Below are 112903 nucleotides of genomic sequence, written 5' to 3'. Positions count from 1 at the left end.
CGACTTCTTCGTGGCCCGCCCGCTCCAGGAGGCAGCCGTCGAACTGCTCAGCACCCCCGCCTGGGACCGCCACCTGCGGTCGCTGTCCACCGCGCTGCGGGACCGCTGCGCCGTCCTCGCCGACGCCCTCGTCCGCGAGCTCCCCGGCTGGACGCTCACCCATCCCCCGGCGGGTGGGTTGCACCTCTGGCTCCGCCTGCCGGCCGGCCTCACCGACACCGCGGTCGCCGACGCCGCCCGCGCCCACGGGGTCTCCGTCAACGTCGGCCACTCCTACTTCCCCGCGGAGCCCCCCGCCCCGCACCTGCGCCTGGCGTTCGCCGCCGCGCCCACCCCGGCCGACCTCGTCGAGGCCGCCCACCGCCTGGCGGTCGCCGTCCGGTCCGTGAGCTGAGGCCTGGGGCCGGCCACCGCGGGTTCGTCGTCACGGAACGACGGGGAGGGCGATCTTGCCGCCGGCGCTCCGGGCGTCGCCCGGCCCGTGGGCCACGGCGGCGCGGGTCAGGCGGGCGTGCCCAGGATCTCCCGGATGCGGGTGGCGTAGGCCCGGGGGTGGGTGGTGTTCCCGTTGTGGCCGCCGGGCAGCTCCAGGGCCTCGGTGCCGAGGAGTTCGGCGAGGGCCCGGGCGCACTGGACGTCGAAGACCTCGCGGGGCGTGGTGAGCCCGACGGCCGGGAGGATGCGCGTGCCGGTCTCGCGAAGGAGCGCGGGGTCGAGGGTGTCCTGGATGATCGCGCTGAAGTCGTGCCGGATGAAGTGGTCGAAGTTGGCGAGGCGCCGCTCGTCGAGGGGCTGCGGGGTGAGGTCGGCCTCCCGGTCCGGGCTGGCCGGGTCGATGCCCAGGACCCGGGCGATCTCCGGGAACGTCGCGCGCAGCCCCTCGCGCCGGTAGAGGTCCTGGAGGTGGGCCAGCTCCCGCTCGTGGCCCGCGCGCTGGTCGGCGGGCAGCAGGCGGGGTGCGACGGGCTCGTGGGCGATCAGGGTGCCGATCTGCCCCGGGTGCCGCTGGGCCGCGTGGAGGCCGATGACGGCGCCGAGGCTGCAGCCGAGCATGAGCACCGGCTCGTCGGTGAGTGCGGCGAGCAGGTGGTGGACGTCGTCGGCGTGCTCGACGAGGGTCGCCCCGCGGTCGGGCTCGGTCAGTCGGCTGCGGGACAGGCCCCGGCGGTCGTACGTCACCACGGTGAAGGCGTCCGTGAGCCCGGCGACCAGGTCGACACTGCGGTCGGCGTCCCCCTCGCCGCTCTGGGAGATGAGCAGCATCGGCCCGCTGCCGCTGACCTGGTAGTGCAGAACGGCGCCGGCGACGGCCAGGGTGCCGGTGGTCGGGTGCGTGGTGCTGGGCATGGTGGTCCCCCTTCGCCGGGGCCGGCGGTCCGTCCGCCGCCCGGTGCTCCACCATGATTCATCGAAAGGGATGCATCTGTCTAGATGTATCGAGATGGATGTTTCTCCGGGCGCGGACCGGCCGGATCCATTCATCTCGATGAATCGAATCCGATGTATGCTCCCGGCCATGAACGGAGTGGAGCTGTTCCTGCTGGGCCGGGCCCTGATGAAGCTCGGCGAGGACGCGCTGCCGGAGCCGCCCGGCGGCGCCGGCCGCTACGCCGGCAGCGCCCGGCTGGTCCTGATCGTGGCCAGCGACATCGCCGCCCACCCGGACAGCGCCGTCGGCGAGATCGCCTCCCGGACCGGCCTCCCGCAGAGCCAGGTCTCCACCGCCGTGGCGCGTCTGAAGGAGGCCGGTTCGGTGGTGACGGCCCCCGATCCCGCCGACCGCCGGCGCGTCCTGGTCCGGCAGGCCGCCGGCGTGTCCGACCGCGTCGCCCGGGTCCGCGCCGCCGGTATCGAGCAGGCCCTCGTCGCCGCGCTCGGCACCGAGGACCCCCGGCAGCTCCGCGAGGTGACCGACGCCCTCGACGTCCTCGCCCGCCGGCTCCTGCCGCACGCCCCGCAGGACCCGTCGCCCGGCGCGGCTCGGTAGGAGCCCGTCCGGGGCCGACCCGCGTCGCCGTCCGGGGTCGGGGTCGCGTCGCCGTCCGACGCCGGAGCGGGCCGCCGTCCGACGCCGGACCGGCCGAGTCCTCGTCAGGACCGCGCCGTCGGAGCGGGCTTCGGCGGCGTCACGGCCGCCGCCGCCGGCCCGGAGCCGGGCAGGTGGCGGGTGGTCCGGAGCGGCGAGCAGAGGATCGGGAGCCAGACCGTGGCGAGCCCCGCCGCACCCGCCCAGAGCGCTGCGCGGGGAGAGACGAACTCGCCGAGGACGCCCGCCAGTCCGGCGCCGACCGCGAGCGAGCCGGTCAGCACCACGCGCATGGTGGCGTTCATCCGGCCGAGCAGCGCGTCGGGGGTGGCGCTCTGGCGGAAGCTGATCTTGATCACGTTGTCGATGCCGACCTTGAAGGTCGTGACCAGCCAGGCCGCACCGGCCAGCCAGAGCGCCGGACCGCGGTCGACCAGGCCGATGAGGACGCCCAGCGGCGCGACCGCGAGACCCATGAGCCAGAGCACCCGGCCCGCGCCGAGACGGCGGGCCAGCCATCGGGCCGACAGCGAACCGAGGAACACGCCGACCCCGCCGGCCGCGAAGAACAGCCCGATCGCGCTGCCGGGAAGGTCCAACTCCCGGACGAACAGCACCGGGAGCATGGTCTGGCAGAGCTGGATGGACAGGTTGGTGCAGGCCCCGGCGAGCGCGATCGGGCGCAGCAGCGGGTGGCCGAACACGAAGCGCAGGCCCTGGCCGATCTCGCCCGCCAGGCCGCGGTCGGCCCCGCGCCGCGGTTGCGGCTCGGGGCGGCGGATCCGCAGCAGGCAGGCCGCCGACCACAGGTAGCTGGCCGCGTCGACGGCGACGGCCACCGGGGCGGACAGCAGCGCCGTCAGGAAGCCGCCGACGCCCCGGCCGCCGACCTGGGTGACGGCGTCCACCGTCACCAGGTGGGCGTTGGCGTCGGTGAGCCGGTCCCGCTCGACCAGGCTCGGGAGGTGGCTCAGCGCCGCCACGTCGAAGAACACGGTGGCCGTGCCCGCCAGCAGGACCACCAGGTAGAGCTGCTGGATGGTCAGCACACCCAGCAGCCAGGCGGCCGGTACCGACCCGAAGAGCGCGGCCCGGGCCAGATCGGCGGCGATCATCACCGGGCGCTTGCGCATCCGGTCGATCCAGGCGCCGGCAGGCAGGCCGACCAGCACGAAGGAGAGGGTGCTCAGCATCGTCAGCAGGCCCACCTGCCCGGCCGAGGCGTGCAGGGCCAGCACGGCCGTCAGCGGGACGGCCAGGGAGCCGACCGAACTGCCGAGCCGGCTCACGGCCGTCGCGGTGATCAGCAGACGGAAGCCCCGGTCCCGGAAGAGTGAACGGCGCGGTGCGGGTGTGGAGGTGGGGGCGGGTGCGGATGCGGGTACCGGTGCGGGGGCGGTGGTGTCGGGCCGTCGGATCGGTTCGGTCGTGGTCATGGGCCGAGCCTGGAGCCGCCCGCACCGGCCGGCGACGAATTTAGGCTGTACTGAATCGGCCGTGCTGCATCAGTCGTGCCGAACTGCCGAATTGCCGAACTGCCGAACGGGGGCATCGTGCTGAACCTGGCGTTCTCCACCCGCGACCTGGCCCGCACCAGGTTCGCGCTGTCGCCGTTGTGGGAGGTGGTGGCCAGTGTCCGGATCGTCAAGCACCCGGCCGAGCACCCCTTCTTCCGGCCGTGGAGCGACGAGGTCCGCCCGCGGCTCGCGGCGTCGGGGCTGGACTGGGGCCTGCTCGCCGATCTGGTCCCGCAACCGCCGCGGCTCATCCCGGTCTTCGTCGCCCCGCCGCCCACCGCCCCGGTCCCCGACCTCGGTGTCGAGCTGGCCGTTCTGCGGTCCACCGCTCCGGAGCAGGTCCGGTCCGCCCTCGCCGGCCGCCGGGCTCCGCGGTCCGCGCGGATCGAGGCGCTCCGGGACGATCCGCAGCGCGGCCTGGCGGAGCTCGCCGACGCGGTGGAGGCCTACTGGGAGATCGCCGTCGCCCCGTACTGGCCGCGGATGCGCTCCCTGCTGGAGGGCGACGTCCTCCAGCGGGCCAGACTCCTCGCCGAGGGCGGGGCCCAGCAACTGCTCAACGACCTGGACCCCCAGGTGACCTGGGACGCCGACACGCTGTCCGTCCGGCACCGCCACACCGGCGGCAGCCGGACCCTCGGCGACCAGGGCCTCCTCCTCGTCCCGTCGGTGTTCGTCTGGCCCCGGGTCTTCTCCGTCACCGGTCCCGGCTGGCAGCCCGTGCTGCGCTTCCCACCCCGCGGCGTGGCCACCCTGTGGGAGCGGCGGACGATCCCCCCGGACGCCCTGGCCGCCGTCATCGGCCGCTCCCGGGCCGTCCTGCTGGCCGAGCTCGACACCCCGGCATCGACGTCCGACCTGGCCCGTCGCACCGGCCTCACGGCCGGCGGCGTCTCCCAGCACCTGACCGCCCTGCGCGCCGCCGGCCTGGTCGACGCCCACCGCACCGGCCGCTACGTCCTCTACGTCCGCACCGAGGCCGCCGAAACCCTCCTCGCCGCCGCAGCCGCCAGCCCCCGTTGACCGACCATCCGACGATCCGATGTTCCTGCGGCCGCGCCTCGTTGCGGCGCCCGGTCCTGCGGCCCGTGGTGGCCGGCGCGCCGGCCACCACGGGTACGACCGGTACCCGCCTCCTCAGCCCCGGGACGCCGCCGAGGAGGCGGAGCCGATCAGCTGTCCCTGCGGATCGTCTGCTTGATCCAGTCCGCATAGGCGGGCACGTTGCTGTAGAGGCCGGGGCCGGCGGCACAGGAGGACAGGCCCGGGACGCCGGGGCCCGACGTGGTGCCGATCAGCTCCCACCGTCCGCCCCGCCCCTTCTGGATCTGGGGCCCGCCGGAGTCACCGAAGCAGGCCATGGCGTTCGGCACCAGGCTGGCCGTACACAGCCGGGTCTTCCCCGCGTAGCCGGGTGCGCACTCGGACACGGCCGCCCTGCGGGTGTCGAGCTGCTGGAGCCGGTCCGGGAAGACCAGCTTGCCGGGGTCCGGAGAGTCGACGATGGTGCCGAAGCCCAGGAGCCGGGTGGGAGTGCCGGGAACGCCCGGCCGGTCGGCGATCCGTATGGGCTGTTCCGACACCGGGCGGTTCAGGCGGATCAACGCGACGTCGTTCTGGTTGGGGCCGTTGCCACCGCCCTGCGCGTAGCCCGGGTTGGTGACCACCTTGTCGATGGTGCGGACCGTGCCCCCGGACTTGCGCTGGTCGCTGCCGATCCGGACGGTGCCGCCCAGCTTCACCAGGTTCGGGTCGACGCAGTGGCCGGCCGTCAGCACCCACTGCGGAGCGATCAGCGCCGCACCGCAGACCCCGTCGTCGAGCAGGCCCGGTTCCACGGCCGACATCGGGATCGACGCCATGAACGGGTAACGCTCGGTGGAGTCACTCCCGTTGACGATCGCTGAGGCGCTGCCGGCCGTCATGGCGGCGCACGCCGCGCCGGCCAGGGCGACGACGGCGACGCGCGCCGCCCCGCGGCGTACGGACTTCAGGCTGAACACAATGGGGCTCCCATCACTCGGAGATTCGGACGGGTTCAGCCTGTCCGGTCAAGATCCACTGATCCATCCGGGCAACAGGCCCATGAAAGGTGGGGAGAACCCCCGGGTCTGCGGGCAGCGACAGCACACAGGGAGGCGCCGGACTGCCTCATCGGACCGGCGCTCCCAGCGGCTCAGAGGGTGGCGGCGCGCAGCACGATCAGGGCGACGGAGGCCATGGTGAGGACCGCCGCCGGAGATGCGCCCTTGCGGTCGCCGACCCGCAGGTGGGAGGCGACCGCCCCGGCGAAGTAGAGCGTCAGGCCGATCGCGGCGGCGATTCCGACGGGTCCCCACCGGAGTCCGGCGATCGCACCGGCCGCGCCCGCGATCTGAGCGCCGATCAGGAAGGTCATCATGCTGTGCGGAATCCCGAGGGTGGACATCTGCTCGGTGATGTGCCGCGTCCGAAGGGACTTGGCCCCGGCCGATACCAGGAGAACGGCCGACATGAGCACGGTGACGACGGCAAGTGAGACGAACACGGCTGAACCTCAATCGTGTGAGATGCGAGCAAGGGACGTGCGCACCTCGACGACGATAGGAGGCCGATAGGTACCTCAAGGTAACCTTCGGGGCATGAGCCAGCGACCCGGAATCGCCTTCCTCGCGGACTGCCCCGCTCTCCTGGCCATGGAGATCATCGCCAGCAAGTGGTCCATGGTCACGCTCTTCGCGCTGACCGACGGCCCGTTGCGCCACGGCGAGCTGGTCGAGCTGAGCGGTGGCATCTCGCGCAAGGTGCTGACCCAGACGCTGCGCCGGCTCCAGGCCAACGGGCTCGTCGAGCGGCACGCGTACGCCGAGGCGCCGCCGCGCGTGGAATACGGCCTGACCGATCTGGGGCGGACCCTGGAGGAGCCCATCAGGATGCTCACCGCCTGGGCGCAGGAGAACGGCGAGGCGGTCGTCACCTTCCGGGAGGCAGCCGACGCGGCCGGAACCGCCGAGGCGGACCGGGCGAAGGAGCGCGACCGGGGGCGCAATGCACCGCCGTCGGGCGTAATGGAAGGACCCGCCCGCGGCGAACTGCACCGATCGGCGGGGGCGATCAAGCCGGGCCGGGTGCCCGCGACAGGAGTAGGTCGGCGGTGAGCCAAGGATGAGCGGTGAGCAGCCGTCCGGCGCAGCGGGACCGGACCGGTGGGAGGAGCACGGCGAACGCCTGCTGGGCGCGCTGCTCGATCAGTCCCGCGAGCTGCCGCCCCGGCTGATCGCCTCGCTGGTCGCCGACGCGGTGCGCGGGTTCGGCGGTCGTGACCCGGCGCTCCTGCTGCAGGACTACGGCCAGGTGGTGCTGGCGCCGCTTCCGGGGCGGGGGTTGGCCGACGGGGAGCCGGTGCCGATCGACGGCTCCCTCGCGGGTGCGGCCTTCCTGCGCGGTGTCCCCGTCGAGGAACCGCAGGCCGACGGGGTGCGGGTGTACCTGCCGTTGCTGGACGGCGGCGACGAGATGGGGGTGCTGGCCCTCACCCTGGATGCCGTCGATGAAGACGACCGGCTGCTGCTGCGGCGGCTCGCCGCCCTGGTCGCCGATCTGCTGATCACCAAGAGCGGCTACACCGACCGGATCTTCCAGGCCCGCCGCCTCGAACCGATGAGCGTGGCCGCCGAGATCCAGTGGTCGCTGCTCCCACCGCTCTCGATGACCGTCGCCAGGGTCGCCGTGGCCGGCGTCCTCGAACCCGCCTACCAGGTTGCCGGCGACAGCTTCGACTACGCGCTCAACGACGACGTCCTGCACGTGGCAACGATCGACGCGATGGGTCACGGGCTGGACGCCGCGACCATGGCGACCGTCGCCATCGGCGCCTACCGGCACGCCCGGCGCGCCGACATCGGGCTGGCCGAGATCTACGCGTTCATGGACCGGGCCGTCGCCGAGCAGTTCGGGCCCGATCACTTCGTCACCGCGCAGATGATGCGGCTGGACACCGAGAGCGGCCACCTGCAGTGGGTCAATGCCGGCCACCCACAGCCGCTGCTGATCCGTGACCACGTCGTCGTCGAGCGGCTGGAGAGCGCCACCACCCTGCCGGTCGGGTTCGGCGGCGAGCAGCCGGTGATCAGCGAGCGGGTGCTCCGGCACGGCGACCGGGTCCTGTGCTTCACCGACGGCCTGGTCGAGGAGCGTGAGCCCGGCGGGGAGCAGTTCGGGGAGGAACAGCTCATCGACTGGGTCAACCGCGTCGAGCGCTCGAACACCGGGGTGCGGGCCATGGTGCGCATGCTCTCCCACGTCCTGAAGGAGAGGCGGGGCGGGCGGACGAGCGACGACGCCACCCTGTTCGCGATCGAGTGGCGCTGAGACACCGGCACCCCCGCCTCGGCCCTCCTGACCGGCCGGATCGGCCCGGCGCGAGCGGAGTACCGTGGGGATATCGGTGCGGGGCGGCCTGCGGTACAGCCGCCGAGGCGCCGCTTCCCGAGGTGGCCACAGCCCGGGACGTACCGGCCCGGCGGATCCTCGTCACGACCGGCCGGATCCTCGTCATGACCGGCATCGGCTCCGAGCCACGGGCGAAGCGTCCTGAGGGATGGCCTCGTGAGCCGGGCCCCCCGGACAGACAGGAAGGCGGGACGGAGAGATGTCCGTCTACGTGAAACTCTCGGCCGAGGCCCGGGAGCCGGCGGAGCCGTCGAAGGGGCCGCTGGACCTGCAGTACGAGGACGACGCGGACGGCGTCACCTTCGAGTACGACCTGCATCCGAGTGGTGTGCTGCGTGTCCTACGGGTCTTCGAGGACACACCGCACCGCATCGAGACGTGCTTCGGCCCCGGGGCGTGGCTCCAGGTCGTGGGCACCTACCTGCGAAGCGGCTCGGAGTACTGACGGCGATCCGCGGCCGCGGGCGAACCGCGGGGACGCCCGCGGCGGCGGTGCCCGGTTGCTCAGCGGTGCGCGGATCGGCCTCCACGCCGGAACCGGACGGCGGAGAGGGCCAGTGCGACGATCAGTACGACGATGCCGATGAACAGCAGGTGGAGCAGGCCCTCGGCGACGACGCCGACCAGCCCGAGCACGATCGCCACGATGATGAGGAAGAGCACGAGGGCCATTCCGGCTTCCTTCAGGATTTGTCCGGGGCCGCCGACTGGCCGGGGCCCGCACCCCGTGCACGGGCTGGTACGTCGGGGCAGACCCGACGTCGGCGTTCTCGGCGGGCCGTTCGCCTTCGGTGCTGATCGCCGGAGCGACCGGCAGGCCGGGCCGCAGCCGGGCGGCGTCCACCGGTCGCGGTTGGTCCGCCCCGCCCATACCGTCGTTCCCGGGGCGGGATCGTCGGCACGGGAGGCCAGGATGCGGCACTACCGATGGGTTCTCGAGACGCAGGACGACGACGGCCACTGGTCCCGGCGGGACGGTGCTCCCACCCAGAATCCACTGGCGTACGACGGGCCGCCCCAGAAGGCGGCCAACCACCTTCGGGAGGTGTTCGTGCGCACGCTCTCCCGGCCTGCTCCCGGCCCCCGGGCGATCAGGATCCGCCTCTGGGAAGGGGCCGATGCCGCCGGCCGGCCCCAAGCCGAGGCCGAGTGGTCACGCGAGTGACGCACCCGGCCCCGCGGCCGTGGCGGGCGGCTCCCGTCCCGCCGGCTACCCGGGTACCGGCCAGGAGGCGGCCCGGCTGCGGGCGACGACCGCCCGCCTGCCGGCCTCACGGGCGCCGTCGGTGGGAGCGACGGCCGACGGCAGGAAGTCGGAACGGGACTCCGGCTCCGCCACGTCGCCGCCCGTCCCCGCAGCGAGCAGGTCGCTCGCGGTCCGGGTTCCGGCCGGGTCGGCCGCCTCGGACATCAGCCGGGCGGCATCGACGGCATCCGTGTTCGGCGGGACGACCAGCAGGGTCAGCCGGCGCGGGGCGTACGAGAACACCGCGATCGTGTGCTCGTCCTGTTCGGTGGTGAACCAGCCCGCATGGACGGTGTGCCCGGTGACCGGGATGCGCGAGGGGACGACGGGCCACTGAGCGGGGTTCACGGTAATCCGGGTGATCCGGCCCCACCGCTCGTCGAGGTCGGCGGCCAGGGAGGGGAGTTCGAGAAGAAGGTCGCGTGAGCGGGGCCACCAGGCTCCGTCCAGCCGGTGACCGGGCCGTTCGCCAGGGGGCGCAAGGGAGAGCCGTGCGGCGGAATCCGGGGCGGCGGTCGTCGTTCGGTCGAGCATCGTGGTCATGATCAGGAACCCGTCTCCGGGCCCGGCCCGAGAGGTCGGGTCCGGCAGTGCCGTTCGCCGGAGACGACGCCAGTATCCGGTGCCGGCATGCGATGTGCCTTCGGTGATGTCCAGGTTACTCCCGGTCCGGTCCGAACCTGCATGGTCGCGGTGGTCGGGTCTCCGCCCGGCGCCTTCGGGCGGACGCGGCGGAACGGCGCGGGCGGCCGCTCAGACACGCCCGTACCGGACCGTCTGGTCGGCGAACTCCTGGGCCATCTCCGCTGAAACGGTCGGACGGGTGTGGTGGATGGCGTCCAGGTAGTCCTGGGTACTGGGGTGGGTCCGCTCCCCGGTGTCGAGCGTGCGCTCGAAGGCGTTCTGGGCCACCGCCATGGCGACCTGCCTGATGTCCGCGGGAGTGAAGCCCTCGCTCGATTCGGCGAGGACCGCGGTGTCGGCGGCGGTACCCGTCTTCGCCGTGTAGCCGGCCCACAGCACGTCGCGGGCCACGGAGTCGGGTGGCCCGACCGGCAGGACGTAGTCGAACCGGCCGTGCCGCAGGAACGCCGGGTCCAGGGCGGTCACCGAGTTGGTGGCGCAGACGAGCAGCCGGCCGTCGCGGTCGCGGAACCGCACGATCGACTTGAGGAGTTCGTTGACCACGCCGACCGACGCGGGGGCGGCGAGGCTGCGCGTACCGGCGACCTCCTCGACCTCGTCGATGAAGAGCAGCACGTGGTCGAGCTGCGCCACCTCCTCGAAGCGGCGGCCGAGACCGGTGGCCAACCCGTCCTCGGACGCGAGCCGGGAGGGGAAGAGCTCGACGAAAGGCCAGCCGAGCCGCCCTGCCACGGCCTTGGCGAACGTGCTCTTGCCCGTGCCCGGCGGACCGAACAGCACCACCGCGCGGGGCGGCTCCACCCCGTGGGCGTCCGCCAGCTCGGGATTGGCCAGGGGCAGCACCAGGCGCCGTTCGATGAGCCGCTTCTCGTCGGCCATGCCCGTGAGCCGTTCCCAGAGGCGGGCCTCGGGCATGACCGCGCCCAGCATGGTCAGGACCGCCGCGCCCTGAGCACTCACGACCTCCGACTTCTCGAAGTACATGAGCCCCCGGCGGGGGCGGAACCCGGAGTTGACCAGTGCCGTGGCCCCGGTCTCCTCATCGGGCAGCAGCGCCGCGACGATCCTGGCACCGGCGTCCCGCAGACGGTGCTCCAACGCGGACAGCAGGGCGGAGCCCATGCCCAGGTTCCGCCAGGCGGGGTGCAGCGCGACGCGCAGCACCCACGCCCGGTCCCCGTCCACCCGGCCCACCGCCGCGCCCACGAGATGCCCGTCGGCCACCACGACGACGCTCGGGTTCCGCGCCTGCAATGCGGCGACGACGTCGGAGAGGCGGAAGACGGCGGAGCGGCCCGTGGTGGCGCTCTCGGCATCGAGCCGGACCACCGCTTCGAGGTCGTCCGGCGTGAAGTCCCGGACGTGCCATACACCCATACGCCGCTCTCGAACGTCGCGCGCCTCCGGACTTCCATCATCGGTCGCCCCCGGTGCGCCCGCCCGTCCGCCCGTCCGCCCGTCCGCCCGTCCGCCCGTCCGCCCGGGCGGACAGGCGGACGGGGAGGCTGCGCGGTCGACGACGCCGGGCTGCACGGCGGAAGCGTCGTACGGCCCGGCGGGATTCGGTTGGGGGTGATCCGGCAAGCGGCGGTGCCAGGCGACTCAGAGGAGCAGCAGTTCCGCCGCGGGGGTGTGGTTCCCCGTGGCCGAGGCGCCGGCCATGGCCGAGGCGGCCGTCACCGAGTCGGTGCCGGGTGGCACCACCAGCAGCAGGAAGTGGTCCTGGAAGCCCCGGGTGACGCTGATCGTCGCGTCGCTGCCGGTGAACCAGTTGATCCTGATCGTCAGGCCGTTCGCCGCGACGGACCGCGGCACGCCGTCCCAGGCCGTGGTGTCGAGGCCGACCCGGAGGATGCGCCCGAAGTGGGCGCCGAGCGCGGTGATCAGGTCCGGCAGCTCGGCGAGGACGTGGTTCGAGCGGGGCCACCAGGCCCCGTCGAAGACGCCCTCCCGCGACATCGTCGGCTCCAGCACCAGGCGAGGCAAGAGTGGGACGCCGGGCACCGACCACGGCCCGGAAGCGGAAGAGGAGGGGAAAGGAATCGGCATCATGCGGCGCCGCCCGTCCGGTCCACGAGGGACCCATCACGACCCAGGGCGACGTCGGCGCTGATGCCGGTGTGCGAGATGTCCTCGGTTGTCTCCCAACGGTACTCCGCCGCCGCCTCCCACGGGCCGCGCGCCGCAGGAGTAGGGTCGTAAACGTCCAGGGCACCCCGCATTCCGGTACCCGTTCCGGCTTCGCTCTGGGTGAAGGACGGCCCGGCGGCCCTGCCAGCGGGCAGCCGGAGACGGGAACGGTGAGCACCGTGACCACCCACTCCCCGCAGTCGCCGCGGCCCGGCCACGGCCTCACGGTCGCCGACGCCATGGACCCCTGCGACTACCAGATGGCCGACGACGGCACCGTCGAGCAGGCCAACGACATCCTCCGCGGCGCCGACATCGACTACCTGCTCGTCCGCGACCACGACGGCCGGTGCGAGGGACTGGTCACCCGCACCGGACTCCACCCCTTCCTGGCCCGCTCCCGGTACGCCGAGCGGACCGCCATCAGCGCCACCGCGCACCAGCGCGGCCCGTTCGCCTGGCCGACCATGGGCCTGGCCCTGGCCGCGATCGCGATGCGGATCAAGCATCTGGCGGTCTGGCCCGTCGTCGACGAGGACGGCTACATCCTCGGCGTGCTCACCGCGGACCGCGCCACCGGCCTGCTCACCGCCGCCCCCGACTCGGTGAAGCCGGCGGCGCTCCCCGCTGCCCGGTGAGAACCGGTCGGCCGACCGGGACCGGAGAACGACGAAGGCCCCGACCGCTGGGCGGTCGGGGCCTTCGTGCTGCCATGGCTGGCAGAGGCGGAGGATACGAGATTCGAACTCGTGAGGGGTTGCCCCCAACACGCTTTCCAACTGTTCGTCCGGCTGTCCGAAGAGGTCCGTGTCAGTCCTGACCTGCGGCGGAGCGATCCGTCAGTCGATCTCTGAACGGGGCCGGACGGGGGTGAATGCAACCAGAACTGCAACCGCTGTCGGCCGTGCTGCGGGGCAGCCCGAGGTCATGACCGGGGGCGCAACGCGCTGCCGTCGGGCGTAATGGAAGGACCGGTTCGGCGGACCGCGCCGGGGTTCGGGGTCGATCGCGCCCGCGCCGGTGGTGCGCGGGCAGGGAGGACGCGGCGGTGAGCAGCGAGGCGAGGGCCGACCGGGCCGGGTGGGAGGACTGGGCGAGTACTTGCTGGGGGCGTTGCTCGATCAGGTCCATGAGCTGCCGCCCGGGCTTTTCGGTCCGATGGTCGCCGAAGCGGCGGCGAGGGTCGGCGGTCGTGACCCGGTGCTCCTGCTGCAGGACTACGGGCAGTTGGTGCTCGCGCCGCTGCCCGGCCGGGGGCTGGCTGTCGGGGAGCCGGTGCCGATCGACGGATCCCCCGCGGGTGCGGCCTTCCTGAACGGTGCCCCCGTCGAGGAACCGCTGGCCGACGGAATGCGGGTGTACCTGCCCTTGCTGGACGGCGGGGACGAGGTGGGGGTGCTGGCCCTCACGCTGGACGCCGTCGATGACGACGATCGGCTGTTCTTGCGGCGCCTCGCCGCGCTGGTCGCCGATCTGCTGGTCACCAAGAGCGGCTACACCGACCGGATCTTCCAGGCCCGGCGCCTGGAACCGATGACCGTGGCGGCGGAGATCCAGTGGTCGCTGCTGCCGCCGCTGACGATGACCGTCCCGCGGGTCGCGGTGGCGGGCATCCTCGAACCCGCCTACCGGGTGGCCGGCGACAGCTTCGACTACGCGCTCAACGACGACGTGCTGCACGTGGCCACGATCGACGCGATGGGCCACGGGCTGGACGCCGCGACCATGGCGACGGTGGCCATCGGCGCGTACCGGCACGCCCGGCGTGCCGACATCGGGCTGGCCGAGATCTACGCGTTCATGGACCGGGCCATCGCCGAGCAGTTCGGGCCCGACCACTTCGTCACCGCGCAGATGATGCGGCTGGACACCGGGACCGGCCTGCTGCAGTGGGTCAACGCCGGCCATCCCCAGCCGCTGTTGATCCGCGACCACGTCGTCGTCGAGCGGCTGGAGAGCGAGACGACCTTGCCGGTCGGGTTCGGCGGCGAGGAGCCGGTGATCAGCGAGCGGGCACTGCGGCACGGCGACCGGGTCCTGTGCTTCACCGACGGCCTGGTCGAGGAGCGCGAGCCCGGCGGGGAACAGTTCGGGGAGGACCAGCTCATCGACTGGGTCAACCGCGTCGAGCGTTCGCAGAGCGGGGTGCGGGCCGTGGTGCGGGCGCTCTCCCACGTGCTGAAGGAGAAGCGGGGCGGGCACACGAGCGACGACGCCACCCTGTTCCTGATCGAGTGGCGCTGAGAGCGGCCCCGCCGAGGCTCTCACGACCGGCCGGGTCGGCCAGGGACAGGCGGAGTACCGTGGGAGATCGGAGCGGCCGGAGGTGTCGCTCCACGCGAGGCCCGGCCCGCACCCGGTGTGCCAGGGCTCTCAGGGCGGACAGGTGGCGAGCCATGTCGGACGAAGCCAGCGACTCCCGCTACGGGTTTCTGCCGGAGCGGTTCCGGCAGGCCGCGAAGCCGGGGACGGTAGCGTTGCGCCTGGAGACCACCCGGTCACGCGAAGGCGTGCTCGACGGTGTGTGGTGGCCGCGTTCACGCGACATCGGCGCCGAACTCCCTGACCTGATCCACGCGTTGACCGGTCATCTCGGCCCCATCGAGAGCGTCGGTCTGGACGCGGGCGCCTGGGACGACGTCCCGGCCAGTCTGATGGTCGACGGCCGGTCGGTGCACATCGACCGCTACCCGGTCGGCGACGACACCGTGATCGTCACACGGGGCGACCGTGACCACTTCAGCCTGCTCGTCGTCCCCCCGCACGCGAGCCAGGAGGCGGCCCTGGCCTCCATGGCACGCGCGGTCAGGGCCGGTGGCAGCGACTCGGCACGGCAGATCCTCATCGACACCGGCGTCAGCTCCGGCCCCCCGGCCGAAACGCCCCGAGGGGCAGACCCGTGAGCCGGTCACGCCGGGCAGGCAGGAAAGGCGGGACGTGAAGATGTCCGTCTACGTGAAACTCTCGGCCGAGGCCCGGTCGCCGGCGGAGCCGTCGAAGGGGCCGCTGGACCTGCAGTACGAGGACGGTGCGGACGGCGTCACCTTCGAGTACGACCTGCACCCCAGCGGGGCGCTTCGTGTCCTGCGGGTCTTCGAGGACACCCCGCACCGGATCGAGGCGTGCTTCAGCCCCGGAGCGTGGCTCCAGGTCGCTGGCACCTACCTGCGAAGCGGCTCCGAGTACTGACGGCGACCCGCCGGGAGCGCAAGAACGAAGGATCGGGCGGCGGCGTCACCGGTGGTCGGCGTCACCGGTGGTCGGTCGGGGGCCAGTGCCGGAGCGCCCGGGCGGGGACGACGGCCCGCCCCACCGGGCGGAGCCCCAGGCCGAGACCGAGGGGTCGCGTACCGGCCAGACGATCCCCCGCCGGTCGGGCATCTTCGCGGACGGCTCGTCGGCGAGCAGTTCGCTCGCGGTCCTGGTGTTCGCGGGATCGGCGGCCTCGGCCATCAGCCGGGCTGCGGCGACCGCTCCCGTCCGCGGCGGGACGACCAGCAGGGTCAGCCGGCGGGCAAGGTGCGAGCGGACCGAGATCGTGTGCTGGTCCTGCACGGCGGTGAACCAGCTCGCGGGGACGGTGTGGCCCGCGTGGACGGTGTGGCCCGCGACCGGGATCCGTCGGGGGACGGTCAACCACTGGGCGGGGTTCACGGTGATTCCGGCGACCCGACCCCATCGCTCGTCCAGTTCGGCGGCCAGGGCGGGGAGTTCGGAAGGAAGGTCGTGCGATCGGGGCCACCAGGCCCCGTCCAGCCGTCCGGCTCGCGGGCCGTCCGGTGCCAGGGAGAACCGCAGGGCGGGTTCGGGGGTGGCAAGCGTCGCGCCGTCGATCACAGTCATGATCAAGGACCCGTCTCCGAGCCTGGCCGGTGCCAAGTCCGGGATTGCCGTTCGCCGGAGACGACGCCAGTGTCCGGTGCCGGCATGCGGGGTGCCTTCGGTGATGTCCAGGCTACTCCCGGTCCGGCCCGGACCCGGCACGGTACTCAGCGGTTCACGGACCGGCCCCCGCGCCGGAACCGGACGGCGGAGACTATCAGCGCGACGATCAGTACGGCGATGCCGATGAACAGCAGGTACCCCAGGCCATCGGCGACGACACCGACCAGTCCGAGCACGATCGCCACGATGACGAGGAACAGTACCAGGGCCATCGTCGGCCTCCTTCAGGGTCCGGAGGGCTCCTAGCGGCGGGCCAGGCGGCGCTCCCCGCCCGTGCCCGGTGCGTAGTCCAGCCCGTAGTGGGCGAAGACGGCTGCCTCGTCCTCGGCGGGGAGTTCGCCGTCGGTGTCGATGGCCGGGGCGTGTTTCACCTGGCTCCTGGGCCGGGGGACTTTCAGGTAACCGGGACCTACCGTCGCGTCGGACAGCGGGACGAACACCAGGCGGCGGCGGGTGGGCAGGCCGACCATGACCGTCGCGAAGAACGGCTGATCGGTCGCGGTGTCCACGTAGACGGACTCCAGCGTGCCGACCTTGTGTCCGTCGGCGTCGACCACGTCATGGCCGCGCCACTCCCGGATGTCGCCTGCCTCGAACATCGGCCATCTCCTCCGCTCCTGGTTCCATTGTGGTGCCGCGGCTGCCGGTCGACATCCCCGGTCGCCCTCCGCCCGCCCGCCTCGTACGGTCGTGTCAGGGCAGGAGGGTTGTCACAGGAGGGCACGATGCAGCGCTACCGGTGGATTCTGGAGGCCCAGGACGACGACGGCCGCTGGTCTCGGCAGGACGACACGACGACGTCGAATCCGCTGGAGTACGACGGTCCGCCGCAGCGGGCGGCCAACCATCTCCGGGACGTGTTCGTTCGAACCCTCTCCCGACCCGCGCCGGGCCCTCGGGCAGTCAGGGTCCGGCTCTGGGAAGGGGCCGGTGCCGACGGCGAACCCCAGGCCGAGACCGAGTGGTCACGCGAGTGAGACAGCCCGGCTCCGGCCCGGGCAGCTCCCGCCGGCCGCCTACGCGGATGCCGGCCAGGAGGCGGCCCGGCTCCGGGAGAGATCGGCTCGCCGGTCGGCCTCGCCAAGCCCGGTGGAGGGTGTGACGGCCGACGGCAGGAAATCGGAACCGACTTCCGGCCCGGTCGCACCGGTGCTCGGCTCGGCGGCGAGCAGTTCGCTCGAGGTCCTGGTGTTCGCGGGATCGGCGGCCTCGGCCATCAGCCGGGCGGCCTCGACGGCATCAGTCTGGGGCGGGACCACCAGCAGGCTCAGCCGACGGGGAGCATAGGAACAGACCATGATCGTGTGCTGGTCCTGTTCGATGGTGAACCAGCCCGCGTGGACGGTGTGACCCGTGACCGGGATCCGCCGGGGGATGACAGGCCACTGCGCGGGGTTCACGGTGATCCGGGTGATCCGGCCCCACCGCTCGTCGAGGTCGGCGGCCAGGGCGGGGAGTTCGAGAAGAAGATCACGCGAGCGGGGCCACCAGGCACCGTCCAGACGGCCGGGCCGCACGCCGCTGGGCGCGAGGGTGAGCCGAGCCGTGGAATCCGTGGCGGCGGGCGTCGTCGCACGATCGAGGGTCGTGGTCATGATCAGAGACCTGTCCCCGGGCCCGGTCGAGAAGCCGGGTCCGGCATTGCCGTTCGCCGGAGACGACGCCAATATTCGGTACCGGCATGCGAAGTGCCTTCGGTGATGTCCAGGCTACTCCGCGTTCGGCCCGGACGCGGCGTCGTCGCGGTGGTCGGGTCCGATGCCCGGCACCTTCGGACGGACACCCCGCAACGGCGAGGTGTCCATCAGACGCGCCCGTAGCGGACCGCTTGGTCGGCGAACTCCCGGGCCATTTCGTCGGAAACGGTCGGACGGGTGCGGTGGATGGCGTCCAGGTAGTCCTGGGTACTGGGCTGGATCCGCTCCCCGGTGTCGAGCGTGCGCTCGAACGCGCTCTGGGCGACGGCCATGGCGACCTGCCTGATGTCGGCGGGAGTGAAGCCCTCGCTGGCCCCGGCGAGGACCGCGGTGTCGGCGGCGGTACCCGTCTTCGCCGTGTAGCCGGCCCACAGCACGTCGCGGGCCACGGAGTCGGGTGGCCCGACCGGCAGGACGTAGTCGAACCGGCCGTGCCGCAGGAACGCCGGGTCCAGGGCGGTCACCGAGTTGGTGGCGCAGACGAGCAGCCGGCCGTCGCGGTCGCGGAACCGCACGATCGACTTGAGGAGTTCGTTGACCACGCCGACCGACGCGGGGGCGGCGAGGCTGCGCGTACCGGCGACCTCCTCGACCTCGTCGATGAAGAGCAGGACGTGGTCGAGCTGCGCCACCTCCTCGAAGCGGCGGCCGAGTCCGGTGGCCAGCCCGTCCTCGGACGCGAGCCGGGAGGGGAAGAGCTCGACGAAAGGCCAGCCCAACCGGCCGGCCACGGCCTTGGCGAACGTGCTCTTGCCCGTGCCCGGCGGACCGAACAGCACCACCGCGCGGGGTGGTTCCACCCCGTGGGCGTCCGCCAGCTCGGGATTGGCCAGGGGCAGCACCAGGCGCCGTTCGATGAGCCGCTTCTCGTCGGCCATGCCCGTGAGCTGCTCCCAGAGGCTGGCTTCGGGCATGACCGCGCCGAGCACCGCCAGGACCGCCGCGCCCTGAGCACTCACGACCTCCGACTTCTCGAAGTACGTGAGCCCCCGGTGGGGGTGGAATCCGGAGTTGACCAGTGCGGTGGCTCCGGTCTCCTCGTCGGGCAGCAGCGCCGCGACGATCCTGGCACCGGCGTCCCGCAGACGGTGCTCCAATGCCGACAGCAGGGCGGTGCCGATGCCCAGGTTCCGCCAGGCGGGGTGCAGGGCGATACGCAGCACCCACGCCCGGTCGCCGTCCACCCGGCCCACCGCCGCGCCCACGAGATGCCCGTCGGCCACCACGACGACGCTCGGATTCCGTGCCTGCAGAGCGGCGACCACGTCGGAGAGCCGGAAGACGGCGGCCTGGCCCGTGGCGGTGCTCTCGGCGTCGATCCCGACCACCGCTTCGAGGTCGTCCGGCGTGAAGTCCCGGACATGCCACACGGCCATACGCCGCCTCGAACGTTGCGCGTCCCTTGGATCCATCATCGGCCGACCCCGGTGCGGCCGCCTGCCCGGACGAGGGGCGGCGGCCGCTCGATGCCGGAGACCCGGTACAGGCGACAGGTCCCCCTCCCCGCCGCGTCGACCCGGAGTGGTCCGGTGCGCGGCGGTGTCGGCGTGTGTCCGGGTTGCTCAGCCGAGCAGGAGTTCTGCCGCCGGGGTGTGGTTTCCGGTGGCCGAGGCGCCGGCCATCGCCGAGGCGGCCGTTGCCGACTTGGTGCCGGGCGGTACCACCAGCAGCAGGAAGTGATCCTGGAACCCCCGGGTGACGCTGATCGTCGCGTCGCTGCCGGTGAACCAGTTGATCCTGACCGTCAGGCCGTTAGCCGCGACGGCCAGAGGCACATCGTCCCAGGCAGCGGTGTCGAGACCGACCCGGACGATGCGCCCGAAGTGGGCACCGAGCGCGGTGATCAGGTCCGGCAGTTCGGCGAGGACGTGGTTCGATCGGGGCCACCAGGCGCCGTCGAAGACGCCCCCCGGGACATCGTCGGCTCGAGTTCCAAGCGGGGCAGCAGCGGGGCGCCGGGCGCTGTCCACGGCCCGGGAGAGGAAGAGGTGGGGAAAGGAATCGGCATCATGCGAAGCCGCCCGTCCGGTCCGCGAGGGACCCGTCATGACCCAGGGCGACGTCGACGCTGATGCCGGTGTGCGATATGTCCTCGGTTGTCTCCCAGGCTACTCCGCAGCGGTCTGCTCCGGTCCGCTCGCCACCGGAGTAGGGTCGTAGGCATCCAGGGCATCACGCATTCCGGTAACCGTTCCGGCCTCGTTCTGGGTGAAGGAAAGCCCGGCAGCCCCCCAGAGGGCGGCCGGAGACGGGAACGGTGAGCACCGTGACCATCCACTCCCCGCAGCCGGTACGGCCCGGCCACGGCCTCACGGTCGCCGACGCCATGGACCCCTGCGACTACCAGATTGGCGACGACAGCACCGTCGACCAGGCCGACGACGTCCTCCGCGGCGCCCACCTCGATTACCTGCTGGTCCGCGACCACGACGGCCGGTGCGAGGGGCTGGTCACCCGCACCGGACTCCATCCGTTCCTGAACCGCTCCTGGTACGCCGGACGGACCGCGATCAGCGCCACCACCCACCAGCGTGGCCCGTTCGCCTGGCCGACCATGGGCCTGGCCCTGGCCGCGATCGCCATGCGGATCAAGCGCCTGGCGGTCTGGCCCGTCGTCGACGAGGACGGCTACATCCTCGGTGTCCTCATGGCTGACCGTGTCACCAGCCTCCTCGCGGGCAAAGCTGTCTGAGGCTGAGTGCCCGCGTTCGAGAGTCCGGGCTGTTTGCGCCGGTCAGGAATCGAGCACGGTGGCAGCTTGGGCCACGCCCGGAGCGAAACTGCGGCGAGGTCAGGGCAGCGGGGTGGCGTGCAGGCAGGTGTGCCGTCCCTGTCCGGTCGGCTCGGCGAGCGGTCGGGCCGTCTCCCCGATGATCTCTACGCGGAAGGTGCCGGCCTTGTCCGCGTAGACCGGGGCCCCGTCCGCGGTCACCTCGTCCGTGGCATGAACGACGACGACCTCGAGCGGACTGTGCCTGCCGGGCACACCCGGAAGGGTCACCGCGTAGCGAGACGGAGTGTCCATCCGAAGCTCCTCACCCGACCTACCTGGCGCCTGCCAGGGCGGCGCGCACACTGCTCCGGACGGCGAAGAGTTCGTCGGTGCCGGTGATCTCCAGCAATCGCATGGTCTGGGGCGGCGGGGCGGCCAGCACCATTTCCACCCCTGCGGCCCTCGCGTCCAGACGGGCGGCGAGGAGGGCGTTGAGGCACACGGAGTAGCAGAAGGCCTGGCCGGCCAGGTCGATGACCAGCCGCGGTGGGCGGTCCTGGAGAGCGCGGGAGAGGACGTCGTCCAGCTTGCGGCGGTCTTCCTGGTCCGCTTCGCCGTCGAGGCGGACGATCACGGCCGTCCCGGGGAGCTTCGTGGTGGTGATCCGCAGGTGCGGAGCGGGAACGCGCAGGGGGTCGGGGCACTCGTGCCGGGTGGATCCGATGGTGTTGGGCACTGGACTCACCTCCTCAACGGGAGGGGGCGGTGGCCTGGGGGCCGGGATGCGCACAAGGTGCGGAGGGGCGCGAGTGGGTGGGACGACGCGGGTTCACGGATGCTCATCATGATGATCACCGGTGGTGGTCGCTGGCTGGTGGCCGAGGTCAGGGGCGAGGTCGGCGAACAGGGCCAGCAGCCCGGCGATCTCGTGGTGGCCCTCGGCGGGATGACGGAAGTGCGTGCCGCGAACTACCTGGTAGCGGTTGCGGCGTCCGTGCCGGGAGTGGGTCAGGTAGCCGGCCTTCTCCAGATCAGTGACGATCGCCCGCGCGGCCCGTTCGGTCATGCCGCACATCGCGGCCAGGTCCCGCAAGCGGACGTCCGCATCCCGCGAGATCATCAACAGCACACGCGCGTGCTGCGTCAGGAACGTCCAGCTCGTTCGCGGCTCTCGCTCATCCGACATACCACAAGTATGAACCCAGATTCCGCTTTTGCCATGCCTGACTTGAGGATCCGCTGTTGGGGCACACCGCGGAACGCGGGGTCGAGTTTTCGCCCGCGGATCGGTGTTGCGGCGTGGGGTTTCAAGGCGATGGCGGTGGTTGTTCGGAGGGGACGAGGAGTTCGGCCCATACGGCCTTGTCGCCGTCGTTCGAGGGTGCCCCAGCAGAGGGCGAGGCGGTCGACGATGAACAGGCCGTGGCCGCCGACCCGGGTCGGTTGATGCGTGCCGGGGTCGGGCAGCGTGCTGCCGGATTGGGGGTCGGTCACGGTGATGCGCAGGCACGGGCCGTTCTGGTCCAGATCCAGTGCGAGAGGGCCCGCCGTGTACCTGGCGGCGTTGGTGAGCAGTTCCGAGACGATGAGCTGGACGTCGTCGCCGAGAACGGATGGGGCGAGATGCCAACCGGACAGGGTTCGGCGGGTGAACGCCCTACCTTCGCTGACGGGGGACGTTCCACCTCCGGCGGTGAAATCGAGCTGGCAGTGACGGCGAACCGCTGCTGGGCCGAGGTGACTCTCCACGGTGGTTCGCCTGCTTCCCGTTGCAGCTCCTCGAACCATGCGGCTACCCGTTCAGGTGGGGATCATCTGCGTGGCAGTGGTCGGGTCTCCGGGGCTGCGGTGCCGCCGGGGCGGTCCGGGGCAGTTGCTCACCCGGTGCCGACGAACTGAGACCAAAACTGAGACCACGACACGAAGAAGGCCCCGACCGGGAACCCGGTCGGGGCCTTCAACTGCCTTGTCGGGCAGAGGCGGAGGATACGAGATTCGAACTCGTGAGGGGTTGCCCCCAACACGCTTTCCAAATGTTCGTCCGGCTGTCCGGGGACGGTCGTAGGCGTCCTGACCTGCGGCGGAATGACTCGCCGGTCGGGCGCTGAACGCCCCCGGACGGGGGTGAATGCAACCAGAACTGCAACCAAGCCATAGCCCTCGACCGCGCTTGCGGCGGCCACCTACCAAAGTGGCATGTCGAGATTGCCGACGCGTCCGATTCGGGCCTGCGGGCTATCCAGGATTCGTCGTCGGTTGTGTGGGCCCTGCCCCACTACGCGAACGGCTCGCCCGTCCGTTGGCCGGCGCGGAAGGACGTCGAGGTCGGGCGACGGTTGCTGGGGTTGGGCGGTTCGTCTCGGAGGTGGCCAGAGCCGAAGTGGCCGGCCGGGCGGGTGCGGCCGACGCAGTGGCGGCCAAGTCGTTGAGCGCCGCGTTGACTACCGGCCAGCACATGTCGACCGTGTCGCGGTTGGGCCCGTGTCCGGTTCGTCGTTCCGCCGTCGGATGCACCAGGTTGCGGTAATGCCGCACGAGTTCCGAAGCGAGCTTCGCGTCATGCTCGATCCAACCGTTGTCGTGTGCGAGCTCGACGAGCTCCTTCAGGCCCATGTCCTCCGGTCGCTTTCTCAGCGTCCGAGCAACTGAACGCACCTGGGCGACGTGCACGAGAACCCCCTCCAGGAGACTGCCCAGCATGATCACAGCTGCCGTGTATGCACCGTGCTCGTAACACGTGTGCGCCTCGTCGAGCCTGGTCTGGACCGCCGCTGCCAACGCTGGGTCGCTGATTACCTGCGAGACGGAGACCTGCAGTTCGACCCTGGGCATCCGCACCGACTCGCCGGCGTCGGCCTCGACCGGTACGAGGACCGGCTGTCCCTCCGCGTAGCCGATGCGCCACCCTTCCAGGGCCAGAACCTCGTCGAGTCGAGCGACAGTGGCCTTGTACTCGCGCGGCTGGCCAACGTACTCACGCTGGTCGGCAAGTCGCAGCACTGCCTTCAGGGCATCGCCCTCGCCCTCCTCCTGGCGTTCGCGAAGCAGGTCGAGCGTCCACTGGTGCCGCGATGTGCCATCGGGGTCGGGGACGTCCTCCCACTTCGCGCGCCGCAGGAACTCAGCGATCTCGTAGCCCTTGCGGTACAGCAGTGGTGAATCGTCGCCACAAATCAAATAGGCGATCTCGATGAGGATGCTCTCGTCGAACGACTGGCTCATGTCAGGTCTCCTTGGGCATCATCGGCGGACAGATCTCCGGCATCGGTCGTTTCGTCATCAACGTCCGCGTCCTGCGCCTCGTCGGACAAGGCGACTGGGTTCCAGGTGCTCGCCCCATCAGAGGCAAACTGTTCGAATTCGGCCGCGCCCGGCCGGATATCGAGCGCTGTGAGCTTGCGCCACAGGGGGGCGAGAGCCTGGTCGGTCGCCAGCGCGAACTCGCTGCTGCGCACTCGCCAGAACGTCCAACCCGCACGCCGCAGGTCTCGTTCACGCTCGTAGTCCTCTTGGCGCTTCTTGCTGCTGGCGTGGTGAGGGCTGCCGTCACACTCCACGGCCAGCCGCGCGTTCTCCCCGACCACGACCAGGTCGATGAACTTACCGGCGACCTCCCACTGCGGAAGGACGTGGTACCCGCGCCGCCTGATCTCCAAGAAGACCCTCTGCTCAAACAGGGAGTCGAATGGGGCGCACCTCTCATCGGGAGTGACCGTCGCCAATGTCGGCGGTGCGGGGTGCAGGGCCGGCGGGTTCTGCATGTAGGTGAGCAGGGAGTGCCGCAGATCCTTGCTACTCAGCTGATCTGGGGTCACGGAGGTGAAGAGCCACATCTGATCACGACCCCGGCTCGCCGCGACGTTGAAGCGCCTGCCGTCGTTCAAGCCGGTTAGCGCCCGGACGTGGTCACCGTCCACCACCATGGACAGCAGGATCACGTCCCGCTCGTCCCCCTGGAATTGTTCGGCGGTCCCGACTCGGATGTTGTGCCGCTCACTTGCCTCAGGACCGATCTCCGCGTCGATCAGGTCCTCCAGCAACCGCGTCTGCGCACCGGACCGCAGGACGATGACGCCGATACTCCGCCCCGCGTACGCAGGGTCGCGGATCAGCTCCTGCAGCTTTCCGACCAGGCGTTCAGCCTCGGGCCGGTTGACGAGGCGCTCACGCGTCCCCTCGCAGTAGCCCTCGCGCACATGGACGACTTCCAGGGGCCTCAGCCGGTCGGCGCCATACTGGCGCAGGGGGACCAACTCGTTGTCCGGGTAGAACTGCCGCGAGGACCACTTGATGATCTCCGGCATGCAACGGAAGTGCTCGGTCAACCGGATGACCTCGGGGAAGCGAGCGGACAGCAACTCGTACAGGTTCGATTTCGGGTTGAAACCGTCCCGCTGCCAGTCGGAGAAGCCGGCCAGCCGTTCATCGACCTTCTGGTTGATCTTGTCGTGCTTGTTGCCGGTGTAGAACGGTGCGCACTGCTTGTCATCGCCGACGACGATCACCCGGGGCGCCAACCACAGCAACAGCAGCCCGGACAAGCCGACCTGGCTGGCCTCATCGACGATGACGACGTCGAACGCGTCGGGTTCCGGATCCAGCATCTCGACCACCTGACGCAGTGGCATGACCCACGCGGGCACCGCTCCCCGCGCGTCACGCATCGCGGACCGGGCTGCGGCCAGATGCCGCTTCCCCTGGGCCGTGGCACCTCGTCCGGCATGCGACATCGCAGTGGCGTAGGCGCTCAGCGCCTGCTTCTGCCTAGTGGTCATCCGACTGAGGCAGTGCAGCAGCGCCCGGTCCGCAGCGAGCTGTTCCTTGACGCCCTTGAGCTGTGCCTCGACCTCTGCGAGCTCGCGCTCGAGCTGCGGCTCTCGCCCCGGAGACAGCATGCGGTCCATGAAGCGCTTCGCCAGCTGCCAGGACCACGCCTGGTCAAGCGCGGCGAACCGGCCTTGCCACTGCGGGTCGGTGGGCGACGCGGCGAACGCGCGCCCGAGTTCGGGCAGTCCCTCCTGCAACTGTGTGAGCAGCTCGTATGCCTGCCTGCGGTCGGCCTCCCGCAGGTAGGCAGCTCCCACGGCGTCGATCGCCTGGGCGTACGCGGTTGCGTCACGGTTCGACGCTGCGCGGTGGACCTCGGCCAACTCGGGTACATCGGCGCCGCTCGGGTTGGGAAGCGACTCGATCAAGGAAGCGAGTTCACGTTCCGCCAGCCTGGCTGACAGCACGAGCCGCGCGCGGCCGGCCGTCTGGCGTACCTGGTTCCACTGCTCCGGGGACCGCACCATGAGCCCCTTCACCCCGGCCTTTACCAGAGCGTCGTGCACGGCACGCGCCGCCCCGGTAAACGAGTCCACCGCCTGCAACAGCGTGTAGCGGTCCAACAACTCGGACAGGACCGCCTCGGGGTCGCCCTCGGCTTTGGGTGCGCGGAACACCTGCCACCGCTCTTGGAGCTGCCGCGCGCACTCCCGCAGTTCGAGGTGTACGACCACGGCCTCCACCTCTTCAGCCGTCCGCGGGACACGGCCGTCGACCAGGCAGTTCTCCAGTAGGGGACGAGCCTGCTTGTGGAAGGGCTTCTTAGGCGCCCATCTGCTCGGCTGGCCGTTCGTCCTCAGGTACTGCGCGAACTCGCGGGCAGCCGCCCGCTGGTGCGGCTCTTCGGTCTGCGACACCTGCGGCAGCACGACGTCCATAAGAGGCATGCCGAGCAGTCGGTCCCGTACCTCTGTGGCACGGGCGGAGTGGCGACGCACCCCTTCCCACAGCTGCTGACGCTTGTCAGTCATGCCGTCGACCAGTGCGGTGGTTTGCCAGTGCTCCTGCGACCACGTCTCCGGATCGGCAGGCAGACCCTCCTGCTGGAGCGCTCGCTCAGCGGTGTCGAGGAGCCTGATGACGGTGTCGATCAGTTCCTCTCCTCGATCCGCCATCGTCAGCGCCGCTTCCGAGGGCGCGCTGCCTGACACCTCCAGAGCGGCCTGCAGACTTCGCACGAGTTCCTCGAACCGAGCTGGAGCAGGCATGGATTCGGGGGCAGGACACAGGAAGGCATGCGAAGTGAGCACCTCGAACCCGTGACGCTCCACAAGTCCAAGGAGGCGCTGGGCTTCTTCGGCCGTGATCGGCGGACGAGCAGACGCAGCTGCTGGCAGCTCGGGAAGCCACTCGTAGGACGCAGCCCGCCCGGAGACCAGTTCGACGATCTCTGCGAGCCGTCCGGAGTACCCCGGCGCCACGGCGGACTCGGGGTGCTCAACCCACTCGGCCTCCCGCAGATCACGCAGGTCCTCACGCAGTTCGGCCTGTAGTTTCTCCAGGTCCGACCGGTCCTGCTGGTGCCCCTCGATGCTTTCGGCGAGCTGATCGGTTGTCACCGAGGCACTGAGATGGGACAGGGACCGGACGGACTGCCCAAGTTCGTCGCCGCCCTCGTATCTGAAGTCTCCCTGCAAAACACAGAGTTGGCGTAGCTTCTGCGGGATCTTGTCGCGCAGGACCTTCAGCGCCTGTGCCTTCTCGCTGGTCACCAGGACCCGCTTGCCGTCGGCCAGAAGCGCCGAGATCAGGTTGGCGATGGTGTGGGTCTTGCCGGTTCCGGGCGGTCCTTGGACCACGACACCAGTGTCCTTCTGGAGCCTGCTCAGCACTTCGCGCTGTGCTCGGTTGACCGGGAGCGGGAACAGCGGATCCGGTCCGAGCGCGGGCTCGAAACCTCCTGCCCCTCCAGCCGCCCAGCTCGTTCGGTCCTCAGGCTCGATCTGGAACAGCAGTTGCGCGAGCCCGAGCGGGCTCACGGCGCCCGGTTGAGCCAAGCGGCGGGCGATGCCGTCGTAGAAGGTGACCAGCGCCCCCTGGCCACGCTCGCGCAGAACGATCGCCGGCGTGAACGAGACGCTGGGCTCGGCGGGGGAAGTCTCGTCCGGGCGGCTCCAGGAATCGTCGAAGCGTGCCGCGTGCTCCATGCCGAAAGCCCGCTCGCACCAGGAACGCAGCACCTCCAGGGCATCCGTGGACAGAGGGTGGAAGGTGTCTTCCTCGACCCGGGACCGCAGCGCGTTCAGCAACTGTGCGGTGTAGCCGTGGGTCTCGTCCAGGAAGTCCCCGTCCTCCAGCCTCGGGCTGTCGCCGTCCGACAGCGAGACGGTGATGTGAACCGTCGCCGGGTCCACAGCCAGCACCAAGGGGACCGTCAAAACGTGCCTGCACACCCGCTCTCTCTTGCTCCCGCGGTCCAAGGACAACAGTCCGGTACTCAGGACTGCCTCGAAGACCTCTCCCTCCCGCTGGATCTGGGTCGCCATGCGGTAGAGGCGGCGGTGTAGCTGGCGGTACGGCTCTTCGGCCTGCTCGCACTGTGCCCAGCGCTTCCACTCGGGAAGCCAGCGGCTGTAGGCGTTCAGCACGTCCAGGGCGTCGGCCCTGGCGATCTCGTCCGTCTCGTAGGTGTTGCCGTCCTCGTCCTCCGCATAGCCGCGGCCGGGTCCTACCTCAGCCAGAAGCGGGTCTCCGGTTGTCGCGGAGGCCACGTCCTGTGGCTCGATCCAACCTTGCAGCACGTCGGGAACCGTCGGCGCGGGTCGTACGGGATAGTGCTTGACCTTGAACAGCACCCCGCTGGTTGCCAGCTTCGAGGGAACGAGCTCGTCGGGGCATTCGGCAAGCCAGAGTACCTGCTTGTATTTCGAACAGTCACGCACTGGCTTGTAGGAACTGCGCACGAACTCCCGTAGGAACTCGACCAGGTCACGAGTGTGCCTGACAACCTGCGGATCATCCGCGCGCAGCGCTGGCTGCTTCAAGGCCTACCCCTCCAACTATCGCCTGTAGAAAGCCTTTCAGGATCCGTGGAAGCGAGTCGTAGGGCAAACATCGTCGGCTGTCAGCAGATGCATCTAGCCATGATCGCCATCATGGGGCCATCAGGTATCAGGCCACCCTCACCTTTGGTAGCTTCCTGGCCACGCTCAGGTGCTTGGGGAAACGTCGGCCAGTTCAAGCGCGGCCTGCTGGCTTGAGCAGTATCCAACTCACCTTTGTTGTCTGAATATCGCCCAAGGAGGGCGCCTGCCGCCGGAAAGCACACAGCATCACGCCAGAACCTGGCGGCCCTGTCCGATCTGGCGAATACCGGAGTCCCAGTCGGGCGACCGCTGGTCGATTCCGCCGGCGAGACCTGGCGGGGTCGCGGGCCACAGTTGCGGCGCGTTCCGAGGTTGGAGGGCGACCAGCGGCCCGAACTCGCCCCCGTCCTGGAGGGGTCTCCAGCGCGTTCGATGCGGCCAGCGCCATTTCGCTGATTAGTACGCCCAGGCCGAGCCCGTGCCCCGGTACTCCTCGACCGGGATCGGGTGGACGTCGGGGCGCATGCGAGCGGTGTAGAGCAGGCCGTCGAGGTGGTCGATCTCGTGGGCGATGAGGCGGGCGAGGCCGAATTCGTAGGTGACTGTGGTGATGGCGCCGTCGAGGCTTGTCGCGGTGACGCTCATGCGGAGGGGGCGGGGGACCACGCCGCGGACGTCGAAGAAGCTGAGGCATCCCTCGTACTTCTCGTCGGTCTCGTCGGAGACGGCCGTGATAGTCGGGTTGAGCAGGATGATCGGCTCGGCGCCGGCGGTCGGGGGGAGGACGAGGGCGGCGGCGCGGGGGATGCCGATCTGCGGGGCGGCGAGGCCCATGCCCTTGGCGAAGGAGTGGACGCGGCCGATGCGATCGACGGCGGCGAACAGCTCGTCGATCACGGTCTGGGCGGCGGCGCGTTCGGCCGGGAGACCGAAGGGTTCGGCGGGCTGGCTGAGGATGGGGATGCCCTGTTGGACGACGCCGAGGGACTGCATCTGCTGGTTGGGCCGCACCTCGATTACTTGATCTCCTTTAGTCTGCTGCGGGTCGTTGGCGGTGGCGCGGAAGCGTCATTTGAGGCGGAAACGGGCATGTAACGGTGGGTCGTCGGTGCCCCGAGCGAAGTGCCAGTGCCCGCCGTCGTCTTGGCTGCTGATGGCGGTGCGGAGGTGTACGGTCTCGGCGGTCATGGAGGTCTTGGTTCCGCACGACTCCTTACGCCCAGGCGCCAACCAACGTCGGCTCGGGCCGAAGCTTGATTCCGGTTGCGATCTCGACCTGCGCCGAGAGCTCGGTGAGGGCCTGGGCGAAGTCCGTCGCGGTCGCTCTGTCATGGGCGGTGAGGGTGAGAGTGCGGCGTTCCGAGCAGCGGATGCCGTCTGCGATCTTGTAGCCGGGGCGGTAACCAATGTGCTCCAGTAGCCAGCCTGCGCTGGCCCGCAGTTGCCCGTCGCTGTCGGTGTGGACCGGGCAGCCAGCAGTCGACCATCGGGCGGCCTGGGCAGCGGTGACGGGTGGGTTGAGGAAGACCGATCCGGCCTGGCGGGCATCGGGACCGTGGGGGTCGAGGAGGAGTCCGCGGCGGTGGCGGTTGGCGAGAACGGCGGACGTCACCTCGGCGACGGGCGGGCGGGTGCCGATGGAGACGCCGAGTTCGTCCGCGAGCGGCTGGTAGGTGACGGGGGCGGCCGGTGAGCGGGTGAGGTGGAACGTTGCGGTGAGGATGGTCCAGCGGCCGGGGTCGTTCTTGAAGCGGCTGTTGCGGTGGCGCAGGCGGCATGCCTGGGCGGGCAGGGTCCGCAGTCGGCCCATGTCCCAGTCCCATGCGGTGAGGTGGTCGAGGGTGTCGGAGACCTGCTGGCCGTAGGCTCCGGCGTTCTGGACGGGGGCGGCGCCGACAGTGCCGGGTATGCCGGCCAGGCACTCGATCCCGGCAAGGTGTTCGGCTGCGGCCCACTGGACGAGGTCGGCGAGCGGGTGGCCGGCCTGGACGGTCGCGGCCACCGTGTCGTCGTCCACCCGCTTCACGGTGATGCCCCGGGTGTTCATCACGGCGACGGTGCCCTCGTGGCCGGTGTCGGAGGCGATGACGTTGCTGCCGTGGCCGAGGGTGAGGGGTGCGTCCTCCTGCCGGTCGCCGATCGTCCGGACCAGTTCGAACCAGTCGTCGGGGTCGGCGACCTGCAGGACGCCGCTGGCCGGGCCACCGAGCCGCAGGGTGGTGAGGGACGCGAGCGTGGTGCTGGGCACGGTAGGCCCTCCTAGGGTTCGTCGGTGATCGCCTTGAGGGCGAGGGTCCGCAACGGGGCGAGGCGGGTGCGGTTGTCCTGGTGGTGGTAGACGGCGTTGGTACAGATGGCCAGGTAGCGGCCGGTGGTCGGGGCGAGGTAGAGGCTGGTTCCGGTGAAGCCGTGGTGGTAGGCGACCCTGCCCTCGTCGGCGAGGATCCAGGCCAGGCCACGGTCGAGGCCCGGCTCGATCTCGGCCTGCCGCTGCATGCTGCACGCGAGCCAGCGGCCCATGGGCCCATCGATGGCGTGCGAGGACAGCAGATGGGTGGCGAAGGTGGCGAGGTCGGCTGGGGTGGTGAACACCCCGGCGTGGCCGGCGACTCCGCCGAGCAGGGCAGCGTTGTCGTCGTGCGGCATCCCCCACAGCCGGGGCCCGCCGGTCAGCCGCTGCTCGGTCGGGGCGACCTGAGCGGAGCGGGGCACCGGTCCGTAGGTCGTGCTGGTCATTCCGAGGTCCTGCCAGAGCTCGGTTGCGAGTTCGTCCAGGCGCCGGCAGCGGTAGTGGGCCAGGGCCAGGCCGAGGAGGATGAATCCGCGGTTGATGTAGCGGTGACCGGCTCCGGGGTCGGCGATCAGCGGCTCTCCGCAGATCAGTTCGGCCAGCGGTTCGGGGCGGTTGCGGTATTGGTCGAGGCGGGTGTCGGCCCGCAGGCCGGAGGTGTGGGCCAGGACCTGGCGAACGGTCACCTGGCTGGCGGGAGCCTCGGCCGGGACGCCGGTCAGCAGTTCGCGGAGTGGGGTGTCCAGGGTGAAGCCGTCCATGAGGGAGGTACCGACCAGCGGCCAGGTGGCCAGGACCTTGGTCAGCGAGGCCACGTCGTACACCGTGTCCGGCCCCGGCCGGACGTCGCCGCACTCGGGGGCGACGACGCCGGAGGCCAGGTAGCCGGGCTCGCTGTCGAAGGTGCCGTGGGCGATGACTCCGCCGGGCACGGTGCCGTCAGCGGTCATCAGGTCCAGGCACTCGCGCAGGTCGGCGAGCGCGTTCGGCTTCCACGGCACGGTGTTGGTCACGGCTACTCCTGGTCGATCGTCAGGTCGGCACCGAGCGCGGCCAACTTCGGCAGCAGGCTGCCGTATCCGCGCCGCAGGTGATACATCCCTCGGATCGTAGAGGTGCCTTCGGCGGCCAGGGCGGCGATCACGAGAGCGGTTACCGCCCGGATGTCCTCCCCGGCCACGCCGGCGCCGGTGAGGGCGGAGCGGCCCCGGACGGTGATGACCGAGCCGGTCGCGTTGACGGCGGCGCCGAACGCGGCCAAGGCCGACAGGTGGGTGTCGCGCTGGGTGTAGATCCGCTCGTCGATGCGGGAGGTGCCCTCGGCCTGGGTGAGGAAGGCGGTCAGCTGTGGCTGCACGTCGGTCGGGAAGCCGGGGTGCGGGCCGGTGGCCATCTGTACCGGCCGAGGCCCGGCCGGGGTACTGACGGCCGTGCCGCCGTCCAGCGGGTCGAGCTGGATTCCGGCGTCGGCGAACACCGACACCAGCCCGTCCGGGAACGCGGCCGGCGGGAAGCCGTCCAGGTGGACGGTGCCGCCGGTGATGGCGGCGGCCAGCGCGAGGGTGGCGGCCTCCAGCCGGTCCGGCGGAACGTTGAACACCCCGCCCCGGATGCGGTCGGTGCCGGTGACGTTCAGGGCCGTCCTGCCCCGCCACTCGATGCCGACGCCGGCCTGCGAGAGCAGGGCGGCGGTGTGGGTGACCTCGGGCTCCACACTGGGGTTGAGGATCGCGGAGGTGCCCGGGGTGCGGGCGGCCAGCAGCATCGCGGTGACCGTCGCACCCAGGCTCGGCCCCCAGGAGCGGGTCTCGGCGTCGGTGATGAACGGCAGCCGCTTGCCGGTGAAGCGGGCCCGCACCCGGCCCCGGCTCACCTCGACCTCGGCCCCGGCGGCTTCCATCGCGGCCAGGTGCCGGTCGATGTAGCGGGCGCAGAAGGCGTCCCCGCCGGGGGTGGGGAAGGTGACCTTGCCGGCGCGGGCCAGCAGGGCGCCGCCCATCACTGCGGTGGTGCGGATGCGCCGTCCGAGGTCGTCCGGGATGACGGGGAAGTAGGAGTCGGCCGGTCGGGTGGCGAACTCGTCTCCGGTCACGGTGGCGCGGGTGCCGGTGCGGTGCAGGATGTCGGCGACGACCAGGGTGTCCAGGATCTCGGGCGCACCGACCAGGGTGAGCGGGTCGTCGGAGAGGATCGCGGCGGCGTACAGGTGCAGGGCGATGTTCTTGCTGCCCTGGACGGTGGCGGTGCCGGCCAGGCGGCGGCCTCCGGTGATCCGTACGGCCCGCTGGTCGGTCGTCGTGGTGGTGTCGGTGGTGGGCATGGTCACCTTCCCTGGCTTCCGGCGGGGAAGAAGCCCCCGACCTGGGTCTTCGGGTAGAGCAGGGTGTGCGCGCCGATCAGGGTGGCGGGCTGGAGCACGGTGCCGGCGGGAACGATCACGCCGTCGCCGATCACCGCGCCGAACTTCGTCTGGCCGGTGGCGATTCGCCGGCCGTCGAGGTGAGCGCAGACCTCTTCGGTGGCCGGTTCGGTGACTGGCCCGGAGGTGACCCGCAGGCCGGTGGTGGACACGAACGCACCGATGTTGACGCCGAGGCCGAGCACGGAGTCCCCGACGAAACTGGTGTGCTTCATGAAGACGCCACCGGTCAGCAAGGAGCGGGTGACCTCGGCTCCGAAGCCGATCTGGCAGCCGGGGCCGACGACGGTGTTGTCGCGCACCCGGGCGCCGGCCTCGATCACCGCGCCGGGGCAGACCAGCACCGGGCCGGTGACGAACGCGCCTTCGGCGATGACGGCCCCGGGCGCCACGATCACGTGGCCCCGAACGGTGGCGCCGGGCTCGATGGCTCCGGTGGCCTCCGGCAGCGGGATGTCCAGGTTGCCGGCCAGCAGGTCGGTGATGGCCTTCTTGATGCCGAAAACGGTCGGGCAGCAGTTCAGCAGCTCCAGCACGACCGGGTCGGTGACGTGCTCGATGTCGAAGTAGTACGCGGGGGTGGTGCGGTAGTCGATGCGCTCCAACTCGGTGTGCAGCGCGGGCGCGTCGGTCAGCCGGTGCATGGCTGGGTCTCCTCTCGGGCGAGCGAGTGCAAGAAGGAGGACGGGGTCGGCGCGGCGGCCCCTGGGGGCCTCAGGAGGCAGGTACGTCGGGCGCGGTCGCCGCGCTCTGGGGGCTGGCCTCGGCCGGGTGGTGGTGAACAGCCAGGCCGAGGAGGGTGAGCACGGGCAGGTGCAGGGCGGCCCAGGAGGCGGTGAGGAAGGTGCCGAGCCGGTCGCGGTCCGCCGGGGCGGCGTGGCGCCGGCTGGTGGTCGGCGGGGACGTGCTGGGCGTTGGCATGAGCGGGCCTTCAGCAGCGGGGAGGGGTGGACGCTCCCCAGTGAACTGCTGGGCGAAAGGCCGGATCCGTAGCCGGACTACGGCCCGTAGTCCGGCTACGGGTCAGATGATTTGCACGCCCGCGCGGGTGGCGAAGTCCCGGACTCCGGGCAGCTTGCGGTCGTGCCGCAGCAGGGTGCTGGCGAGGTCGCGGACGGCACCCCGGCGGACTTCCTGCGGGGCTGCTTCCTCGGCGGCCAACAGAGCCCGGTAGCACTGTTCGGGCTTGCCCCACTGGTCGAACGCGCGGGCCACGTCGGTGAAGAAGCGCGCTTGACGTTCGGCGGTCGGCAGCGCGGTGGGGTTGATCGTGGAGGCCAGTTCGATCGCCCGGCCGGCGTCGCCGAGTTCGTAGTGCACCGACAACTCGTGCAGGGCGATGCCCTGGACGCCGTCCATCAGGCCGGAGGCCCGGCTGGCGGCTGCGGCGCTGTCGGCGGCCTCCCGGATTAGCGAGTGCGAGTAGGCCCGGTCTCCGGTCTTTGCGGCGGTGTAGGCCGCGGTGGCGTACAGATCACCACGGGCGGCCAGTCGGGCGGACTCGGGCACCGTGGTGTCGACGAGGAGGTCTTCGGCGGCGACGACCACGATGTCGGTTGCTCGGGCCAGGCTGCCCTGCCGGCGCCAGGCGCTGGACACCATCCGCTGTGCCTCGGCGACCACCAGCGGGTCGCCGCCGTCCCGGGCGGCGGTGAGCGCGCGGTCGGCGGTGATGGCCACCAGGTTGTTGTCGCCGATCTTGATGCACAGCCGGACCGCGAGGTTGTAGAGCTGGGCGACGTTCAGGGCCCGCTCCTCGGTGCTACCGACCATTTGGGCGGCGGCGATCCGGCTCGGCAGGGCCTCGGCGAGCGCGTCGTACTGTGCTGCCTTGAACTCGCGATGAGACGTCAGGAGAGAAGCGGTGACGGACTCGTGGGTCGGCTCGCTGCGGGGTGCCGGAACCCGTCCCGTCCCGTAGAGCAGCAGGTCCTCCAGACCGGCCAGCGGTGAGGTCGTCTCGGCGTGCGCGGCCTGCTGGCCTGCGACCGGGGTGAACAGGGCGGCAGCCGCCAGGGTCAGGAACGGGCGGCGTCGCACATCGTCCTCCTCGGCAGCGGAACTGCTCGTCAGCGTAACGGAGGTGGACTTGCGAGGGCGGGACCTTGGCCGCTCGGAGGCCGGTTGCGGTAAGGCCATCAGCTCGTTGAGCTCGCAGCGCAGTACCTGCGCGAGGCGCCGGAGCAGGGTCAGGTCTTTCACCCGCTGCAAGTCCCGTTCGACCAGCGACATCCAGACCTCGCTGCGGTCGAGCTCAGCAGCGAGACGAAGCTGAGTCCACTCCATCTCGGCGCGACGGAGCGCGATGAACTTGCCGAACGTGATGCCACTGCCCCTCACGCTGGCCCCCATGCCGTGTTGAAGCCGCTACGGATTGCTACCGTACCGGTGGTCGGGGGCCACGGTGTGGGGCTTTCAGTACCGTGCCAGCGTTCACAGCACTGTCCGGCGGGCTTGGGTCGGGCTGCGCGTTGCTGGTCCCTAAAGATCTTGCCCTGAAGGTTATTCGCGTTGTCCTCGCACCCCTGGGCGAGAGCAACTCCATCCGCTGCGAGGTGCAGGCGAGGTAAGGACTCCTTGCCTCACAACTTGCTCCGCCGTGGCGGTGCCGGGGGTAAGCATCGCTTATCCCACAACTTGCTCCGGCTACCGGCGGTCTGAGTCAGGATTCGGATCAAGGCGATCTCTTGTTGCTGGGTCTACCTGGTTACAGCGGGCGGCGGCTTGGGTCACGTCCGCTGGAGTGGTGTATCGACGGCCACTCGGTGATCCGATTTCAGGCTATGCGGTGAGTGCGGTCGGGATGGTCTCGTCGGGGGTTTCTCCCTCGATCGGGTGGAGGCGGCAGCGGCCGAGGATCTCGGAGCCGATGTAGCGGCGCTGTTCGGCCCATTCGTCGCTCTGCTCGGCCAGGACCGCGCCGATCAGGCGGATGACCGAGCTGCGGTCGGGGAAGATCCCGACGACGTCGGTGCGGCGCCGGATCTCCTTGTTCAGTCGCTCCTGCGGGTTGTTCGACCAGATCGACTTCCAGACCGTCCGGGGGAAGACGGCGAAGGCGAGCAGGTCCTCGCGGGCGGCCTCCAAGTGCTCTGCGGCTTTGGGGAACTTCTCGTCCAGTGCGGCGATCACCGACGCCATCTGTTGCCGGACGGCCTTCGCGTCGGGCTGTTCGAACACCGTCCGCAGCAGGGTGGCGACCCAGGGCTGGGCGGACTTCGGGACCTGCGAGAGCAAATTGCGCGCGTAGTGCGTTCGACACCTCTGCCACGACGCGCCGGGCAGCGTCGCGCCGACCGCGTTGACCAGGCCGGTGTGGGCGTCGGAGACCACCAGCTTGACGCCGGTCAGCCCACGGGCGACCAGGGAGCGCAGGAAGGCGAGCCAGCCGGCGCCGTCTTCCGTGGTGGCGACGTCCAGGCCGAGGACTTCGCGTTGGCCCTCGTTGTTGACGCCGACCGCAACCAGGCAGTGGACGTTGACGACGCGGCCGCCCTCACGGACCTTCTGGGTGAGCGCGTCGACCCAGACGAACGTGTAGGGGCCCTGGTCAAGCGGTCGGTTACGGAACTCGGCGACGCGCTCGTCCAAGTGCTTGGCCATCTCGGAGACTTGCGACTTCGACAGCTGGGTGACGCCGAGGCTCTCGGCGAGCTTCTCGACCCTGCGCGTGCTGACGCCGAGGAGGTAGCAGGTGGCGACGACGCTGATCAGGGCCTGTTCGGCCCGCCGTCGGCGCTCCAGCAGCCAGCTCGGGAAGTAGGTGCCGGAGCGGACCCTGGGGATCGCCAGGTCGATCGTGCCGACCCTCGTGTCCCAGTGCCGATTGCGGTATCCGTTGCGGGAGTTGACTCGGTCCTCGCTCGGTCGGCCGTACTCGCCGCCGCAGGCCCGGTCGATGTCGGCGGACATCATCGCCTCGGCGAAGGTCTTCACCATCGCGCGCAACAAGTCGGGACTCGCCGAGGCCAGGTTCTCCTCCAACAGGGCGGCGAACGGCAGACTGTCGGGTGCGGTCATCGTGTTGGTCTCCTCTTCGTGACGTCAGACATCTCGAAGGATCAACCGGTGGCCGTCTTACGTTTCAGGTGACACCCGCTACCGGGACGAAACCCCCGGAACGGGTGGAACCCGTACACCACTTCCCTGGACGCAACCGCGGCTTGGAGTCTCCTCGATGGTGGGGCGTACACGCGAGCCCCCTTCTAAAGGGGGGCTCGCGCGTGAACGCTGGGTCGCGTGGACGGCGTGTACGCCTCCGTGATCGCTCTACCTGCGGTTTCTTTGCTCCGCGTGGACGGTGTGAACGGCTCTCGCTGGGCCCTTCGCGGGAGGGGCGCGTGTACGGCCCCGTGAACGATCCGCGCCCGGCTGTCGGTGCCTGGTTGGGCTGGTGATCCGCCCACTGACCGGCCGCCCGGTGGTCTTGGTGGGTGCCGTCCGTAGGTCGTTCGACGGGCCGGTCAGCTGGTCAGCGGGCTGCTGGCCTGCGTGGCACTCCGGTCAGTTCGGCCGGTTGGAGTGACCGGCTGACCGGAACTCCGGTCACTGGGGTCGGTCAGTCCGGTCACCGTGGTGGCGGTTACGAGACGGCGGTGATGTGCCGGGCGGAGGGGCGGTAGCGGGCCTGCTGGCCGCCTCCGGCGCCTCCGGTGGTGCCGTCCGTCTTGACCGCGAGTCCGGTCTTGACGAGGCGGTCGAGGTGGCGGCGGGCCTTCTCGATGTCGGCGCGGTCGGGATTGGCTTCGCCGGTCAGGGCGGTCGCGAGGTCGCGGGTGGTCAGGCCGTCCGGGGCGGCGCGCAGGAGCGTGACCGGGTCGAGGGTGGGTTCGACGTAGGTGGTGCCGCGCTGGTGGTCGTGGATGACCGGCAGCGGTCCGATCTCGCCGGTCACGGTCTTGAGGTGGTGGATGGTGACCGCCGGGTCGCCGGCCTCTCCGGCGATGAACAGGACGCTGCCCGCTCCGGCGGTCAGCCACGTCGAGCCGTACACCCGGTCCAGGGTGGGGCGCATTCCTCGCGGGGCGTCGGCTGCGGCCTTGCGCTGGTGATGGAGCTCCATGATCTGGACGCCTGCGCGCAGGGCGCGCATGCGGGCGTTGTTGAAGGCGACGGCCAGGGAGTCGTCCACGAGGGTGCTGACGGCGTCCTTGAGGCTGTCGATGACGATGGTGTCGGCGCGGTGGGCGGCGGCGAGTTCGGCGAGGAGGTCGGGTTCCTTGTCGAGGGTGGCGGGGAGCGGGCCCTGCCACACGGCGAGTCGGTCGCGCAGGTGGGCTTCGTCGGCGGGGGTGATGCGGCGGGCCATGGCTCGGGCGATCTGCTGGGGGCGGTCCATGGCGAGGTAGAGGACGCGTTCTCCCTCAGCGACGGGCAGGTCGAGGACGGTGGCTTGCAGGCCGAGGCGGGCGAGGACGACCTGGTGGGCGAGGGTGGTCTTGCCGACGCCGGGTGCGCCGACGATCATCAGACTTTCGCCGGAGGCCCAGGCGGTCTGTTCGCGGGTCCCCCAGAGGGGTTCCTTGTCCGCGCCGGTCGTGGTGACGAAGTCCCAGCCGTTAACGATGTAGCGGGACAGGCGGCTGCTGCCAGAGGCCAGAGCGCGCTCGCGTTCGTCACGGATCTCTGTCTCGACGGCCGTGCGGATCTCGTCCGGGTCGGCACCCGGGGTCAGCGCCTGGTGGACGGTCCGAAGACCGGTGGCATGCAGAGTCCGCAGTTGGGCGTCGCGGCGCACGATCTGCGCGTAGTAGTCGGCGTTGTCCGTCGAGGGCGGCGCGACGGCGACCAGCGTGTGGAGGTAGGACGAGCCCCCGACGCGGGAGAGATCCCCCATGCCTTGCAGGTGATCCGCGAGGGCGATGGGGTCGGTGGGCGCGTCCTCGGCGCGCAGGGCCAGGATCGCGCGCCAGATGGTCTCGTGGGCGGGCCGGTAGAAGTCGCCCGCGTCCAGCGTGCCCCGGACCTGATCCACCGCTTGGTGCTTCAGCATGCACGCGCCGAGGACCGCCTGTTCGGCATCGATGTTGTGCGGCGGTTCCCCAAAGGTGGTGTCGACGGGCGTGGGGCAGGGCTCCGACGTGCGGCGGTCCCGTCGCCGGTCGTGGGCTGACGGGCCGGGCGACGGGGCCGTAGGCTTGTCCACAGCGGTGTCCTCACTCGGAGGATTCGGGCGGCTACCCGGTTCCTCCGTTGTCGACTGTTCCAGGGATGGGCGGTTTCGAGGTGTCTGCTGTGGCCCCCGGTGTTCGTAGCACTGGGGGCCTTTCTCGTCGCGGTGCCGGGTGGCTGGCCCGGCTGGCCGATGCGGTTCGGCTCAGTTGCGTTTCATCTTGCATCACGTTAACGTCGTGCTCGACGCATTGCAAATGGGCTTATCGACGATGCATGGAGGGTTGACTGTGGCTGACGAAGACCGGCGACAACGGCTGGAAGGGGAGGAGAACGTCGCCCGGCGCATCAAGATGGAGCGCGAGGCGCGAGGGTGGAGTACCGCCACGCTCGCCGAGCGCCTGACCGAGGCCGGCTACCCGCTCAACCAGTCGGCGGTGTGGCGCATCGAGAGCGGCGAGCCACGTCGCAGGGTCAACCTGGACGAGGCCATCGGCTTCGCCAGGGTTTTCGACATCTCCCTGGATAACCTGGTCGGACCACCCGAGATCGCCGCGAACGCCCACGTGAAACGGCTGCTGGCCGACTTTGCCGAGAGCTGGCAGAAGTCCGTTGTCGCCCGCAAGGACATGGACCGAGCCCGTGAGGCGCTCGACGCCTATGGACGCGCCCACCCGAATCTCGAAGAGCTCATCAGTGCGATGATCACCCGAGTCGTGGCGGACGCGGCCGGTGACGACTACCGCTCGCCGAACTTCCCGTCCGGCTCGCCCGAGGCGGAGGGTCTTGCCGACCCAGGAGCCGAGGCATAGCCAGAGCATCTGAGGGCGGGCCCCGGCTGCCAGAGGGCACCTGTTGCACTCCGCTGGTTCCGCACATCAGTCCCGTCGCCGATCCGATGATGACCGGCATCATGCCGGGCGTCCGGCGGTTTGGTGCGGCCGGAATCTGCGGCTAACGTCCCGTCCCGCCGGTCCGACCACGGGCTTCGCCAGCCCGTGAACCCTCGACCAGCCATGTCCTCCGCAGCCCCTCGGCGCTACGAACGCCGGGGGTCGCCACACGGACCCGAACCACCCAATCGCCCATCCCTGGAACATCGACAACGGTGGCGCATAGCCGAAAGCGCCGCCGGGATAGGACACCCGTGTCCGAAACGTCTTTCGAGCTCTCCCGAGTGGCCCACGCCCTCGGCACCACCGAGCACGTGCTCCTCCGCCTGATCGCTGATCAGGACGGCGCTGCGGCCGACCTCACACTGGTCGCGCTCACTGTCGAGGAAGCTGCCCGCCGACTCGGTATCGGGCGCACAAAGATGTACGAGTTCGTCGTCTCCGGTGAGATCCCCTCGGTGAAGATCGGAAGCCTCCGCCGGATACCTGCCGAGGCGGTGGGAGCGTTCCTCGCCAACCGCCTCCGCTCCGCCGGCTTCGACCTTGCAGCCTGAGGGAGCGGACATGGCGAGCTCCCGTCAGCCCAACGGTGCCTCATCCATCCACCAGGCCAAGGACGGTCGTTGGCACGGCTACGTCACAGTCGGCGTCAAGGACGACGGTCGTCCTGATCGCCGTCACGTCACTCGCAAGACCCGAGCCGACGTCACCAAGGCGGTCCGTGAGTTGGAGCGGCAGCGCGACTCCGGCGCGGTGCACAAGGCCGGTCAGACCTGGACGGTCAAGACCTGGCTCACCCACTGGGTCGAGAACATCGCCGCTCTGCATGTCTCCGAGAACACCATCGACGGCTACCGCGTGGCCGTGAACTACCACCTCATTCCCGGCCTGGGTGCTCACCGCCTGGAGAAGTTGGAGCCGGAGCACCTGGAGCGCTTCTACAAGAAGATGCGGGACAACGGCAGCGCCGCCGGCACTGCGCACCAGGTCCACCGCACGGTGCGCGCGGCGCTCAATGAGGCGAAGCGACGTCGGCACATCACAGAGAACCCGGCGACGGTTGCCAAGGCCCCGCGGCTGGAGGAAGAGGAAGTCGAGCCGTACTCGGTCGAGGAGGTGCAGCGGCTTCTCCTCGAAGCGGAGCGCCAGCGGAACGCCGCCCGTTGGGTGATCGCCTTGGCCCTCGGCCTGCGGCAGGGGGAGGTGCTGGGCCTGCAATGGACCGACGTCGACTTCGAAGCCAGTGTCATCCGCGTGCGGCGCGGACGGCTGCGGCCCCGGTACCAACACGGCTGCGGTGACCGCTGTGGGCGTAAGCCGGGCTACTGCCCGCAGAAGATCAGCATCCGTCGCGAGACCAAGGACACCAAGTCCCGGGCGGGTAGGCGCCCTATCGGTGTCCCCGACGAGTTGATGACGCAGCTTGCGCGGCACAAGGTCGAGCAGGACAGCGAGCGGCGGCTTGCCCGCGACCTGTGGGAGGAGAAGGGGTACGTCTTCACCTCTCCGACTGGCCAGCCGCTGAACCCCAACACCGATTACCACCGGTGGAAAGACCTCCTGAAGGCGGCGAACGTCCGCGATGGGCGGCTTCACGATGCCCGGCACACCGCCGCGACCGTCCTGCTGATCCTGGGCGTCCCCGACGCGGTCGTTGACGCGATCATGGGTTGGGAGCCGGGCAAGTCCGCTCGGATGCGCCGGCGGTATCAGCACCTGACGGGTCCCGTCCTCAGAGTAACCGCCGACAAGATTGGCGGCTTGCTCTGGCCCGTGCCCGACGAGCCGCCCGCCGCCTGATCAAAGGAGGGGCCCGTCAACGAGCTTGTCGCCAGTTGAAAACGGGCCCCTTCAGCCAGCTGTCCGGGGCAGCGGGGCTACTGGCTTGGAAGTTCCGGCGGCGCCCCGTAAGAGGAGACCGCCTGTGTGAACTGGCGTGCCGACACGGGCCTGGAGCAGTCCCACTTCAGGTTCAAGCCAGTGTGAGTGGTGAAGTTGATGCGCCCGTAGAGCATGATGCGCAGCTGCGGGTTGTTCTTGAATCGCCGGTCCGGACCGCCCTTCACGTTCACGTATTGCCAGGTCGTGCCGACCTGCTGGCTGTCTCGCGGCACGGAGCCGCTTTCGTGGAATCGCAGATCGTTCATGACGACGAAGAGCTCCCGGTAGGACACGTCTGCGAAGCTGCGTCGGTGCTTCACCAGCACGCGGTCGGGGAGCAGGTACAAGGTGTGGGCTCCGCACTGGAAGCTCGGAACTGCGATGTTGGTGACGAGCTCCCGAGGGCCGTCCATGTTCACGGTCGTGGGCTGGCGCTTGACGATGGCGGAGGCGCCACTGTTCATTTTGTGCTGCGTGGTGGTCACCACGGCGCCCGAGCCAGTGATGGCCCAGTTGCGTTGTGATCGGCGTATCTCTTCGGCTGCGTCGATGAGCTGGGCGAATTGCTCTCCGGGCTGGCTCTCGAAGTCGTAGAAGGCGACGATCCGTTGAGCTGCCCGGTCGCGTTGGTAGAGCCAGTACACCAGGGGGCCGAGGATGAGCATGGGCAACATAAGTAGCGGTACGGACACCAGGACGGCGAGTGCCGCAGCCCACGGCCAAATTGAGTGTCGCTGGGCTGCGGTCTGGAGCTGTTCGATGAACTCACTGGGATCGGAGCCCTGCAGTTCCTCAATGGTCGCGGTCGGGATCTCCTGGACTGCGACGCTTCCCGGCAGTGTGCTGGGCGATCCGGGGTTCCAGGAGCGCGGGCCCGCCGGGGGGATGGGGACATTGCGGGAGCCAGCTGGCCGGGAGGCGAGTGTGGCCCGGTAGGAAACGCCACGGGTGCCGACCCGTACGTAGTTGCCTCGCGGCCTGGTTCCGACGCGGAACCCGGGAACGCCTACCGACACTCCGATGCCGGACTGGGAAAGATTGAAGCGGAAGGGGCCAGCTTTGAGGCTGTTGCGGAGGTAGACACCCATACGCGGAGCCTGGCAGGAGGGGATGCCACCCAGCGTGCCGTTTATCCAATCGTTCTCCACCGGCTCAGACGTCTGCAGCCGCAGCTGGCCGGCCCACCTCCATACCCACCTGGACAGCCAAGCCACCACCGCTCCAGCAGCCGGATCGAGTGTCGTCGCAACCCCATCGCCATGACGACCGATCCGGAGGGAACCCGCGAGGTCACAGCGCTAACGAAACGCAACCGGACAGTGGCCGAGAACTGGAAACGCAACCAAAACTGCAACCACGGCACGACGAAGGCCCCGACCGCTGCGCGGTCGGGGCCTTCGTTATGGCTGGTGAGCCATGGCGGAGGATACGAGATTCGAACTCGTGAGGGATTGCTCCCAACACGCTTTCCAAGCGTGCGCCCTAGGCCTCTAGGCGAATCCTCCGAGGGAGAGCTTAGTACATGTTCAGGGGTGGTCGCGACCACGTATGTCGCAGGCGGTGGAGCGGTGTGACCTGCGGATCGGGGAAGTGGAGGTGAGGGCCGGGGATCCGGTACTGTGGGGGTCAGCCCCTCGTGTGGCGTTATCTCTCTGAACCCCCCCAGGGCCGGAAGGCAGCAAGGGTAGGAGGGCTCTGGCGGGTGCACGAGGGGTCTTTGCGTTCCCGGGGAAGGGCCGGCGGGGGAGGGACGAGGGGCGACGCGTTTGTCGGTCCGTCCCGATATCGTCGGTGGTGTGTCCCTAGCCCTGTACCGCCGCTATCGCCCCGAGACTTTCGCCGAGGTCATCGGGCAGGAGCACGTGACCGCTCCGCTCCAGCAGGCCCTGCGCAACAACAGGGTCAACCACGCGTACCTGTTCAGCGGCCCGCGAGGCTGCGGCAAGACGACGAGCGCGCGCATCCTGGCCCGCTGTCTGAACTGCGAGCAGGGGCCGACGCCGACGCCGTGCGGGGAGTGCCAGTCCTGCCGGGACCTGGCGACGGGCGGGCCCGGGTCGATCGACGTGATCGAGATCGACGCCGCGTCGCACGGTGGTGTGGACGACGCGCGGGAGCTGCGCGAGCGGGCCTTCTTCGCGCCGGTGCACAGCCGGTACAAGATCTTCATCCTGGACGAGGCGCACATGGTGACCTCGGCCGGCTTCAACGCGCTGCTGAAGGTGGTGGAGGAGCCGCCGGAGCACCTCAAGTTCATCTTCGCGACCACGGAGCCGGAGAAGGTGATCGGGACGATCCGGTCCCGCACGCACCACTACCCGTTCCGGCTGGTGCCGCCCGGGACGCTGCGGGACTACCTGGCGGAGGTCTGCGGCCGGGAGCAGATCCAGGTCGAGGACTCCGTCTTCCCGCTGGTGGTGCGGGCCGGCGCCGGGTCGGTGCGTGACTCGATGTCGGTGATGGACCAGTTGCTCGCCGGGGCCGCCGAGGGCGGTGTGACCTACCAGATGGCCACCGCGCTGCTCGGGTACACCGACTCGGCGCTGCTGGACGAGGTGGTGGACGCCTTCGCCGCGCACGACGGGGCGACGGTGTTCCAGGTGATCGACCGGGTGGTCGAGGGCGGGCACGATCCGCGGCGGTTCGTGACGGACCTGCTGGAGCGCCTGCGCGACCTGGTGATCCTGGCCACCGTGCCGGACGCGGGTGAGAAGGGGCTGATCGACGCCCCGGCCGACCGGGTCGCGGTGATGCAGGCGCAGGCGGACGCGTTCGGGGCGGCGGAGCTCAGCCGGGCGGCCGACATCGTCAACACCGGGCTGACCGAGATGCGGGGGAACGCGGCGCCGCGGCTCCAGCTGGAGCTGATCTGCGCCCGGGTGATGCTGCCGGGCGCGTACAGCGACGAGCTGTCGCTGCAGGCGCGGATGGACAAGCTGGAGCGGCGGGCGGCGGCGGGAGGGTTCGCGGCGCAGCTGGCGACCCCCGCGGTGGCTCCCGTGGGCGCTCCGACGGCGGTGCCGGCGGTGGCGCCGGCGGTGGCGCAGGTGGCGGCCCCGGCGGCGGTGGACGAGCCGGCCCCCGTACAGGTGGCCCCCGTACAGGCGGCCCCCGCGCAGGCCGACTCCGCCCCGGTGGCTCCGCCTGCGGCGGCACCGGCCGCCCCGGCCGGGCCCGCTCCGGGTGCCTGGCCGATCCCGCGCAGCTTCCCGCCGGCCGGGGCGGCCGGGGCCGCTGCGCCCGCCGCGCAGCCGGCACCGGTGCAGCAGGCACCCGCCCAGCCCGCGGCTGCACAGGCCGCACCCGTCCAGGCTCCGCCGCAGGCCGCTCCGGTGGCCGCGCCGGCGGCCGCTCCGGGTGGCGGACAGCCTTCTCAGGCCGCCCAGCAGGGCGCGGCGCAGGTCCGGCAGCTCTGGCCGCAGATCCTGGAGGCGGTGAAGAACCGCCGCCGCTTCACCTGGATCCTGCTCAGCCAGAACGGCCAGGTGGCCGGGTTCGACGGCAGCGTGCTCCAGGTGTCGTTCATCAACGCGGGCGCCCGGGACAGCTTCGTCGGCAGCAACAGTGACGACGTGCTGCGCCAGGCGCTCGCCGACGCCCTCGGTGTGGACTGGCGGATCGAGTGCATCGTCGACCCGTCGGGCGGCGCCGGGGGTGGCGGCGGTGGCAGCTCGGCGGGTGGCGGCAGCTTCGGAGGCAGTGGCGGCGGGGGCGGCTGGGGTGCGGCTCCGGCGCGCCCGGCTGCGCCCGCGCCCGTGGTGCAGCCCGCCGCACCGGCACCCGGCCCGGCGCCCGCGCCGATGGCCGCGCCCCCCATGACCCCGGTCGCGCCGGTGGCACAGCCGCCCGTGCAGGCGCAGGCCGCGGTGGCCGCGCCGGTCGGACGGCCGGTGCAGTCGGTCGCCCCGGAGGACGACATTCCGGAGGAGGACGACCCGGACCTCAACGAGGACGCGTTCTCCGGCCAGGAACTGATCATCCGCGAGCTCGGGGCCACGGTCCTGGAGGAGATCCGCCACAGCGGCGGCTGATCCCGGGGGCCCGGCCGCCGGGCCCAGCCCGGGGCGGCGGCGCCGGGCGCTCACCCAGCGGTACGGGCGTGCCGGGCACGGCGAGCACGTAGGCTCGGGGTGACGACGCAAGCGCGACAGCACGCACACAGAACGCAAGGAGTGAGCCGTGTTCCCCGGTGGTGGCCAGCCCAACATGCAGCAGCTGCTCAAGCAGGCGCAGAAGATGCAGCAGGACCTCGCCAAGGCGCAGCAGGAGCTGGCCGAGGCGCAGGTGAACGGTTCGGCGGGCGGTGGCCTGGTCGAGGTGACGGTGACCGGTGCCGGTGAGCTGGTGGCGCTGACCATCGCCCCGGCGGCCGTGGACCCGGAGGACACCGAGACCCTGGCCGACCTGATCCTGGCGGCGGTCCGCGACGCCAACCAGGCCGCGCAGAAGATGCAGGCCGAGCGCATGGGCCCGCTGACCCAGGGCCTGGGCGGCGGCATCCCCGGCCTGCCGTTCTAGGTTCCGACGGCGGGCGACGGGCTCGGAGGGCGGGCGACGAGCTCGGACCGCGAGCGGTGAGCCCGGCCTGCGGGCCGTGGGATCGGACCGCGAGCGGATGGGTTCGAGCGCAAGCGGTGAGAGGGGTTGACGGTCCGAAGTTCAGACAGTCGACCTGTGTGATTTATGCGTGAGTAGGGCGTCGGGCGGTGTGCCCGGCGCCCGATTCGTTGGATGATGGCACCGGGGCGCCCCGAGCGGGTGCCCCACCGACCACCTGAGGGAAGGCGCGACGTGTACGAGGGCGTGGTTCAGGACCTGATCGACGAACTGGGCAGGCTGCCCGGCGTCGGGCCCAAGAGCGCGCAGCGGATCGCCTTCCACGTCCTGCAGGCCGACCCGGTCGACGTGCGCCGGCTGGCGCACGCGCTGCTGGAGGTCAAGGACAAGGTCCGGTTCTGCGTCGTCTGCGGCAACGTCGCGGAGGCCGAGCAGTGCCGGGTCTGCCTCGACCCGCGCCGCGACCTCGCGGTGATCTGCGTGGTCGAGGAGCCCAAGGACGTCGTCGCCATCGAGCGCACCCGCGAGTTCCGCGGCCGCTACCACGTGCTGGGCGGCGCGATCAGCCCGATCGAGGGCGTCGGCCCGGACGACCTGCGGATCCGCGAGCTGCTGGCACGCCTCGCGGACGGCACGGTCACCGAGCTGATCCTGGCCACCGACCCCAACCTGGAGGGGGAGGCGACCGCCACCTACCTGGCCCGGCTCTGCAAGCCGATGGGCCTGAAGGTGACCCGGCTGGCGAGCGGACTGCCCGTCGGCGGGGACCTGGAGTACGCGGACGAGGTCACCCTCGGCCGTGCCTTCGAAGGGAGACGACTGCTCGATGTCTGACCGGACGATCAACCAGCAGCCCCACACGCCCCACCAGGCCGGCCCGGAGCAGGACCGGCACGCCCCGCACACCCACGCGCACGGCTCCGAGCCGGACGACTTCGCGGTGCAGATCGCGGACTCGGTGGAGAGCTTCGTGCTCGCCGTCACCGAGGTCGCCAAGGGCGACGAGCCCGGCAGCGCGGTGTCGCTGCTCCTCCTGGAGGTCTCGCAGCTGCTGCTGGCCGGTGGCCGGCTGGGCGCCATCGAGGACGTCGTCCCCGAGGACCGGTTCGAGCCCGACACCGGGCCGGAGCCGGACGGCGAGCAGCTGCGCGAGCGGCTGGCCGAGCTGCTGGCGCCGATCGACGTCTACCACGAGGTCTTCGACCCGTACGGTCCGCCGGAGAAGCCCAACGCGTTCCGGATCTCGGACGACCTGGCCGGCGTGGTCAGCGAGCTGCAGCACGGCCTCACCCACTACCGCGAGGGGCGCGTCAGCGAGGCGCTCTGGTGGTGGCAGTTCTCGTACCTGTCCAACTGGGGCACGACCTGCACGGCGGTGCTGCGGGCGCTGCAGTCGCTGATCGCCCACGTCCGGCTGGACAGCCCGATCGGGGCGGTCCCGGACGGTGCGGACACCGACGACGACGGGCTCACCGACGAGCAGCTGGAGCAGCAGGCCGGCGACCTGATGGCAGCCGAGCTGGGCCTCCACCGCTAGGTCCTGTCCGGCCGAGCCGGCACCGCCCGGGCCCTGTCGGCCCGCGCCGCCGGGAGCCTCCGGGCGCTGTGACGGATACCTCAGGGATTCTCCGCGGAACGGAAAACCCGGGGGCCGCCGTCCGTTCGTCCGCCGATTCTTCGGAAGGGCGGCGAGGCGCCCGCAGACCTGCCGGTGGGCCCGCCACACCGGCGCCCACCTGCTGAAACGTGCGTCTCATCATATGGAAAGCAGCGGCCGGGCCACCCCTGCTCGGTAGACTGGCGCCGACCGCACAGCCCCCGCCACCCGGGGGTGCCGGGGGCTCCGGGCCCCCGGAAACGACACAAGTCGAGGAGCGCACGTGGGCCTTGTCGTGCAGAAGTACGGCGGCTCATCCGTTGCGGATGCCGAGGGCATCAAGCGCGTGGCCCGTCGAATCGTTGACGCCAAGAAGGCCGGCCATGAGGTCGTCGTCGTGGTGTCCGCGATGGGCGACACGACGGACGAGCTCATCGAACTCGCGGAGCAGGTGTCCCCGCTCCCTGCCGGCCGTGAGTTCGACATGCTGCTGACCGCTGGAGAGCGCATCTCCATGGCCCTGCTGGCCATGGCGATCAAATCCCTGGGTCACGAGGCCCAGTCCTTCACGGGCAGCCAGGCCGGTGTCATCACCGACTCGGTCCACAACAAGGCGCGCATCATCGACGTGACGCCGGGCCGCATCCGCACCGCCCTGGACGAGGGCAACATCGCGATCGTGGCCGGCTTCCAGGGTGTCTCGCAGTCCAGCAAGGACATCACCACGCTCGGCCGCGGCGGCTCGGACACCACCGCCGTCGCCCTCGCCGCGGCCCTCAAGGCCGAGGTCTGCGAGATCTACACCGACGTGGACGGCGTCTTCACCGCCGACCCGCGCGTGGTGAAGAAGGCTCGCAAGATCGACTGGATCGCTTACGAGGACATGCTGGAGCTGGCCTCGTCCGGTTCCAAGGTGCTGCTCGACCGCTGCGTGGAGTACGCGCGGCGCTACAACATCCCGATTCACGTACGCTCGTCCTTCTCGGGCCTTCCCGGGACGATCGTCAGCAACGACAACCCGAACCAGCCCGAAGGGGGCGAGATGGAGCAGGCCATCATCTCCGGAGTCGCCCACGACACGTCCGAGGCCAAGGTGACGGTCGTCGGCGTGCCCGACAAGCCGGGCGAGGCGGCGCGGATCTTCCGCGCCATCGCCGACGCCGAGGTCAACATCGACATGGTGGTGCAGAACGTCTCCGCCGCGTCGACCGGGCTCACCGACATCTCCTTCACCCTGCCGAAGACCGAGGGCCAGAAGGCCATCGACGCGCTCGGCCGGGTCAAGGAGGGCATCGGCTACGAGTCGCTGCGCTACGACGACGCGATCGGCAAGATCTCGCTGGTCGGCGCGGGCATGCGCTCCAACCCGGGCGTCACCGCGACCTTCTTCGAGGCGCTCTCCGAGGCCGGCGTCAACATCGAGCTGATCTCCACCTCGGAGATCCGCATCTCGGTCGTCACCCGCGCCGAGGACGTGCCGGAGGCCGTCCGCGCCGTCCACACGGCCTTCGGCCTGGACAGCGAGTCGGACGAGGCGGTCGTCTACGGGGGCACCGGGCGATGACCCGGCGGCCGAACCTCGCCGTCGTCGGCGCCACCGGCGCGGTCGGCGAGGTGCTGCTCGGCCTGCTCTCCCTCCGCCAGGACATCTGGGGCGAGGTGCGCCTCGTCGCCTCCCCGCGCTCGGCCGGCCGCAAGCTGGTCGTGCGCGGGGAGCCCGTCGAGGTGCTCGCCCTCGACGAGGACGCCTTCGACGGGGTCGACGTCGCGCTCTTCGACGTGCCCGACGAGGTCGCGGCCCAGTGGGTACCGATCGCGGCGGCCAAGGGCGTCGTGGTGGTGGACAACTCCGCCGCCTTCCGGATGGACGAGGACGTCCCGCTGGTCGTCCCCGAGGTCAACGCGGCCTCGGCCCGGCTGCGCCCGCGCGGGATCGTGGCCGGCCCCAACTGCGCCACGCTCGCGATGATCGCGGCGATCGGCGCCCTGCACGCCGAGTACGGGCTCAGCGAACTGGTCGTCGCCTCCTATCAGGCGGCCTCCGGCGAGGGCCGGTCCGGCGTGGACGCGCTGCGCGAGCAGACCGCGCTGGTCGCCGGCACCGAGGTCGGCGAGCAGACCGGCGACCTCCGCGCGGTGATCGCCGACAACGGCCCGTTCGCCGCCCCGCTCGCGTTCAACGCGGTGCCGTGGACCGGCTCGCTGATGGACGGCGGCTGGTCGTCCGAGGAACTCAAGATCCGCAACGAGTCGCGCAAGATCCTCGGCCTGCCGGCGCTGCGGGTCTCCGCGACCTGCGTGCGCATCCCCGTCGTGCGCACCCACGCGCTGGCCGTGCACGCGGTCTTCGAGCGCGAGGTGACGCAGGAGCACGCCCAGGAGATCCTCCGGGACGCCCCCGGCGTGGTGCTCTACGACGACCCGGCGGCGGGGGAGTTCCCGACGCCGAACGACGTGGTGGGGACGGACCCGGTCTGGGTCGGACGGGTCCGCCGGGCGCTGGACGACCCGACCGCGCTGGACCTCTTCCTCTGCGGCGACAACCTGCGCAAGGGGGCGGCGCTCAACGCCCTCCAGATCGCCGAGCTGGTGGCGGGCGAGCTCTCCGGCTGAGGGGTCGTGAGGACCCGGTCGAGAGACGGTGAGGACCTGGCCCGGGGGGTGGTGACGCCGACTCGGACCGGGTAGTTGTGGATTCCGTCCCAATCCCCTGGAGGGCGCTTCGGCCCATGCGGGAGAATGTCCCGCGGGCTGGGCAACCATGACAGGGGATCGAGTGTCCAACGGGCGTGGCGAACGTGATGGTGGGGGTTGGGGCGGGCATCTCGGCATTTGCCGCGGTGACCTTCCCGCCGCGCGCCCATCGGCCCTCGGATAGGCCGGAAGACAGCCAGATGACCGCGGTCGCACCCGGCGCGGCGGATCCCGGCGCCGACACCAGCGCCGGCGCCAGCGAGGATCTGCTCACCGAGACCTACCAGGCCCACTACCGCTCCCTGCTGCGGCTCGCGGCGCTGCTCCTCGACGACCTGTCGACCTGCGAGGACGTGGTCCAGGAGGCGTTCATCCGGGTCCACGCGGCCCGGCGCCGGGTGCGCGAGCCCGAGAAGACGCTCGCCTACCTCCGGCAGACCGTGGTCAACCTGTCCCGCTCCACCCTGCGCCGCCGGATCCTCGGGCTGCGGCTGCTGCCGAAGCCGATGCCTGACATGGCCAGTGCAGAAGAAGGGGCCTACGATGCCCTGGAGCGTGACCAGTTGAAGGCCGCGCTGCGGGGTCTGCAACGCCGTCAGCGGGAGGTTCTGGTGCTGCGTTACTTCGTGGACATGACGGAGGCGCAGGTCGCGGAGACCCTGGGGATCTCGCTCGGCTCGGTGAAGGCGTACGGCTCGCGCGGGCTCGCCGCACTCCGGGTCCAGATGGAGGCCGGGCATGGCTGACGATCGGATCGGTCCGAGGCGGGCCGGCGGCGACGCCGAGCGCGCGGACGCCGGGGGGCCGGGCGGGGCACCCGGGGGGCCGGACAGGGCACCCGGGGGGCCGGCCGGGCCGGCCGGGCCGACCGGGCAACCCGGTGGCCCGGGGACGGAGGAGCGGGCGCTCCGGGAGCTGATGCAACGCGCCGTCGCCGAGATCGAGCCCGACCCCTCCGGTCTGCAGCGGATCCGGACCGCGGTACCGCGGCGGCGGGTCGCCCGGCGCGGGGCCCTGACCGGCGCCGCCGCGCTGGCCCTCGCGCTGGCGATCGCCCTGCCCGCCCTGCACGACCCCGACCATCTGGGGCTCTCCGGCGGGCCCGGCTCGCCCACCGCGCGCGGCGGGACGGCCGCGGACCACGACGACGACGGCGCCGGACCCGGCACGGTCGGGGGCCACGGCCCCACCCCGCACTCAGGGGTGAGCGGGACCGCCACCGGCGGCGCCCCGTCCGGTTCGGCGAGCGCATCGCCCAGCCCCTGGGCGAGCCCTACCAACGCCGTCTCGGGCGCGACCGCGCCGGTCGCATCGCCCAGCGCCGGCAGCGACGACGGCCCCCTGGTGCCGCTCTGCACCCGCGGAGACCTCGGGCGCGGGGCCTCGCAGGTCGGCGCGGCCGACGGTGCCGGACGGATCTACGGGTACTTCATGGTCGTCAACGTCTCCGGTCGGCCCTGCCGGTTGGGCGGGCCGGGCTCGGTCACGGTCACCGAGACCGCCGGCACCGACCCCGCCCGGATCAGGGTGACCGACCACGTGGCCGGGGACCCGGCGACCGGACTGCCCGCGCCGGGCCCGACCTCCGCCGCGGGCGACGGCGGCGGCGCGGCCGTGGACGGCCAGGGCCTGCTCCTCGTGTCCCGGGCCGGGTACCGGGTGGACTTCGGCTGGGTGCCGGACAGCGCCGGCTGCCCGGCGTCGGCCGGCTCCTCGCCCAGTGCGACGCCGGGCGCGGCCGGCCGGCCGGTGGCGGGCAACCCGGGCATGGCGGGAGGCGCGGGAGGCGCGGGCACGTCGTCGAGTGTGCGGTCCGGCACGCTGGGCAGCGGTCCGGCCGCCATGGCCCCGGCGGGGGGACCGTCGGCCGGGCCCACCGCGGGCGGCGCGGGCTCCGCCTCGCCGACGGCCGGTCCCACCACGGCCCCGAGCCCGACGGCGACCGCGACCGGTGCGCCGAGCGCGCCGCCCTCCGCCGTCACCATCGCGCACACCCCGGCCCCCGGCAGCCCGTCCGCGGCCACGGCGACCCTCCTCGGAGCCTGCGCCGGCACGGTCTACCGCACCGGCCCGCAGCCCCTCCCGCCCCCGGCCGCGGCGACGCCGTCGGCATCCCCCTCGGGCGGCTGAGCCCACGCGCCGGAAGTCGGGCGGGCCGACTTCCGGCGGACGGCCCACTCCCGGAGGCCGGGCCGATTCCCGGCGGGCGGGCGGCCGGGCCCGCGCGGACGGCCGGGCCCGCGGAGTGCCGGCCGGACCCGCGCGCTGCGGGCCGGCCGCGCGGACGGCCCCGACCGTCTCGGCGTTCCGGTTCGCCCACGGGATGTCGGGCCGGCCGACGTCCCGTGCCGCTGCCCACCCCCTGTGGTCGGGAGCGGTGTGAGGAGTGGTTACCGTGGGGGGTGTGTACCGGTTCCTCCTCACCCCGCGCTGGCTGGGCGGCACCGCGCTGGCCGTGGCGGCCGTGGCGGTGTGCGTCTGGCTCGGCTCCTGGCAGCTCGGCCGGTTCGAGGACAAGGTCTCCTCGCACCAGGAGATCAGCAGGTCGGTGACCGCGGCCGGAGCGGCCAGGCCGCTCGGCGAGCTGCTCGGCGAGGGCAGCCCGCAGGTCACCACGGACACCGTCGGCCGGGCCGTGACGGTCTCCGGCACCTTCGACCAGGAGCACCAGCTGGTCGTCCCCAACCGGGTGCTCGACGGCAAGCAGGGCTACTACGTGCTCACCCCGCTGCGGACGGACGACGGTCGGACCGTCGCCGTCGTCCGGGGCTGGGCGCCGGGGACACCGGCCGCCGAGGCGTCCGCCGCCGCGGCGCCCGCCGGCGAGGTGACGGTGACCGGGCGGCTCCAGGCGGGCGAGACCAGCGGCAGCGGCGGTGCGGTGGCCGGCGGGCTCCCGGCGGGGCAGCTCGGCACGATCAACCAGGCCGCGCTGGTCAACAAGCTCTCCTACGACGGCTGGTACGACGGCTGGGTCGCCGCGGACACCGTGCCGGCCGGGCTCACCGCGGTGCCGACCGTGCAGCCGCAGGGCGGCAACGGCCTGAGCCTGCGGGCGTTCCAGAACCTCGGGTACACCCTGGAGTGGTTCGTCTTCGGCGGCTTCGTCGTCTTCATGTGGTTCCGCCTGGCGCGCCGCGAGGCGGAGGCCGAGCAGGACCGGGCCCTCGGACTGGACCCGGTCCTGGAGTAGCCGCCCCGCCTCGGGCCCGTCCGAACCTAGGGCGTGCCCGCGCCGGCGGGCGACTTCGGCGGTGCCGCGGGCGTCGGGGCCGACGGTGACCTGGCCGGCGCACCCGGTGCCGGGGCGGAGGCCGACCTGGAAGCCGACGGAGAGGGTGACGACGCGGACGGCGTGGGCGAGGGCGTCGCCGTGACCGGCGGGCCGGACGGCGGCGGGTCGTCGCACCGCCGCCCGCTGCTGTTGTTGCTCCCGCTGTAGTCGTCGTCGTCCGAGTCGTGGTCGGTGTGGTGGCGCACCTTGCGGCCGCTCTTGGAGCCCTTCGAGCCCTTCGAGCTGCTCTTCGAGCCGGACTTGGCGAGCAGGACGATCCCGCCCTCACCCTCACCGGTCCCCGCCGTGACGAAGGCCGCCCGTACCGCGAGCCCGCCCACCGACGCCGCCGTCCCGACACCCGCGGCACCGACGCGCGTCGCGCCCGCCGATGCGGCGGGTGAGGCCTTCGCCGGAGCCGAAGCCCCGGCCGAAGCCCCGCCCGATGCACCGGCCGAAGCACCGGGCGAAGCCGACCGCGATGCCGTCGCGGTCGGCTGTGCCGTCGGCTGCGCGGACGGCGCCGCCGGCGGCGGGCAGGCCGCCTCGTCGTCGTCCTGGCCCGAACAGCCGGTCAGCACCAACGCCCCGGCCACCCCCGCCCCCACGACCGCCAGCAGTCGTCTCACCCGGTCCCCCCGTCTCTCCCCGCAACCCCCGAGGCCACTGCGGCACCCGGGGCCCCCGCGGTCCCGTCGACCCGATTCTCGCCGACGACGCCCGCTCCGAGGTGCCGACGGACGAAGTCGATCTCCAGCCGCAGCTGCTTGATCCGCTCCTCCACCACCAGCGAGCCGTGCCCGGCGTCGTACCGGTAGACCTCGTGCGGCTTCCCCAGCTGCTCCAGCCGCTCGACGTAGTTCTCGATCTGCCGGATCGGGCAGCGCGGGTCGTTCACCCCGGCGCTGATGTAGACCGGCACCCGCACCTGCTCGACGTAGGTCAGCGGGGAGGAGGCCGTCCAGCGCTCGGGCACCTCCTCGGGCGTGCCGCCGAAGAGCGTGCGGTCGAGCGACTTCAGCGCCTCCATCTCGTCGTCGTACGCGGTCAGGTAGTCCGCGACCGGGACGGCGGCGACCCCCAGCGACCAGCTCTCCGGCTGCACGCCGAGGCCGAGCAGGGTCAGGTAGCCGCCCCAGGAGCCGCCGGAGAGCACCAGCCGCCCGGGGTCGGCGAGGCCGCTCGCCACCGCCCAGTCGCGGACCGCGCCGATGTCCTCCAGCTCGATCAGGCCGACCCGCTCGCGCAGGGCGTCCGTCCAGGCCTGGCCGTAGCCGGTGGAGCCGCGGTAGTTGACCCGGACCACCGCGAAGCCGTGGTCCAGCCAGGCGGCCGGGCCGGCGGCGAAGGCGTCGCTGTCGTGGTGGGTCGGGCCGCCGTGGATCTCGAAGACGGTCGGGAACGGGCCGTCGCCCTCCGCGGCGCCGGCCGGCCGCTGCACCAGCGCGTGCACCCGGCCGCCGGGGCCGTCCACCCAGACGTCCTCGACCGGCACCGAACGGGGCGGGACGGCGCCGGGGGCGCGCAGCACCACCGCGCCGGCCGTGGAGCGGACCGCGGACGGCTCGGCGGCGGAGGACCAGAGGAACTCCACCGTGCCGTCCGGGCGGGGGGTCGCACCGCCGACGGTGCCGCGCGGGGTGTCCAGCCGGGTGAGCACGCCCGTGTCCAGCGCGTACGAGAACAGCTCGCTGCGCGCCTCGTACTCGTGCTCGACGAGCAGCGCGGCCGCCCCCGGCCGCCACTGCGCGGAGACGTCGCCGGGCAGCTCGCGGCCCTGCTCGTCGCGGAGCGGCAGCGCGGTCTCCGCGCCGGTGGCGACGTCCCAGATCATCGGCTCCCAGCGGCCGGTGCGCTGGTGAGCCACCAGCAGCCGGGTGTCGCCCTCGACCGGGGCGAAGCCGAGGCAGGCGACCCCGCGCGGCTCGTCCCGGCCGGTGACCTCGTCGAGCTCGGCGACGGTCGCGCCGTCGGAGAGCCGGACGACCCGGATCGCCGAGTGCATCGCGTCGCCGTGCTCGGTGTGGTCGATCGCCAGCAGCGTGCTGTCGTGGCTGAGGTCGCCGACCCCGCCGTACTCCTCGTGCCGGTAGATCTCCACGGCCTCGGCCGCACCGGGGCGGCGCAGGTGCAGGGTGGTGCCGTGCTCGTCGGTGGAGCGGCCGACCACCACGGTGCCGTCCCGGCCGAGTGCCAGGCCCGCCGAGTAGGAGGCGGCCAGCCCGGGGACGGCCTCCTCGTCCGGGCCTTCGGCGCCCTCCGGCCGGCCCGCGAAGGGCTGGCGGCGCCAGATGCCGAACTCGTCGCCGTCGTTGTCGTCGAACCACCAGACCCAGGCGCCGTCCGGGGTCAGCTCGGCGTCGGTGGTGCCGTTCGGGCGGCCGGTGACCCGGCGGTGGGTGTCGGTGGCGCGGTCCCAGGCGTACACCTCGTAGGTGCCGGTCGCGTTGGACACGTACAGCGCCCGGTCGGGGGCGTCGTCCGCCCAGTCCGGCAGGGAAACCCGTGCCGCCCTGAACCGCTGCTCCCACGCCGGTACGGCGCTCTTCTCCTCGCTCATCCACCCATCCAACCCGATCGGGGTGACCGAACGGAACGGGCGGGTGGGCCCCGTCGGCCCACCCGCCCGTGCGGTCTCCGTCCACCTGCCGGTCCGGTCTGCGCAGACGCGCCGGTCAGCCCGTCCGTCGGGCCCGTCGGCCCGTCGGCCCCTGGGCCCCTGGGCCCGTCGGCCGCTGGGCCGGCCGGTCAGCCGGTCGGCCGGTCCGCCCGGGGCAGCAGCTGCACCAGGCCCACCAGCAGCAGCTCCAGCCCGACCAGCGCCGCGACGCTGTGCCCGAAGGCCGCGACCGGATCGCCGGTGCCGTAGTGGAGGATGCCGATCAGCGCGATCCCGAGCGCCCCGCCGACCTGCTGGACGGTGGCCACCACGCCCGCCGCCGAGCCGACCAGCTCGGGCTCGACCGCGGCCAGCACCACCGAAGTCACCGGGGCGATCACCAGGCCCATGCCGAGGCCGTCCACGAACAGGCCGGGCGCCAGCCACCAGACGCTGCCGGTCGTGCCGCCGGCGTACCCGGCGAGGCAGAGCAGGCCCAGTCCGGCCGCCATCAGCAGGCCACCGAGCGCGACGGTCTGGCGGCCGAGCCGGGCGGCGACGCGGTGCGCGGTGGTGGAGGTCAGCAGGTAGCCGGCGCCGATCGCGGTGAAGACCAGGCCGGCGCCGAGCGCGTCCAGCCCGCGGCCCGGCTGCAGGTACAGCGCCAGGACCAGGAAGAAGGACGCCTGGCCGAGCCAGAAGGCGAGTTGGGCGAAGAGCCCGGCGGTGAACGCGCGGGACCGGAACAGCCGGGTGTCGACCAGCGGCGAGCCGGTGGCGCGGGTCCGGTGCTGGTGCACGGCGAGGACGGCGAGCAGCACGGCCGAACCGGCCGCACAGAGCCTGGTCCAGAGCGGCCAGCCCAGCTCCCGGCCCTGGATCAGCGGCAGCACCAGGCCGGTCAGCGCGGCGGTGACCAGCAGCACGCCCACCGGGTCCAGGCCGGGCCGGTGCGGGGCGCGGGACTCGGGCAGGCAGCGGCGGACCAGGGCGAGCGCGGCCAGGCCGACCGGGAGGTTGATCAGGAAGCAGCTGCGCCAGTCCAGCCCGAAGAGGTCGGCGCGGATCAGCACACCGCCGATGAGCTGGCCGAACACCGCGCCGACGCCCATCGTCAGCCCGTACATCGCGAATGCCCGGGCCTGCGCGGCACCGCTGAACGCCGTCCGCAGGATGGCCAGCACCTGCGGTCCCATCAGCGCCGCCGCCAGCCCCTGGACGACCCGTGCGCCGACCAGGGCGGCCGCCGTCGGGGCCAGCCCGCAGCCGGCCGAGGCGAGCGTGAACAGGGCCAGACCGAGGGCGAACACCCGGCGCCGGCCGTAGCGGTCGCCGAGCCGCCCGGCGGTGATCAGGCCGACGGCCAGCGCCAGGCCGAAGCCGGCGATCACCCACTGCACGGCGGCCGGTCCGGCCCCGAGGCCGGTCTGGAGGGAGGGGACGGCGACGTTGACCACGAAGACGTCCAGGGAGGTCATGAAGGTGGCGGTCAGGACCACCGGCAGCAGCCCCCGGGGAGCGGATCCGACGGACCCGACGGCCTCGCCGTGCGTGACGCGCTCGACCGGTTCGGCTGGTGCGGGGGTGCCGGCGGTGGCCGGCGCGGGGCGCAGGTCGGTGCTCATCTCGGCTTCTCCTCAAGGGGGTTCGGAGGGGCGGGCGCGGTGTGCGGCCCGCCCCTGCACGCTGTGCGCGCTCGGTGGCTCAGGCGCCCGGCACGCGGTCCAGGAAGCCGTGGACGGCGGTGATGCGGCCCTCCGGGTCGGCCACCAGCACGTCGAACCCGACCACCAGGGCCTCCCCGCCGGCCGGCCCGAGGTCCCAGGTGAACCGGGCGATGTCGTGGTGGGCGTCCACCGGGCCGAGGGTGAACACCAGGCCCGGGAACTGCGCCTGGGCCGCGCCGATCAGCGCGTCCACGCCCTCCCGGCCGGTGACCGCGGCCAGCGGGTCGGTGTAGCGGCAGTCCTCCGCCCAGACCTCGTCGATCAGCTTGCGGCGGGCGGCCGGGTCGGTCTCGTTCCAGGCGGCGAGGTAGCGCTCGGCGAGCTGCTGCAGGTCGGTCGTCCGGATCTCGGTCATCGTCTTCTCCCTTGTGCGGGTGGTCCGTTCGGCGGGTCGTTCCCGCTGCTCATGAAGGTACGGACGGCGCGCGGCGGCCGAATCCGTCACGTATGGGTAGGGGGTACGTAGGTCGAACCGGTACGGCGCCGGTGGGCCGCGGGTAGGGTCGCCGGTGGGACGCGGGTGGTGCCGCCGGGGCGTCGGTGGCCGCCGGCGCGGGAGGGACCGGAGGACGCGGGGGGATGCCGGGGATGCGGGGGACACGGGGGATGCCGGGGACGCCGGCGATGCTGTACGGGCGGGAACGCGAACAGGCCGTCGTCGAAGCGCTGTTGGACGGCGCGCGGAGCGGCCGCAGCGGGGTGCTGGTGGTGCGCGGCGAACCCGGGATCGGCAAGACCGCGCTGCTGGAGCACGCGGTGGCGGCGGCCGGCGGCGGGTTCCGGGTGATCCGGGCGACCGGCGTCGAGTATGAGGCCGAACTGCCCTTCGCCGGACTCAGTCTGCTGCTCGCGCCGGGGCTGGACCGGCTCTCCGCGCTGCCGGGCCCGCAACAGCGCTCCCTGGCCGGGGCGTTCGGGCTCGCCGAGGCGCCGGCCGGTGCGGCGACGCCCGGCGACCGACTGCTCGCCGGGCTCGCCACGCTCGGGCTGTTGGCCGAACTCGCCGCTGATCGGCCGCTGTTGTGCGTGGTGGACGACGTGCAGTGGCTGGACCGCTCCTCGCTGGACGCGCTGGTGCTCGCCGCCCGCCGCCTCCAGGCGGAGGGGGTGGCCCTGCTGCTCGCCGTGCGGGACGCCGGCCCGGCGGCTCCGGGCGCCGGCACGGGCGGTTCGCCGGGCGCCGGCCCGTCCGGGAGCGGCCTGCCGGCGCCGGCAGGCGCGGCCGGGGCCGACGGGCTGCCGCTCGCCGGCCTGCCCGAGCTGCGGCTGACCGGGCTCGCCGAGCCGGACGCGGCCCGGCTGCTGGCCGCCCGCGCCGGCTCGGGGATGAGCGGCGAGGTCCGCCGCCGGCTGATCGCCGAGGCGGCCGGGAACCCGCTGGCGCTCACCGAACTGCCCGCCGCCGTCGCCGATTCGGGCCCGGCGGGCCCCGCGCTGGCGCCCGGCGTTCTGCCGCTCACCAGTCGGCTGCAGCTCGCCTTCCACGGCCAGGTGACCGGCCTGCCGCCCGCCACCCAGAGCCTGCTGCTGGTCGCCGCCGCCGAGGAGAACGGCGAGCTCGACGTCGTGCTGGCCGCCGCCGCGGCGCTCGGTGCGACCGCCGAACACCTCGCACCCGCCGAGGAGGCCGGTCTGGTCGCCGTCGGCGCGGACCGCCGGATCGCCTTCCGTCACCCGCTGCTGCGCGCCGCCGTGCTGCAACGGGCGCCACTGCAGCAGCGGTTGGCCGTCCATCGGGCGATCGGCGAGGCGCTGGAGGACGGCGACCGCCGCACCTGGCACCTCGCCCTCGCCGCCACCGCACCCGACGCCGGGCTCGCCGACGCGCTGGAGCGCGCCGCCGTCCGCGCCGAGGCCCGCGGCGGCCACGGCGGCGCCGCGGCGGCGTACGAGCGCGCCGCCCGGCTCACCCCGGACCGCGACGGCGCCACCCGCCGACTCGTCCTCGCCGCCGAAGCCGCCACCGAGGAGGGCAAGCTGGCGCAGGCCGAGGAGCTCGCGGAGCGGGCCGGCGCCCGGACCGACAGCGTCTTCGTGCACGCCTTGCTCGACCAGGTCCGGGCCACCGCGCACTTCTGGCGCGGCTCCTACCCCACCGCCTACCGCCTGCTGCTGGACGCGGCGGCGACCGGCATCGAGCCGGCGCACGCCGCCCGGATGCTGCTCCAGGCCTTCCACGCCGCCTGGTACGCGGGGGAGGAGCCGGTGGTCGCCGTCCTCGACCGGCTCGCCGGGCTCCCGCTCGCCGAGGACGATCCGCTCACCCCGCTGGCCCGGCACCTGCCGGCCGCCGTGCTGCCGGCCCTGGGCCGCCCGGCCGGGCCGCTGCCGGCCGTCCGGGACACCGCGGCGGCGGCCCGCCGGGCGGGCGCCGAAAGCCCAGTGGACCTGGTCCAGCTCTGCGGTGCGACGCTGATCCTCGGGCGGGACGCCGAAACCGCCGAGCTCGCCGCCGAGCTCGTCGCCGAGGCCCGGGCCAAGGGCGCCGTCGGCGTCCTGCCCACGCTGCAGTTCTTCCTCGCGGAGGCGGAGCTGTTCCACGGCCGGCACCGCGACGCCGAGGTCACCGCCACCGGGGCGCTCGCCCTCGCCCGGGACACCGGGCAGCACCAGTGGGTCAGTCAGCTCAGCGCGCTGCTCGCCTGTCTGGCCGCGCTCGGCGGCGACGACGCGCAGAGCACCGCCCTCGCCGCGACCGCCCGGACGGCGACCGCCCTCACCGGCGCGGCCGCCGGTACCGCGGCACCCGCACCCGGGGAGCCCTGGACGCAGTGGGCGCTCGGCCTGCTCGACCTCGGCCGGGGCCGGGCCGGCGACGCCGCCGACCGCCTGCACGCCCTCGCCACCGGCCCCTACCGGCACCACGTCAGCGGCACCCGGGTCGTCCCCGACCTGGTCGAGGCCACGGTCCGCCTGGGCGACCCGGAGCGCGCCGCCGAACCGTACGAGCGGTTCGCCCGCTGGGCCCGCGCCACGGGGCTGCCCTGGGCCGAGGCGCTGCGGCTGCGCTGCGAGGCACTGCTCGGCCCGGACGAGCTCGCCGAGTCCGCCTACCGGGCCGCCCTCGACCTCCACGACGGCACCCACCGGCCGTTCGAACAGGCCCGCACCGCACTGCTCTACGGCGAGTGGCTGCGGCGCGAACGCCGGCGGACCGACGCCCGGCCGCACCTGCGCGCCGCCCTGGAGGCCTTCGAGGCCGCCGGCGCCCACCCCTGGGCGGACCGCGCACGCACCGAGCTCACCGCCACCGGGACCAGCGCGCCCGCCCCGGCCGACGCCCCCGCGGGCCCGCTCACCGCGCTGACCCCGCAGGAGCTCCAGATCGTCCGGCTCGCCGCCCAGGGCCTCACCAACCGGGACATCGCCGCCCAGCTCTTCCTCAGCCCCCGGACGGTGGGGCACCACCTCTACAAGGCCTACCCGAAGCTCGGCGTGGCCTCCCGGGTCGACCTGCCGGCGCTGCTCTGACCGGCGCCGGTCCGGCCGCACGGCGGGTCGGGCCGGGCTCCGCGCGCCCTCCCGGAGCGCCCCGGCGGCCCGCCGGAGGCGCGGACCACCCGAACGGCCGGGCATCCGCCGGCGGTCGCGTCACCGACCGTCTCGGACGGGGCGGCGGGCGCCACGGCACCTGGTGCGACGTCACCCCGGCCGAACGCCGGAGCCGGCGTGTTTCGCGTCACACCTCGACGTCCCCTCACCTCCGAGGCCGTGCACCGCACTTCCCGTCCGCGGAAACGCCAGAGGCCCTGCCGGATCTCTCCGGCAGGGCCTCTGCATTGGGTCGGGGTGGCGGGATTTGAACCCACGGCCTCTTCGTCCCGAGCGAGGTCCGAGCCGGCGCCCGATCGACATTGACTGCCATTCGCGCAGGTCGGAGCATTGGAGTGCAGAGGTCTCGAACGAGTCGAAGTGGCCTTGGCTCCGCGATCTTCTCCCGAGGTTCTCCCGGGTGCGGTAGCCACATGCAGGATCGCTCGCGCCCGACCACGGAGGCCTGCGCCCCTGACGGGTTCGAACCGAGGCCGCCCCTCGGCAAGATCATCCTTGGTCAAAGGTCGGCCTTGCGACAGCGTCCGCGCCGGCCATGCTCCTGATCGACGCCGCGGTCCAGGCGATAACTGGCGTGCAGCGTCCTTTTGTCATGTGCCCCTTCGGCCTCGACATTGATATGCGGCAGGTGCACCTCATTCATCGGCACTCTCGCCTTCAGATCTTTGATCGCCTGATGCTTAAGTTGCGATCCTTCGAGGTATGGCTAATAGCGGGCGCCAGTTCGGATCATGGGAGAGATGGGCATCATGGTCCGGCTGTTTGAGCTTCGACTGAGCTCAAATCTGGTTCACAGCCGGACCGGCCTTGGCTACTATTGTCGACGCAAAGCGGAAGGCGTCGAGAGTTGGGGGGAATATGTCTCAGGCGGTCAGCAAGTCCATCGCGATCGGCAGCGCTGTGGCGGGCGCAATATTCCTGGCGTGGTTCGTGTATCTCTATGTGACCGGAGGAGAGGTGTGGTGGCGCACCACCACTGCCTTTGGGGCGACGACCGCGTTCGGCATTGCGCTATGGGGATTCTTTGACTTTGCGAGCTCTCCGAAGGTTATTGGAGGTGGCATCGCTGGGATTGTCGCGATATCCGTGGGAGTGTCCTCGCTGACGCCGTTCCCTCCCAAGGTTCGCGACCTGAGTTGCGGCCACTCGCACACCAACCCTGCCGACCGGCAGCGGGGATACGTGGCCGTCCTGCCTGGCGAGAATGCCGCACAGTCGAGAATTACGGTGTGTGACGTGAACGTCAATGACGGCGCTCCGATCAGGAACTCCTACAGTCTGCAGGAGACTCTCTTCGGCACTCTTCCTGCGGATGCGGAAGTCAGTCTAATCCGGCAGCCTGATGCGGGAACCTGTACGACCGATGGCCACTTCGGAACCGGCGGGTACTACTATTCGAAAGTTATCGACTTCGGGAAAGGGGCCAATTCCTGGACCCTGAATGTTGAGGTGCCGGACTGGCAGAAGACCCTGAAGTACACATACTTCATCGCCGTCACTCCAATCGACACGAAGCGGACCTTCGACGACCAGCAGATTGCCTGGCAGAACGAGAACGGGAAAAGGGAGGGATGGCCGGGAATGCGTCAGATTCCCGGGCATATCCTCGGTTCGTTCTACGTTCAGCCGGCGACTCCGGAGAAGGCGTGTAAAGCCGCTTAGGTGCGATTCGGGTGGGGATCGAAAACGAGTGGTGGCCGATTCTCGGCTGGGCCGCGTCCTTTCATCAGAAGGGCGCGGCCCACTGGTCCATGCGATACCTTCGCCGGCTCCGAGTGGGGTCGGTGGCATGGGCAGGCTCGTTCTTATGGACCTCGACGACACGCTGATCAACCGGCGCAACGCGGTGACCGCGTGGGCGGCCGACTTCAGCGCCGCCCGGTTCCTGCCGCCAGCGGCCGCGCAGATGTTGGTCGAGACGCTGCGGGAGCGTGCGTCGCTCGAAACGTTTGTGGGACTGCGCACTGCTCGAGGCCTGGTCGAGTCGGCGGGGGAGCTGTGGAACACCTACCTCCTAGGCATGGCCGCGAAGGTCATGTGCGACTCGCAGAACCTTGCCCGCCTTGATCTGGGGCGAGATCGTCGGGTTGGAGGCAGGCTTCGTCCGGCCTGCGGCGGTGCGCGTCGAGTGGCAGCTCTACGAGCTGGACTCCGGCGAGATGCACCGTTGCCCGCCCAAGGACGACTCCTACCGGACGATCGACAGCCCGGACTTCCTCTCCGGCATGCTCGCCGGGCAGGTGGCCCGCGCCAGCGCGAAGCCGTGCGAGTGCCACGGCCTGCGGTACCTCTTCAGCGGACACGGCGCCGCGAACGGGGCCGCCCGCCGCCCCGGTGCGAAGCTGGTGGACGTGGCCCGTGCCGCCGGCGTGTCGACGGGCACCGTCTCCAACGTCCTGAACCGTCCGCACGTCGTGGCCCCCGACACCCGGGACCGGGTGGAGAAGGCCATCGCCGACCTTGGCTACATCCGGTACTGGCCGTCGGCGGAGAACGCGGCGCACTGGCGGAGGAACGGGTTCGGCACCTGGCTGTTCCACCCGGCCACCACCGGCTGGTACCCGAAGAAGGCGCCGGAGGAGGCCCACCCGGTGCCGGTGCTGGCCGAGCCGTGGCCAGGTATCCCGGCCCGCGGCCGCGGCGCCGCCGGCCGGGCTGAGGCGTGCTGGCTGCCGATCCAGCCGGGCCTCACCCCGCACGGCCTGCGGCACTCCCACAAGACGATGATGGACGCGCTGCGGACGCCGGAGAAGCTCAAGGACGAGCGGATGGGGCACGAGGACGGCTCGGTGCAGGCCCGCTACTCCCACATCACGCCGGAGATGCGCGGGGAGCTCATGGAGGGACTGACCAGGATGTGGCTCACGTCACTCGAAGCTCGCCGGCGGATGTCGCCCGGGTCGCCCGTGGCGGTTCTCGATGCCCTGCTGAGGACTCCTCAGGGGTAGCCCGGGAGAGACCGGTTTCCCGGCGGGTTTCTCCCAGATTTCTCCCGGGAGCCTCCGGAAAGCCAGTCAGGGCCGGTCTCCCTTGCGGGAGACCGGCCCTGAGCTGGTCTTACTGGGTCGGGGTGGCGGGATTTGAACCCACGGCCTCTTCGTCCCGAACGAAGCGCGCTACCAAGCTGCGCCACACCCCGGTCTTTCTGTTTGCCGCTCCGTCTCCTTCGCGACGAGTAGAACTCTACCGGACGCTCGCCGAGAGACGAAATCCGATTCCCGGCGGGCGTCCGTCGCAGGTCAGCGGGTGGGGGTGAGGGTGAGGAGGGTGGCCTCCGGCGGGCAGGCGAAGCGGATCGGGGTGTAGCGGTTGGTGCCGCAGCCGGCCGAGACGTGGAGGTAGGAGCGGCGGCCGCCGGCCTGGTGGGTGGAGAGGCCCTTCACCCGCTTGGCGTCGAGGTCGCAGTTGGTGACCAGGGCGCCGTAGAAGGGGACGCAGAGCTGGCCGCCGTGGGTGTGCCCGGCGAGGATCAGCGGGTAGCGGTCGGCGGTGAAGGCGTCCAGGACGCGCAGGTACGGCGCGTGCACGACGGCGAGCGAGAGGTCGGCGTCGGCGGACGGGCCCCCGGCGACCTCGCTGTAGCGGTCGCGGCGGATGTGCGGGTCGTCCAGGCCGGTGAACTCGATGTCGAGGCCGTTGAGGTTCAGCCGGCCCCGGGTGTTGGTGAGGTCGAGCCAGCCGGCCGCGTCGAAGCCGTCGCGCAGCTTCTCCCACGGGTTGTGCACGGCGCCGGTGATGCCGCGCCGCGCGCTGCCGTCGGGGTTGTTCATGCCGTGGACGCCGGTGCGCATCGCCTGCAGGTAGCGGGCCGGGTTCTTGCGGGCCGGGCCGTAGTAGTCGTTCGAACCGAAGACGTACACGCCGGGGAAGTCCATCAGCGGCCCGAGCGCGTCCAGGGTGGCGGGGACGCCGAGCGGGTCGGAGAGGTTGTCGCCGGTGTTCACCACCAGGTCGGGGCGGAGCCCGGCGAGGCTCTGCAGCCAGCGCTGCTTCTTGCCCTGTCCGCTGACCATGTGGATGTCGGAGACCTGCAGCACCCGGAGGGGGCGGGCGCCCCGGGGCAGGACGGGGACCTCGACCCGGCGGAGCCGGAAGGCACGGACCTCGTACCCGACGGAGTAGGCGAGGCAGGCGGCGCCGGTGGCGGCGATTCCGAGGGGGACGGAGTACAGCGGTCGCATCGCTCCATGCTCTCAGACGGCGGATCAGCTGGTGAACGCCTGGTGGGCGTGCCCGGACACGCCACCGCACCCCGGTAACCCCCGGCCGGACGCACCGGCCGGACGCACCGGCCGGACGCGCCGGCGGGGGTGCCACCGCGGGTCGCTCCCCGCGGAGCCGCCCGGTCCGCCGAGGGCGGTCCTCGGTCCGGGGGCCGCCCTCAGCGCGGGGCCGCCCTCAGCGCGGGGCGAGCTCGGCGGCCACGGCGTCAATCACCGCGCGCCAGTGCTCCCGCTGCCGGGAGCGTTCCTCCGGGTCGGCCAGCCGCTCCTGGTGGAACCGGAGCACGGTGCCGGAACCGCTCGGCGTGACGGTCACCTGCACGGTGGTGGAGCCGGACCGGCCGGCCGGCTGCCAGGTGAGGCGGATCCGGGAGCCAGCGTGGAGGCTGCGCAGTTCGCCGCCGGAGCCGTCGGCCGCGGTGAGCCGGCCGCCGACCCGGTCGGTGAGGCGGGCGCCCGGGCCGAGCCAGAGCGCGGCGCCTTCGGGCGAGGTCAGCAGGGACCAGACGGCCTCCGGCGGGTGGGGCAGCGTGCGGGAGACGCCGATCTGGAAGCCGGCGTCCCTGGTGAGCCCGACGGGCCGCTCGCCGGCGCCGTCCGCGACGCCCGCGCCGGCTCCCTCCGCAGTACCCGCCGAGGTGCCCTCCGCCGGCCCTGCCGTCGGTCGTTCCCCTGCCATCCGGATCACTCCTCGGTCTGGTCGCGCCGGGCCCGCAGTGCCCGGACCTTGTGCCGGTTGCCGCAGTGCTCCATCGAGCACCAGCGCCGCCGCCCGGGCCGCGAGGTGTCGACGAAGACCAGGTGGCAGTCCGCTGCTCCGCACTCCCGGACCCGGTCCGCGTGCGGGCCGGTGAGCAGCGCGATGGCGTCGCGCGCGACGGTCGAGACGAGCTGGGAACCGTCGGCCGGCAGCGGCCGCGCCGCCGTGCCGTCCGGGGCGATCTGCGGGACCAGCGGTGGCCGGGCGGCGGCTTCGTTGAGCACGGCGTGGTCCGCCGCCGAGCCCGGCCTGCCGTGCGCCCGCGCGGCGGCGAGCCGCCACAGCGCGTCCCGCAGCGTCCGCGCGGCGGCCAGCTGACCGGTGCTGACGGCGACCGCGTCGGCCGGCAGCCGCAGCCGGGACTCCCCCAGCCACTGCACGAGGTCCTCGGGGCGGTGCAGCACCTCGTACCGGGCGTACGCGCCGGGCCCGCCGGTGGTGAGCAGTTCCAGGCAGAGCGCCCCGGGGTCGAAGTGGTACCGCGTGCCCCCGGGGGAGTGCAGGACCAGCCCGGGCGTCCACTCCTCAGTCATGTAACCACCATAAGGAGTTACGCGCTGTGGGGGAAGGCCGCGGGCGGGAACCGGCCGGGGCGGCCGGGTCGCGGAACGGCGGCCCCGGCGTTAATGGTGGGCGGCCGAACGCCGCAGGTGGGAGACTCGGGGCCATGACGACGCTCAAGGAGCAGCTGCAGGAGGACCTCACGGCTGCCATCAGGAACCGGGACGAGCTGCGCTCGTCCACCATCCGGCTCACGCTCGCCGCCGTCACCAGCGAGGAGGTGGCGGGTACGGAGAAGCGGGAGCTGTCGGACGACGAGGTCCTGAAGGTGCTCGCCCGCGAGGCGAAGAAGCGCCGGGAGGCCGCCGCCGCGTTCGACAACGCCGGCCGTACCGACCAGGCGGCCCGTGAGCGGGCCGAGGGCGAGGTGCTGGCGGAGTACCTGCCCAAGCAGCTCTCCGACGAGGAGCTGGCGGCCATCGTGGCCGCCGCCGTCGCCGCGAGCGGCGCGACCGGCCCGCAGGCCATGGGCGCCGTGATGAAGCTGGTGAAGCCGAAGGTGGACGGGCTGGCCGAGGGCGGCCGGGTCGCCGCCGCCGTGAAGGCCGCGCTCTCCGGCTGACGCCGTCCTGCCGACACCCACGCCGACGCCCACGCTGACGCCGCCCGGCAGGCCCGCCGACCGGCCGCCGGCAGCGGTGAAGGACCACGACAGAGGGGCGCCCCCCGAGCCGATCGCTCGGAGGGCGCCCCTCTCGCGTGCCGTCAGCCGGCCGAGGCCGTCGGCCGGGTCAGTGCCGGCCGCCGTTGCCGTTCCCGTTGCCGCCCCCGCCGCCGATGACCCCCGGCGGGAGGGTGAACCCGCCGCCGATCATGCCGCCGGGGTTCCCGCCCCCGCCCGGGTTGCCGCCCGGGTTGCCGCCGGGGTTCCCACCCGGGTTGCCACCCGCCGCGTCGCCGTTCGGCGGCGGCGTGGCCGCGCCCGACGGCGTCGCGTTCGGGTCCACCTTGGGGGCCGGGTCCGGGATGCTGATCGTCGGCAGCGTCTGCATCGGGGCGCCGCGCAGGGCCTGGTTCATCGCCATCTGCCAGATCGGGCCCGGGCCGGTGGCGCCGAAGACGCCGTCGCTGCCGTAGAAGGTGTCGCCGATCTTGATGTTCTTCATCTTCACGCCGCCGGCCGGACCGCCGAGCCAGACCGAGGTGGCCAGCTGCGGGGTGTAGCCGCTGAACCAGGCGGCCTTCTTCTCGTCGGTGGTACCGGTCTTGCCGGCGATCTGGCGGCCGCCCTCCAGTCCGAGGGAGGCACCGGTGCCCTTCTCGGTCACGTTGAGCAGGACGGCGTTGAGCGCGTCGGCGGTGCTCTCGGAGTAGGCCTGGCTGCAGGCGGACTGCGGGACCTTGACGTCCTTGCCGTCCACCGTGCTGATCTTGTTGATGGCGATCGGGGTGCAGTACTTGCCCCGGGCGGCGAAGGTCGCGTAGACGTTCGCCATGGTCAGCGGGGAGAGCTCCAGGGTGCCGAGGACCATCGACGGGACCTCGACGAAGGGGTCGCCCTTGGCGGTCTGGTTGATGCCGAGCTTGTTGGCCATCTGCTTCATCGCGCAGAGGCCGACCTGCTGTTCCATCTGCACGAAGTAGGTGTTGACCGACAGGGCCATGGCCTGCTTCAGCTCGTACGGGCCGACCTCGCTGCTCGACTCGTTGCCGACGCTGCGGTCCTTGCCCTTGGCGGTGTTCTTCCAGGTGCCCGAGCAGGTGGACATCGTGGGGTAGTCGATCCGGTTCTCGGACGGGAACGCCTGGGTCGGGGACATCCCCGACTCCAGCGCGGCCGCGGCCAGGACCGGCTTGAACGTCGAACCGGTCTGGAAGCCGTTGCCGCCGCCCATCGCCGCGTCGACGCTGAGGTTGACGACGGTCTGGTTCTTGTTCGGGTCCAGGCCGTACGGGCGGGTCTGGGCCATCGCCAGGATCTTGCCGCTGCCGGGCTCCATCATGGTCGCGGCGGCCGAGACCGGGTCGGTGACCTTCACCTTGCTGGTCACCGCGTTCTGCGCGGCGGCCTGCTTGTCCGGGTCCAGGGTGGTGTAGATGTTCAGGCCGCCCTGGTCCCAGAACTTCTTCCGCTCGGCGGCGGTCTTGCCGAAGATCGGGTCCTGCTTGACCACGTGGCGCACGTAGTCGCAGAAGAAGCCCATGCCGGCGTTGGCGGTGATGCAGCCGTTCTGCGGGTCCTTGTACTTCAGGCCCAGCGGGGCGGCCTTCGCCGCGTTCGCCTCCTCCACGGTGATGTGCTTGTTCTCGAGCATCTTGTCGAGCACCACGTTGCGGCGCTTGACCGTGTTCTCCGGGTAGCGCACCGGGTCGTACTGGGAGGGGTTCTGCACCAGGCCGGCGAGGGTGGCGGCCTCGGCGATGGTGAGGTCCTTGTTGGACTTGCTGAAGTAGCGCTGGGACGCGGACTCGACCCCGTAGGCCTGGTGGCCGTAGAAGGTGATGTTCAGGTAGTTGGTGAGGATCTGGTCCTTGGTCAGATCCTCCTCCAGCTTGATCGCGACCTTCAGCTCCTGGATCTTGCGGCCCAGGGTCTTGCGCTGGGCCTCCAGGACGGCCGCCTGGTCGTCGCCGGCCTTCTCGACGTTGACGTTCTTCACGTACTGCTGGGTCAGCGTCGAGGCACCCTGCGAGGCGGTGCCGCTCTCGGCGTTCTTGCCGATCGCGCGGAGCACGCCCTTGAGGTCGACGGCGCCGTGCTCGTAGAAGCGGGCGTCCTCGATGTCCACCTGCGCCTTGCGCATGTAGGGCGACATCTGGTCGGCCGCGAGGACGGTGCGGTCGCGCTCGTAGACCTTGGCGATCAGCTGGTTCTTGCTGTCGAAGATCTGGGTGGCCTGGGTGAGCGGCGGGGTCTTGAAGTCGTCGGAGATGCTGTCGAAGCTCTCCGCGGTGTTCTTGGCGGTCAGGCCGAGCGCGCCGACCGCGGGCAGGGCCATGCCGGCCAGCAGGACTCCGGAGAGCACGCTGACGCCCAGGAACTTCACTCCGTGACCCGCCAAGTCCAGCGGTGACTCGCGGCGCCGGCCGCGCGGAGCTCCGGTGTTGCCTGGGGGCTGGGGTGCCTGGGGGCGCTTCGGTGCCATGGGGAGAACCCTACGTTGCCGAATCCCCTCCGGCGGAGCAGGTGTTCGCCTAGGCTTGTCACAAGCTTGCGACAGCTTCGGTACGTCAGCATCGCTCACTCTTGTGAGTGATGAGCTTTGCCCGAATTGTCCCTTTCTGAAGCGCTTTTGAGGCGTCTGGCACCCGTGGTGCGGCCGGTTTTGGTGGCGCTCCGTGACGGCGCGCGTGACGAGAGTGTCCTCGGCATTCTTGGCAAGGCTTGCGACCTGCGATCACTCCAACGAGTGAGCTGACCGATACCCATAGTCCAATCGGACCATTCGAGATTGAGCCCGAAGGGGCTGTTGCAAGCTGTCGTTCTTCCGTAACGTCCTCAACTGGCAACGGTGAATATGCCGTTGCCGCCGTGGGGGAGCCTCGATTCGGGAGAGGACGGCGCCGGCATGGGCTGGGTTGACGACTGGAGTGCGCAGGCCGCCTGCCGCACTAGTGATCCGGACGAACTTTTCGTCCAGGGGGCGGCGCAGAACCGCGCCAAGGCGGTGTGCAGCGGGTGCCCCGTCCGTACGGAGTGCCTGGCGGATGCGCTGGACAACCGGGTGGAGTTCGGGGTCTGGGGCGGGATGACGGAGCGCGAGCGCCGGGCGCTGCTGCGCCGCCGGCCGACGGTGATCTCGTGGCGGCGGCTCCTGGAGACGGCCCGCACCGAGTACGAGGAGTCCCTCGCGACCGGCGTGATACTGACGGACTACGCCCAGGCCGGCTGAGCCGCCACGGGCCACTACGGGCCGCCACGGGCCGGACCGCTACGGCTGCGCGACGCCCGACAGGGCGTCACGATGCGGCGCCACCGCTACGAAGCGCCACCGCTGCGAAGCGCCACCGCTGCGAAGCACCGCCGCTACGAAGCGCCGCCGCTGAGCCGCTCGCCGATGGCCCGCAGCCCGTCCAGGTCGTGGACGTCCCCGGGCAGTGCGGCGACCTCGACGATCGGCACGTCCGGGTAGACGGAGACGAAGCGGTCACGGGTACGGCGCTCCCGCGCCATGATCTGCATCCGCTCAGCGTGCAGCCGCAACAGCCCGGCGGCGAGCAGCTCGGCCTCGGGGGAGGAGTTCTCCGAGCCGTTCTCCTCCAGGGCCTCGGCCGCCGCCAGCGCGCGCTCCGCGGTGAGCTGGGGGGCGCCCGTCCCGTGCACCCGGTTGAGCACCAGCCCGGCCAGCGGCATGCGGTCGGCCGCCAGCCGGTCGACGAAGTACGCCGCCTCGCGCAGCGCGTCCCGCTCGGGCGCGGCCACCACCAGGAACGCCGTGCCCGGCGCCTTCAACAGCTGGTACGTCCGGTCGGCGCGCTCGCGGAAGCCGCCGAACATCGAGTCCATCGCGCTGACGAAGGTCTGCACGTCGGTCAGCAGCTGGGCGCCGAAGATCTTGCCCAGGGTGCCGGTGAACAGGCCCATCCCGACGTTGAGGAACTTCATCGCGCTGCGCCCGCCGACCTTGGCCGGAGCGGTCAGGATCCGGATCACCTTGCCGTCCAGGAAGGACCCGAGCCGGTTGGGCGCGTCCAGGAAGTCCAGCGCGGAGCGCGACGGCGGGGTGTCGACGATGATGAGGTCCCACTCCTCGGCCGCACGGAGCTGGCCGAGCTTCTCCATCGCCATGTACTCCTGGGTGCCCGCGAAACCGGCCGACAGCGACTGGTAGAACGGGTTCTCCATGATCGCCCGGGCCCGCTCGGGCTCGGCGTGGGCCAGCACGACCTCGTCGAAGGTCCGCTTCATGTCGAGCATCATGGCCTGGAGCTCGCCCTCGCCGGTCACGCCCTTGACCACCCGCGGGGTGTTGTCCAGCTCGGACAGCCCCATCGACTGCGCCAGCCGGCGGGCCGGGTCGATGGTCAGCACGACGACCTTGCGGCCGCGCTCGGCGGCGCGCAGCCCGAGAGCCGCGGCGGTGGTGGTCTTGCCGACGCCTCCCGAACCGCAGCAGACGATGATCCTGGTCTTCGGGTCGTCGATCAGCTCGTCCACCGCGAGCCGGCTCCCCGTGCTCCGCACGCCGTTCACCCGGCCACTGCTCCCCTGACCGCCGTTCTCCCGGCCACCGCTCCCGTGGCCACTGCTCTTCCGGCTGCCGGCCGCCCGGCCGCCGCTCTCCCCGTGGTCGCTCACGCCGCCCCCTGACGCTTCAGCTCGCCCGCCAGCCGGTACAGCCCGCCGAGGTCCACGCCCTCACCCAGCAGCGGAAGTTCGTACGTGGGGAGCTTCAGCTGCTGCAGGTCGGTCCGCTGCTCGCGCTCCAGCTCCACCCGCTCCGCGTGCTCCCGGGCCTGGTCCAGCAGCGGGTCGATCAGCGGGTCCACCGCCGCCCGGACGGTCTCCGCCTTGCGCGAGCGCCCGCCCAGGCCCGCCTCGCCGAGGGCCAGCGCGACCTGCTCGCGGTGGTCGCCGTCGACCGCCGCCACCGCCGCCGCGTCCAGGACCGGGGGCCGGACCATGTTCACCATGACCCCGCCCACCGGGAGCGCGGCCTCGCGCAGCTCGGCGAAGCCGTCGACGGTCTCCTGCACCGGCATCTCCTCCAGCAGGGTGACCAGGTGCACCGCGGTCTCCGGAGACTTCAGCACCCGCATCACGGCCTGCGCCTGCGTATGTATCGGGCCGATCCGGGCGAGCCCGGCCACCTCGGAGTTCACGTTCAGGAAGCGGGTGAGCCGACCGGTCGGCGGCGCGTCCATCACGACGGCGTCGTACGCCCGCCGCCCGTCAGGGCCCTTGCGCCGGGCGGCCTCGCAGGCCTTGCCGGTGAGCAGGACGTCCCGGACGCCGGGTGCGATGGTGGTGGCGAAGTCGACGAAACCGACCTTCTGCAGCGCCTTGCCGGCCCGGCCGAGCTTGTAGAACATCTCCAGGTACTCGAGCAGCGCCTGCTCGGTGTCGATGGCCAGCGCGAACACCTCGCCGCCGGCGGCCTCGCTCCCGGAGGCGGCGCCGGGCAGCCCCAGCTGGGCGCGCGAGACCGAGGCGATCCTGCGCTCCTCGTACGGCAGTGCGGAGATCCCGAACAGCTCGGCGATGCCCTGGCGGCCCTCCACCTCGATCAACAGGGTCCGCCGGCCCTCGGCGGCCAGCGCCAGTGCCAGTGCCGCGGCCAGGGTGGTCTTCCCGGTGCCGCCCTTGCCGCTGACCACGTGCAGCCGTACGCCCTCCCAGTCGGGGTCGCGCCGGGCCGCCTCCTGGCCGGGGGTGCGTGCCACGCTCCGTCTCCGTCCGTCTCCGAGGGCCGGCACCGCTCAGGTGCCCTCCCGCGAGGGTAACCAGGGACCGCGCCGGATGCCGGGAGCATCGGGGGGACCAGGGCTGAATCATGCCCGGTTTGTGGGCCACCTCACACGCCGGGCCGCGGGCCGCACCGCTCGCGGGGGCCGCTCGTCTAGAGTCTGGCCATGACCAAGTGGGAATACATGACGGCGCCCCTGCTCGTGCACGCGACGAAGCAGATCCTGGACAACTTCGGCGAGGACGGCTGGGAGCTCGTCCAGGTCGTGCCGGGCCCGAACCCGGAGCAGCTGGTGGCCTACTTCAAGCGGGAGAAGAACGCATGAGCAAGGTCGAGGAGAAGCTCGCCGAGCTGGGCCTGACGCTGCCGCCGGTGGCCGCTCCGGTCGCCGCCTACGTCCCGGCCCTGCGAACGGGTGAGTTCGTCTTCACCTCCGGCCAGCTGCCGATGGTGGGCGGCAAGCTGCCGAGCACCGGCAAGGTCGGCGCCGAGGTCACCCCGGAGGAGGCCAAGCAGCTCGCGCAGACCTGCGCGCTCAACGCGCTGGCCGCCGTGAAGTCGGTGATCGGCGACCTGGACCTGATCGAGCGCGTCGTGAAGGTGGTCGGCTTCGTCGCCTCCGCCCCGGACTTCACCGGCCAGCCCGCCGTGATCAACGGCGCCAGCGAGCTGCTCGGCCAGGTGCTGGGCGAGGCCGGTGTGCACGCCCGCAGCGCGGTCGGCGTCACCGTGCTGCCGCTGGACGCCCCGGTCGAGGTCGAGCTGCAGGTCCGGATCAAGACCGACGCCTGAGCGCCGACGTCTGAGCGCCGGTACCTGAGCGCCAGTACCTGAGCACCGTCTGAGCGGCGGTTCCCGAGCGCCGGCCCGTGACCGCGGGCCGGCGGCAAGGGGGCCGCCGATCACGAGGCGGGGTTGGCCCTTCCAACCCCGCCTCCGTGCGCTTAGCATCCGGGGCATGGACCATCGAGCCACGACGCTCCCGATGCCGCCCGGCTGGCCTGCCCGGATCCGGGCGGTCGAGTCCGGCGAGCTGACCCCGCCGGTGCCCAAGCCCGCCGCCACCGTGGTGCTGCTGCGGGACGCGGCGGACGGGCCCGAGGCCTACCTGCTGCGCCGGCGCACCTCGATGGCCTTCGCCGCCGGCATGTACGCGTACCCGGGCGGCGGGGTGGACCCGCGTGACGCCGAGGCCGAACTCGGCTGGGTCGGCCCCGGCCCGCAGGAGTGGGCCGAGCGGCTCGGGGTGGACGCCGCGACCGCGCAGGCCGTGGTCTGCGCCGCCGTTCGCGAGACCTTCGAGGAGGCCGGCGTCCTGCTGGCCGGACCCGATGCGGAGAGCACCGCCGAACCGCGGGACTGGAGCGCCGAGCGCGCCGCCCTGGAGGCCCACGAACTCTCCTTCGCCGACTTCCTGCGCAAGCACGGCCTGCTGCTCCGCAGCGACCTGCTGGCCGGCTGGGCCCGCTGGGTCACCCCGGAGTTCGAGGAGCGCCGGTACGACACCTGGTTCTTCGTCGCCGCCCTGCCGCCGGGCCAGCGGGCCGCGCTGGAGGTCGGCGAGGCCGACCGGGTCGCCTGGCTCACCCCGGCCGAGGCGGTCCGGGGCCGGGAGGAGGGCCGGTTCGGCATGCTGCCGCCCACCGTCACGGTGCTGCGCGAGCTGCTGCCGGTACGCAGCGCCGCCGAGGCGCTGCGGGCGGCCGAGGGCCGTTCGCTCGCCCCGATCCTCGGCCGGGCCGAGGTCCGCGGGGACCGCATGACGGTGCGCTGGGCCGGGTACGACGAGCTGACCATCGACGGACACTTCCCCGCGGAGCACTGAGCTCCCCGCCCGGACGCGGTGAGGAGACCGGGGCCGAAGGATCACCCCGGCGCCGGGGACCACTCGCACCGGGGACCACTCGCACCGAAGACCACCGACAACGCCGACACCACCGACAGCACCGACAGCACCGACAACGCCGACACCAGTGACCGACCCGAGGAAGGACCGACGCCCGATGACCCACAACGACGTGGCTCGCCGGACGGCGCGCCAGATGCCCGCCCGCAGCCTGTACCCGCACGTCCCCGCCTGCGAAGCCGCACCCGTCCCCTTCACCGAGGTGGCACAGCGCGCGATCGCCCGGGCCCTCCCACTGCGCAAGTTGCACCGCTCCAGCGAGGGCGGCCGGTGAGCGGTCTCCTGCCGGGTGACCCCGCCGCCGGCATCGGCGGCGAGGCCACCCCTCGAGCGGTCTGCGTCCTGGCGCCGAACCCGTCTCCGATGACGCTGGACGGCACCAACACCTGGCTGCTCTCCGAGCCCGGCTCGGACCTCGCGGTGGTGATCGACCCGGGTCCGCTGCACGAGGGCCACCTGCGCCGGGTGATCGAGACCGCCGAGCAGCAGGGCAAGCGCATCGCGCTCACGCTGCTCACGCACGGCCACGCCGACCACTCCGAGGGCGCCGCCCGGTTCGCCGAGCTCACCCGGACCGAGGTCCGCGCCCTGGACCCGGCGCACCGGCTCGGCTCCGAGGGCCTGACCGACGGCCAGCGGCTGGACGTCGGCGGCCTGGACCTGCGGGTGGTCGCGACGCCGGGCCACACCTCCGACTCGCTGACCTTCCACCTGCCGGCGGACGGCGCGATCCTCACCGGGGACACCGTCCTCGGGCGCGGCACCACGATGGTCGCCCACCCGGACGGCCGGCTCGGCGACTACCTGGACTCGCTGCGCCACCTGCACACCATGGCCGCCGAGCACGGCGTCCGGACCGTGCTGCCCGGCCACGGGCCGGTGCTCGCGGACGCGCTGGGCGCCGTCGACTTCTACCTCGCGCACCGGGCGGGCCGGCTGGCCCAGGTCGAGACGGCCGTCGAGGCGGGCTGCCGGACGGCGCACGAGGTGGTGGCCCGGGTCTACGCGGACGTGGACCGCGCGCTCTGGCCGGCGGCCGAGCTGTCGGTCCTGGCCCAGCTCCAGTACCTGGAGGAGCACGGGCTGATCTGACCGGCCCGGGCCGCAGGGCTCAGACCCGGGCTCCAGGCCCCGGCCCCGACCCCGGCCCAGGCCCCGGCCCAGGCCCCGGCCCAGGCCCGCCCGGTGCGGCGGCCGCCTGCGCGGGGCCGGCGCCGTGCGGGGTCCGGCGTCCGGACATGCGCGAGGGCCCGCACACCGGGTGGTGTGCGGGCCCTCGCGGTGGACCGGGTCGGCCGGTGGCAGTGGGCCGGTGGCCGGATGCGGACGGGGCGCGGTCAGCGCGAACGGCGGGAGAGCCGCTCGACGTCCATCAGGACCACCGCGCGCGCCTCCAGCTTCAGCCAGCCGCGGCCGGCGAAGTCGGCGAGCGCCTTGTTGACCGTCTCGCGGGAGGCGCCGACCAGCTGGGCCAGCTCCTCCTGGGTGAGGTCGTGGGCGACGTGGATGCCCTCCTCGGACTGCACGCCGAAGCGGCGGGAGAGGTCCAGCAGGGCCTTGGCGACGCGCCCGGGCACGTCGGAGAAGACCAGGTCGGACATCACGTCGTTGGTCCGGCGGAGGCGGCGGGCGATGGCCCGCAGCAGCGCGATCGACACCTCGGGCCGGGCGTGCAGCCAGGGCTGGAGGTCACCGTGGCCGAGGCCCAGCAGCTTGACCTCGGTCAGCGCGCTGGCGGTGGCGGTGCGCGGGCCCGGGTCGAACAGCGACAGCTCGCCGATCATCTCGCTGGGGCCCAGGACGGCGAGCATGTTCTCGCGGCCGTCCGGCGAGGCGCGGTGCAGCTTGACCTTGCCCTCGGCGACGACGTAGAGCCGGTCGCCGGGGTCGCCCTCGTGGAACAGCGACTCACCGCGGGCGAGGGTGACCTCGGTCATGGAAGCGCGCAGCTCGCCGGCCTGTTCGTCGTCGAGTGCCGCGAAGAGTGCGGCGCGCCGCAGAACGTCGTCCACGTGCTTCCTCCTTCTCGGCCGCCCGGCGATCAAGCCGGCCGGCGCAAGTTCCGTACAGTGCTCTGCATCACCAAGCATGGCGCATGTCGCTCCGATCATATGAGGAGGGGGTGCGCCGAGGTGTGCTGCGCGGGGCCATTCGTACCGCCGGCCCGGCCGGCGCGGAGGGCCGACAGACGCCGGATTCAGCCGGTTCCGTCCGGATTCAGGTGGCGGGGCGCGCCGGGTCGAGCAGCGCGTCGGCGACGGCGGTCCGGGCGTAGAGGACGGCGTGGCCGGCCCGGTGGGCGCTGGTCAGTCCGGCCGCGCGCAGGGCGGTGAGGTGCTGGGAGACCCCGGCGGCGGAGAGCCCGGTCCGGCGGGCCAGCTCGGTGGTGGAGGCCGGCGAGTCCAGTTCGGCGAGCAGCCGGGCCCGGGACCGGCCGAGTACGGCGGCGAGCGCATCGGCGTGCTCGTCGGAGCCGGGACCAGAGCGGCGTTCCCACAGTGCGGCGGTCCCGCGGGCCGGGTAGGCGAGCTGCGGCGGGTCCGGCGGCAGCGAGCGGGTCAGGACGCGCGGCCAGGCGAAGGCGGACGGCACCAGCAGCAGCCCCTCCGCGGCGTCGATCCGCTCGACCGCACAGTGCCGCTGCTCCAGCCGCAGCGCGCCGCCGTCCCAGCGGACCGTCTCGTGCAGGTCGTCGAGGACCCGTGCGGTGCCGTGCTCGACGGCCTGCCGGGCCCGGTGGAAGACGTCCGCCTCCAGTACCGCGCGGATCCGGGCCCAGTACGGCGCCAGCGCCAGCTCCCAGTACGCCTGGATCTCGGTGACCACCCGGGGCAGCTGGCCCGCCGGATCCCGGTACAGCGGGCCGAGCCGGGCCGGCAGCCGTCCGCCGTGCTCCGCCGCGACGTGGTCGAGGTCGGTCCGGACCTGTTCGGCGTCGGTGGCGCCGATCGCGGCCAGCTCGTCGGCGAGCGCGGGGGAGGGGCCCGCCGGCGTCGGGTTCAGGAAGTCGGGCAGATGGCCGGTGGCGGGGACCATCGCGGCGAGCCGACCGCAGTCCAGCCCGGCGGAGGCCAGCCGGGGCCGGACCTGCTCGGCCCAGCGGCGGTGCAGGGCGGGCGCGGGCGCGTGGGCCAGGGCCCGGAGGCTGGTCACCACCTCCCACATGGGGGAGACGGCGAACCGGGTCTGGGCCAGGTCGTTCGCCGAGAACGCCAGCTCGGTCCGCATCGACGCGCTCCTCCTCCGTCCCCTGCTCCCCGGTTCGGGTTCCCGGGCTTCGGATCACCGGGCTTCGGATCACCGGCCGCCGGCCTGTGATTCGGCCTCAGCTTAATCAATGGAGCGCTGGGCGTGCCGGGCGCAGGATTCCGACCAGGCCGGTACGGCGGCCCGCACCGCCCGAGAGCGAAGCGCCGACAGGCCGCAGCTTCCGCAGCGCGCTCGACCCGCAGACCCGCAGACCCGCAGACCCCCAGACCCGCAGACCCCCAGACCCGCAGACCCGCAGACCCGAAAGACGGTGACCCCGCATGTCCACTGACGCCACCCGCCCCACCACCGAGCTCCGCGAGCACGCCCTGCGGCTGCGGGAGCTGGTGGCCGACGCCGTGCTCGTCCTGCCGAACGCCTGGGACGCCGGCAGCGCCGCCGTGATCGCCTCGGCCGGCGCGGCCGCCGTCGCCACCACCAGCGGCGGCGTCTCCTGGTCGCTCGGCCGCGGCGACGGCCAGCAGCTCGGCCGGGAGGACATGGCGGCGGCGGCCCGCCGGATCACCGCGGCCGTCGACCTGCCGGTCACCGTCGACGCCGAGGGCGGCTACGGCCCGAAGCCGGCCGACGTCGCCGACACCGTCCGGGCGCTCATCGCGGCGGGTGCGGCCGGCGTCAACCTGGAGGACTCGGCGGCCCCTGGCGGACCGCTCTTCCCGGTGGCCGAGCAGGCCGCACGGCTGCGTGCGGCCCGGGAGGCGGCCGCCGGCGCGGGCCTGCCGGAGCTGGTGGTCAACGCCCGGACGGACGTCTTCCTCTTCGGGCTGGGCGGTCTGGACGACGTGCTGGTCCGTGCGGAGGCGTACGCGGAGGCCGGTGCGGACGGCCTCTTCGTTCCCGGCCTGCTGGATCTCGACGTGCTGGCCCGGCTGACCGCCGCCACCCCGCTGCCGGTGAACGCGATGGCGGTGGCGGGCGGTCCGGGCGTCGCCGAACTCGCCGCCGCCGGGGTGAAGCGGATCAGCGTCGGCACCGGGCTGGCGCAGGTCGCGTACACCGCCGCCCGGCGGGCCGCCGCCGAGCTGCTGGGCACGGGCACGCTCGCGGAGCTGGACGGTTCGCTCGGCTTCGGCGAGCTGGACGCGCTCTACCGCCACTGACGGTCGCCCGCGGACCCGGCGGTCGCCTCCGGGTTCCCGGCCGGCGGCCACGAGGCCGGTCTGCCCGCGTAGGCCTAGGTGTTCTGACTCGTGAGGTTGGGGACGCGGCTGGCGGGTGGCTTGCCTGCGAGTGCTGTGTGTCCGCGGTGGTGATTGTAGGTGTGGAGCCAGGCGGGGTAGGCGTCGCGGCGTTCCTGTTCGGTGCGGTAGGGCCTGGCGTAGGCCCATTCGTCGAGCAGGGTGCGGTTGAAGCGTTCGACCTTGCCGTTGGTCTGGGGCCGGTAGGGCCGGGTTCGCTTGTGCGTGATGCCTTCGGCCGCGAGGGCATCGCGCCAGGTCCGGGAGCGATAGCAGGAGCCGTTGTCGGTCAGCACGCGCTGGACGGCGATCCCGGCCCGGGCGAAGAACTCGCTTGCCCGGGCCCAGAAGGCGGTGGCGGTCTCCTTGCGCTCGTCGGGCAGGATCTCGCTGTAGGCCAGGCGGGAGTGGTCGTCCACGGCGTTGTGGAGGTAGCTGTAGCCCGCGCCGGAACGGGTCTTGCGGCCGGCCTCACGGCCCAGGATCTTGTGGCCGCCGCCGTCGGGGATGTTGCCGAGCTTCTTGATGTCGACGTGGACCAACTCGCCCGGTGCGGCGCGTTCGTAGCGCCGCACCGGGCGAGCGGTCGCGCGGTCCAGGTGGGCCAGGCGGGCGAGCCGGTAGCGGGTCAGCACGCGGTGCACGGTCGCTGGGTTGAGCCGCAGCAGGTAGGCGATGCGGGCCGGGCCCCAGCGGCGCAGGACGCGGACCTTGATGATCCGCCGCTCGGTGCGCGACGGGGTCCGCCGGGGGCTGCGGTGCGGGCGGCTGGAGAGGTCGCTCATACCGGCCTCGCCCAGCGCCCGGTAGCGGTCCGCCCAGCGCTTGGCCGTGGTGGGCGAGACCTGGAAGCGCTCGGCGGCCCGCCGCAACGGCCAGCCGTCGTCGACCACGCAGCGGGCCAGGCGCAGGCGTCCGGTCTCGGTCAGCGGTGCGTTACGGTGTGGCATGAGGGCCTTTCTGGCTGAGGTGCAGATGTCGCAATCCACACCGAGCCAGAAGGCCCTCACTCATTTCAAGATCACCACGCCGTGAGCCCTGTCACCAACCTCCGTGGTCAGTACACCTAGGTCGCCGGGTGCCCGGCCGGCGCGTCCGCGTCCGCATCCGGTGCCGGATCGGGCAGCTCGGCGAGCGGCCCCACCCCTGCCGGCAGCCCGAGGACGCGCCGCATCGCCCGCCGGGCGCGCCCGGCCGCGGCACCGTCCCGGTACAGCCGCCGGGCGTGGTTGAGCGCGAGCACCTGCCCGGTCAGCTCGAACACCAGCTGCTCGGCGTCCGGCTCGCCGGGCAGCTGCCCGGCGGCGATCGCCAGCCCGGCCTGCCGTCGCAGCTCGCGCTGCCAGACGGCGTTCTTCGCGGCGACGGCGGAGCGGACCGGGCCGCTCTCCCGGTCGTCGAACTCGGCGGTGACGGTGGTGAAGAAGCAGCCGCCCGGCAGCAGGTCGCGCTCCAGGTAGGAGACCCAGGCCTCGCACTGGACGAGCAGCCGGGGCAGCCCGGGAGCCGCGCCGGCCGCGTCCGCCCGGCGCACCACCTCGCGGACGAAGAGCGCCACCGCCTCGTCGACGACGGCGAGCTGCAGGCTCTCCTTGGTGCCGAAGTGGCCGAGCACGCCGGACTTGCTCATCGCCAGGTCCCCGGCGAGCCGCCCGATGGTCAGGCCCTCCAGCCCCTCGACCGAGGCGAGGTCCAGGCCCCGGCGCAGGATCGCGGTTCGGGTCCGGCGGGTGTCGGCGACGGATCTTCTGGGGCTCACCGCGCCAGTGTATCCAGCGCCGACCATTTAGCGTCCGACCGTTCGGACGCTATAGTCGCCGACGTGACACCCCGTCATGCGTGACGCCACCCCGCGAAGGAGCAGGCATGCCCGGTTCCCGTATCACCGCCCTGGGCCACCACCAGCCCGGGAAGGTCCTCACCAACGACGACCTCGCCGGGTTGGTCGACACCAGCGACGAGTGGATCCGGCAGCGGACGGGCATCGTCACCCGGCGGATCGCCGAGACCGAGTCCGTCACGGACCTGGCGGCGGCCGCGGCGGGCAAGGCGCTCGCCTCGTCCGGCCTGGCCCCCGACGAGATCGACATGGTGGTGGTCGCCACCTGCTCGGCGATGGACCGTTGCCCGAGCATCGCCACCCAGGTCGCCGGCCGGCTGGGCGTCCCCTCGGCCGTCGGCTTCGACGTCAACAACGGCTGCGCGGGCTTCTGCACCGCGCTGGCCACCGCCGACCACGCACTCCGGGCCGGCGCCGCCCGGCACGCCCTGGTGATCGGCGCGGAGAAGATGAGCGACGTCACCGACTGGACCGACCGCTCCACCTGCGTCCTGCTCGGCGACGGAGCGGGTGCGGCGGTCCTCAGCCACGATCCGACCGGCGGGGGTGTCGGTCCGGTGGTCTGGGGCTCCGACCCGACCCGGGGCCACGCCGTCCGGCTGGACGACGGCTGGCAGCCCCGGTTCCGCCAGGAGGGGCAGACCGTGTTCCGCTGGGCCACCACGGCCCTCGTCCCGATCGCCGAGGAGGCCTGCCGCCGGGCCGGCATCACCCCGGCCGAGCTCGGCGCCGTGGTCACCCACCAGGCCAACCTGCGGATCGTCGAGGCCATCACCCGGCGGCTCGGCGCCGACCGGGCCGTCGTCGCCCGCGACGTCGTCGACTCCGGCAACACCTCCGCCGCCTCCGTCCCGCTCGCCCTCGCCAAGCTGGTCGAGCGTGGCGAGGCTCCCAGCGGTGCCCCCGCCCTCCTCCTCGGCTTCGGCGGCGGCCTCTCCTGGGCCGGCCAGGTCGTCACCTGCCCCTGAACGGCCGCCTTTCGCACACCCGGCGCCCCTGCACAAGGGGATCTTGTGAACGGTCATGAAGTGCTCCCGACCGCCGAGCGGGCGGCGTAGCCTTCGGGCATGGCAGAGAGCAAGGTCCGGAAGGCCGCGGAGCCGACGCCGGTCGCGAAGAAGCCGGTCGGGAGGAAGGCGGTCGTGAAGAACGTGGCCGTGAAGAGCGCGGCCGCGGGCAAGCCGGCCGCGGGCAGTCCGGCCGCGGGCAGGGCGACGGTGAAGCCGAGGAAGCCCGAGACGCACCTGGGCATGGTGCGCCGGGCACGGAGGATCAACCGGGAGCTCGCGGAGCTGTATCCGTACGCGCACCCGGAGCTGGACTTCGACAACCCGTTCGAGCTGCTGGTGGCGACGGTGCTGTCGGCCCAGACCACCGACCTCCGGGTGAACCGGACGACGCCGGCGCTGTTCGCCGAGTACCCGACGCCGGAGGACATGGCGGCGGCGGTGCCGGAGGAGCTGGAGGAGGTCATCCGGCCGACCGGCTTCTTCCGGGCCAAGGCGAAGTCGCTGATCGGGCTGTCGATCGCGCTGCGGGACGACTTCGACGGGGAGGTGCCCGGCCGGCTGGAGGACCTGGTCACGCTGCCCGGCGTCGGGCGCAAGACCGCCAACGTGGTGCTGGGCAACGCCTTCGGCGTGCCCGGGATCACCGTGGACACCCACTTCGGGCGGCTGGCGCGGCGGTTCGGCTGGACGGCCGAGGAGGACCCGGAGAAGGTCGAGGCGGCCGTCGCCGAGATCTTCCCGAAGTCCGAGTGGACGATGCTCTCCCACCGCGTGGTCTTCCACGGCCGACGGATCTGCCACTCCCGCAAGCCGGCCTGCGGGGCCTGCCCGATCGCGCCGCTCTGCCCGGCCTACGGGGAGGGCGAGATCGATCCGGAGAAGGCGAAGAAGCTCCTCAAGTACGAGATGGGCGGGCAGCCCGGCCAGCGGCTGCGGCCGCCGGCCGACTTCCCGGGCGAGGCGGCGGCGCGGGCCGATGCCGCCGCGCACCACGGCGAGGTCGCGGACATGGCGGTGGCCGAATGACGGCGCGGGGCAACGGGGGGCAGCCGGAGGCGCCGGCCCGTCAGGTGGAGCGGGACGGCCTGCCGACCTGGCTGGAGCCCGTCCGGGACGCCGCCGAGCGCGTCCTCCCCGAACAGCTGAGCCGCTTCCTCCCGCCCGCGGAGGGCGGCCGGGCCGCCGCCGTCCTGATGCTCTTCGGCGAGGGCGCCGCCGGACCGGACCTGCTGCTGATCGAGCGGGCCCGGTCGCTGCGCTCGCACGCCGGCCAGCCGTCCTTCCCCGGCGGCGCGCTGGACCCGGAGGACGGCGACCCCGGTGGGCCCGGCCCGGTCGCGGCGGCGCTGCGCGAGGCCTGGGAGGAGACCGGCCTGGACCCGGCCGGGGTGCAGGTCTTCGCCACGCTGCCCGCCCTCTACATCCCGGTCAGCCGCTTCGTGGTGACCCCGGTGCTCGGCTGGTGGCGCGACGAGTCGCCGGTCCGGCCGGTGGACGCGGGCGAGACCGGCGCGGTGTTCCGGGTGCCGATCGCCGAGCTCACCGACCCGGCCAACCGGGCCCGGCTGCGCCACCCCTCCGGCCACCTCGGCCCCGCCTTCGAGGTCGGCGGGCGGCTGGTCTGGGGCTTCACCGCCGGGGTGATCGACCGGGTGCTGCACCACAGCGGTCTGGAGCTCCCCTGGGACGCCTCCCGGACGCTCGACCTCTCCGAGGAGGCGATCGAACTGGCACAGGGCGGCGACCGCGACCGCGCCGGCTCGCTGCCGGGCGGCGACGCCGGGTCGCCGTGACCGCGGGTCAGGCTGCTCCGGCGGCCGTGGCCGCCCGTCGGGAAGGCCGCGGCTCACGGGCCGTGCGCCTTCGTGGCCGGGGATGCGGGACCGCCCGTCGGCGCGGGCGTCCCGCCGGGCGTGGGAGGGTGTTCGGGTGAACGTCCTGGATCTGCTGCTGATCGCCGCCGCCGTGGGATTCGCCGTGTCCGGCTACCGGCAGGGCTTCGTGGTCGGCGTGATGTCGGTCCTCGGCTTCCTCGGGGGCGGCCTGCTCGCCGTCCAACTGCTGCCGCTGCTGCTCGACCACCTCAGCCCGGGCACCACCGCGTCGGTGATCGCCGTAGTGGTGGTGATCGTGCTGGCGGCGATCGGCCAGGCGGTCACCACCCACTTCGGCTGGAAACTGCGCGGGCACATCGACCGCCGCCCGGCCAAGGCCCTGGACGCGGCGGGCGGGGCCGTGGTCAACGTGATCTCGATGCTGCTGGTCGCCTGGCTGATCGGATCGGCGCTCGCCGGAACGTCCCTGCCGACCGTCTCCAAGCAGGTCCGCAGCTCGGCGGTGCTCGGCGGCGTCCAGGACGCGCTGCCCTCCGACGCGCCCAACTGGTTCTCCGACTTCTCCAAGGTGCTCGCCCGCAACGGCTTCCCGCAGGTCTTCAACCCCTTCGAGCACGAGCCGATCACCCAGGTGGACAACCCGGACCCGGCGCTGGCCGCCAGCCCGGCGGTGGCCAGGGCGAAGCAGAGCCTGGTCAAGGTGGTCGGCACCGCCACGGCCTGCGGCAAGACGCTGGAGGGCAGCGGCTTCGTCTACGCCCCGCACCGGGTGATGACCAATGCCCACGTGGTCGGCGGCGTCGACGAGCCCACCGTGCAGATCGGCGGCGTCGGCCAGCTCTACGACGCGACCGTGGTCCGCTACGACTGGCAGCGCGACATCGCGATCCTGGACGTGCCCAAGCTGAACGCGCCGCCGCTCGCCTTCGCCGGCGAGGCCAAGACCAACGACAGCGCGATCGTGGCGGGCTTCCCCGAGAACGGCGCCTTCAACGTCCAGCCCGCCCGCATCCGCGGCCGGATCCAGGCCAACGGGCCGGACATCTACCGCCGCGGCCAGGTGGTCCGGGACGTCTACTCGGTGCGTTCACTGGTCCGCCAGGGCAACAGCGGCGGCCCGCTGCTCACCCCGGAGGGCCAGGTGTACGGCGTCGTGTTCGCCAAGTCGCTGGACAGCGCGGACACCGGGTACGTGCTGACCGCCGCCGAGGTCCGTGACGACGCCGTCCAGGGCAGCGCGGCGAGCGTTCGGGTGGACACCCAGGGCTGCGCGCTCTGACGCCCGCCGGTCCGGGGCGGGGGTGACACCTGCCGTCCGGAGCGGGGCGACGCCTGCCGTCCGGGGCGGGGCGACGCCTGCCGTCCGGGGCGGGGCCGGCCTGGCCGGGGCCGGTACCGGTGCAGGGGTCGTCCGGTGGTCTGAGGCCGGGGGTGGGGCCGGCCTGGCCGGGGCCGTTACCGGTACCGCTGCAGGGGGCGTCCGGTGGTCGGCTGCGGCGCGAGCCTCAGGTGTCGCGCCGCAGGCGTGCGCCCACCCAGCGGGCGCGCCGGCCCAGGATGCGCGGGATGCCGAGCTGCCGCTGCCCCGAGCGCTGACGGCGGTCCAGGCCGTCGTATCCGAGGTCGTCCGCCCAGTCGGGACGGTGTCCGGACCTCTGCGAGCTGTTGTGGCGTCGGCCGCGCGGAGCGCCGCCGCGATCGGGCATCCAGGTCATACCGCAATGGATGCCCCTGGGCCGGTCGGGGTAATCGCTCGTGGCGCTGCCAACTTGGCCTATGCGTTTGTCATATGAACGCAAGATCAAGGGAGTTGGGGACTTTCGACCCTTGGGTGGACGTACCCGCGACGCCCCCTTCGTGCGCCGTCCGGGTGCCTCGGTCGTCCTGGCGGCGGTCCCGGACCGGCCGCCCGGGGCCGCCGCCCGGGCGGGCTTCCGGGTGGGCGGCCGCGGTGGCTCAGTCCTTGTGCCGGCCGATCCAGTCCAGCAGCTCGGCCGTGAACTCCTCCGGCGCCTCCTCGTGCGGGAAGTGCCCGATCCCCGGCATCAACCGCCAGCGGTACGGCGCGGCCACGTACTCGCCGCCGCCGAGCGCGGTGTGCGAGAGCAGCACCGGGTCCGCCGCACCCTGGACGTGCAGGGTCGGGGCGGTGATCGGCTTCTTCATCCGGCGGGCGAACTGGATGCCGTCCGGCCGGGCCATCGAGCGCAGCAGCCAGCGGTACGGCTCGATCGAGCAGTGCGCGGTGCTGGGGATCTGGATCGCCTGCCGGTACGCCGCGACCGCGGCCCGGTCCAGCTGGTTGCGGCCGGTCCAGGCGTCCAGGTAGCGGCCGACCAGCTCGCCGTCGTCGGCGACCAGCCGGCGTTCCGGTATCCACGGCCGCTGGAAGCCCAGCACGTGTTCGAAGGCGGCCATCTGGCGGCGGTCGGTGAGCAGGGCCCGGCGCAGGTCGCGCGGGTGCGCGGCGGAGACCACGGTGAGGCTCTGGATCACCGACGGCCGCATCACCGCCGCCACCCAGGAGAGCGTGCCGCCCGAGGCGTGGCCGACCAGGTGGGCGCGGTTCTCCCCGAGCGAGCGGATCACCCCGGTGATGTCCAGCGCGAGGTTGCCCGGGTCGTAGCCGCGCGGGGTGCGGTCGCTGCCGCCGATGCCCCGCAGGTCGAGCGCGACCGCCCGGTAGCCGGCCTCGGCGAGCGCGGTCAGCTGGTGGCGCCACGCCCACCAGTACTCGGGCCAGCCGTGGACCAGCAGCACCAGCGGCCCCTCGCCCAGCTCGGCGATGTGGAACCGGGCCCCGTTCGCGGCCAGGTCGCGGTGCGTCCAGGGGCCCGCCTGCCGGACGTCCCAGGCGGGCGCGGGCGCGGCCGGCGACGGGTCGCCGCCGTCGGTGAGCGCGGTCGCACCATCGGGCGCCCCGTCGACGGCATCCCGGTCGACGGCGTCCCGGTCGACGGCGTCCCGACCGCTCGTGCGGTCGGGACCGGAGTCGGCGGACGGCTGCGGAGGCAGGTGCTTCTGGTCGAGCGGCATACCGAGAGCGTGTCACATCCGTGCGCCGGACACGCGCCCGGCACTCGGTCTCGGAGCGTCCGCCCGCTCCGCGCGGTCGTCCGTCCTTACGGGATGCGGCCGAGGGCCCGGTCGATCTCCTCCTTGGTGGCGGGGCGCGGACGGGCGTTCTTCAGCACGTCGGCGGTCTTCTGAGCACCCTCGATGGTGCGGTGCGGCTTCTCGATCCGCTTGAACGAACGCAGCGCCAGGAGCCCGAGCACCACCGCGAGCAGCAGGTAGGCGCCGGCCACGATCAGGAACGACCAGCCGAGCGAGAGGCCCAGCGCGTGGATCCCGAACGCCGCCGCGGCGCTCAGCATCGGCACGGCGGCCAGCGCCACCACGCCGGCGACCGTCAGCGATACACCGCCGGAGACGCCGCGCTTGACGTCCGCACGCAGCTCGGCCTTGGCCAGCGCGATCTCGTCGTGGACCAGGGCGGACAGGTCGGCGGTGGCCGCCGCGAACAGCTGCCCCACCGAACGCTCGCCCTCGTAGGGCGCCCGGCCGTTGCTGGACGGGTCTGCGGCTCCTGCGGGCATCAGCGGTTCTCCTTCTGCGGCTCTGCGGCGTTTGCCGCCGGGCGGTGCGTTCTCCGGGGCCGGAGGGGGCCCGGTGGCGGCTGTGGACTGTCGACAGCTCAGAATCATGCCCCCAGCAGTCAGTCGCACACCACTCCGGGGGCCCTGCCGGAGTGGTGTGTCCCCTTGCTGCCGACGGCGCGGCAGGCCTCAGTCGGTGCCGGAATCACGGTCCGGACGCCCCTTCGCCGAGCCTCCGCGCGTGCCGTCCGGGGAGTCCTTCGCCGGGCCGTCGGCCGGGTTGCTCGGCGGGCCGTCGGCCGGGTGGTCGGCCGGGCTCCCTGACGGGTCCTCCGCCGGGTGGTTCGTCAGCTCGGGTGTCCGCGCCTGCCAGGCCGGGTCGTCCTGCTGGTAGACGTCGGGGATGCCATCGCCGTCGAGGTCGCGCTCCTCCTCCTCGAACAGTGCCCGGTAGTGCCGGTTCCGGAGCTTGAGCAGCACGGTGGCGAGCAGGGCGCAGAGCAGCGAGCCGACCAGGACGGCCGCCTTGGCCCGGTTGGCCAGCGCAGGGTCGTCCGGGAAGGCCAGCTCGCTGATCAGCAGCGAGACGGTGAAGCCGATGCCCGCCAGCACCGAGACGGCGAACATGTCGGCCCACTTGAGCTGCGGGTTCAGCTCGGCGCGGGTGAAGCGGGCGGTCAGCCAGGTGCCGCCGAAGACGCCCACCGACTTGCCGACCACGAGGCCGAGAATGATCCCGAGCGGGGTGGCCTGGGTGAAGACCTCGCCCAGCGCAGGGCCGGAGATCGTCACCCCGGCGGCGAACAGCGCGAAGACGGGGACGGCGAACCCGGCCGAGAGCGGGCGGACCAGGTGCTCGATGTGTTCACCGGGGGACTCCTCCTCGTCGCCGACCCGGTGGCACCGCAGGATCAGGCCCATCGCGACGCCCGCCACCGTGGCGTGCACGCCGCTCTCGTGCATCAGCGCCCAGATCACGAAGGCGAGCGGCACGTAGAGGTACCAGCCGTGGACCCCGCGCCGGTGCAGGAACCAGAACAGCACCAGGCCCGCGAAGGACAGCCCCAGCGCCCAGAACTTGATGCCGGAGCTGTAGAAGATCGCGATGATCAGGATCGCGATCAGGTCGTCCACCACGGCGAGGGTGAGCAGGAAGGCGCGCAGCGCAGCCGGCAGATGGGTGCTGATCACGGCCAGCACGCCGAGCGCGAAGGCGATGTCCGTCGCGGTCGGGATCGCCCAGCCGTCCGGATGACCGCCGCTGCCCGCGTTGTCGACGGCGAACAGGATCGCCGGCAGCGCGACGCCGCAGACCGCGGCGACCACCGGGAGCAGCGCGGCGCTCGGGCTGCGCAGCTCGCCCGCCACGAACTCGCGCTTGAGCTCGATGCCGGCGACGAAGAAGAAGATCGCCAGCAGGCCGTCCTTGGCCCAGGTGGCCAGGGTGAGGTCCAGGTGGAGCGGGCCGGACGGTCCGATGGTGTAGTCGAGGACGCTGTTGTACGAGGCGGGCCACACGTTGGCCCAGATGAGCGCCACCAGCGCGGCGGCGAGCAGCAGGATGCCGCCGACCGTCTCGGTGCGCAGGGCGTCGAGGATGAAGGTGCGCTCGGGGAGGGGCAGCCTGCCGAGGAGCTGGCGGCGTCGGTTCGTCGGCTCGTGGACGGGCGGCTGGCTGGCCACGCGGGACCTCCTGGGGCGGGGAACGGCGTACGGATGCACGTGTGGTGCAGTGCCGACCAGACTTCCCGGCGCGCCCTGTGACGCTGGATCCAATGGCGTTGGATCTTGATGCGTCTTTGACAGTCTAGCCGGAGGGCGAGATGACACCCTGCTCGTCATATTTCAGGACCTAAGCCCTGACGGCTTCCTCCGCCCCCGTACGGGCGACCTGCCGGCCCCCGAATGGAGCCGGCCGCATGCAGACGGGTGAACGCCTCCCTATCGTCGATCGCAGGCGCTGTCCGTCCGGGCGGCGTGATGCTCCTTCCCTTTCTCCTCTCTCTTCCTTCCCTCCCTCGGCTCCGACTGCGCTACCTGCAGGCCCGTCGTTCCGGCCGGTCGAGGGCGGGGCCGGGCGCTCCGGGGGGTCCGGCCAGGTGCATCGCCCGGTTCGGTTCCGCGCCTGGCACGGCGGCGCCCCCGGGGCGGTCGTCCTGACCACCCCGGGGGCGCCGATCCTTGCCAGTCCTGCGCTCAGCGCAGTTCGCAGGTCAGCCCTGGCTGCCGGTGGGCGGGAGCTGGGACTGGATCAGGCTCATCACGGTGCTGTCGGCGAGGGTGGTGGTGTCGCCGATCTCGCGGCCCTCGGCGATGTCGCGGAGCAGGCGGCGCATGATCTTGCCGGAGCGGGTCTTGGGGAGCTCGCCGACGACCTTGATCTGCTTGGGCTTGGCGATCGGGCCCAGGGTCCTGCCGACGTGGGCGCGGAGCTCCTCGACGAGTTCGGGGGTCTCGGTGGCGGTGCCGCGCAGGATGACGAAGGCGACGATGGCCTGGCCGGTGGTGGCGTCGGTGGCGCCGACCACGGCGGACTCGGCCACCGCCGGGTGGCCGACCAGGGCGGACTCGACCTCGGTGGTGGAGATGTTGTGGCCGGAGACGAGCATGACGTCGTCGACCCGGCCGAGCAGCCAGATGTCGCCGTCCTCGTCCTTCTTCGCACCGTCACCGGCGAAGTAGCGGCCCTGGAAGCGGGACCAGTAGGTGTCGATGTAGCGCTGGTCGTCGCCCCAGATGGTGCGGAGCATGGAGGGCCAGGGCTCGGTGAGGACGAGGTAGCCGCCGGAGCCGTTGGGGACCTCGCGGGCCTCGTCGTCGACGACGGTGGCGGCGATGCCGGGCAGCGCGCGCTGGGCGGAGCCGGGCTTGGTCTCGGTGACGCCCGGCAGCGGGCTGATCATGATCGCGCCGGTCTCGGTCTGCCACCAGGTGTCGACGATCGGGGCCCGGCCGGCGCCGATGTGCTCGCGGTACCAGACCCACGCCTCGGGGTTGATCGGCTCGCCGACACTGCCCAGCACCCGCAGCGAGGACAGGTCGAACTTCGCGGGGATGTCGTCGCCCCACTTCATGAACGTGCGGATCGCGGTCGGCGCGGTGTAGAGGATCGTCACCCCGTACTTCTGGACGATCTCCCAGAACCGGCCCTGGTGCGGGGTGTCCGGGGTGCCCTCGTAGATGACCTGGGTGGCGCCGTTGGCCAGCGGCCCGTAGACGATGTAGGAGTGGCCGGTCACCCAGCCGATGTCGGCGGTGCACCAGTACACGTCGGTGGCGGGCTTGAGGTCGAAGACCGCGTGGTGGGTGTAGGCGGCCTGGGTCAGGTAGCCGCCGGAGGTGTGCAGGATGCCCTTGGGCTTGCCGGTGGTGCCGGAGGTGTAGAGGATGAACAGCGGGTGCTCGGCCTCGTGCGGCTGCGGGGTGTGCTCGGCGCTCTGACGCTCGGTGATCTCGTGCCACCACACGTCGCGGCCCTCGGTGAACGGGGTGTCCTGGCCGGTGCGGCGCACCACCAGGACGTGCTCGACGCCGTCGACCTTGGTCAGGGCCTCGTCGATGGCGGGCTTGAGGGCGGAGGGCTTGCCGCGGCGGTAGCCGCCGTCGGCGGTGATGACCAGCCTGGCGCGGGCGTCCTGGATCCGGGAGGCCACCGCGTCGGCGGAGAAGCCGCCGAAGACCACGGAGTGGGTGGCGCCGATCCGGGCGCAGGCGAGCATCGCCACCACGGCCTCGGGGATCATCGGGAGGTAGATCGCGACCCGGTCGCCCTTGGTGACGCCGAGTTCGAGCAGGGCGTTGGCGGCGCGGGAGACCTCGTCCTTGAGCTGGGCGTAGGTGATCGAGCGGCCGTCGCCGGGCTCGCCCTCGAAGTGGATGGCGACCCGGTCGCCCAGGCCGGCCTCGACGTGGCGGTCGACGCAGTTGTAGGCGACGTTCAGGCGGCCGTCGGCGAACCACTTCGCGAACGGCGGGTTCGACCAGTCCAGCGTCTCGGTGGGCTCGACGGCCCAGCTGAGGCGGCGGGCCTGCTCGGCCCAGAAGCCCAGACGGTCCTCGGAGGCCTGCGCGTACGCGGCCGCGGTGACGTTGGCGCCGGCGGCGAGCTCTGCCGGCGGGGCGAAACGCCGCTCCTCCTTGAGCAGGTTGGCCAGGCTCTCGTTGCTCAACGCGCACTCCTCATCGAGTCATGGTCGGGGTCGTTCCCGTGCGTGGGGATTGTCCCGTGTGTCCCAGCGCACAGCTCACCAGGCGAACAGGTCGGTTGACAAGAGGCGCCGGAGAATTGGTGTAGACCTTTGCTCGAATATCGAAGGGGGAGTCGAAGGGGCAGGCGAGCGGCCCGGCCGCGGCGTTTGCGGCGGGGCCCGTGGAACTCGCCCGTGCGAAAGGGAGGTGGGCCCGCACCCCTGCCCGCCCGGCGGGGCGCGGGCCCGGCTCTCAGGCGGCCAGGCGGGGGTCGCCCCCGGTGGCGGCCGATGTGGCGGAGACCTGTTCGATTTCGTTCACCCGCTCGGGCGTGTCGCAGGGCGTGGCCCCGACCGACCGGCCCTCCAGCGCCTCGACGGGGCTGAAACGGCCGCTCTCGCGGTCAAGCACATAGGCCTGGGCGGTGGCGAAGTCGAAATACATCCCGACCAGGCGCAGGGTGCCCTCGGCGACGCGTCGTTCCACTGCGGGGTTCGCCATCAGCTGGTCCAACTGCTGAACCACGTTGGTGATGCAGAGCTGTTCGACCAGATCGACCACCGGCCGGGTGGTGAACTCGGCGGGGGCCCGCCGCAGCCGGTCGAGGGCGCCGAGACCGTTGCGCAGCCAGCGGGTCAGCGGGGTCGGCGGCCCCGGGCGTTCGTGCACGCCGTCCAACAGGGCCTTCATCGCGCCGCAGCCGGAGTGCCCGCAGATCGTGATCGACCGGACCTCCAGGGCCTCGACCGCGTACTGCACGGCGGCGGCCACCGAGTCGTCGGCCGCGCCCGGCTCGAACGGGGCGGGCACCAGGTTGCCGACGTTGCGGACGGTGAAGAGGTCGCCCGGGCCGCTGTTGGTGATCATGCTGGTGACCATCCGCGAGTCCGCGCAGGTCAGGAAGAGCTGGGAGGGGGTCTGCCCCTCCCGGGCGAGCCGGGCCAGTTCGGGGCGGATCAGCGGGGCGGTGTGCAGCTGGAAGCCGCGGACACCGTCCAGCAGTCGGCCGTGCGGGTCCTCCTGCTGCTCGATGCAGTGGTGGCCGACCCAGGGTGTCCACGCCCGGCACCGGTGCGGGCCGGGGGAGCTGCCCGTGCGAACCGTGCCGTCGGGATCGAGCACCTCGTCGTCCTGGCGCCGCGTCACCATCGAGACCCGGCCGCCCGCCGCCAGGTGACCGACCCGCCAGCTGTGCAGGGTCTCGTACGCGGCGTGGTCCAGGAAGGATCCGTCGTGGACGACCGCGACCTGGGCGGTGCCGGGGATGTCGGCCAGCGCACGACTCAGCCGGGGCACGGCGGCGAAGGTGAGCGGGCCGTGCGTCTGCACCGTGAACGAGCCGTCGGGGCCGGGCAGGACGTCCACGTGGGCGCGGGTGAGTCGGTAGAGCGCGAGCAGGACGGCCGTCGCGGCGCCCAGCGCCACGCCGAGCAGGACGCCGAGCAGCACCACGCCGAGCACGGTGATCAGGTAGACCGGGAACTCGCGGTGCCGGTGCACCTTGCGGATGTGCGCGAAGCTCACCATCTGCAGACCGACGACCAGCACCAGGGCGGCCAGCGCGGCGAGCGGGATCCGGCGCAGTCCGCCGGCGAGCAGCAGTGCGGCGGCCAGCACCCAGACGCCGTGCAGGACCGAGGACCAGCGGGTCTGCGCGCCGGCCCGGACGTTCGCGGTGCTGCGCACCGCGCCGCCGGCGATCGGCAGACCGCCCAGCAGGCCGCTGACCATGTTGGCGATGCCCTGGCCGCGCAGCTCGCGGTCGAGGTCGCCGGTGCGGTGCGACATCCGGTCGATCGCGACGGCGGAGAGCAGCGACTCGACGCTCGCCACGGCGGTGACGGTCAGCACCGCTGCCAGGACGCCGGCGATCGGGCCGTGCGGCAGCTGGGGGACGATGCCGTGCGGCTGCCAGGTGGGCAGTTCGACCCGGGCGAGCTGCAGGCCGAGGGCCGTGGCGAGGCTCGTGGCGACGGCCACGGCGACCAGCGGGCCCGGCACCTTGGCCAGTCGGGCGCCGAATTGGCCCGCCCGGCCCGGGAGTCGGCCGAGTCGGGGCCAGATCATCAGGAGGGCCGCGGTGATCGCGCCGACGGCCAGTGCGGGCGGGTGCGAGCCGGCCAACTGGCCCGGGAGGGCGAGGAGATTGGCGGGCGCGGAGCTCTGCGGGGAGCCGCCGAGGACGACGTGCAGCTGGGCGATGGCGATGGTGAGGCCGACGCCGGCCAGCATGCCGTGCACGATGGCGGGCGAGACGGCGAGCGCCGTCCGTGCCACCCGCCGTACTCCGAGCAGGAGTTGGAGGAGGCCGGCGGCGACGGTGACGACGCAGGTGGCCTGCCAGCCGTACTGGGAGATCAGTCCGGCGGTGATCACGGTCAGCGCGGCGGAGGGGCCGCTGACCTGGAGTGTGCTGCCGCCGAGGAAGCCGGCCACGAGGCCGCCGACGGCCGCCGCGGCCAGCCCGGCGGTGAGCGGGGCGCCGGTGGCCAGGGCGATGCCGAGCGAGAACGGCACGGCGATCAGGAAGACCACGAGGGAGGCCGAGAGGTCCTGCGCCCAGCGGGCGCCGGAGCGCGGGCCCGGTGGGGCGTGGTCGTTGGTGTCGGAGGCGATGGGGGCGCTGGAGATGTCGAGGGTCATTGTCTTCCCGTCTGTCCGGGGGGAACGAACGCAGTCGGGTCCGGCGGGGAGTCCGGTTGTCGGCTCACCGGAGCGGACCGGCTGTCGTGGGTCGCGACGGTGTGGCGGGATGGCGTGGTCGCGGCGGGGATCGCGGGTGTCGCCGGCCGGACCGTGGACCATCTGGGGGCCTCGGGGAGACGGTGGGCGGCCGCCTCGAAGAGGACCATTCAAGACTCGGTAAACCGAGGGTAATGAAAGCTTTGCACAGCGTCACCCCGGGCGACAGTGGCAAAGCGCCTGATTCACACCATTGGGTGGTGGTCGAACGGGCGGGAATCTGCTGGTGGCAGGCCCGGACGGGCGAGGTCCGGCGCGTGGCGGCTGCCGGGGTGCCTCCGTTGGGCGCAAAGGGGAACGGGCTGCAGCCCCCCGAGTGGAATGGGGACCGCAGCCCGTTCGGCGGCTGCTCCGGTCGGCCGTGCGCGTCGATCGGCCGACCGGAGGTCGCTCAGCCGAGCGCCCCCGCGGTCGCGGCCTGCTCGCCGCCGAGGACGAACCCGTGGTCCACCTGGCTGGCGAGGTCGATCCCGACCTTGGCGTTGGCCCAGCTCTCGGCGTTGCGGAGGTGGAACAGGACGGCCTGCTCGGTGTAGCGGCGGGCGTCCCGCAGCTCGTGAGCGGCGTCGGCCTCCTCGCGCAGCTGCTCCAGCACGGTGCGGTTGCCGGGCTCCAGCGCCCGCAGCGGCGGCTCCGCGCCCTGCTCCAGTCGGCGGACCCAGTCCGAGTGCCCGAACGCGGTCAGCAGGTCGTCGCCGACCTCGCGGCGGAGGAATTCCAGGTCGTCCGGGCCCTGCACCTTGTTGCCGACCACCCGGAGCTGCACGCCGAAGTCGCGCGCGTAGTCCTTGTACTGGCGGTAGACCGAGACGCCCTTGCGGGTCGGCTCGACCACCAGGAAGGTGAGGTCGAAGCGGGTGAACAGCCCGGAGGCGAACGAGTCGGAGCCCGCCGTCATGTCGGTGACCACGTACTCGTCGCGGCCGTCCACCAGGTGGTTGAGCAGCAGCTCGACCGCACCGACCTTGGAGTGGTAGCAGGCGACCCCGAGGTCCTCCTCGGTGAACGCTCCGGTCGCCAGCAGCCGCACCGATCCCTCGTCCAGCGCGATCGGGCGGGCGCAGGCCGCGTACACCGGGTTCTCCTCGACGATCCGCAGCAGGCGCGAACCCCGGCCGGGCGGGGTGGTCTTGATCATCTCCTCGGCGGACCGGACCAGCGGGTTGGATCCGCGCAGGTACTCCTTGATCTCGGGCAGGTGGGCACCGAGCGACGGCAGCCCGGCGGCCTGGGCGTCCGTCAGTCCGAGGGCCGGGCCGAGGTGTTGGTTGATGTCGGCGTCGACGGCGATGACCGGGCGGCCGGCGGCGGCCAGGTGGCGGATGAACAGTGAGGACAGCGTGGTCTTGCCGCTGCCGCCCTTGCCGACGAACGCGATCTTCATCTGGGACTCCGGCTCTCGCTCTGGGGCCCGCCGTCGGGCCTGGTGCTCGGTGCCTCGCCCGCGCCGCTCCGGGCTGCTCGTCCAGGGCCGGTGCCGACCGCGCCGAGGCGGGACGATCTCCAGAGTTGGAAATCGTTATCGTCTCCGATAGTGGCCATGCTATCGGCGGTTTCGGGTTCGTCGCCGGAGGGAAGTGAGGATTGCCTCGAACGGGTGATGCGGGGTTGCTGTTCCAGGAGGGGCGTCCGGTCATTACTCTCGGGTAGGTGAGCACTGGAACAGATCCCCTCGCCCCGCTGGCCCAGCTCCCCGGGGTGCCCGACGCGGTGGCCGAGGTGCGCAAGGTCGTCGACCGCCTCTACGGGCACCGGGTGATGCGCCGCCGCGCGGCCGAGGTCACCTCCGAGTCCGCCCTGCGCGGCGCCCGCGCCTCGGCGGCGCTGGCCGGGGCCAACTGGCCGCTGGAGGAGGTGCGCCGCCGCACCGACTTCGGGGTCGACGAGGAGGCCCGCACCGTCGGCGCCGCGCTGCGGATCGCCGCCGAAGCCGGTCAGCTGCTGAGCGTCTGGCGGCACTCGCCGCTCCAGGTGCTGGCCCGGCTGCACCTGCTGGCGGTCGGCGACGCGGACCCGGTGGCGGGTCGGCCGCGACAGGCCGGCGAGCCCGCCGATGAGCTGTTCCCGCTGGAGCTCGAACCCGTGGAGGGCGTCGACGCCGGTCCGGCGTCGGCCGGGCCGCCGGCCGCGCTCCCGCCCGCCCCCGGGGCCGAGGAGGTCGCCGCCCGGCTCGACCAGCTCTCCCGGCTGCTGGTCGCCCGCGCCGAGGGGCAGGGTGTCGGCACCCCGGCCCTGGTGGTCGCCTCGGTGGTGCACGGGGAGCTGCTGGCCCTGCGCCCGTTCGGTGCCCACAACGGGGTGATCGCGCGGGCCGCGCAGCGGATCGTGCTGATCGCCGAAGGCCTCGACCCGAAGTCGATCTGCCCGGCCGAGGTCGGTCTCGCGGAGCTCGGCACGGAGTCCTACCGGCGGGCGCTGGCGGGCTACCTGGCGGGCACCCCGGAGGGGATGGCGGCCTGGATCGGCCACTGCGGGCGGGCGTTGCGGCTCGGCGTGCGCGAGAGCACGGCGGTCTGCGAGGCGATGCAGCGCGGGATGGTCTGAGGGCTCCGGCCCGGCCGGTGCCGGGGGGGCGTGGGCTGCGCGCGGACACGCCGTTCGCGCAGACGCTGTTCCCGGAGGCGTTCGCTGTCGAACACAAGGATGCGGCGGCACCTGATCCTGCCGGGTGCCGCCGCTGGCACAGGTACCGGGTGACCATGCATGCACCGGAAGTGCCGATCAGACGGGGATCCTGCCCGTTCGTCTGGTCCGGCGGCCCGACAGCGGGTCGGCTGCATGTGGGTGCTCGGCTACTGTACACACGGTCCGTGGGGCCTGAACTGCGTTGTCGGTTTGACCTCTTCGGGTCCTGACCGGGTCTCGCGGGCCGTGCTTCATTTGTATCGCGTTTCGGGCGAAAGGGGAACCCGAAACGAGAAGTCTTCGGCTTTTGCCCGTTTTGTCCCAAAGTGCAAGGGTTTAGCAGGATCCGCCCCGCCCGTTCGCGGGCCGTGCCCAGCTGCGGGTGCGGGGTTCGGACCCGCCCGGTGGGCGGGCTCCGCTCAGGCGGCCGGGCGGCGGCGCCGGGCGGCGTACCAGATCACCCCGGCGGTGAGCACCGCCGTGCCGACCGCCACCGCGGTAAGCACCGAACGGCTCGGCGTGGAGAACTCCGGGAGCCGCCGCCGCAGTTCCACCGGTCGATCGAAGACCAGCACCGGCCACTCGCGGGCCACCGCCTCCTTGCGCAGCGCCCGGTCCGGGTTGACCGCGGACGGGTGGCCCACCGCCTCCAGCAGCGGCAGGTCGGTGGAGGAGTCGCTGTACGCGTAGCACGCGGCCAGGTCGTAGCCCTCGACCTCGGCCAACTCCCGGATGGCGGCGGCCTTGTTCTCGGCGTAGGCGTAGTACTCGATCTCGCCGGTGTAGCAGCCGTCCTCGATCTTCAGCCGGGTGGCGATCACGTGGTCCGCGCCGAGCAGGGCGCCGATCGGCTCGACCACCTCCGAGCCGGAGCTGCTCACGATCACCACGTCGCGGCCGGCCGCGTGGTGCTGCTCGATCAGCGAGGCGGCCTCGTCGTAGATGATCGGGTCGATCAGGTTGTGCAGGGTCTCGGCGACGATCTCGCGGACCTGCTGGACGTTCCAGCCCCGGGTGAGCGCGGAGAGGTACTCGCGCATCTTCTCCATCTGGTCGTGGTCCGCGCCGCCGACCAGGAAGACGAACTGGGCGTAGGCGCTGCGCAGTACGGCCCGACGGTTGATCAGGCCGCCCTGGTAGAAGGGCCGGCTGAAGGCGAGGGCGCTCGACTTGGCGATGATGGTCTTGTCGAGGTCGAAGAAGGCCGCGGTGCGCGGGCCGGCCGGGCGGGTGCGGGCGAGCGGAGGCCTGGGGGAGGTGGCTCCGGCGGGCTCGGTGGTCCGGGGAGCCCCGGCGTCCCGGCCGGCGGCCGCGGCTCCCGCGCCCGGACCGGTGGTGGCCCCGCCGGTGGTTTCGGGCGCCCCGGAGGGGGTCTCGGAAGGTGTCGCGGAGGCCGTCACCGGGGCGGCGTCGGCCACCTCGGCGGCCCCGGTGGTGGAGTCCGCGGACTCGTCGGCGTGCTCGTCGGCGTTCTCGGTGGTGTCCACGGGAACCGAGGATAGAGGGCGCCGCAAAACGGGCCGCCATTCGGCGTACTCGTGGGCGTGCGGGTTTGTGTTTCTGGCCGCTCGGGTACACCATGGAAGTCACGGATCGTTCGCGACCGTGCTAACCCGGTCCGGCTCCTCCCCCCCGAGTCGGGCTGTGGATAGACGACCCCCGCTCTCCCCCCCGGCGGGGGTCGTCGCACGTCCGGGGCCATTTTCAGGGCTTGAACGGCCTGAGTGCGGATGGCGCGCCGCTCCGGGCGGTGGTCTACAGGGGGTGTCGGGTCGAGGATTCGCCGACCCGCGTTCGTCACTCTGCGTTGCCGGTTGCACATGGTGGCCGGCCGCTTCGGCATGCCCGCGTGGAGGCGGCGGAGCGCCCCCGAAGGACCGCCGGAAGAACTGGCGGGCAGTGTCCGAAGAGGCCGGTGAGCGGTGGTCGGAGGGGACACGCCGGGGTGCCCTTCCGGGCGTCGGCGGGCCCGCTGCCGGGCGGGGGCCCGGCCGGGCGGTTCTCCCCGGTGAGGCCTTTCCGTCAATTGTTTGCTCAATAGCCCCCCGCCCGGGTGAACGTTGTTATCCACAACCCCGAGTTATCCACAGGGATTCGGAACCTGGATGACGGAATCCGCACCTCCCCCCACCGTGGTGCACGGCAGCGGCTGCCGGGGCCTCCTCGCGAGGTGTCCCGGCCGGCCGCCTGCCGGGACCATCCGGACGCGTCCCGGACCGCCTCGCGCGGACGGGCGCCCGTAGAGGGGAGAGCGCCATGTCGACGCCGATCGCCGGCCACACCGCCGCCCAGGGCCCGGAGACGGGGCCGCTGGTCGTCACCGAAGACGAGGCCCTGGCCGAGCACCTGCTGCGGCTCTGTGCGGCCGCCGGCACCGAACCCCGGCTGATCAGGGGCGCCCCGCCGCCGCGCGGCCTCTGGGAGGGCTCCTCGCTGGTCCTGGTCGGGGATGACCAGGCCGAGCGGTGCGCGGCGATGCCCCGCCGCACCGGCGTGCTGCTGCTCGGGCTGGACCTCGACGACGCCGGCGTCTGGGTCAGAGCCGTCCAACTCGGCGCCGAGCACGTGCTGTTCCTGCCCGATGCGGAGGCGTGGCTGCTCGACCGGATCGCCGACGCGGCCGAGGGCGTCGGCACACCCGCGCTCACCGTCGCGGTCCTCGGCGGCCGCGGCGGTGCCGGCGCCTCCACCCTGGCCTGCGCGCTCGCCGTCACGGCCGCCCGGACGGGCCGCCGGACCATACTCGTCGACGGCGATCCGCTGGGCGGCGGGATCGACATCCTGCTCGGCGGCGAGACGGCCGGCGGCCTGCGCTGGCCCGACCTGGCCGCGGCCCGCGGCCGGGTCAGCGGCGCCGAACTGGCCAAGGCGCTACCGGTGCTGAAGCGGCTGACCGCGCTCTCCTGCCTCTCCTGGGACCGCGGCGACATGCTCGCCGTGCCGCCCGAGGCCATGCGCAGCGTGCTCGCCGCCGCCCGGCGGCGCGGCGGGCTGGTCGTCGTGGACGTCCCGCGCCACCTCGATCCGGCGGCCGGCCAGGCGCTGGAACAGGCGGACACGGCGCTGCTGGTGGTCCCCGGCGAGCTGCGCGCGGTGGCCGCCGCCGACCGGGTCGCGGCCTGCGCCCGGATGCGGCTCGACGACCTGCGGGTCGTGGTGCGCCCGCTGCGCCCCTTCGGACTCCCGGCCCACCGGATCGCCCGCGGGCTGCGGCTGAAGCTCGCGGGCGTCCTGGAGGGCGAGCCCGGCCTGGCCGCCGACGTGGAGCAGGGCGTGCCGCCCGGAATCCGCGAGAACGGACCGCTGGCGCGGTTCTGCCAAACATTCCTGGACGAGGTGCTGCCGCCGGTGCCGGCGGTCGGAGGAGGTGTCTACTGATGGTCCGTCTGCGCAGAACGTGCAACGGGGCGACGGCCGGTGGCCGGGCCGAGGGTGCGCGGGAGCACCGGTGGCTCAGGAGCGTCACGGCGGTCGACGAGCCGCCCGGGCGCCGTACGGGCCCGGAGCCGAACCCCTACGGGCGAACGGCCCGGGAGGAGCGCACCGCGGCGCTCGTGGACGCGGTGCGGCTCCGGCTGGCGGAATCCGGGGCGCCGCCGACGGCCGGGTCCGTCGCGGCGGTGCTGCGGGCCACCAGGCCGCCGCTCGGCGGCGACGAAGTCCTCGACACGGTGCGGTCGCTGCGCGCCGAGCTGGTGGGTGCGGGCCCGCTGGACCGGCTGCTGGCGGCGCCCGACGTCACGGACGTCCTGGTGAACGGCCCGAACGAGGTCTGGGTGGACCGCGGTGGCGGGCTGCGGCGGGCCGTCGGCGTCCGATTCGCCGACGCCGAGGCGGTCCGGCGGCTGGCCCACCGGCTGGCCACGGCGGCCGGGCGGCGGCTCGACGACGCGCGGCCCTGGGTGGACGCGCGGCTCCCCGACGGGACGCGCCTGCATGCGGTGCTGCCGCCGATCGCGACCGGCTGCACCCACATCTCGCTGCGGGTCTGCCGGCCCCGCCCGTTCACGCTCGGCGAGTTGGTGGCCGGCGGGGCGGTCCCCGAGGCCGGCGCCGGGCTGCTGGCGGGCATCCTGCGCGCGCGGTTGTCCCTGCTGATCTCGGGCGGGACGGGCACGGGCAAGACCACGCTGCTGTCGGCCCTGCTCGGGCTGGCCGGACCGGACGAGCGGATCGTCGTCGTCGAGGACTCGGCCGAGCTCCGCCCGGCCCACCCGCACGTGGTCCGGCTGCAGAGCCGGCCGCCCAACCAGGAGGGGCTGGGCGAGCTGACCCTGCGCGACCTCGTCCGCCAGGCCCTGCGGATGCGCCCCGACCGGCTGGTGGTCGGGGAGGTCCGCGGAGCCGAAGTGTCCGACCTCCTGGCCGCGTTGAACACCGGCCACGAGGGCGGGTGCGGCACTGTGCACGCCAACGCGGCGGCGGACGTCCCGGTCCGGCTGGAGGCGCTCGGCTCGCTCGCGGGGCTGGACCGGTCGGCCCTGCACAGCCAGCTCCGGGCGGCACTCGACCTGGTGGTGCACCTGGTGCGGGAGCCGGTCACCGGGCGGCGCAGGGTCGCCGAGATCCACACGCTGGCCGGCGACCGCGACGGCCTGGCCGTCACCGAACCGGCGGTGCAGTTCGCGGCGGACGGCAGCACGGTGCGCGGTGCGGGCTGGGAGCGGCTGTCCGGGCTGCTGGCGGCGCGGGGCGTGACGGCCGCGGACCGGGCGCCGTGATGCCGAGCCTGGTCGAGGCGGTGTTCGGCCTCGTGGTCTGCGGGTGCGCAGCGGGAGCCCTGCTGCTGCTCGGACGCCGGGGCGGGCGGCCGGGTGGGGAATCGGGCGGGGAGTCGGAACGACGGAGCTGATCGAGAGGCCTGATCGGGGTCTGGTCGTAGAGGGAGGTGCGTGACATGGCGCGTGATCAGTTGTCCCTGTGCTGGGCGGCGGTGCTCGTCGTGGTGGCGTTCGCCGGGTGGTGGTTGCTGCAACCGGCGGCGCGCGGGTCGCGGAGGTGCCGGCTGGTGCTGGCCGGAGGCGGCGATGGCTTCCGGGGTGGCGGTGGCGGTGGCAGTGGCGGTGGGGGTGACGGAGGTGGCGGCGGAGGAGGTGGTGCGGGGCGCGGTGCGCGCTGGGCGGCGGGACCGTGGTGGCCGGGCGTTCGACCCCCGGGTGCGCGGCGGTGGGGCGGCTCCCTGAGGTCCGGGGCGGGCGCAGCGCCCGGGGGCGAGCTGCGGGGCGGGTACGGCCGGCACGACCGGTTGACCCCCGAACTTCTCCTGGTGCCTGGCGGATTGGCCGCCGCGTGGGCGACGGGATCGCCCGTCCCGGTGCTGGCCGCTGCGCTGGCCTTCGTACCGCTGCGGCGTCGGCGGCAGCGCCGTGCCACGGAGGAGGAGGCCCGGCGACGGGCCGCCGCGGTCGTGGACCTCTGCGCCGGGCTGGCCGGTGAGTTGCGGGGTGGGGCGACACCGGAGCAGGCGCTGCACCTCGCGACGACCCGCCTGGCGGCGGACCGCGAGGCGCTGCACCGGATCGGTGCGGAGCCGGTGGCGCGGCTCGCCGCGGGCTGGTACGGCGGGGACGTCCCGCTCGCCTTCCACCTGCTCGCGGAGCTTCCGGGCGGCAGCGGGGCCACGGCGATCGCCGCCTGCTGGCGGGTCACCGCCGACGGCGGATCGGGACTGGCGACGGCGCTGGACGGCGTGGCGGAGGCGCTGCGCGCCGAGCAGGTGCTGGCCGAGGAGATCACTGCCGAGCTGGCCGCGCCGCGGACCACGGTCGCTGTCCTGGCGGCGCTGCCGATTGCGGGGCTCCTGCTCGGCGCGGCGCTCGGGGCCGGTCCGCTCGTCGTCCTGCTCCACACCCCGGCCGGGCTGGCCTGCCTGCTGGGCGGCGCGGTCCTGGAGGGGCTCGGTCTGGTGTGGACGGCGCGGATCGTCCGGGCCGCGTCGCGTGGGGCCATGGAGGCGCCGGTGGACGCTGGACCGGCGGCCGCCGAGGGTGCCGGCCGGGATTCGGGCTCCTTCGCGGGTACGGGCCTGCGTCGTGGGCGGGGCCGTGACGGCGAGGGCCGGCGGTGCGGCATCTCGCGGACCGGAACCCGCTCGGGGTTGCCGGGCGGCGCATCCCGGACGGAGGTGATGTCGGCGTGATCCGGGGTGCGGGCAGCGCGGCCCTGGTGCCGGTGGTGACCGCCGGGGCGCTCCTGCTGCCCCGGACGGCGGTCCGGTGGGCGGGTCAGCGGCGGGCGGTGGCCTGGCTCCGGGCGGGGAGCCGGGCGTCGGACCGGGCCCGGCGGCCGCTCGTGGGACGGTCCCGTGGCCGTCGGCCCTGGGCCCGCGGCGGTGCCGGGGCGGACGGGTCCGGGCCGGACGGAAGCCGACCTGGCAGCAGCTGGGCGGCTGGAAGCGGGCCGGGCAGAGGCGGGCCGGGGCCGCAGGCCGGCGGCGCGGAGCGCGTACGGCGGGCCGTCGTGCCGGGTGGCGCCGGACTGGTCGCGGCGACGGTGCTCGGAGGCGCGGCAGGGCTGGTGGTCGGTGTGGTGGTGGCCGCCGGGCTGTACCGGTGGCTGCCGAGGCCGCGGTCGCCGGCAGAACGCCGGGCCGTGCTGGAGGACGAGCAGCTGACCCGGCAGCTCCCGCTCACCGCGGAGCTGCTGGCCGCCTGCCTCGGCTCGGCCGCTTCGCCGGCCGTGGCGGTTGCAGCGGTCGGCCGGAGCGTCGGCGCTCCGATGGGACCGCGGCTGGTGGCGATCGCGGCCGAGCTGGCCCTGGGCGCACCGCCGGAGGTCTGCTGGGTCCGACTGGGTGAGGAGCACCCGGTGCTGGCGCCGCTGGCCCGCTGCCTGGTGCGGACCAGCCTCAGCGGTGCACCGGCGGCGAAACCGCTGACCGGGCTGGCGCACGGGAGGCGGTCGGAGGCCGTCCGCACGGCTCACGCCCGGGTCCGCCGGGCCGGGGTGCTGGCCACGGCCCCGCTCGGGCTCTGCTTCCTCCCGGCATTCGTGCTGATCAGCGTCGTGCCGGTGGTCCTCGGCCTTACCTCCCGCTTCGCGCAGGCACTGTGAGCGGCCGTGCTGTGGGCGCAGTCCTTCGTCGGCCGGGCCGACACCGAATCATCGTCTTCGATCGAGGAGAGAACTCATGACCGCAGTCACGATGCCCAATCCGGCCGGCGGAGTCCGCCACCGCCGTCCGCTCGGAGTGCGCCGACGGCGTGGCGCTTGGTTGGTCGGCCGGGTCCGGCGGGCACTCGGGTGCAGGAGCTCCCGCGACGGCAGGGGGCGGTCGGACGCCGGGATGACGACCGCGGAGTACGCCGTCGGGACGCTCGGGGCGTGCGCGCTGGCCGCCGGGCTCTACAAGGTGGTGACCAGCGCGGCCGTCATCGGCAGCCTGACCGACCTGCTGGACCGGGCGCTCCATGCGACGTGACGGTCGGCCGGCCCGGCGGGCGTCCCGGGCCGGCCGGTACGCCGGGCGGTGGCGCAGGGGGCGGTGGGCCCGGCGCCGGGGCGACGCGGGGTTCGCCACGGCCGAGACGGCGGTGGCCCTGCCCGCGCTGGTGCTGCTCGCGGCGATGCTGGTCTGGGGTGTGCTCGCAGCGGGCGCACAGCTCCGCTGCGTGGACGCCGCACGGGCGGGGGCCAGAGCGGCCGCGCGCGGGGAGGCGGACGCCGTCGCCGTCGCCGTCGCTCGCTCGGCTGCCCCGGCCGGGGCAGCCGTCCGGATCGATGCCGGGGCCGACACCGTGCGGGTCACGGTCGAGGCGCGGTCGGCGGCTCCGGGCGGGCTCGCCGCCCTGCTCTCGGTGCGGCTCGGCGCGGCCGCCGTGGCCGCGCGGGAGGACACCCTGGGCGGTGGCAGCGGTGGCAGCGGTGGCAGCGGTGGCAGCGGCGCTGGTGCCGGTGCCGGTGCCGGGCCTGGAGGAGGTGGTGGTGGCTCGTGGCCGGCCTGAGCAGAGGACCGGCCGTCGGCCCGCTGAGGCGGGCAGCGGATCGGGCAGCGGGTCGGGCGGCGGGGCTCCGGACCCGCCCTGTGGCGGCGAGGGGGCGGGGGCCCGACGCGGGGTCGGCGACGGTCTGGCTGGTCGCCTTCGCGGTGCTCGGGTGTGCGGCCTTCACCGCGACCCTCGCGGTCGGTGCGGTGGTGGGCGCCCGCCACCGGGCGGAGGCGGCCGCGGACCTCGCCGCCCTCGCGGCGGCCGACCGGCTGCTGCTGGATCCGGACGGCGGGTGCGCGTGGGCGGTCGGCATCGCTGCTGAGCAGCGGGCCACGGTGGTGTCCTGCACGGTCGACCGGGAGGCGGATGCCGTCGAGGTGGTGGCCGAAGTCCCGGTCGCCGGAGTACCGGTGCGGTTGCCGGTCGGGCCGGCCCGCGCCCGGTCCCGGGCCGGCCCGGTTCGCGCGGCGCCCGCTCCAGCCGGGGCCGAAGCGGGCGTGGACCTCAGCGCGGTGGGCGGCTCATGAGCCCCCGGTACCTGGCTCCCGGGGCCCGCCTGCCCGGTTCCGGCTCTCCGGGCCGCCGGGCCCGCCCGTCGAGCCCTGTCCGCCCGTCGAGCCCTCTCCGTCGCCCAGTGCCTCTCCGGCGGCCGACGCCTCGCCGTCCGGCTCGTCCGACGAGTCCGCCTCGCCGGCCCTGCGGGGCTCGCCAAGCCGGTCCGGTCCGGCCACACCGTTCGGTCCGCCCGCACCGTCCGGTGCGGGCGTGCCGCCCTTGCCCGGGTTCGACTCCTCGTCGGTACGTCCGTCCTCTGCCGTCGGGGCGCCGGCGAGCAGGACGTCCAGCAGCCGGACGGCGGCCGCCTTGTCCAGCGGGTCGTTGCCGTTGCCGCACTTGGGCGACTGCACGCACGACGGGCAGCCGCGCTCGCACTCGCAGGCCGCGATCGCCTCCCGGGTCGCGGTCAGCCACTGGACGGCGCGCCGGAAGCCGCGCTCGGCGAAGCCGGCCCCGCCGGGGTGGCCGTCGTAGACGAACACGGTGGGCAGTCCGGTGTCGGGGTGCAGCGGCACCGAGACGCCGCCGATGTCCCACCGGTCGCAGGTGGCGAACAGCGGCAGCAGGCCGATGGATGCGTGCTCGGCGGCGTGGGCGGCGCCGGGCAACTGGTCGGGCGGGATCTCGGCGTCGAGGAGCTGGTCCTCGGTGACGGACCACCAGACCGCCCGGGTGCGCAGGGTGCGGGGCGGCAGGTCGAGCTTGGTCTCGCCCATGATCTCGCCGGTGGAGATCCGCTTGCGGAGGTAGCCGACCACCTGGTTGACCACCTCCACCGAGCCGAAGCTGAGCCGTCCCTCGCCCCAGTCGATCGAGGTGTCGGTGGAGAGCACGGAGATGGAGGTGATGTCCCGGGCGGCCGTCGTGTAGGGCGGGTCGGCCGGCTCGACCAGTGCGACGGACGTCTCCAGGTCGAGCTCCCGGACGAGGTAGCTGCGCCCCTGGTGCAGGTGGACGGCGCCGGTGTGGACGGTGGTGTGGGCGGCCGCGGCGTCCACGGTGCCCAGCAGCCGGCCGGTCGGGGCCTCGACGATCTGCACCGGGCTGCCGCCGCTGCCGCGCAGGTCGACGGCGTCGGCGGCCCGTTCGCGGCGGGTCCAGTACCAGGAGCCGCCGCGTCGGCGGAGCAGCCCGCGCCGCTCAAGGACGGGCAGCAGCGGGCCGGTGGACGGGCCGAACAGCTCCAGGTCGGCGTCGGTGATCGGGAGTTCGGCGGCGGCCGCGCACAGGTGCGGGGCGAGGACGTGCGGGTTGTCCGGGTCGAGCACGGTGGCCTCGACGGGGGTGGCGAAGAGGGCCTCCGGGTGGTGCACCAGGTAGGTGTCCAGCGGGTCGTCCCGCGCGATCAGGACGGCGAGCGCGCCCTGGGCCTCGCGACCGGCCCGGCCGGCCTGCTGCCAGAGCGAGGCCCGGGTGCCGGGGTAGCCGGCCATCAGGACGGCGTCGAGGCCGGAGATGTCGACGCCGAGTTCGAGGGCGGAGGTGGAGGCGAGGCCGAGCAGCCGGCCGGTGTGCAGCGCACGTTCGAGGGCCCGGCGCTCGTCGGCGAGGTAGCCGCCGCGGTAGGCGGCCACGCGGTCGGCGAGCGGCCTGCCGAGCTGGTCCTGGGTCTGGAGGGCGACGAGCTCGGCGGCCCGGCGGGAGCGGACGAAGACGACGGTGCGGGTCTGCTGCTCGACCAGGTCGGTCAGCAGGTGGGCCGCCTCGGCGGTGGCGGTCCGGCGGACGGGGGCACCGTGCTCACCGACGTTCTCGGTGAGCGGCGGCTCCCAGAGGCCGAAGACCATCGGGCCGCGCGGTGAGGCGTCCTCGGTGACCGCCCGGGCCGGCAGCCCGGTCAGCCGGCGCGCGGTGGCGGCCGGGTCGGCGGTGGTGGCGGAGGCGAGCAGGAAGGTGGGGGAGGAGCCGTACCGGGCACAGATCCGGCGCAGCCGACGCAGCACCTGGGCGACGTGTGAGCCGAACACGCCCCGGTAGCTGTGGCACTCGTCGACGACCACGTAGCGGAGCGTCTTGAGGAAGGTGGACCAGCGGGCGTGGGCGGGCAGGATGCCGCGGTGGAGCATGTCGGGGTTGGTGAGTACGTACGAGGCGTACTGGCGCACCCATTCGCGTTCCTCCGGCGGCGTGTCGCCGTCGTAGAGCGCGGCGCGGACCCTGGGCGGGGCGAGTTCGGCGGCGCGGCGGCGCTGGTCGGCGGCGAGCGCCTTGGTCGGGGCCAGGTAGAGCGCGGTGGCGCCGCGTCCGTTCCGGGCCTCGGTGCCGTCCAGCAGATCGCTCAGGACCGGAGCCAGATAGCCGAGCGACTTGCCCGAGGCGGTTCCTGTGGCGATCACCACGGAATGGCTGGTTTTGGCCAGGTTCATGGCTTCCGCCTGGTGCGCCCAGGGCTGTTCCACGCCGAGGTCGTGGGCGGCGGCCACGACCTCCGGACGGATCGAGTCGGGCCACGGCGAATAACGGGCAGGCCGGGCGGGAAGGTGCTCCGTATGGGTGAGCCGGTCCGACCGCCCCCGGGTGGCGGACAGGGTCGCGAGCAGTGCCTCGGGCAGGCTGTGACGGGGCGGCATGGGGACCCAGTGTGTCACCGGCGTGACGGAGAATCGTTGTAAGCCATCGTGCGGGCATGGTCGCAGGTGGTTGAATGTGGCCGTGACGGCCGTACGGCCGTGGGTCGCAGCGCCGAGGCTTGCCGCGTGTTGGCTGGCGCGCCCGGGCTCGCGACCATGCGGTTGCGGCTGTCCGGCCGGAGATCGCACATGACGTAGCAAGGCAAGGTGCTGGAGGTTCCGTGGACCTGTCCCTGTCGACCCGTACAGTCGGCGATCGCACGGTCGTCGAGGTTGGCGGCGAGATCGATGTGTACACCGCCCCGAAGCTGCGTGAGCAGTTGGTCGAGCTCGTCAACGACGGCAACTACCACCTCGTCGTCGACATGGAGGGCGTGGACTTCCTCGACTCGACCGGCCTCGGTGTGCTGGTGGGCGGTCTCAAGCGCGTGCGTGCCCATGAGGGTTCGCTTCGGCTGGTGTGCAACCAGGAGCGCATCCTGAAGATCTTCCGCATCACCGGCCTGACCAAGGTCTTCCCGATCCACACCTCGGTGGACGACGCGGTCAACTCGACCGACTGACGTGGCCGGGCCGGCCTCCGGGCCGGCCCGCCCGATCCATGCGTCCGGCGTGCCGGGGCCGCGGTTCGGCCCCGGCTGTCCCGGCCGCCTCCGAGCCGGTTGGTGCCGGCTCATAGGGGCCGCATGCCCGGCCCCGGTCGGACACCCCGAGGGGGAATGATGGCAACCGTCGAACTTCGATTCAGTGCGCTTCCCGAGCACGTGCGTACGGCCCGGCTGGTCGCCGCGGCCGTGGCCAGACGAGCCGGGGTCGACGAGTCGGTGCTCGACGAGGTGCGGCTCGCCGTGGGCGAGGCCTGCTCCCGTGCCGTCGGCCTGCACCAGCGCGGTGGGATCACCGGCACGGTCCGGGTGGCGCTCAAGGACGAGGAGAAGCGTTTCCTCATCGAGGTCGAGGACGAGGCGGGCCCCGCCACCGCCCCGGCCCACGCCGCGGCAGAGGGCGCCGATCCGGACGAGGACACCCTGGGCCTTGCGGTGATCACCGGCCTGGTCGAGGACCTGGAGGTCGCCGACGGCGCCGAGGGCGGCGTGATCCGGATGAGCTGGCCGGTCTCGGTCGACGCCGTCACGGTCTGAGGCGCTCTCCGCTCACCGGGGTGGTCGCGCGCGACCCTCATGTCCAGAACTTGCGCTCGGACGGCTGCTGGTTCGGCGGCGTCCGCACGCTGCTCGCGCCTGCGTTCGCGACGGTGCGTTCGCGACTGCGCCCGTGCTGCCTTTCGCTCTCGCACGCGGCTGCCTCTTCACGTGTTCCACGGGTCCATTCCCCGGGAACGTGTTGACAAATTGTTGAGCCTGGCGGTTCGCTGCTTCCGGCACGACCGGGTCCGATCGAAGATCGGATCTGTCGCGGAAGAGGAAAGCCATGCGGATCCGCATTCTGTGGCCGGCCGGGCAGGCCACCGCCGCGCTCGACCCCACGCCCACGAGCGAGGCGCTCTGGGACGCGCTTCCGATCAGTTCGTCGGCGAGCCTCTGGGGCGAGGAGGTCTACTTCGGCACGCCCGTCAGCGTGCCGCGCGAGGGAGGGGCTCGGCAGGTCGTCGAGCCGGGCACGGTCGCGTTCTGGACGGACGGCGACAGCCTCGCGCTGCCCTACGGGCCGACGCCGATCTCGCGCGGTGACGAATGCCGGCTGGCGAGCCCGTGCAACGTCCTCGGCGCGCTGGACGGGGACGCCCAGGTGCTGCGGACGGTCCGTGCGGGCGACCCGATCCGCGTCGAGCGCGCCTGATCGGAGCCTCTCCGGGCCTGACCGCGCGCGGTTCCGGAGGCATCCCCGGGCCGTTCCCGGTTCCGCTCCTCCGAACCGGCGCGGTCCCGCGTCCTCGGACCGGGCCGGGACCTGCCCGGGACCCCGGCGGGACCCGGCCCGGACCCGGGGCCGGGCGCCGGCGGTCGGTGGAGGAGCGGGAGCGGGAACCGGGGGTCCGTCGGCGGCCGTGTAGGTTCGCAGTTCGACGACCCAAGACGACCGAAACCGAAAGGCCTCTCCCGGTGAACAAGCGACTGCTGGCCGTACCCGCGCTCGGCGCGCTGCTCGCGTTCGGCGCCGTCGGCTGCGGCGACGACAACACCAAGCAGCTGGAGTCCTGGGCGGCGAACGTCTGCGGCGCGGCCAAGGACCCGATCGCCCAGGCCCAGACCGCGCTCGCGGACACCGGTCAGGTGAAGACCGGCGAGGCGCCCGCCGACCTGCAGAAGCGCCTCTCGGCGGACATCGCGCGTCTGGCCAAGACCAACCAGGACATCGCCGCGGCGATCGACTCCGCCGGGGCGCCCAAGGTGGACGACGGCGCGACGATCCAGAAGGACACCGTCGCCGAGCTGAACAAGGCGGCGGACGGCTACCTGGAGGTCCAGAAGAAGCTGGACGCCGTGTCCAACGCGGACCAGTCGAAGTTCGCGGACGGTCTCCGCAGCGTGGCGGACCAGATCCAGCAGCTGGCCTCGCTCTCCACCCAGGCGCAGGCCAAGCTGCAGCGCGGCGAGCTCGGTGCCGCGATGGCGAAGCAGGAGGGTTGCAAGCCCGGCTCGGCCGCGGCGGCTCCGACCGCCGGCGCCGGCGGTTCCCCGGCCACGGGCTCGCCGGCCACCGGCTCCCCGGCGCCGGGAGCGACGGACCAGGCCGCCACGCCGGCCCCGTCCGGCTCGGCGCCCGGCGCACCTGCCACCACCCCCGCGGCCACCACCCCGGCGGCCGCTTCCGCGACGACCCCGGCCCCCACGGCGAGCTGATCCTCGCGAGTCGAGCCCTCGCGGGCCGATTCCCCGGTCGGCTCGCCCGAGGAACCGGCCCGCGACATCAGCCGGGACCCGATCGACCGAGCCGCCGCAACGGCAGACGGTCAGGCCGACGGCTGCATACAGACGGTCAGACCGACGGACCGCAGGCCGACGGGCCGGCCGAGCGGGGGAGCGCGGGCGGCGGCCGGGGGACAATGGCGGGGTGATCAGTAGCCCCGTTCTCGACCCGACCCGCCTCGCCAAGCTGCGCGAGGCGCTGCTCGCCGCCTCGTTCACCGCAGACGGCTGCCTCGACCTGCTCGGGCCCACCGGCTATGCGGCGCTGGCCCGCAGTGAGGCGGTCCCGGCGCTGCGCGCGACCCGCGGCGGCAGCCCGCTGGAGACGCTGGTGCGGCTGTTCCTGCTGCAGCAGCCCGTGCCGTACAAGGCGGCCGCCGCCGCGCTGCCGGTCGAGGACTGCCTGGCCGACGGCTGGCTCCGCCCGGACGGCGATCTGGTGCGCGCCACCGTCGACGTCCGCCCGTACGCCAACGAGGTCGCCGGCCTGCCCAGTTCGGACGCCTGGGTGGTCTCGGACCTGGGCTGCGCGGTCGGCGGCGCGGGCGGTATCGGCTCCGGCGAGACCGCGCACGGCGTGGCCCGCCGGGACCTGGTGCTCGGCGTGGGGGGCGCGTCCACCACGCTGGCCAACATCACCGTGCGTCGACCAATCCGGGCGGCGCTCGACCTCGGTTCGGGCTCCGGCGTGCAGGCGCTGCACGCCGCCCGGCACGCCCAGCGGGTCACCGCGACCGACCTCAACCCACGGGCGCTGCGGTTCACCGAACTGACCCTGGCGCTCTCCGGGTTCGAGAACACCGACACCGCTGCCGGCAGCCTCTTCGAGCCGGTCGGGGAGCGGCGGTTCGACCTGATCGTCTCCAACCCGCCGTTCGTGATCTCGCCGGCCGGCCGGTTCACCTACCGTGACGGCGGGATGGCCGGCGACGACCTCTGCCGCAACCTGGTCCGCTCGGCCGCCGACCACCTGGAGCCCGGCGGCTACTGCCAGCTGCTGGCCAACTGGCAGCACGTCAAGGGTGAGGACTGGCACGAGCGGCTGGCCGGCTGGGTCGCGGGCACCGGCCTGGACGCCTGGATCGTCCAGCGCGAG

102 protein-coding genes, 2 tRNA genes, 1 other RNA gene and 4 pseudogenes (2 of these 109 running past the window's edge) are annotated in these 112903 nt (G+C 72.7%); 54 read left to right on the top strand and 55 right to left on the bottom strand.

All coding sequences use genetic code 11. The features are described 5' to 3' along the window. Positions 1-394, top strand: the 3' portion of a protein-coding gene (locus RMN57_RS19105) for a PLP-dependent aminotransferase family protein (protein WP_313764564.1). Its footprint begins 1013 nt before the window's first position; 394 of the gene's 1407 nt are visible here — the last part of the coding sequence; the start codon falls outside the window, past its left edge; its stop codon occupies positions 392-394. 107 nt (positions 395-501) lie between these two features. Here the strand turns inward: RMN57_RS19105 and RMN57_RS19100 are convergent, their stop codons facing one another. Beyond that, positions 502-1347 (bottom strand): alpha/beta hydrolase, encoded by an 846-nt coding sequence (locus RMN57_RS19100; RefSeq protein WP_313764563.1) that lies wholly within the window; start codon positions 1345-1347, stop codon positions 502-504. A gap of 169 nt (positions 1348-1516) precedes the next feature. On the opposite strand from RMN57_RS19100, the gene RMN57_RS19095 reads away from it, so the two are divergent. After that, on the top strand, positions 1517-1987 hold the full coding sequence (locus RMN57_RS19095; protein ID WP_313764562.1) for a helix-turn-helix domain-containing protein: 471 nt from the start codon (positions 1517-1519) through the stop codon (positions 1985-1987). Between the two features lie 104 nt (positions 1988-2091). Here RMN57_RS19095 and RMN57_RS19090 read toward each other — a convergent pair whose 3' ends face one another. Further along, complete coding sequence (locus RMN57_RS19090; RefSeq protein ID WP_313764561.1) at positions 2092-3462, bottom strand: MFS transporter; 1371 nt, start codon at positions 3460-3462, stop codon at positions 2092-2094. A gap of 117 nt (positions 3463-3579) precedes the next feature. Here RMN57_RS19090 and RMN57_RS19085 point away from each other — a divergent pair, with 117 nt between their 5' ends. After that, positions 3580-4566, top strand: coding sequence for a DUF5937 family protein (locus RMN57_RS19085; RefSeq protein WP_313764560.1), 987 nt, complete (start codon positions 3580-3582; stop codon positions 4564-4566). Positions 4567-4715: 149 nt separating this feature from the next. On the opposite strand, the gene RMN57_RS19080 is transcribed toward RMN57_RS19085, so the two are convergent. Next, the gene (locus tag RMN57_RS19080; RefSeq protein WP_313764559.1) at positions 4716-5546 is read right to left on the bottom strand and encodes a serine protease; all 831 of its coding nucleotides are present in this window, start codon (positions 5544-5546) and stop codon (positions 4716-4718) included. A 173-nt stretch (positions 5547-5719) separates the two neighbouring features. Beyond that, positions 5720-6070: a DoxX family protein gene (locus tag RMN57_RS19075; protein ID WP_313764558.1), complete on the bottom strand. Its 351-nt coding sequence runs from the start codon at positions 6068-6070 to the stop codon at positions 5720-5722. A gap of 94 nt (positions 6071-6164) precedes the next feature. On the opposite strand from RMN57_RS19075, the pseudogene RMN57_RS19070 reads away from it, so the two are divergent. The 3 genes and pseudogenes from RMN57_RS19070 to RMN57_RS19060 all read left to right on the top strand — a co-directional run. Further along, positions 6165-6515: pseudogene (locus RMN57_RS19070) on the top strand (winged helix-turn-helix transcriptional regulator); the annotation flags it as partial. Positions 6516-6687: 172 nt separating this feature from the next. Further along, entirely contained in the window at positions 6688-7893 is a 1206-nt protein-coding gene (locus RMN57_RS19065; RefSeq protein ID WP_313764557.1) for a PP2C family protein-serine/threonine phosphatase, read from the top strand. A gap of 280 nt (positions 7894-8173) precedes the next feature. Further along, positions 8174-8419 (top strand): hypothetical protein, encoded by a 246-nt coding sequence (locus RMN57_RS19060; protein ID WP_313764556.1) that lies wholly within the window; start codon positions 8174-8176, stop codon positions 8417-8419. A gap of 59 nt (positions 8420-8478) precedes the next feature. On the opposite strand, the gene RMN57_RS19055 is transcribed toward RMN57_RS19060, so the two are convergent. From RMN57_RS19055 to RMN57_RS19040, 4 genes are all read right to left on the bottom strand, one after another. Beyond that, positions 8479-8646 carry a hypothetical protein gene (locus RMN57_RS19055; protein ID WP_313764555.1) on the bottom strand — a complete coding sequence of 56 codons (168 nt, stop codon included), beginning with the start codon at positions 8644-8646 and terminating at the stop codon, positions 8479-8481. 538 nt (positions 8647-9184) lie between these two features. Beyond that, positions 9185-9754, bottom strand: coding sequence for a DUF5994 family protein (locus RMN57_RS19050; protein ID WP_313764554.1), 570 nt, complete (start codon positions 9752-9754; stop codon positions 9185-9187). Positions 9755-9973: 219 nt separating this feature from the next. Beyond that, a complete protein-coding gene (locus tag RMN57_RS19045) occupies positions 9974-11242 on the bottom strand; it encodes a GNAT family N-acetyltransferase (RefSeq protein ID WP_313764553.1) in 1269 nt (422 codons plus the stop codon). A gap of 225 nt (positions 11243-11467) precedes the next feature. After that, entirely contained in the window at positions 11468-11839 is a 372-nt protein-coding gene (locus RMN57_RS19040; RefSeq protein ID WP_313764552.1) for a DUF5994 family protein, read from the bottom strand. 326 nt (positions 11840-12165) lie between these two features. On the opposite strand from RMN57_RS19040, the gene RMN57_RS19035 reads away from it, so the two are divergent. The 4 genes from RMN57_RS19035 to RMN57_RS19020 all read left to right on the top strand — a co-directional run bounded on the left by RMN57_RS19035 (position 12166) and on the right by RMN57_RS19020 (position 15184). Beyond that, entirely contained in the window at positions 12166-12633 is a 468-nt protein-coding gene (locus RMN57_RS19035) for a CBS domain-containing protein (RefSeq protein ID WP_313764551.1), read from the top strand. A gap of 520 nt (positions 12634-13153) precedes the next feature. Next, positions 13154-14239, top strand: coding sequence for a SpoIIE family protein phosphatase (locus RMN57_RS19030; protein WP_313764550.1), 1086 nt, complete (start codon positions 13154-13156; stop codon positions 14237-14239). A 152-nt stretch (positions 14240-14391) separates the two neighbouring features. After that, positions 14392-14898 carry a DUF5994 family protein gene (locus tag RMN57_RS19025; RefSeq protein WP_313764549.1) on the top strand — a complete coding sequence of 169 codons (507 nt, stop codon included), beginning with the start codon at positions 14392-14394 and terminating at the stop codon, positions 14896-14898. A gap of 34 nt (positions 14899-14932) precedes the next feature. After that, the gene (locus RMN57_RS19020) at positions 14933-15184 is read left to right on the top strand and encodes a hypothetical protein (protein ID WP_045698473.1); all 252 of its coding nucleotides are present in this window, start codon (positions 14933-14935) and stop codon (positions 15182-15184) included. A gap of 45 nt (positions 15185-15229) precedes the next feature. Here RMN57_RS19020 and RMN57_RS19015 read toward each other — a convergent pair whose 3' ends face one another. The 3 genes from RMN57_RS19015 to RMN57_RS19005 all read right to left on the bottom strand — a co-directional run bounded on the left by RMN57_RS19015 (position 15230) and on the right by RMN57_RS19005 (position 16539). Then, positions 15230-15838: a DUF5994 family protein gene (locus RMN57_RS19015; protein WP_313764548.1), complete on the bottom strand. Its 609-nt coding sequence runs from the start codon at positions 15836-15838 to the stop codon at positions 15230-15232. A 146-nt stretch (positions 15839-15984) separates the two neighbouring features. Beyond that, on the bottom strand, positions 15985-16152 hold the full coding sequence (locus RMN57_RS19010) for a hypothetical protein (protein WP_313764547.1): 168 nt from the start codon (positions 16150-16152) through the stop codon (positions 15985-15987). Positions 16153-16182: 30 nt separating this feature from the next. Beyond that, positions 16183-16539 (bottom strand): PRC-barrel domain-containing protein, encoded by a 357-nt coding sequence (locus RMN57_RS19005; RefSeq protein ID WP_313764546.1) that lies wholly within the window; start codon positions 16537-16539, stop codon positions 16183-16185. 126 nt (positions 16540-16665) lie between these two features. On the opposite strand from RMN57_RS19005, the gene RMN57_RS19000 reads away from it, so the two are divergent. Next, the gene (locus RMN57_RS19000; protein ID WP_313764545.1) at positions 16666-16917 is read left to right on the top strand and encodes a hypothetical protein; all 252 of its coding nucleotides are present in this window, start codon (positions 16666-16668) and stop codon (positions 16915-16917) included. 39 nt (positions 16918-16956) lie between these two features. On the opposite strand, the gene RMN57_RS18995 is transcribed toward RMN57_RS19000, so the two are convergent. The 3 genes from RMN57_RS18995 to RMN57_RS18985 form a co-directional block, all read right to left on the bottom strand. Then, a complete protein-coding gene (locus RMN57_RS18995; RefSeq protein ID WP_313764544.1) occupies positions 16957-17535 on the bottom strand; it encodes a DUF5994 family protein in 579 nt (192 codons plus the stop codon). A gap of 209 nt (positions 17536-17744) precedes the next feature. Then, complete coding sequence (locus RMN57_RS18990) at positions 17745-19013, bottom strand: bifunctional GNAT family N-acetyltransferase/ATP-binding protein (RefSeq protein ID WP_313764543.1); 1269 nt, start codon at positions 19011-19013, stop codon at positions 17745-17747. A gap of 186 nt (positions 19014-19199) precedes the next feature. Beyond that, positions 19200-19607, bottom strand: a complete 408-nt coding sequence (locus RMN57_RS18985; RefSeq protein WP_313764542.1) for a DUF5994 family protein — start codon at positions 19605-19607, stop codon at positions 19200-19202. 287 nt (positions 19608-19894) lie between these two features. Here RMN57_RS18985 and RMN57_RS18980 point away from each other — a divergent pair, with 287 nt between their 5' ends. Further along, positions 19895-20329 (top strand): CBS domain-containing protein, encoded by a 435-nt coding sequence (locus RMN57_RS18980; protein WP_313764541.1) that lies wholly within the window; start codon positions 19895-19897, stop codon positions 20327-20329. 99 nt (positions 20330-20428) lie between these two features. On the opposite strand, the gene RMN57_RS18975 is transcribed toward RMN57_RS18980, so the two are convergent. The 15 genes and pseudogenes from RMN57_RS18975 to RMN57_RS18910 form a co-directional block, all read right to left on the bottom strand. Next, entirely contained in the window at positions 20429-20662 is a 234-nt protein-coding gene (locus RMN57_RS18975) for a DUF6296 family protein (RefSeq protein WP_313764540.1), read from the bottom strand. A 19-nt stretch (positions 20663-20681) separates the two neighbouring features. Then, positions 20682-21086, bottom strand: coding sequence for an STAS domain-containing protein (locus RMN57_RS18970; protein WP_313764539.1), 405 nt, complete (start codon positions 21084-21086; stop codon positions 20682-20684). A 93-nt stretch (positions 21087-21179) separates the two neighbouring features. After that, on the bottom strand, positions 21180-21536 hold the full coding sequence (locus tag RMN57_RS18965) for a MarR family transcriptional regulator (RefSeq protein ID WP_313764538.1): 357 nt from the start codon (positions 21534-21536) through the stop codon (positions 21180-21182). Further along, positions 21494-22138 carry an ATP-binding protein gene (locus RMN57_RS37085; protein WP_380237786.1) on the bottom strand — a complete coding sequence of 215 codons (645 nt, stop codon included), beginning with the start codon at positions 22136-22138 and terminating at the stop codon, positions 21494-21496. Before RMN57_RS37085 ends, RMN57_RS18965 begins: the two co-directional genes overlap by 43 nt. Positions 22139-22585: 447 nt before the next feature. Next, positions 22586-23572: a hypothetical protein gene (locus RMN57_RS18960; RefSeq protein WP_313764537.1), complete on the bottom strand. Its 987-nt coding sequence runs from the start codon at positions 23570-23572 to the stop codon at positions 22586-22588. Continuing rightward, positions 23569-28161: an AAA domain-containing protein gene (locus RMN57_RS18955; RefSeq protein ID WP_313764536.1), complete on the bottom strand. Its 4593-nt coding sequence runs from the start codon at positions 28159-28161 to the stop codon at positions 23569-23571. Before RMN57_RS18955 ends, RMN57_RS18960 begins: the two co-directional genes overlap by 4 nt. Positions 28162-28659: 498 nt before the next feature. Continuing rightward, entirely contained in the window at positions 28660-29214 is a 555-nt protein-coding gene (locus RMN57_RS18950; protein WP_313764535.1) for a peptide deformylase, read from the bottom strand. Positions 29215-29416: 202 nt separating this feature from the next. Next, positions 29417-30451 carry a UDP-N-acetylmuramate dehydrogenase gene (locus RMN57_RS18945; protein ID WP_313764534.1) on the bottom strand — a complete coding sequence of 345 codons (1035 nt, stop codon included), beginning with the start codon at positions 30449-30451 and terminating at the stop codon, positions 29417-29419. 11 nt (positions 30452-30462) lie between these two features. Next, entirely contained in the window at positions 30463-31506 is a 1044-nt protein-coding gene (locus tag RMN57_RS18940; protein ID WP_313764533.1) for a serine hydrolase domain-containing protein, read from the bottom strand. A 2-nt stretch (positions 31507-31508) separates the two neighbouring features. Further along, positions 31509-32813: a UDP-N-acetylglucosamine 1-carboxyvinyltransferase gene (locus tag RMN57_RS18935; RefSeq protein WP_313764532.1), complete on the bottom strand. Its 1305-nt coding sequence runs from the start codon at positions 32811-32813 to the stop codon at positions 31509-31511. Between the two features lie 2 nt (positions 32814-32815). After that, positions 32816-33556: a hypothetical protein gene (locus RMN57_RS18930; protein ID WP_313764531.1), complete on the bottom strand. Its 741-nt coding sequence runs from the start codon at positions 33554-33556 to the stop codon at positions 32816-32818. Positions 33557-33626: 70 nt separating this feature from the next. Continuing rightward, on the bottom strand, positions 33627-33833 hold the full coding sequence (locus tag RMN57_RS18925) for a hypothetical protein (protein ID WP_313764530.1): 207 nt from the start codon (positions 33831-33833) through the stop codon (positions 33627-33629). A gap of 102 nt (positions 33834-33935) precedes the next feature. After that, the gene (locus RMN57_RS18920; RefSeq protein ID WP_313764529.1) at positions 33936-34952 is read right to left on the bottom strand and encodes an XRE family transcriptional regulator; all 1017 of its coding nucleotides are present in this window, start codon (positions 34950-34952) and stop codon (positions 33936-33938) included. Between the two features lie 741 nt (positions 34953-35693). Next, a complete protein-coding gene (locus RMN57_RS18915) occupies positions 35694-36932 on the bottom strand; it encodes an IS256 family transposase (protein WP_313763505.1) in 1239 nt (412 codons plus the stop codon). A gap of 562 nt (positions 36933-37494) precedes the next feature. Further along, positions 37495-38994 (bottom strand): annotated as a pseudogene (locus tag RMN57_RS18910) (DnaB-like helicase N-terminal domain-containing protein); the annotation flags it as partial. Between the two features lie 268 nt (positions 38995-39262). Between RMN57_RS18910 and RMN57_RS18905 the strand changes: the two are divergent. The 3 genes from RMN57_RS18905 to RMN57_RS18895 all read left to right on the top strand — a co-directional run bounded on the left by RMN57_RS18905 (position 39263) and on the right by RMN57_RS18895 (position 41716). Further along, positions 39263-39835, top strand: a complete 573-nt coding sequence (locus tag RMN57_RS18905) for a helix-turn-helix transcriptional regulator (RefSeq protein ID WP_313764528.1) — start codon at positions 39263-39265, stop codon at positions 39833-39835. Between the two features lie 335 nt (positions 39836-40170). Then, positions 40171-40470: a helix-turn-helix domain-containing protein gene (locus tag RMN57_RS18900; RefSeq protein ID WP_380237385.1), complete on the top strand. Its 300-nt coding sequence runs from the start codon at positions 40171-40173 to the stop codon at positions 40468-40470. A 10-nt stretch (positions 40471-40480) separates the two neighbouring features. Continuing rightward, the gene (locus tag RMN57_RS18895) at positions 40481-41716 is read left to right on the top strand and encodes a site-specific integrase (RefSeq protein WP_313764527.1); all 1236 of its coding nucleotides are present in this window, start codon (positions 40481-40483) and stop codon (positions 41714-41716) included. A gap of 77 nt (positions 41717-41793) precedes the next feature. Here the strand turns inward: RMN57_RS18895 and RMN57_RS18890 are convergent, their stop codons facing one another. Both RMN57_RS18890 and RMN57_RS18885 read right to left on the bottom strand, forming a co-directional pair. Beyond that, positions 41794-42885 (bottom strand): DUF4236 domain-containing protein, encoded by a 1092-nt coding sequence (locus tag RMN57_RS18890; RefSeq protein WP_313764526.1) that lies wholly within the window; start codon positions 42883-42885, stop codon positions 41794-41796. A gap of 329 nt (positions 42886-43214) precedes the next feature. Continuing rightward, positions 43215-43302: transfer RNA gene (locus RMN57_RS18885), tRNA-Ser, on the bottom strand. Positions 43303-43425: 123 nt separating this feature from the next. Here RMN57_RS18885 and ffs point away from each other — a divergent pair. The 11 genes from ffs (at position 43426) to RMN57_RS18830 (ending at position 54087) form a co-directional block, all read left to right on the top strand. Then, an RNA gene (gene ffs, locus RMN57_RS18880) (signal recognition particle sRNA small type) lies at positions 43426-43516 on the top strand. Between the two features lie 77 nt (positions 43517-43593). Beyond that, a complete protein-coding gene (locus RMN57_RS18875) occupies positions 43594-45828 on the top strand; it encodes a DNA polymerase III subunit gamma and tau (protein ID WP_313764525.1) in 2235 nt (744 codons plus the stop codon). 148 nt (positions 45829-45976) lie between these two features. Then, the gene (locus RMN57_RS18870) at positions 45977-46315 is read left to right on the top strand and encodes a YbaB/EbfC family nucleoid-associated protein (RefSeq protein WP_313764524.1); all 339 of its coding nucleotides are present in this window, start codon (positions 45977-45979) and stop codon (positions 46313-46315) included. A gap of 273 nt (positions 46316-46588) precedes the next feature. Continuing rightward, positions 46589-47188 carry a recombination mediator RecR gene (gene recR / locus RMN57_RS18865; RefSeq protein WP_030288200.1) on the top strand — a complete coding sequence of 200 codons (600 nt, stop codon included), beginning with the start codon at positions 46589-46591 and terminating at the stop codon, positions 47186-47188. Beyond that, positions 47181-47891, top strand: coding sequence for a DUF5063 domain-containing protein (locus tag RMN57_RS18860; RefSeq protein WP_313764523.1), 711 nt, complete (start codon positions 47181-47183; stop codon positions 47889-47891). The genes recR and RMN57_RS18860 overlap by 8 nt, the downstream gene beginning before the upstream one ends. 343 nt (positions 47892-48234) lie before the next feature. After that, positions 48235-49515, top strand: a complete 1281-nt coding sequence (locus RMN57_RS18855; RefSeq protein ID WP_238860084.1) for an aspartate kinase — start codon at positions 48235-48237, stop codon at positions 49513-49515. Further along, positions 49512-50564, top strand: a complete 1053-nt coding sequence (locus tag RMN57_RS18850) for an aspartate-semialdehyde dehydrogenase (RefSeq protein WP_313764522.1) — start codon at positions 49512-49514, stop codon at positions 50562-50564. The genes RMN57_RS18855 and RMN57_RS18850 overlap by 4 nt, the downstream gene beginning before the upstream one ends. Before the next feature lie 281 nt (positions 50565-50845). Beyond that, positions 50846-51391 (top strand): SigE family RNA polymerase sigma factor, encoded by a 546-nt coding sequence (locus tag RMN57_RS18845; protein ID WP_313764521.1) that lies wholly within the window; start codon positions 50846-50848, stop codon positions 51389-51391. A 172-nt stretch (positions 51392-51563) separates the two neighbouring features. After that, a complete protein-coding gene (locus RMN57_RS18840) occupies positions 51564-52775 on the top strand; it encodes a hypothetical protein (protein WP_313764520.1) in 1212 nt (403 codons plus the stop codon). Positions 52776-53049: 274 nt separating this feature from the next. Further along, complete coding sequence (locus RMN57_RS18835) at positions 53050-53838, top strand: SURF1 family protein (RefSeq protein ID WP_313764519.1); 789 nt, start codon at positions 53050-53052, stop codon at positions 53836-53838. Positions 53839-53871: 33 nt separating this feature from the next. Beyond that, positions 53872-54087, top strand: a complete 216-nt coding sequence (locus RMN57_RS18830) for a hypothetical protein (protein WP_313764518.1) — start codon at positions 53872-53874, stop codon at positions 54085-54087. 457 nt (positions 54088-54544) lie between these two features. Here RMN57_RS18830 and RMN57_RS18825 read toward each other — a convergent pair whose 3' ends face one another. From RMN57_RS18825 to RMN57_RS18815, 3 genes are all read right to left on the bottom strand, one after another. Beyond that, a complete protein-coding gene (locus RMN57_RS18825) occupies positions 54545-56479 on the bottom strand; it encodes a prolyl oligopeptidase family serine peptidase (protein ID WP_313764517.1) in 1935 nt (644 codons plus the stop codon). Positions 56480-56667: 188 nt separating this feature from the next. Continuing rightward, complete coding sequence (locus tag RMN57_RS18820; RefSeq protein ID WP_313764516.1) at positions 56668-58143, bottom strand: MFS transporter; 1476 nt, start codon at positions 58141-58143, stop codon at positions 56668-56670. Between the two features lie 79 nt (positions 58144-58222). Next, positions 58223-58600 (bottom strand): nuclear transport factor 2 family protein, encoded by a 378-nt coding sequence (locus RMN57_RS18815; protein WP_313764515.1) that lies wholly within the window; start codon positions 58598-58600, stop codon positions 58223-58225. 251 nt (positions 58601-58851) lie between these two features. On the opposite strand from RMN57_RS18815, the gene RMN57_RS18810 reads away from it, so the two are divergent. After that, positions 58852-61716, top strand: a complete 2865-nt coding sequence (locus tag RMN57_RS18810; RefSeq protein WP_313764514.1) for an AAA family ATPase — start codon at positions 58852-58854, stop codon at positions 61714-61716. Between the two features lie 580 nt (positions 61717-62296). On the opposite strand, the gene RMN57_RS18805 is transcribed toward RMN57_RS18810, so the two are convergent. After that, positions 62297-62440: a hypothetical protein gene (locus tag RMN57_RS18805; RefSeq protein ID WP_313764513.1), complete on the bottom strand. Its 144-nt coding sequence runs from the start codon at positions 62438-62440 to the stop codon at positions 62297-62299. Between the two features lie 215 nt (positions 62441-62655). Here RMN57_RS18805 and RMN57_RS18800 point away from each other — a divergent pair, with 215 nt between their 5' ends. Both RMN57_RS18800 and RMN57_RS18795 read left to right on the top strand, forming a co-directional pair. After that, complete coding sequence (locus RMN57_RS18800) at positions 62656-63459, top strand: hypothetical protein (protein ID WP_313764512.1); 804 nt, start codon at positions 62656-62658, stop codon at positions 63457-63459. Positions 63460-63866: 407 nt separating this feature from the next. Further along, positions 63867-64745: pseudogene (locus RMN57_RS18795) on the top strand (LacI family DNA-binding transcriptional regulator); the annotation flags it as partial. Positions 64746-64862: 117 nt separating this feature from the next. Here RMN57_RS18795 and RMN57_RS18790 read toward each other — a convergent pair. The 4 genes from RMN57_RS18790 to RMN57_RS18775 all read right to left on the bottom strand — a co-directional run bounded on the left by RMN57_RS18790 (position 64863) and on the right by RMN57_RS18775 (position 67313). Continuing rightward, positions 64863-64936 (bottom strand) — tRNA-Pro (locus tag RMN57_RS18790). 100 nt (positions 64937-65036) lie between these two features. Further along, a complete protein-coding gene (locus RMN57_RS18785) occupies positions 65037-65978 on the bottom strand; it encodes a metallophosphoesterase (protein ID WP_313764511.1) in 942 nt (313 codons plus the stop codon). Positions 65979-66195: 217 nt separating this feature from the next. Next, entirely contained in the window at positions 66196-66699 is a 504-nt protein-coding gene (locus RMN57_RS18780; RefSeq protein WP_313764510.1) for an SRPBCC domain-containing protein, read from the bottom strand. A 5-nt stretch (positions 66700-66704) separates the two neighbouring features. Continuing rightward, entirely contained in the window at positions 66705-67313 is a 609-nt protein-coding gene (locus tag RMN57_RS18775) for a CGNR zinc finger domain-containing protein (protein ID WP_313764509.1), read from the bottom strand. Between the two features lie 134 nt (positions 67314-67447). Between RMN57_RS18775 and RMN57_RS18770 the strand changes: the two genes are divergently transcribed. Beyond that, positions 67448-67903, top strand: coding sequence for a GatB/YqeY domain-containing protein (locus RMN57_RS18770; RefSeq protein WP_313764508.1), 456 nt, complete (start codon positions 67448-67450; stop codon positions 67901-67903). A gap of 169 nt (positions 67904-68072) precedes the next feature. Here the strand turns inward: RMN57_RS18770 and RMN57_RS18765 are convergent, their stop codons facing one another. Continuing rightward, positions 68073-70427, bottom strand: coding sequence for a transglycosylase domain-containing protein (locus tag RMN57_RS18765; protein ID WP_313764507.1), 2355 nt, complete (start codon positions 70425-70427; stop codon positions 68073-68075). Positions 70428-70850: 423 nt separating this feature from the next. On the opposite strand from RMN57_RS18765, the gene RMN57_RS18760 reads away from it, so the two are divergent. Next, entirely contained in the window at positions 70851-71174 is a 324-nt protein-coding gene (locus RMN57_RS18760) for a WhiB family transcriptional regulator (RefSeq protein ID WP_030240986.1), read from the top strand. 134 nt (positions 71175-71308) lie between these two features. Here the strand turns inward: RMN57_RS18760 and RMN57_RS18755 are convergent, their stop codons facing one another. Next, the gene (locus RMN57_RS18755; protein ID WP_313767879.1) at positions 71309-72475 is read right to left on the bottom strand and encodes an ArsA family ATPase; all 1167 of its coding nucleotides are present in this window, start codon (positions 72473-72475) and stop codon (positions 71309-71311) included. 101 nt (positions 72476-72576) lie between these two features. After that, complete coding sequence (locus RMN57_RS18750; RefSeq protein WP_313764506.1) at positions 72577-73665, bottom strand: ArsA-related P-loop ATPase; 1089 nt, start codon at positions 73663-73665, stop codon at positions 72577-72579. A gap of 189 nt (positions 73666-73854) precedes the next feature. Here RMN57_RS18750 and RMN57_RS18745 point away from each other — a divergent pair, with 189 nt between their 5' ends. The 5 genes from RMN57_RS18745 to RMN57_RS18725 all read left to right on the top strand — a co-directional run bounded on the left by RMN57_RS18745 (position 73855) and on the right by RMN57_RS18725 (position 76686). After that, entirely contained in the window at positions 73855-74013 is a 159-nt protein-coding gene (locus tag RMN57_RS18745) for a DUF4177 domain-containing protein (RefSeq protein WP_094743074.1), read from the top strand. Beyond that, positions 74010-74480 carry a RidA family protein gene (locus tag RMN57_RS18740; protein ID WP_313764505.1) on the top strand — a complete coding sequence of 157 codons (471 nt, stop codon included), beginning with the start codon at positions 74010-74012 and terminating at the stop codon, positions 74478-74480. The genes RMN57_RS18745 and RMN57_RS18740 overlap by 4 nt, the downstream gene beginning before the upstream one ends. Positions 74481-74646: 166 nt before the next feature. Continuing rightward, positions 74647-75513, top strand: a complete 867-nt coding sequence (locus RMN57_RS18735) for an NUDIX hydrolase (RefSeq protein ID WP_313764504.1) — start codon at positions 74647-74649, stop codon at positions 75511-75513. A gap of 178 nt (positions 75514-75691) precedes the next feature. Beyond that, on the top strand, positions 75692-75868 hold the full coding sequence (locus RMN57_RS18730; RefSeq protein WP_313764503.1) for a hypothetical protein: 177 nt from the start codon (positions 75692-75694) through the stop codon (positions 75866-75868). After that, on the top strand, positions 75865-76686 hold the full coding sequence (locus RMN57_RS18725) for an MBL fold metallo-hydrolase (protein WP_313764502.1): 822 nt from the start codon (positions 75865-75867) through the stop codon (positions 76684-76686). The genes RMN57_RS18730 and RMN57_RS18725 overlap by 4 nt, the downstream gene beginning before the upstream one ends. A 245-nt stretch (positions 76687-76931) precedes the next feature. Here the strand turns inward: RMN57_RS18725 and RMN57_RS18720 are convergent, their stop codons facing one another. Both RMN57_RS18720 and RMN57_RS18715 read right to left on the bottom strand, forming a co-directional pair. Beyond that, complete coding sequence (locus tag RMN57_RS18720; protein ID WP_030240972.1) at positions 76932-77606, bottom strand: Crp/Fnr family transcriptional regulator; 675 nt, start codon at positions 77604-77606, stop codon at positions 76932-76934. A gap of 205 nt (positions 77607-77811) precedes the next feature. Then, positions 77812-78822 carry a DUF5937 family protein gene (locus RMN57_RS18715; protein ID WP_313764501.1) on the bottom strand — a complete coding sequence of 337 codons (1011 nt, stop codon included), beginning with the start codon at positions 78820-78822 and terminating at the stop codon, positions 77812-77814. A 302-nt stretch (positions 78823-79124) separates the two neighbouring features. Here RMN57_RS18715 and RMN57_RS18710 point away from each other — a divergent pair, with 302 nt between their 5' ends. Continuing rightward, positions 79125-79964, top strand: a complete 840-nt coding sequence (locus RMN57_RS18710) for an isocitrate lyase/phosphoenolpyruvate mutase family protein (RefSeq protein WP_313764500.1) — start codon at positions 79125-79127, stop codon at positions 79962-79964. Positions 79965-80038: 74 nt separating this feature from the next. Here the strand turns inward: RMN57_RS18710 and RMN57_RS18705 are convergent, their stop codons facing one another. Both RMN57_RS18705 and RMN57_RS18700 read right to left on the bottom strand, forming a co-directional pair. After that, positions 80039-80992, bottom strand: a complete 954-nt coding sequence (locus tag RMN57_RS18705) for an IS481 family transposase (RefSeq protein WP_313761509.1) — start codon at positions 80990-80992, stop codon at positions 80039-80041. A 116-nt stretch (positions 80993-81108) separates the two neighbouring features. Then, positions 81109-81801 carry a TetR/AcrR family transcriptional regulator gene (locus tag RMN57_RS18700; protein ID WP_313764499.1) on the bottom strand — a complete coding sequence of 231 codons (693 nt, stop codon included), beginning with the start codon at positions 81799-81801 and terminating at the stop codon, positions 81109-81111. A gap of 107 nt (positions 81802-81908) precedes the next feature. Between RMN57_RS18700 and RMN57_RS18695 the strand changes: the two genes are divergently transcribed. The 4 genes from RMN57_RS18695 (at position 81909) to RMN57_RS18680 (ending at position 86006) form a co-directional block, all read left to right on the top strand. After that, positions 81909-82850, top strand: coding sequence for a beta-ketoacyl-ACP synthase 3 (locus RMN57_RS18695; protein ID WP_313764498.1), 942 nt, complete (start codon positions 81909-81911; stop codon positions 82848-82850). Between the two features lie 99 nt (positions 82851-82949). Next, positions 82950-83918, top strand: coding sequence for an endonuclease III (gene nth / locus RMN57_RS18690; RefSeq protein WP_313764497.1), 969 nt, complete (start codon positions 82950-82952; stop codon positions 83916-83918). Continuing rightward, positions 83915-84685 carry a CoA pyrophosphatase gene (locus tag RMN57_RS18685; protein WP_313764496.1) on the top strand — a complete coding sequence of 257 codons (771 nt, stop codon included), beginning with the start codon at positions 83915-83917 and terminating at the stop codon, positions 84683-84685. The genes nth and RMN57_RS18685 overlap by 4 nt, the downstream gene beginning before the upstream one ends. Before the next feature lie 136 nt (positions 84686-84821). After that, the gene (locus RMN57_RS18680; RefSeq protein WP_313764495.1) at positions 84822-86006 is read left to right on the top strand and encodes a MarP family serine protease; all 1185 of its coding nucleotides are present in this window, start codon (positions 84822-84824) and stop codon (positions 86004-86006) included. A 226-nt stretch (positions 86007-86232) separates the two neighbouring features. Here RMN57_RS18680 and RMN57_RS18675 read toward each other — a convergent pair whose 3' ends face one another. The 7 genes from RMN57_RS18675 to RMN57_RS18645 all read right to left on the bottom strand — a co-directional run bounded on the left by RMN57_RS18675 (position 86233) and on the right by RMN57_RS18645 (position 96640). Further along, positions 86233-86442, bottom strand: a complete 210-nt coding sequence (locus RMN57_RS18675) for a hypothetical protein (RefSeq protein ID WP_313764494.1) — start codon at positions 86440-86442, stop codon at positions 86233-86235. Positions 86443-86683: 241 nt separating this feature from the next. After that, a complete protein-coding gene (locus tag RMN57_RS18670; protein ID WP_313764493.1) occupies positions 86684-87763 on the bottom strand; it encodes an alpha/beta hydrolase in 1080 nt (359 codons plus the stop codon). 86 nt (positions 87764-87849) lie between these two features. After that, the gene (locus RMN57_RS18665; RefSeq protein ID WP_313764492.1) at positions 87850-88326 is read right to left on the bottom strand and encodes a phage holin family protein; all 477 of its coding nucleotides are present in this window, start codon (positions 88324-88326) and stop codon (positions 87850-87852) included. Positions 88327-88515: 189 nt separating this feature from the next. After that, positions 88516-90168 (bottom strand): Na+/H+ antiporter NhaA, encoded by a 1653-nt coding sequence (gene nhaA / locus RMN57_RS18660; protein WP_380237952.1) that lies wholly within the window; start codon positions 90166-90168, stop codon positions 88516-88518. Between the two features lie 371 nt (positions 90169-90539). Then, the gene (acs, locus tag RMN57_RS18655) at positions 90540-92495 is read right to left on the bottom strand and encodes an acetate--CoA ligase (RefSeq protein WP_313764490.1); all 1956 of its coding nucleotides are present in this window, start codon (positions 92493-92495) and stop codon (positions 90540-90542) included. A gap of 271 nt (positions 92496-92766) precedes the next feature. After that, a complete protein-coding gene (locus RMN57_RS18650; protein ID WP_313764489.1) occupies positions 92767-95157 on the bottom strand; it encodes a SulP family inorganic anion transporter in 2391 nt (796 codons plus the stop codon). 490 nt (positions 95158-95647) lie between these two features. Further along, entirely contained in the window at positions 95648-96640 is a 993-nt protein-coding gene (locus RMN57_RS18645; RefSeq protein WP_313764488.1) for an ATP-binding protein, read from the bottom strand. Between the two features lie 266 nt (positions 96641-96906). Between RMN57_RS18645 and RMN57_RS18640 the strand changes: the two genes are divergently transcribed. After that, the gene (locus tag RMN57_RS18640; RefSeq protein WP_313764487.1) at positions 96907-97800 is read left to right on the top strand and encodes an oxidoreductase; all 894 of its coding nucleotides are present in this window, start codon (positions 96907-96909) and stop codon (positions 97798-97800) included. 500 nt (positions 97801-98300) lie between these two features. On the opposite strand, the pseudogene RMN57_RS18635 reads toward RMN57_RS18640, so the two are convergent. Further along, positions 98301-99098 (bottom strand): annotated as a pseudogene (locus RMN57_RS18635) (HAD family hydrolase); the annotation flags it as partial. 1039 nt (positions 99099-100137) lie between these two features. On the opposite strand from RMN57_RS18635, the gene ssd reads away from it, so the two are divergent. The 7 genes from ssd to RMN57_RS18600 all read left to right on the top strand — a co-directional run bounded on the left by ssd (position 100138) and on the right by RMN57_RS18600 (position 106336). After that, entirely contained in the window at positions 100138-101259 is a 1122-nt protein-coding gene (gene ssd / locus RMN57_RS18630) for a septum site-determining protein Ssd (protein ID WP_313764486.1), read from the top strand. After that, positions 101259-102602 (top strand): TadA family conjugal transfer-associated ATPase, encoded by a 1344-nt coding sequence (locus RMN57_RS18625; protein WP_313764485.1) that lies wholly within the window; start codon positions 101259-101261, stop codon positions 102600-102602. The genes ssd and RMN57_RS18625 overlap by 1 nt, the downstream gene beginning before the upstream one ends. A gap of 545 nt (positions 102603-103147) precedes the next feature. Continuing rightward, positions 103148-104020, top strand: coding sequence for a hypothetical protein (locus tag RMN57_RS18620; protein ID WP_313764484.1), 873 nt, complete (start codon positions 103148-103150; stop codon positions 104018-104020). A 320-nt stretch (positions 104021-104340) separates the two neighbouring features. Next, on the top strand, positions 104341-104934 hold the full coding sequence (locus RMN57_RS18615) for a type II secretion system F family protein (RefSeq protein ID WP_313764483.1): 594 nt from the start codon (positions 104341-104343) through the stop codon (positions 104932-104934). Positions 104935-105010: 76 nt separating this feature from the next. Beyond that, complete coding sequence (locus tag RMN57_RS18610; RefSeq protein WP_396327938.1) at positions 105011-105301, top strand: DUF4244 domain-containing protein; 291 nt, start codon at positions 105011-105013, stop codon at positions 105299-105301. Further along, positions 105291-105824: a TadE family type IV pilus minor pilin gene (locus RMN57_RS18605; RefSeq protein ID WP_313764482.1), complete on the top strand. Its 534-nt coding sequence runs from the start codon at positions 105291-105293 to the stop codon at positions 105822-105824. Before RMN57_RS18610 ends, RMN57_RS18605 begins: the two co-directional genes overlap by 11 nt. 80 nt (positions 105825-105904) lie before the next feature. After that, a complete protein-coding gene (locus tag RMN57_RS18600; protein WP_313764481.1) occupies positions 105905-106336 on the top strand; it encodes an Rv3654c family TadE-like protein in 432 nt (143 codons plus the stop codon). On the opposite strand, the gene RMN57_RS18595 is transcribed toward RMN57_RS18600, so the two are convergent. Continuing rightward, positions 106331-108937: a DEAD/DEAH box helicase gene (locus tag RMN57_RS18595; RefSeq protein ID WP_313764480.1), complete on the bottom strand. Its 2607-nt coding sequence runs from the start codon at positions 108935-108937 to the stop codon at positions 106331-106333. The two genes, RMN57_RS18600 and RMN57_RS18595, sit on opposite strands and share 6 nt — an antisense overlap. A 221-nt stretch (positions 108938-109158) precedes the next feature. Between RMN57_RS18595 and bldG the strand changes: the two genes are divergently transcribed. From bldG to RMN57_RS18570, 5 genes are all read left to right on the top strand, one after another. Further along, positions 109159-109500, top strand: coding sequence for an anti-sigma factor antagonist BldG (bldG, locus tag RMN57_RS18590; RefSeq protein WP_148644090.1), 342 nt, complete (start codon positions 109159-109161; stop codon positions 109498-109500). A 159-nt stretch (positions 109501-109659) separates the two neighbouring features. After that, positions 109660-110079: an ATP-binding protein gene (locus tag RMN57_RS18585; RefSeq protein ID WP_313764479.1), complete on the top strand. Its 420-nt coding sequence runs from the start codon at positions 109660-109662 to the stop codon at positions 110077-110079. A 289-nt stretch (positions 110080-110368) separates the two neighbouring features. After that, the gene (locus RMN57_RS18580; RefSeq protein WP_313764478.1) at positions 110369-110737 is read left to right on the top strand and encodes a cyclophilin-like fold protein; all 369 of its coding nucleotides are present in this window, start codon (positions 110369-110371) and stop codon (positions 110735-110737) included. A gap of 263 nt (positions 110738-111000) precedes the next feature. Further along, positions 111001-111741, top strand: a complete 741-nt coding sequence (locus tag RMN57_RS18575; protein ID WP_313764477.1) for a small secreted protein — start codon at positions 111001-111003, stop codon at positions 111739-111741. A gap of 211 nt (positions 111742-111952) precedes the next feature. Then, on the top strand, positions 111953-112903 hold the 5' portion of the coding sequence (locus tag RMN57_RS18570) for a methyltransferase (protein ID WP_313764476.1). 582 nt of this gene lie beyond the right edge of the window; only the first 951 of its 1533 coding nucleotides appear in the window; it begins with the start codon at positions 111953-111955; its stop codon lies off the right edge, out of view.

This window comes from Kitasatospora sp. CM 4170, assembly GCF_032110285.1.
GTDB lineage: Bacteria > Actinomycetota > Actinomycetes > Streptomycetales > Streptomycetaceae > Kitasatospora > Kitasatospora aburaviensis.
This window is presented reverse-complemented; position numbering and strand designations above follow the sequence as displayed.

Coding starts and splice junctions, on each gene's coding strand:
- RMN57_RS19100 (WP_313764563.1), bottom strand. CDS start 1,347: ATGCCCAGCACCACGCACCCGACCACCGGCACCCTGGCCGTCGCCGGC.
- RMN57_RS19095 (WP_313764562.1), top strand. CDS start 1,517: ATGAACGGAGTGGAGCTGTTCCTGCTGGGCCGGGCCCTGATGAAGCTC.
- RMN57_RS19090 (WP_313764561.1), bottom strand. CDS start 3,462: ATGACCACGACCGAACCGATCCGACGGCCCGACACCACCGCCCCCGCA.
- RMN57_RS19065 (WP_313764557.1), top strand. CDS start 6,688: ATGAGCGGTGAGCAGCCGTCCGGCGCAGCGGGACCGGACCGGTGGGAG.
- RMN57_RS19060 (WP_313764556.1), top strand. CDS start 8,174: ATGTCCGTCTACGTGAAACTCTCGGCCGAGGCCCGGGAGCCGGCGGAG.
- RMN57_RS19055 (WP_313764555.1), bottom strand. CDS start 8,646: ATGGCCCTCGTGCTCTTCCTCATCATCGTGGCGATCGTGCTCGGGCTG.
- RMN57_RS19050 (WP_313764554.1), bottom strand. CDS start 9,754: ATGCTCGACCGAACGACGACCGCCGCCCCGGATTCCGCCGCACGGCTC.
- RMN57_RS19045 (WP_313764553.1), bottom strand. CDS start 11,242: ATGGGTGTATGGCACGTCCGGGACTTCACGCCGGACGACCTCGAAGCG.
- RMN57_RS19030 (WP_313764550.1), top strand. CDS start 13,154: ATGGTCGCCGAAGCGGCGGCGAGGGTCGGCGGTCGTGACCCGGTGCTC.
- RMN57_RS19025 (WP_313764549.1), top strand. CDS start 14,392: ATGTCGGACGAAGCCAGCGACTCCCGCTACGGGTTTCTGCCGGAGCGG.
- RMN57_RS19015 (WP_313764548.1), bottom strand. CDS start 15,838: ATGACTGTGATCGACGGCGCGACGCTTGCCACCCCCGAACCCGCCCTG.
- RMN57_RS19010 (WP_313764547.1), bottom strand. CDS start 16,152: ATGGCCCTGGTACTGTTCCTCGTCATCGTGGCGATCGTGCTCGGACTG.
- RMN57_RS19005 (WP_313764546.1), bottom strand. CDS start 16,539: ATGTTCGAGGCAGGCGACATCCGGGAGTGGCGCGGCCATGACGTGGTC.
- RMN57_RS19000 (WP_313764545.1), top strand. CDS start 16,666: ATGCAGCGCTACCGGTGGATTCTGGAGGCCCAGGACGACGACGGCCGC.
- RMN57_RS18995 (WP_313764544.1), bottom strand. CDS start 17,535: ATGACCACGACCCTCGATCGTGCGACGACGCCCGCCGCCACGGATTCC.
- RMN57_RS18990 (WP_313764543.1), bottom strand. CDS start 19,013: ATGGCCGTGTGGCATGTCCGGGACTTCACGCCGGACGACCTCGAAGCG.
- RMN57_RS18975 (WP_313764540.1), bottom strand. CDS start 20,662: ATGGACACTCCGTCTCGCTACGCGGTGACCCTTCCGGGTGTGCCCGGC.
- RMN57_RS18965 (WP_313764538.1), bottom strand. CDS start 21,536: ATGTCGGATGAGCGAGAGCCGCGAACGAGCTGGACGTTCCTGACGCAG.
- RMN57_RS37085 (WP_380237786.1), bottom strand. CDS start 22,138: ATGGTTCGAGGAGCTGCAACGGGAAGCAGGCGAACCACCGTGGAGAGT.
- RMN57_RS18960 (WP_313764537.1), bottom strand. CDS start 23,572: ATGAGCCAGTCGTTCGACGAGAGCATCCTCATCGAGATCGCCTATTTG.
- RMN57_RS18935 (WP_313764532.1), bottom strand. CDS start 32,813: ATGCCCACCACCGACACCACCACGACGACCGACCAGCGGGCCGTACGG.
- RMN57_RS18930 (WP_313764531.1), bottom strand. CDS start 33,556: ATGCACCGGCTGACCGACGCGCCCGCGCTGCACACCGAGTTGGAGCGC.
- RMN57_RS18925 (WP_313764530.1), bottom strand. CDS start 33,833: ATGCCAACGCCCAGCACGTCCCCGCCGACCACCAGCCGGCGCCACGCC.
- RMN57_RS18915 (WP_313763505.1), bottom strand. CDS start 36,932: ATGACCGCACCCGACAGTCTGCCGTTCGCCGCCCTGTTGGAGGAGAAC.
- RMN57_RS18895 (WP_313764527.1), top strand. CDS start 40,481: ATGGCGAGCTCCCGTCAGCCCAACGGTGCCTCATCCATCCACCAGGCC.
- RMN57_RS18890 (WP_313764526.1), bottom strand. CDS start 42,885: ATGGGTGTCTACCTCCGCAACAGCCTCAAAGCTGGCCCCTTCCGCTTC.
- RMN57_RS18860 (WP_313764523.1), top strand. CDS start 47,181: ATGTCTGACCGGACGATCAACCAGCAGCCCCACACGCCCCACCAGGCC.
- RMN57_RS18850 (WP_313764522.1), top strand. CDS start 49,512: ATGACCCGGCGGCCGAACCTCGCCGTCGTCGGCGCCACCGGCGCGGTC.
- RMN57_RS18845 (WP_313764521.1), top strand. CDS start 50,846: ATGACCGCGGTCGCACCCGGCGCGGCGGATCCCGGCGCCGACACCAGC.
- RMN57_RS18840 (WP_313764520.1), top strand. CDS start 51,564: ATGCAACGCGCCGTCGCCGAGATCGAGCCCGACCCCTCCGGTCTGCAG.
- RMN57_RS18825 (WP_313764517.1), bottom strand. CDS start 56,479: ATGAGCGAGGAGAAGAGCGCCGTACCGGCGTGGGAGCAGCGGTTCAGG.
- RMN57_RS18820 (WP_313764516.1), bottom strand. CDS start 58,143: ATGAGCACCGACCTGCGCCCCGCGCCGGCCACCGCCGGCACCCCCGCA.
- RMN57_RS18815 (WP_313764515.1), bottom strand. CDS start 58,600: ATGACCGAGATCCGGACGACCGACCTGCAGCAGCTCGCCGAGCGCTAC.
- RMN57_RS18810 (WP_313764514.1), top strand. CDS start 58,852: ATGCCGGGGACGCCGGCGATGCTGTACGGGCGGGAACGCGAACAGGCC.
- RMN57_RS18805 (WP_313764513.1), bottom strand. CDS start 62,440: ATGAATGAGGTGCACCTGCCGCATATCAATGTCGAGGCCGAAGGGGCA.
- RMN57_RS18800 (WP_313764512.1), top strand. CDS start 62,656: ATGTCTCAGGCGGTCAGCAAGTCCATCGCGATCGGCAGCGCTGTGGCG.
- RMN57_RS18785 (WP_313764511.1), bottom strand. CDS start 65,978: ATGCGACCGCTGTACTCCGTCCCCCTCGGAATCGCCGCCACCGGCGCC.
- RMN57_RS18780 (WP_313764510.1), bottom strand. CDS start 66,699: ATGGCAGGGGAACGACCGACGGCAGGGCCGGCGGAGGGCACCTCGGCG.
- RMN57_RS18775 (WP_313764509.1), bottom strand. CDS start 67,313: ATGACTGAGGAGTGGACGCCCGGGCTGGTCCTGCACTCCCCCGGGGGC.
- RMN57_RS18770 (WP_313764508.1), top strand. CDS start 67,448: ATGACGACGCTCAAGGAGCAGCTGCAGGAGGACCTCACGGCTGCCATC.
- RMN57_RS18765 (WP_313764507.1), bottom strand. CDS start 70,427: ATGGCACCGAAGCGCCCCCAGGCACCCCAGCCCCCAGGCAACACCGGA.
- RMN57_RS18760 (WP_030240986.1), top strand. CDS start 70,851: ATGGGCTGGGTTGACGACTGGAGTGCGCAGGCCGCCTGCCGCACTAGT.
- RMN57_RS18745 (WP_094743074.1), top strand. CDS start 73,855: ATGACCAAGTGGGAATACATGACGGCGCCCCTGCTCGTGCACGCGACG.
- RMN57_RS18740 (WP_313764505.1), top strand. CDS start 74,010: ATGAGCAAGGTCGAGGAGAAGCTCGCCGAGCTGGGCCTGACGCTGCCG.
- RMN57_RS18735 (WP_313764504.1), top strand. CDS start 74,647: ATGGACCATCGAGCCACGACGCTCCCGATGCCGCCCGGCTGGCCTGCC.
- RMN57_RS18730 (WP_313764503.1), top strand. CDS start 75,692: ATGACCCACAACGACGTGGCTCGCCGGACGGCGCGCCAGATGCCCGCC.
- RMN57_RS18715 (WP_313764501.1), bottom strand. CDS start 78,822: ATGCGGACCGAGCTGGCGTTCTCGGCGAACGACCTGGCCCAGACCCGG.
- RMN57_RS18710 (WP_313764500.1), top strand. CDS start 79,125: ATGTCCACTGACGCCACCCGCCCCACCACCGAGCTCCGCGAGCACGCC.
- RMN57_RS18705 (WP_313761509.1), bottom strand. CDS start 80,992: ATGCCACACCGTAACGCACCGCTGACCGAGACCGGACGCCTGCGCCTG.
- RMN57_RS18695 (WP_313764498.1), top strand. CDS start 81,909: ATGCCCGGTTCCCGTATCACCGCCCTGGGCCACCACCAGCCCGGGAAG.
- nth (WP_313764497.1), top strand. CDS start 82,950: ATGGCAGAGAGCAAGGTCCGGAAGGCCGCGGAGCCGACGCCGGTCGCG.
- RMN57_RS18685 (WP_313764496.1), top strand. CDS start 83,915: ATGACGGCGCGGGGCAACGGGGGGCAGCCGGAGGCGCCGGCCCGTCAG.
- RMN57_RS18675 (WP_313764494.1), bottom strand. CDS start 86,442: ATGACCTGGATGCCCGATCGCGGCGGCGCTCCGCGCGGCCGACGCCAC.
- RMN57_RS18670 (WP_313764493.1), bottom strand. CDS start 87,763: ATGCCGCTCGACCAGAAGCACCTGCCTCCGCAGCCGTCCGCCGACTCC.
- RMN57_RS18665 (WP_313764492.1), bottom strand. CDS start 88,326: ATGCCCGCAGGAGCCGCAGACCCGTCCAGCAACGGCCGGGCGCCCTAC.
- nhaA (WP_380237952.1), bottom strand. CDS start 90,168: ATGACGAGCAGGGTGTCATCTCGCCCTCCGGCTAGACTGTCAAAGACG.
- RMN57_RS18650 (WP_313764489.1), bottom strand. CDS start 95,157: ATGACCCTCGACATCTCCAGCGCCCCCATCGCCTCCGACACCAACGAC.
- RMN57_RS18645 (WP_313764488.1), bottom strand. CDS start 96,640: ATGAAGATCGCGTTCGTCGGCAAGGGCGGCAGCGGCAAGACCACGCTG.
- ssd (WP_313764486.1), top strand. CDS start 100,138: ATGTCGACGCCGATCGCCGGCCACACCGCCGCCCAGGGCCCGGAGACG.
- RMN57_RS18625 (WP_313764485.1), top strand. CDS start 101,259: ATGGTCCGTCTGCGCAGAACGTGCAACGGGGCGACGGCCGGTGGCCGG.
- RMN57_RS18610 (WP_396327938.1), top strand. CDS start 105,011: ATGACCGCAGTCACGATGCCCAATCCGGCCGGCGGAGTCCGCCACCGC.
- RMN57_RS18605 (WP_313764482.1), top strand. CDS start 105,291: ATGCGACGTGACGGTCGGCCGGCCCGGCGGGCGTCCCGGGCCGGCCGG.
- RMN57_RS18595 (WP_313764480.1), bottom strand. CDS start 108,937: ATGCCGCCCCGTCACAGCCTGCCCGAGGCACTGCTCGCGACCCTGTCC.
- RMN57_RS18585 (WP_313764479.1), top strand. CDS start 109,660: ATGGCAACCGTCGAACTTCGATTCAGTGCGCTTCCCGAGCACGTGCGT.
- RMN57_RS18580 (WP_313764478.1), top strand. CDS start 110,369: ATGCGGATCCGCATTCTGTGGCCGGCCGGGCAGGCCACCGCCGCGCTC.